The following is a 109,641-nucleotide window of genomic DNA, read 5'->3' on the forward strand; positions in this document are numbered from 1 at the left end:
CGCGCTGCTGGAGATCGTCGGTTGCTACCTGCCGTACCTGTGGCTGCGCGGCAGGGCCGAGGCCTGGGTGCTGCTGCCCGCGGCGGTGTCGCTGGCGGCTTTCGCGTGGTTGCTGTCGTTGCACCCGTTCGAGGCGGGCCGCACCTACGCGGCCTACGGCGCGGTGTACGTGGTCACCGCGCTGGGCTGGCTGTGGGCGGTGGACGGCGTGCGACCGGACCGCTGGGACGTGCTGGGCGCGGTGCTGGTGCTGGCCGGGATGGCGGTGATCGCATTCGCCCCCCGCGGCTGACCGGCGTGCGCGCCGGCCTCAGTCCGGCACGTGGATCCGGTCCTTGATGTGCTTGAGGTGGGCGACGATGGTGAAGGTCATCACCACCAGCAGCGACCACGAGCTCCACTTGCCCACGTGCACCGTCGACCACGCGCCGAGCTGGTCGGGGTAGGCCCACACGCCCATCAGCGTGCTGAAGTTCTCTGCCAGCCAGATGAAGAAGCCGATCAGAACGAACGCCAGCAGCATCGGCATGCGCCGCTCGCGGTCCAGCGGGCGGAAGCTGACGGTCGTGCGCGCGTACACGCCCAGCGCGGCGGCGGCGATGTACCAGCGGTAGTCGCCGATGAAGTGGTGGGTGAAGAAGTTTGCGTAGATCAGCACCGCCACCAGCGTGGCCAGCCAGTACGGCGGATGGTGGCGGATGCGCACGTCCAGCAGCCGCCAGGCCTGGATGATGTAGCTGCCCACCGCGGCGTACATGAAACCCGAGAACAGCGGCACGCCCAGCACCTTGGTCCAGGCCGGATCGGGGTAGGACCACGAGCCGATGGCCGGTGAGACCTTGAAGGCCTCAAGCGCGAAGCCGACCACGTGGAACAGGGTGATCGCCTTCAGCTCGTCGCGCGTCTCCAGGCCCGTGGCCAGCATCGCCCACTGCGCCAGCACCGCGACCACCAGCAGTGCGTCGTAGCGGGGCAGGCCCAGCACCCCCTCGCGCGGCACGATGACCATCGAAGCGAAGATCACCACCGCGAACAGGCACGCGCGCGCTTCCTTCGCACCGAAGAACAGCAGCTCGACCACGCCGCGGCGAAGGCCCGACAGGTCCGGGCGCGCGGTGGGATCGGACAGTGCCGCATCGAAGGCGTGCAGGGGCATGGGGCGCAACGGGGGCGGGGGGGTGGGCAGCGTAGCCCAGGCTCAGCCGGCACCGCCAAGCGGACCCGACAGCCGCGCCATCAGGTGCGCGTCGACGTAGCCGCCATCGCGCCAGGCATAGCCGCGCGCCGTGCCCTCGCGGACGAAGCCGCACGACGCGTACAGCGCGATTGCCGCGGCATTGTCGGTATAGACCTCCAGCTCGATCCGGTGCACCGCCAGCCAGCCCTCGCACAGCTCGACCGCCGCCTGCAGCAGGGCCCGGCCGACCCCGCGCCCGCGCGCCTGCTCCGAAACCGCCATGCCGATATTGGCGACGTGGCGGCGCCGGTGGCGGGCGTGGGTCGCGATGCCGATCTGGCCGAGCACCTCGTCGGCCTCGCACGCGACCAGGCTGTGGAAGTGCTCGTCGGTGCCGGCCAGGCGCGTCTCCCACAGGGCGCGGGACGGGTAGGGCAGCTGCAGGGTGGCGGCGTGGTTGCTGGACTGGGCGTAGATGGCACGGACCGCGTCGATGTCGCCGGGGCCGCTATGGCGGATGTGCATGGGGTGCTCCGGGGCCGGCGCGGGTGCCGGCCGGTCAAGCGTGCCGCGCCCTGCAGCATCCGGCAATGCCCATCGCAGCCGGTGCGATGCATACGCGGCACACTGGTGCGCTGCCGGGATTCCCCGGCCCCGATCCGGAGGAAACCCGCATGGAGCAGGCCCTGTACCTGGTGCTCGGCGCCGCCCTGACCTGGGCGTTCTACTTCGTCCAGCGGCGGGTTGAGCGCCGCCCAAGCGTGGAGGCGATCGACCGCCACGAGAAGCTGCTCGCGCTCAAGCAGGGCCTGGAACGCGCGGAGGTATCGCTGGGCGACCTGCGCCGCTTCGAGGCGCGGCTGATCGGCCAGGCCGAGACCGCGGCGCGCATCGCCGACCGCTATTTCAGCCAGGCCGAGGACGTGGCGCGCCAGGTCGCGGTGGACGAGATCAGCGACGCGCAGATGCAGCAGCGCGCGGGGGAAGCGTTCGAGGCCGCCGACGTGCGCCTGCGCACGCTGGTGTCGCACCTGCGCACCCAGCTCGACGGCGAGGCGCTGGCGACGTTCGAGATGGCGCACGCGACCTGGCTGGAACTGCGCGAACGCTATGCCGCCTTCATCGCGGCCAGCTATGCCGGCGGCGGCATCCGTCCGCTGATCCACGCGGTCACGCTGGAAGGCATCACCCTGGGCTGGTTCGCCGAACTGGAAACGCAGTTGGGCGACGGTGGCGACGAGGACGACGCCGACGACATCTGAACATCTGCGGCGTCCCGGCCGAAAGCGGGCCCGGGCTGCGCCAGCGGCCCGGGTCACCCGGTTCCGGAGCCGGACTTGTTACCGTAGTCGGCCCATTTGAAGCACCAAGGAGATTCCATGACCGTGACCGCCAAGGAAGTCGTCGATTTCTGGCGCGATGCCGGCCCCGAGCGCTGGTTCGCCAAGGACGAGACCTTCGACGACATGTGCGAGATGGCCTTCGGCGATGCGTCCGACGAGGCGGTGGCGGGCGGCCTGGAGGACTGGGAGTCCGATGCCGAAGGCGCGCTGGCGCTGGTGATCCTGCTCGACCAGATCCCGCGCAACATCCATCGCGACAGCGCGAAGGCCTACGCGGGCGACGAGCGCGCCCGGCGCGTGGCCGATGCGGCGATCCAGGCCGGTTTCGACGTACAGGTCGCGCCGGAACTGCAGCGCTTCTTCTACATCCCGTTCATGCATTCCGAATCACTCGACGACCAGCAGCGTTCGGTCGAGCTCAACACCGCCACCGGCGACGCGGGCGCGATCAAGTGGGCGCAGCACCACCACGGCATCGTCGAGCGCTTCGGTCGCTTCCCGCACCGCAACGAGGTGCTGGGCCGCGAGAGCACCGCCCAGGAGCAGGCGTTCCTCGCCGAGGGTGGATTCGGCAGCTAATCTGGATCCGCGGGTCCGGGGCCTGCTCCCGGGAGTCCTTTACCCGGTCCAGTACGCCGGCCGGGGATGGACGAACGGGGCGCGCCTGCGATGACCGCAGCGCGCCGGCTCCCGCCTAGTACTGCGCCACGGACGCGTCGGCCTGCTTGGCCCAGGCGTCGATGCCGCCGACGACATTGAACACCCGGGTGAAGCCCAGTCCGCGGAAATGCTCGGCGGCCTGCGCGCTGCGCTGGCCGTGGTGGCACAGGAACGCAAGCGGCGTGTCCTTGGGCAGGGCCTCGACCCGTGCCAGCGCGGCATCGCCGTCCAGGGTTTCGAACGGCACGTTGACCGATGCGCTGGCCCGCTCCTCGCCGGGGCGCACGTCCACCAGGGTGAGTTTGCCGGCCTGCACGCGGGCCGCGGCATCGGTCGCGCTGACCGGCTGGACCTTCGGCGGCGCATTGGGGTTGTCGATCACCAGGCCGCGGCCACGCGCGTCGTCGGCCCAGTCGATCGACATGCCGCGCGCACGGCGGGCGCTGGCCGCATCGAACTGCACGCGCACGCCGTCCACTTCGGTGGCGATGGCGTCGGCATCATGCGGCGCGAGCGCGAGCTTGGAGACGAAGGCGCGATCGATTTCCACCGACACCGCGAACTCACCCTGCGCCGAGGCGCCCGCCACCGACTCGCGCAGCATCTTCGCCGCGGCCGGGCTGATGCTGATCCGCGGCGGCGTCCGGTCCGGTGGCGGCAGGCCCAGCGCGGCGTTGAGTTCGCCGCTGGCGGCCATCTGGCCGATGATGTCGCTGCCGCCGACCAGTTCGCCGCCGATGTACAGCTGGGGGATGGTCGGCCACTGGCCGTAGGCCTTGATGCCTTCGCGGATCTCCGGATCCGACAGCACGTCCACGTGCGCGTACTCGACATCCAGCGCGTCCAGCGCGCCGACCGCCTTGGCCGAGAAGCCGCACTGCGGCGCCCGGGGCTGGCCCTTCATGAACAGCACCACGCGGTTGTCGCGAAGCAGGGTTTCGATGCGGGTTTGCAGGGCGGGGGCGATCGACATACGGACATCCGGGAACGACGTTGGGGAGGTGGATTGTACGCCCGCCGCGTCGTCGACCCGCCGTGGCCCGTGCCCTGGGATCTGGCCCGGCGTGGCGCGGTGGCATCATCGCCGCCATGACCGACGCCACCCCCGCCGACCCGCACCGCCCGCCGCGATGGCCGCACGCATGGGCGTGGGCATTCGCTGCCTCGCAGGTGGTGCTGGTGGCCGCCTGGTGGCAGTGGGGCTGGCGGGTGGGGGTGCCGTTGCTGCTGCTGACCCACGGTGCGCTGCTATGGGGAACGCTGTGGCCGGCCTCGCGCCTGTTCGGCCCGGTGCTGACCCGGTTGCCCACACTTGAACCGGTCGTTTGGCTGACCATTGACGACGGGCCGTCCGGCGACACCAAGGCGATGTTGCAGCTGCTGGATGCGCACCGTGCGCGCGCGACGTTCTTCCTGGTGGCCGACCGCGCCCGCGCTCGGCCCGAGCTGGTGCGTGCGATCGTCCAGCGTGGCCACGGCGTGGGCAACCACAGTGCCGGGCATCCATCGGCATGGTTCTGGGCGTTGCCGCCTTCGCGCATGCGCGACGAGATCGACCGCGGCCAGTCGGTGCTGGCCGAGCTCGCAGGCGTGCCGCCGCGGTGGTTCCGCGCCGTGGTGGGGATGGCCAACCCGTTCGTGCACGCACCGCTGCGCCGGCACGGCCTGGCGCGGGTGGGCTGGAGCGCGCGCGGCTTCGACGCGGTGGCCGCCGACCCGACCGCGGTGGTTGCGCGCATCGAACGCGGCCTGCGGCCGGGCGCGATCGTGCTGTTGCACGAGGGTGCCGCGCACGGCCGCAACCTGGAGATCCTCGCCCTGCTGCTGCACCGGCTGGACGCGCTGGGCTACCGCACGGTGCTGCCGGAACAGTTGGCGGGCGCACGCTCGCACGAACGCCTCGTCGACCCGGGCTGATCCGGAGCGGAATCTCCCGCCACGCATGACACGAAGAATGGCGGAGCAACAGACCGCGGTCGCCGACGTTGCGTTCCAACGGCGAGGGGCCGGGCGGGCCGGCGCGGGTTCCCGGTCAAACTCCGCTGGACCCGCCCCTCCACGCGGATGAGGGCCACGGTCGGACGTCTCCGGGCGCATGGGCAGGCGGCACGCGCCACCCGCGGATATGCGAAAGTCCGCCGACCCCGTTGCGCCCACCGCCCCCGGACCCCATCCCATGAAGCCCACGCTACTGCTTGCATCGCTGATGACCCTGACCACGAGCGCCACCGCCCAGACCCTGCCCACCCCGCCCGATGCCGAGCGCCGCCCGCACATGGTCGAGGCCCCGCATGGCGCGCAGCGCAATGACGAGTACTACTGGCTGCGCGACGACGCCCGCAAGGCGCCGGACATGCTGGCCTACCTCAACGCCGAGAACGCCTACGCCGACGCGGTGATGGCGCCGCTCAAGCCGGTGGAGGATGCGCTGTACGAAGAGATCGTCGGGCGCATCAAGCAGGACGACAGCTCGGTGCCCTACCGCGAGCGCGGCTGGTGGTACTACAGCCGCTTCCAGGCCGGGCAGGACTACCCGATCCATGCGCGCCGCCGCGACGGCGAGGGCACCGACGCGGTGTCCATCCAGGCCGCCAACGACGCCGGTGACTTCGACGGCGAGCAGGTGCTGCTCGACGTCAACACCATGGCCGCCGGCAAGGACTACTTCAGTGTCGGCGACTGGGAGGTCAGTCAGGACAACCGCCTGCTGGCCTGGGCCGAGGACGACGTCGGTCGCCGCCAGTACGTCATCCGGATCAAGAACCTGGAAACCGGCGAGGTCCATTCCGACCGCATCGAAGGCGTCTCGGCCAACCTGGTCTGGGCCGACGACAACCGCACCCTGTTCTACGTCGAGAACGACCCCGACACCCTGCTCACCGTGCGGGTCCGGAAGCACGTGCTGGGCACGCCGGGCAGCGACGACGCGCTGGTGTACGAAGAGGAAGATGACAGCTTCTACATGGGCATCGGCCGTACCCGCGACGACCGCTACATCTGCATCGGCGTGGAAAGCACCGTGTCCAGCGAGATGCGCTGCGCGCCTGCGGCCGATCCGGGCGAGTTCACCGTGCTGGCGCCGCGACAGCGCGACGTCGAGTACGACGCCGACCACCACGGTGGCCGCTGGGTGATCCGCACCAACGCACCGGGCGCCGACGGCAAGCCTGCGAAGAACTTCAAGATCGTGACCGCGCCCAGCGACGCCACCTCGCGCGAGCAGTGGCAGGACTGGGTGGCGCACGACGACGACGTGTTCATCGACGGCTTCGAGCTGTTCGACGGCTTCACCGCCGTGGCCGAACGCTCCGGCGGCCTGGAACGGCTGCGCCTGCTGCGCGGCGCGCCGGGCAGTGCCGATGCCTCGCAGGACTACGTCCAGGTGGACGAGCCGGCGTACTCGATCGGCCTGTCGACCAACGCCGAGCCCGACACCGACTGGCTGCGCTACAGCTACACCTCCATGACCACGCCGGCGACGACCTTCGAGGTCAACGTTGCCAACGGCGAGCGCCGGCAGCTCAAGCAGCAGCCGGTGATCGGCTACGACCCGTCCAAATACCAGACCGAGCGCCTGTGGGCGACCGCGCGCGACGGCACGAAGATCCCGGTGTCGCTGGTCTACCGCAAGGGCTACACGAAGGACGGCACCGCCGCGCTGCTGCAGTACGCCTACGGCAGCTACGGCAACTCGATCGACCCGACCTTCAACCTGCCGGCGGTCAGCCTGCTCGACCGCGGCGTGGTCTACGCCATCGCGCACATCCGCGGCGGGCAGGAGATGGGCCGGGCCTGGTATGACGCGGGCAAGCTGCTCAACAAGAAGAACACCTTCACCGACTTCATCGACGTGACCCGCTTCCTGGTGGAGCAGGGCGTGGCGGCACCCGACCGCGTGGCGGCGTACGGGGGCAGTGCCGGTGGCCTGCTGATGGGCGCGATCGCCAACATGGCGCCGGACGACTACCGGGTGATCCTGTCGCAGGTGCCGTTCGTCGACGTGGTCACCACCATGCTCGACGCCAGCATCCCGCTGACCACCAACGAGTACGACGAGTGGGGCAACCCGGAGGACAGCAAGTACTACGACTACATGCTGTCGTACTCGCCGTACGACAACCTCAAGGCGCAGGCGTACCCGGCGACATTCGTGGGCACCGGCCTGTGGGACTCGCAGGTGCAGTACTGGGAGCCGGCCAAGTACGTCGCCCGGTTGCGCGACCTCAACACCGGCACCGAGCCGGTCGTGTTCCGCACCAACATGGATGCCGGCCACGGCGGCAAGTCGGGTCGCTTCCGCCGCTACCGCGAGATGGCGGAGATGTATGCCTTCGCGCTCGACCGGCTGGGGGTGGCGTCCCCGGGCCAGGCCGTCCCGACGGGTGACTGACCCGGCCGCGCGTCGCCAGGCCGGCCGGCCGCGATGAGTCCCGACCTGCCGGGGCGCGAGGCCGCACCACCGTCGCGCTTGCGCTGGGCGTGGTGGCTGCTGGCCTACGTCGCGCTGGGGCTGGGCATCATCGGTGTCGTCGTGCCGGGGCTGCCGACGGTGCCCTTCGTGCTGCTGTCGGCATACGCCGCCGGCCGCGGCTCGCGGCGGCTGCACGGCTGGTTGCTCGGGCATCCGCGGTTCGGGCCGATGATCGGCGACTGGCAGGTGCACGGCGCGGTCGCCCGGCGCTCCAAGGTGCTGGCGCTGGGCACGATGGTGCTGTGCGCGGCGCTCATGTTCCTGACTGCACCGCAGCCGTGGATGGCCGTGGCCGGCACCGCCATCATGGCCGTCGTCGGCGCCTGGCTGTGGCGGCGGCCGGAACCGCCGCGCTGAGCTTCGCAGCCGCCGGCGCCGGGGCTACACTGCGGCGATGGACATCCGCCCCGCAACGACCCTGATCCTCCCCGCCCTGCTGGCCCTTTCGCTTGCCGCCTGCGGCAACAAGGGGCCGCTGGTGCAGGCCACCGACGTCCCGCTCGACCCGGAACGTGCCCCGGTTACCGCGACCGGCGGCCTGCTCCCGGAGCTCGCCCCGGCCCAGGCCGACACCGACACCAGCGACGAAGTGGTCGAGGACGGCCTGCTGGTGGACGAGGCCGAGGCGACCGGCGACACCGCCGAGCCACCGGTCGACGACACACCACCGGGTAGCGCCGACGACGACGGGAATGGCTGACCGGGCCACCGCGCCCGGCTCGACCCCGCTGCGTTTCAGCAAGATGCATGGCGCGGGCAACGACTTCGTCGTGCTCGACCTGCGCGGCGGCCGCGCGCCGCCCACCCGGGCGTTGTGCCGGGCGTTGGCCGATCGCCACGCCGGCGTGGGGTGCGACCAGATACTCACCATCGAGGACGCGCCGGACACGGGCGCCGTCGCTACGTACCGCATCTGGAACAGCGACGGCAGTGCCGCCACGCAGTGCGGCAACGGCGCGCGTTGCGTCGCGGCGTGGCTGGTACGCGATGGCGCTGCCGGCGAGGGCGGCTTCGCCCTGGCCAGCCCCTCCGGTCGCCATGACGCGCAGCCCCTGGGGGACGGCCGCTATCGCATCGCGATGGGCGTGCCGGCGTTCGAACCGGCGCGCATCCCGTTGGCGGGGTTCGAGCAAGCCGATACCTACACGCTGCAGGCCGACGGCGGCACCGTCGCGTTCGGCGCGGTGTCGATGGGCAACCCGCACGCGGTGATCGAAGTGGCGGACGTGGATACCGCGCCGGTGGCGGCGCTGGGCCGTTGGCTGCAGGCGCAGCCGGCGTTCCCGGATTCGGCCAACGTCGGCTTTGCGCAGGTGGTGGGCGGCGATCGCATCCGCCTGCGCGTGTTCGAGCGCGGCGTCGGCGAGACCCTGGCCTGCGGCAGCGGCGCCTGCGCGGCGGCGGCGGTGCTGGTGCGCCGGGGGCGCATCGGACGTCGCGCGACCGTGGCGCTGCCCGGTGGCGAGCTGGAGATCGACTGGCCCGACGATGCCGCGGGCATCACCATGGCCGGGCCGGCGGCATTCGTATTCGAAGGAGAGTGGTTGGCATGAGCGAAACACGCGAATCGCTGGGCGCGCACGAAGTGGCGGCCTGGCTGCGGCGGCACCCGAAATTCCTGCAGCAGTTCCCCGACCTGGCGTTCACCCTGGTGGTGCCGCGCGACGAAGGTCCGGCGGCGTCGCTGGCCAGCTACCAGCTTGAAGTGCTGCGCGACAAGAACCGCGAACTCACCCGCCGCCTGCACGAGCTGTTCGGCAACGCGCAGGAGAACGAGCGGCTCGCCGTGCGGACCCACCAGCTCACCCTGGTGCTGATGCGCCAGCCCACGGCGGCCGACGTGGTGCGGGCGATGGCCGCCACGCTGGCGGAGGACTTCAATGGCGACCTGGTGCGGATCGTGCTGTTCGAGCCCATCGACGGCCTGGAGGCGGCCGACTGGCTGCAGGTGGTCGACGCCGCCGACGCGCGGCTGGCGCCGTTTGCCGACTGCCTTGCAGAGGGCGCGCCGCTGTGCGGGCGCCTGCAGCCTGCCAAGCAGGACGTGCTGTATGGCGACCGCGCCGGTGACGTGCAGTCCACCGCGCTGCTGCCGCTGCCCGGCCTGGGCCTGGTGGCGGTCGGCAGTGGCGATGCCAACCGCTTCTTCCCCGGCATGGGCACGCTGTTCCTGCGGATGATGGGCGAGGCGTTCGCCGCGGCGCTGGCGCGCGGGGCGCGCTGAGGCCGGTGGCGCGGCGGCCAGCCCTCCAGTGAACGTGGTCGACCGGTTCCTCTCGCACCTGGCCGTCGAGCGACGGGTATCGCCGCACACGCTTGCCGCCTACCGGCGTGACCTGGACGCGTTGTCGCACTGGGCCGCCGGCAACGCGGGCGCGCTCGAGGGCTTGCAGGCCGAACAACTGCGGGCCTTCGTGGCCGCTGAACACCGACGCGGGCTGTCGCCCAAGAGCCTTCAACGGCGGTTGTCCGCGTGCCGGAGCTTCTATGCCTGGCTGCTCCGCAACGGCCGCATCGCGGCCAGCCCGGCGGCCGCGATCCGCGCGCCGAAGGCGCCGCGCAAGTTGCCGCAGGTGCTGGACCCGGACGAGGCCAAGGCGCTGGTCGAAGTGCCCACCGATGCGCCCCTGGGGGTGCGCGATCGCGCGTTGCTGGAGCTGTTCTATTCGTCCGGCCTGCGCCTGTCGGAGCTGTGCGGCCTGCACTGGCGCGACCTGCATCTGGGCGAGGGGCTGGTCCACGTGCTGGGCAAGGGCGGCAAGCAGCGCATCGTGCCGCTGGGGTCGCATGCCATCAAGGCGCTGGAGCACTGGAAGCGCGAATCCGGCGGCAGCGCGGACACGCCGGTGTTCCCCGGGCGAAACGGGACGATCACGCCGCGCGCGGTGCAACTGCGGTTGCGCGTGCTGGCCCAGCGCCAGGGGCTGTTCAAGCGGGTGCACCCCCACCTGCTGCGGCATTCCTTCGCCAGCCATATCCTCGAGTCCTCCGGCGACCTGCGCGGCGTGCAGGAGCTGCTCGGCCACGCCGACATCGCCACCACCCAGATCTACACGCACCTGGACTACCAGCACCTGTCGCGGGTGTACGACGCCGCGCACCCGCGTGCCAAGCGCAAGCCGTAGCTCCCGTCGGCGTTCCTGTAGAAGCGACGTGAGTCGCGACCGCGGGGTGCCGGACCGGATCGCGACTCACGTCGCTCCTACAACCGCTGGCACGTGAACCCTTGCGCGACCCGGCGACGGCCCCCATCCAAGGGGCTCGACCCACGGAGGCCGCATGGACCCCAGCCACAACCCCACCCGCTTCCACGCCACCACCATCGTCTCGGTGCGGCGCGACGGCCGCGTCGCGGTCGCCGGCGACGGCCAGGTCACCCTCGGCAACACGGTGATGAAGGGCAATGCCCGCAAGGTGCGCCGCCTGGGCCGCGACAACCAGGTGATCGCGGGCTTCGCCGGTGCCGCGGCCGATGCGTTCACCCTGTTCGAGCTGTTCGAAGCCAAGCTCGAGAAGCACGGCCAGCTGACCCGCGCCGCGGTGGAGATGGCCAAGGACTGGCGCACCGAGCGCCGCCTCGGGAAGCTCGAGGCGCTGCTCGCCGTCGCCGACCGCGAGACGTCGCTGGTGATCAGCGGCACCGGCGACGTGATCGAGCCCGAGGACGGCATCATCGCGATCGGTTCGGGCGGCATGTACGCGCTGTCGGCCGCGCGCGCGCTGATGGCCCACACCCCGCTCGACGCCCGCACGATCGCCACCGAGGCGATCAACATCGCCGGCGACGTGTGCATCTACACCAACCGCAACGTGGTCGTCGAAGAACTGTAAGGACGGCCCCGGCCGCGACCGGATGCCCGGTCGCCCGAACCCGCTCCCGATCGCGGCTGAAGCCGCTCCCACAAGACCTCCCAAGACATGCCCAATACCCCCGATACGTCAAACGCCACCATGACCCCGCGCGAGATCGTGCAGGCGCTCGACCGCCACATCATCGGCCAGTCCGACGCCAAGCGCGCGGTGGCCATCGCATTGCGAAACCGCTGGCGCCGAAGCCGGCTGGACGATGACCTGCGCAACGAGGTCATGCCCAAGAACATCCTGATGATCGGCCCCACAGGCGTGGGCAAGACCGAGATCGCGCGGCGGCTGGCGACCCTGGCCAATGCGCCGTTCGTGAAAGGGGAGGCGACGCGCTTCACCGAGGTCGGCTACGTCGGCAAGGACGTCGAGCAGATCATCCGCGACCTGGCCGACACCGCGGTCAAGCTCTACCGCGAGCAGGCCAAGGCGCGCGTGCGGACCCGCGCCGAGGAACGCGCCGAGGACCGCATCCTGGATGCACTGCTGCCCAGCCGCGAGAAGCAGCCGGGCGGTTTCGGCTTCGGCTCGCCCGGGCAGGCGACCACCACCGTGGACATCGGCGCCGAACCCTCCGCGCAGCAGTCCGAGACCCGGCGCAAGCTGCGCCAGCAGCTGCGCAACGGTGAGCTCGACAATCGCCAGATCGAGATCGATGCCGCCGTGTCCGTGGCCAACGTCGACATCATGGCCCCCCCCGGCATGGAGGAGATGGGCCAGCAGCTGCGCCAGATGTTCTCCCAGATCGGCGGCGGCAAGACCCAGAGGAAGTCGCTGGCGATCCGCGCCGCACGCACGCTGCTGATCGAGGAGGAGGCCGGCAAGCTGGTCAACGAGGACGAGGTGCGGGAGGCGGCGATCGAGGCCTGCGAGCAGCACGGCATCGTCTTCATCGACGAGATCGACAAGGTCGCCAAGCGCGGCGAGAACGTCGGCGGTGGCGATGTCTCGCGCGAAGGCGTGCAGCGCGACCTGCTGCCGCTGGTGGAAGGTTCCACCGTCAGCACCAAGTACGGGTCGATCAGGACCGACCACATCCTGTTCATCGCCTCGGGCGCGTTCCACCTGGCCAAGCCGTCGGACCTGATCCCGGAACTCCAGGGCCGCTTCCCGATCCGGGTCGAGCTGGGCGCGCTGAGCAAGGACGACTTCGTGCGCATCCTCACCGAGCCCAAGGCCGCGCTGACGCTGCAGTACGTGGAGCTGATGAAGACCGAAGGCGTGTCGCTGGCCTTCACCGACGATGCCGTGGATCGGCTGGCCGAGATCGCCGCCACCGTCAACGAACGCCAGGAGAACATCGGTGCCCGCCGGCTGCACACCGTGCTCGAGCGGCTGCTCGACACGCTCAGCTTCGAGGCGCCCGACCGCGACGGCCAGCAGGTCACCATCGACCGCGCCTACGTCGAGGAGCACCTGGGCGAGCTGGTCAAGGACCCGGACCTGAGCCGCTACATCCTCTGACCCATTGGCGGCCCTGTCCCCCGGCCCTGATCCCGCACTGCCGATCCGCCACCGCGCCTTCCTCCACCCGAAGCGCGACGTCCCGCCTCCGCCCTGCTAGCGTGTGCGGCGCATTCAGGGGGCAGGTGGGCGCGTGCAGCAGATCGGGACGGTCCTGGTAGTCGGCGCCGGCGGGTTCATCGGCGGGTTCATCGTTTCGGCGTTGCGGGCGGCCGGGTACCGGGTGCTCGAGGGCAAGCGTCCGGGCTCGCTGCCGCCCGGGCCCGACGGACGCGAGTGCGACGTTGCACGCATGTGCCAGCCCGCGCACTGGGCGCACGCGCTCCAGGGCGCGGACGCGGTGGTGAACGCGGCCGGCATCCTGCGCGAATCGCCTGGCAACACCTTCCAGCAGGTGCACCACGACGGCCCGCTCGCGCTGGCCCGGGCGTGCGTCGCCGCCGGGGTCGGGCGTTTCGTGCAGATCTCCGCGCTGGGCGACCCGCGCGACGGCGGGTTCATCGCCTCCAAGCACCGTTTCGACGAGGCGCTCTCCCGGCTGCCGCTGGAGGCGGTCGTCTTCCGCCCTTCGGTGGTGTACGCCGTGGCCGGCAGCTACGGCGGCACCTCGCTGCTGCGGGCGCTTGCCGCGGCACCCGGCGCGCAGTGGCTGCCGGGCAGGGGCGAATGGCAGCTGCAGCCGCTGGCCGCGGAAGACCTGGGCGTGCTGGTCGTGCGCGCCCTGCAGGCGGGGAGCGGTGTGTTCGACGTCGCCGGTCCGCAGGCCATGTCGCTTGCCGAGTACCAGCAGCACTGGCGATCGTGGCTGCGGGTTCCCGGTCGCGCCGTCATCCGCGTGCCCGAGGCCCTCGTCGGGGGGGCGGTGGCCGTGATGGACGCGGTGGGAGCCGGTCCGATGGGCCGCACCATGTGGCGGATGCTCCGGCGCGGCAACGTCGCCGCCCCCGACGCCCATGCCCGCTTGGCCTCGGTCTTCGGCACCGCGCCGCGCGCGCTGGCCGACGTACTGGCCGCGCGGCCGAGCCAGGTACAGGACCGCTGGCACGCGCAACTCCACCTGCTGGGCCCGCTGCTGCGCGCCGCGCTGGTCGTCCTGTGGCTGCTGTCGGCCTGGGCCGGCTTCGCCACGCCCGCGGCGCGGATCGAAGCGCTCGCTGGTGACGGCGTTCTGGCGGCGCTGGAACCGGTGCTGCTGGCACGCGCGGGGGGCGTGGTCGACCTGCTGCTGGCGCTGTGGCTGGCCAGTGGTTGGCGGCCCCGCGCGGCGCTGGCGGTGATGCTGCTGGCGGTGGTTGCCTACACGCTGGTGTTCGGCCTGCTGCTTCCGGCCAGCTGGCTCGATCCACTCGGCGGGCTGGCCAAGAACCTGGTGGTGATCCCGGCGGTGGCCGTTGCATGGGTCCTGGCGGACAGGCGATAGCGGCGATGACCTACCTCGTCGTGAAATGGGTCCACATCCTTGCCTCGACGCTCCTGTTCGGGACCGGACTGGGCATCGCCTTCTTCATGTGGACCGCCCATCGGCGCGGCGACGTCGCCCACATCGCGGCCACGGCGCGGACGGTGGTGCTGGCCGATGCGTGTTTCACCGCGCCCGCGGTCGCAGTGCAACTGGCGACGGGGCTGTGGATGGCCAGCCGGCTGGGCAATCCCTACCAGTGGTACTGGCTGCAGGTGGCGCTGGCGCTGTTCTTCCTGGTGGGCGCGTGCTGGCTGCCGGTGCTGTACCTGCAGGTGCGGGCGCGCAACCTGGCGGTTGAAGCGGCACGCGCGTCCCGCCCGCTGCCGGCGGCATACCACCGGGTGATGCGCTGGTGGTTCTGGCTGGGCTGGCCGGCGTTCCTGGCGGTGGTCTGGATCTTCTGGCTGATGGTGGCCAAGCCCACCTGACCGGCGCGATCAGTCCTCGCCGATGTCTTCGTTCCAGACCTCGGGATTGGCGGCGATCCAGTCGCCCAGCAGGTCGATGCAGCGCGTGTCGTTGAGGTCGATGACCTCCACCCCGCTGTCGCGCAGCCAGTCGATGCCACCCCGGAAGTTGAACGATTCGCCGACCACTACGGTACCGATGTTGAACTGGCGCACCAGCCCGCTGCAGTACCAGCACGGCGCCAGCGTGGTGACCATGATGGTGTCGCGGTACCGGCGCTGGCGGCCGGCCTTGCGGAACGCGTCGGTTTCGCCGTGCACCGAGGGGTCGTTTTCCTGCACGCGGCGGTTGTGTCCGCAGCCCAGCAGCCGTCCGTCGGCGTGGTATAGCGCCGCGCCGATCGGGATGCCGCCCTCGGCCAGGCCGGTGCGGGCTTCTTCGAGGGCGGTCTCCAGCAGGGCGCGGTAGTCGGGCGTTTCAATCATGTCGGGACTCGTTTGGAAGGGTGTGTCGAGCACATGCTCGCCTAGCATGCTGATGGTGCAACGCACAACTGCCGGGAGTCAGTGGATGTTAAGTTCCGGGGCGGCGCGACTCACGTGTCGAGCGCCGCGATCCAATTCCAATCTCGGGGAAAACTTCAAAAAATGAAGCACAAGGCAATCGTACTGGCGCTGGGCGCCGCTATCGTCATGGTCACTGGCGCCGCGATGGCTGCCCAGCCGGACGCGAACCGCGTGATCGTGAAGTTCAAGGCAGGCAAGGCCGCGAGCGTAGAAGCCGCGGTGCGCGGCGCCGGCGGCAACATCCACCGTCGCCTGGACAAGCAACGCGCGATCGCGGTGACCCTGCCGCCACAGGCACTGCAGGGCCTGCGCAACCGCGCCGACGTCGAGTACATCGAGCCCGACGCGCCGCGCTACCCGAGCGGGCAGGTCACGCCCTACGGTATCAACAGCGTGCAGGCCCCGGAAACCTGGGCGGTCGGTGCCGATGGCACCGGCATCAAGGTCTGCGTGATCGACTCGGGGATCAACGCGAACCACGAGGATTTCGCCGGCGTCTCCATGTCCGGCTACGCCAGCGCCGGCCAGAACTGGAACACCGACAGCTGCGGGCACGGCACCCACGTTGCCGGCTCCATCGCCGCGGTCAACAACAATTCCGGCGTGGTCGGCGTCAGCCCGGGCAAGGTCTCGCTGCACATCGTCAAGGTGTTCGACGGCGCGAGCTGCGGCTGGAGCTATGCCTCGACCCTGGTCGACGCGGCCAACCGCTGCGAGGCAGCGGGTGCCAAGGTGATCAACATGAGCCTGGGCGGCGGCGGTGCCAGCACCACCGAGCGCAATGCCTTCGACTCCCTCAACAGCCAGGGCGTGCTCAGCATCGCCGCGGCCGGCAACGACGGCAATTCCACGCTCAGCTACCCGGCCTCGTATGACTCGGTCGTTTCGGTGGCGGCAATCGACAGCAACAACGCCGTCGCCAGCTTCTCGCAGTACAACAACCAGGTCGAGATCGCCGCGCCCGGCGTTGGCGTGCTCAGCACCTACCCGTCGCGTGATGCGGCCATGTCGGTGGGTGGCGCGAGCTTCATCGTCTCCGCGCTGGAGGGCAGCGTGCAGTCGACCGCCAGTGGCGCGATGGCCAGCGGTGGGCGGTGCACCAGCGCGGGAAGCTGGGCGGGCAAGGTGGTGCTGTGCGAACGCGGCGACATCAGCTTCGCCGACAAGGTCGCCAACGTGACCGCCGGTGGCGGCGTCGCCGCAGTGGTCTACAACAACGTGCCGGGCGGCTTTTCCGGCACGCTGGGCGGCGCCTCGAGCATCCCGGGCATCAGCATGAGCCAGGAAGACGGCCAGGCCCTGGTGGCGGGCTCGCTCGGACAAAGCGCGAACGTAAGCACCATTGCCGAAACCAACACCAGCGGCTACGCCTACCTGGACGGCACGTCGATGGCGTCGCCGCACGTGGCTGGCGCCGCGGCGATCATCTGGAGCGCGGACCCGAGCGCGACCAACCAGCAGGTCCGGGACGCGATGAACGCCACCGCGCTTGACCTGGGTACGGCCGGCCGCGACAACTACTACGGCAACGGCCTGGTGCAGACCTTCGATGCCACCGAAGCGCTGCTGGGTGGCGGTGGCGGTACCGACCCGGGTCCGGGCCCCGATCCGGTTGGCGCCCCGGCCGGGCTCACCGCCTACAACTACGGCAAGTCCAAGGGCACCACCCAGGTCGGGCTGGCCTGGAGCGGCGGCGCGGTCACCGTGGACGTGCTCCGCGATGGCAGCAAGATCGCCTCGGCAATCAGCAACGCCGGCAGCTACACCGATGGCCTCAAGGGCAGGGGCACCGCGACCTACCGGGTGTGCAATGCCGGCACGTCCGAATGCTCGGCTACCGCATCGGTCAATTACTGAGCAACACCGCTAGCCATTGAACCAGCAGGGCCCGCGTTGCGGGCCCTGCTTTTTTTTTGGACGGCGCGACGGGTCGTGGCGCGCCATGAAGGGTGGAAGCGCTAGTTTCCTGGCTACGGCCCGGGTTCGACCATGGCCACCGCGCGCGCCGCGCGATCTCGAAACGCTCCTGCGCCGACGGCAGCCCGGCCGCGAAGCTCGCATGGGTTCATTGGCCTCCAGCTAATCCGCGCGCACCCGCCACGCCTCGGCCAGTGAAATCGCACCGGAGCGCGCGAGGCGCACCGCCGCCTGCGTCAACGGCACCATCCCCTCCTCGATGGCCGCCGCGTGGATCCGGTCGGCCTCGGCACCGGGCACCACCAATGCCTGCAGGCGTGGCGTCATGACCATCAGCTCGTACACCGCCTGGCGCTTGTAAACGCCCAGTCCGTCGCAGCGGCTGCAGCCGGGGCCGATATGGAAGACTTCCTCCGCGCCGACGCCGAGCACCTCGCGCGCGTGTGCGTCGACCGGCTCGACCTGGCGGCAATGCGTGCAGGTCAGCCGCACCAGCCGCTGCGACATCACCGCCAGCAGCGAGGCGCGCAGCAGGTAGGCCTCCACCCCCAGGTCGAGCAGCCGGGTCACCGTGGTCGCGGCGGTGTTGGTATGCAGCGTGCTCAGCATGAGGTGGCCGGTCAGCGCGCTTTCGACCGCGATGTCGGCCGTCTCCCGGTCGCGGATCTCGCCGACCATGATCACGTCGGGGTCGTGGCGCAGGAAATTGCGCATCGCCGTGGCGAAGGTGAAACCGGCAGCGCGGTTCACCTGCATCTGCTGGATATCCTCGATGTGGAACTCGACCGGGTCCTCGATCGTGAGCACGTTGATGCGCTGCTTGCGCAACTCCATCAGCATCGCGTACAGCGTGGTCGACTTGCCGCACCCGGTCGGGCCGGTGGTCAGGAACATGCCATGGCTGCGCTGCATGACGTCATCGACGCGCTGGCGGTCTTCGGGCGTCAGGCCCAGCTGGTCCAGGCTCCAGAGACTCTCGTTGGTGTCCAGCAGGCGCACCACCACGCTCTCGCCGAACACCGCCGGCAGGACCGAGATACGCAGGTCGACCTTGCGCCCGTCCTCCAGCACGAACGTCGTGCGGCCATCCTGCGGGCGCCGGTGCTCGGCCAGGTTCATCGCCCCGAGCACCTTGATGCGCGAGACCACCGGGGTGTGCAGCGCCTTGATCAGGTGGCGCACGGGCACCATCTCGTCGTCGATCCGGTAGAGCACGTCGGTGCCGTTCTCGCCGGGTCGCAGGTGGATGTCCGAGGCACGCCGCGCCACCGCCCCGGCGATCAATCCACTGACGATGCGCACCACCGGCTTCCGGCGGGCCAAACGCTGGGCGCTTTCCTCGCTGACGTCGTCACCAGCCGTGGCCAGGTCCATGCCCAGCTGGCGGACGACATCCAGGTCCTCGGCGCGGTCATAGTGGCGGGAAATGGCCTCGCGGATGTCGCGTGCGGTGGCGACCAGCGGGATGATCCGCTCCCGGCTCAGGAAGTCGAGCATCGCCTGGACGTTGGCAGCCCCGGGATGCTCCAGGGCGACCGCGACCATGCCCTGGCGCGTGCGCAGGGCCACCGCGCGCAGTGCCCGCGCCACCTCCGGCGCGATCAGCGCCAGGGCGGCGGGATCGGGGTTCAGGCCCCCCAGTCGCACCAGCGGCAACCCTAGCCGTTGCGCGGTGGCGTAGCTGTCTTCGTCGGCATCGTCGCCCAGCGCCTTCCACGCTGCCAGGTCCAGGCCCCTGGCCTCACCGCGGGACGCGAACATCTGCCGTGGATACGTGGCGAGGTACTCGTCGAGTTCCGAGTCGTCGCGGATCACCGACGGAGGCGAGAACGGAGTGCTGGCGGCCATGGTCTTCCCCGGGCGATGCCCGATTATTCGTCCGGAAAGGCGACTGGCGCTTGATTCGGGTCAATCCCTGCACTCGGCGGTGGACGTATCGGACTGACGCCGCGGCCGGCATCGACGCCGTCGATGCGATACTCCCCCCATGACCGACCAAGACCCGCGCGCCGGCGAGCCCGGCACCACCCACTTCGGTTTCCGCGACGTGCCCACCGGCGAGAAGCAGAAGCTGGTCGGCCAGGTGTTCACCTCGGTCGCGCGCAACTACGACCTGATGAACGACCTCATGTCGCTGGGCGTGCACCGGGCCTGGAAGCGCTACTTCACGGGTACCGCGCAGGTGCGCCGGGGCGACAGCGTGCTCGACCTGGCCGGCGGCACCGGCGACGTCGCGCGCCTGCTCGCCGATCGCGTCGGCGACGCCGGGCGGATCGTGCTGGGCGACATCAACGGCGACATGCTGCGGGTGGGACGCGACCGGATGGTCGACGGCGGTCGCGTGGCCGGGTTCGAGTACGTGCAGTGCAACGCCGAGGCATTGCCGTTCCCGGATGCCAGTTTCGACCTGGTCACCATCGCCTTCGGCCTGCGCAACGTCACCGACAAGGATGCCGCGCTGCGCGAGATGCTCCGCGTGCTCAAGGTGGGCGGGCAGGCGCGGGTGCTGGAGTTTTCCGAGGTGACCGCGGCGTGGTTCAAGCCCGTCTACGACTTCCATTCCTTCAGCGTGCTGCCCCGGCTGGGCAAGCTGTTCGCCAATGACGCCGACAGCTACCAGTACCTGGCCGAGAGCATCCGCAAGCACCCGCCGCAGGCCGAGCTGCGCGGGATGATGGAAGAAGCCGGCTTCGCGCGCTGCGACTACCGCAACCTGTCGGCGGGCATCGTCGCCATCCATACCGGCTACAAGGCCTGACCCGGGCCGGCGCGCGGGCCGGTCATTGCCGCCACCCCCATCCGCCCTCCACCGGGGGTCCGCTACACTCGGCCGCTCACTCGAAACCGTGGGCTCCACATGCGTTCATCGATCCTGACCCTGTGCCTGGCCGGCGCCACCGTGCTCGCCGGCTGCTCGCGCGACGCCGCGCCCGCGGCCGGCGGCGCCACCCCCACGGGAGGCGAACCGGCCGCGCAGTCCACCGCACACTTCGACCAGCACTCCTACGCCGAACCGGGCAAGGTCCGCATCGAGGACCTCGCGCTTGAACTGGCGGTGGATTTCGACAACCGCCAGCTGGGCGGCAGCGCGACCTACACGCTCGACTGGGTCGATCCGCAGGCCACGCAACTGGTGCTGGATACCCGCGACCTCACCATCGAGAAGGTGGTGGGCGAGCGCGAGGACGGCAAATGGGTCGACCTTGCGTTCGACATGGCCCAGGCGCAGCCGCCGCTGGGCAGCAAGCTGGTGATCGAAGCCCCCCAGCGCAGCGAGCGCATCCGGGTGACGTACCGCACCGCACCGGAGGCCTCCGGGCTGCAGTGGCTCACCCCGGCAATGACCGCCGGCGGCGAGCAGCCCTTCATGTTCAGCCAGTCGCAGCAGATCCACGCGCGTTCGTGGGTGCCGCTGCAGGACACCCCGCAGGTGCGCTTCACCTACACCGCGCACGTGACCAGCCCGAAGGACGTGATGGTGCTGATGAGCGCCGACAACGACCCGCAGGCCGAGCGCGACGGCGACTACACCTTCAAGATGCCGCAGCCGATTCCGTCCTACCTGCTGGCGATCGCCGCCGGTGACCTGGTGTTCGAGCCGATCGGCGAGCGCAGTGGGGTGTGGGCCGAGCCGTCCATGGTCGCCAAGGCCGCCGAGGAGTTCGCCGATACCGAGAAGATGATCGACGTGACCGAAGCGCTGTATGGACCGTACCGCTGGGAGCGCTACGACATGCTGGTGCTGCCGCCGTCATTCCCTTACGGCGGCATGGAAAACCCGCGCCTGAGCTTCATCACCCCGACCGTGATCGTGGGCGACAAGTCGCTGGTGTCGCTGATCGCGCACGAGCTCGCGCACAGCTGGTCGGGCAACCTGGTGACCTTCGCCACGGCCAACCACGGCTGGCTCAACGAGGGTGTCACCAGTTACGTCGAGGGTCGTATCGTCGAAGAGCTCTACGGCAAGGAGCGCGCCGACATGGAGACGGTCATCGCCCGCAACGCGCTTCGCGAGGGCATCGGCGAGATGTCGGACGAGGCCCAGTCGCTGGCGATCCGCCCGGGCGTGGAGCCGGCGGTCGACGCGCCGATGGGCGACGTGGCCTACGACAAGGGTGCGTGGTTCCTGTCGTTCCTGGAGGATCGCTTCGGCCGCGCCGAGTTCGACGCGTTCCTGCGCCAGTACTTCGACCACTTCGCCTTCCAGGGCATCGACAGCAACACCTTCATCGAATACGCCAGCGAGAACCTGCTGGCCAAGTACCCCGGCAAGGTGACCCGGGCGGAGCTGGAGCAGTGGATATACGAGCCCGGCATCCCCGAGTCCGCGCCTGAAGTCGCTTCGCCGCGGCTGGACGCGGTCGATGCCGCCCGCAAGGCCTGGCTCGACGGCGGCGAACTGCCCGCCAAGTCGGCCACCGAGGCGTGGACGACGCAGGAATGGGTGCACTTCGTCGAAGGGCTGCCTGACACGCTGTCGACCGCGCAGCTGGCCGCGCTTGATGCGGCTTACGCCTTCACCGGCACCGCCAATGGCGAAGTCGCCCAGCGCTGGTATCCGCTGGCGGTGCGCAGCGGCTACGGCGAGGCAGACGCGGCGATTGCCGTGTTCCTCAAGCGCGTGGGTCGCCGCAAGCTGATCATGCCGACGTACGAGGCGCTCGCGGCCACACCCGAAGGCCTGGCACTTGCCGAGGACGTGCTGGCCCAGGCGCGTCCTGGCTACCACCCGATCACCACCGGTTCGGTCGATGCGGTGATCGCCAAGGCCAAGGGTGACGACACCGTCGCCACGCCGGCGGACTGACCCATCAACCACCGGCAGCACTACACGCGGCCGCCTTCGGGCGGTCGCGTCGTTTCCGCGGTTGGAGCGCCCTGCAGGAGCGGCTCCAGTCGCGATCGCACCCGCGACGCGTGCTTCTACTTCATCTGTAGGAGCGACGTGAGTCGCGACCGTACCCCGCCAGACCGGCCCTGCCCAACGATCCGGTACCGACCCTGCAGGAGCGGCTTCAGCCGCGATCGCCGCCTCTGCCCGGTGCGTGCTTCGCATTCGCCTTGCTACGGCACCGCCAGACATGGCCCACGAATCTTCGGCCACCACGGATCGCGACCGACGTCGCTCCTACATGGGGGCTGCCGGCGGACGTGCCGTGCCTACACCCCGACATTCGCCCCGCCATGGACAATGGCGCACCCCTCCGCCGAGGAAACGCCATGAACAGATCCGCCATTCCCCTTCGCGCCGCATTGCTGGCCTCGGCAATCGCACTGGCCGCCTGCCAGCCGGCCACCGACCCCGCGCAGGCCGAAGCCGCCCGCATCCAGGCGGCAGAAGCCGACGCCGATGCGATGGCCGACCAGTTCGAGGCCGCCTTCGCTGAAAAGAACTGGGCAATGGCGCGCGCCCATGGCGACGTGCTGCTGGCCGAGCACCCCGGCAGCGCGGCCGCCGATCGCATCCGCGAGCGCCACCAGCAAGCGACCGCCGATGCCAAGCAGGAGCGCGAGGACCGGCGCCTGCAGTCACTGTGGATCTACCAGACCCAGCCGGTCGACGGCGGCGAGCAGCGCTCGGCGGCGATCTATGCCAGGGACCGGGTGGACGTGGACGGCAGCGGCGAGCGACCGGTGCGCCTGATCTTCCGCGACCACCCCGATTGGGGTCGAAGCAGTTACCTGGTGCTGGAAACCGGCGACTTCGACTGCTACGGCGGTTGCCGCGTGCAGGTCACTGTCGACGATGCGCAGCCGCGGGCGATGGCGGCCAGCCGCCCGAAGACCGACGAGGCCATCGCCATGTTCATCGACGACGAAGCGGCGCTGTGGCGCATCGCCAATGGTGCGGCGACCGTTGCCATCGAGTTCCCGGTGAAAGCCGGCGGCACGCGCACCGCCTTGTTCGAGGTGGGCGGGCTGGATTCGATGCGCATGCCGGGCTGGGAGTGAAGCGCAGGACAGGTTTAGGCCCGCTCTCCCGAAAACCCGGACATCCTTCCGCGCAGTCTCCATTGGCCGCGCTTCGTGTGGCCGCGCTTCGTGGCGTCGGCAAGTTTTTTCCTACGGCAAGGAGCGGCGGCCGCGTCGTCGATCATCGGCTACCATGCTGCCCTGGTCTGCAGGCGCATCAATGGAGGATGCCGATGAATCGAAGGAATGAAGCCACGGGTCACGCACAGCCAAGCACCAGGTACCGGCGGACGCCTTTCCACGTCGTTCGCTTCCCGGTGCTGCCCGTGGCGCTAGCGCTTTCAGCATGTTCGCAGGACCCGCTGTTGGCCGACACGGCTCCGGTCCCTGCAAACGCGCCATTGACCGACGTCCCTGCCCCAGACTCCGGGCGGCACCGTTCTCCGTCACACCCGACGGACAGTCGCCCATCCCACTGCGCCGTTGACGAGTCGGTACTGATCTCGTGCCGCATTGCCGGGACGGAGGACGTTGTCTCAATCTGCATATCCACTGAGCGCGACAAGAACGCCGGGCACTACACGTACGGTCCTGTCCCCGGACCAAAAACTGTCCTCAGTTGGTCCGATTCACAGCGTGGAACGCAGCCGATGTACAGCCAGCACCGCTGGTTTGCGGGCAATACGTCTGGCCATTCGTATTCGTTTCCGCGTGAGGGAGCAAAGCACGTCTTCTATTCGATCTATTACATGCGCCGGGAGCCGGGCGATCAAGGGATCATGTGGATTCCCGATGGCGAGCCGGAACCAAGTAGTGTTTCGCGATGCGACCCCGAAAGCTTCTTTGAAGTTGATCATGCGGCGCGAACACGGCTCACCCAAGGATGGGCTGAGGATCAGGCAATCGCGGGTGACAATTTGCCCGCGTGGGATGAGGGGCACGATTGACCCTGAAGCGCTTGGCCATGGAGGCGGCGATGTCACCACAACCAAACAATCGGAACTATCTTCTGCTGAGGGCCTATCAAGCTGGGCTTGACGATCCGAAAGAGCTGGCCGCCTTCATGGGGCAGATGGAGGTCGAATCCCGCGATTTTCGAAGCTTGGAAGAGAACCTCAACTACCGCGGTGAGCGGCTCCTTGAGATGTTCAAGGGGCGCAACGGCCTGAACACGCTTGAGCAGGCGAATGCAATCGCAGTGGCTGGGCCTGTCGCAGTCGCCAATGCCATTTACGGGGGTGAATGGGGGCGCACGGGCACCTCCGGCAATACCGAACCCGGCGATGGTTGGCGATTCCATGGCCGCGGGTACATACAGCTGACCGGTCGCTACAACTACACCAGGGACGGCCATGAGCTCGGCCTGGACCTGGTTGACAATCCCGACTTGGCTGCCGACCGCTCAATCGCGGCGGACATCGCCATCCATTACTGGCAGAGTCGTGTCGTACCGCGTGGCCACCAACTGGATGTCCGTGCCGCCACACGCGACATCAATGGTGGCTACAACCACTTGCCCGAGCGCATGGCGGCGGTGGCGCGATGGGAGCGACGACTCACGCCTGAGGTCATGGAGCGGTTGTCGCACGAGGCGCCGAGGGTGCGTCCTGGCCACATGCACGACCACGGGCGCGGCGATCAGCCCTCCGGACACGCACCGTCGGGCCCCGGCGATCCGATACGTCGGCAGGAGTACGAGGGTCGGGTCATGCCGTTCTCACCGGTCGCGCCCATTTCGGGCGCGCCGCAACGCTCTCCTGCATCGGGCTCGCCGACCGAGGCCGGGCATCCCCACCACAACCTGCTGCTGCAAATCCGCGCCGGCGTCGCGGCTATCGACGAACGCGCCGGCAAGCCCTACGACGAGTCCAGCGAACGCGTGAGCCGCAGCCTGCTGGTGGCATGCAGGACGTTTCCCCGCGAACCAAACGCGGGGGCGTCAGCGGATGGGTATGCGATCAGACGCGTCGACCATGTATTCCTGACTGCCGACGGATCACGTGCCTTCGCCATCGAGGGCGACCTGCGCGATCCCTCCCACAGGCGGGCCAACGTGGAGATGGCGCGTGCGGTGCGTACGCCGGTCGAGGACGCGGACCGGGCGCTGACGGCGTTGGAGCGGCATGCAACGGCGCGCGATGTGAACCTGTCCATGCCGCGGGACCGGTCGGAACGCGAGACGCTCGACCACCAGGCGCACGCGCCGGGCCGGCTGTCGATCGGGTGACCGTCCTGATGTGACCGGCGCCGGCAGCAGGGGATGGGATCTCGAACGACCCGGTAATGCCGCGCCATTCCCGCGAAGGAGGGAAACCGGTGGCGTTGCCTTTGACAGCTGGAACGTCCCTGTATCCCCGCCTTCGCTGGGGTGGCGGCTTGAAATCAGGTGCGATACGACGTGCGCGGTGTCCACGGCGATGCGCGCCACGGCAGCGGGTTGAACCTGTCCTACAGCGCGTACCCGAACTGCTGCTTGAACTGTTCGGCGAACTCGCCGTAGTCGAAGCGCTGGTTCTGGGTGCCGGGGTGCTCGACCTTCAGCGCGCCCATCAGGTTGCCCATGCGGCCGATGGTCATCCAATCGTGCCCCTTCTCGATGCCGAAGATCAGGCCGGCCCGGAACGCGTCGCCGCAACCCGTCGGGTCGGTGATGCGGCGCTCGTGGGCCGGCGGGACGTCGAAGGTCTTCTCGCGGGTATGGATCTGCGAGCCGTGCGGGCCGCGGGTGGTGATGTAGGCCTTCACCCTCTGCACGATCTCGTTCTCGCTCCAGCCGGTACGTTCCTGCAGCAGGTTGGACTCGTAGTCATTGACGGTGACGTAGTCGGCCTGCTCGATGAACGCGCGCAACTCGGCGCCGTTGAACAGCGGCATCGCCTGGCCCGGGTCGAAGATGAAGGGGATGCCGGCCTCGGCGAACTCCACCGCGTTCTGCAGCATGCCGTCGCGCCCGTCCGGGCTGACGATGCCGAACGTCACGCCGGCCACGTCGCGCACGTGGTTCTCGTAGGAGCGCATCATTGCGCCCGGGTGGAAAGCGGTGATCTGGTTGTTGTCGTGGTCGGTGGTGATGAAGGCCTGCGGGGTGAACAGCTCGTCGATCACCTTGACCTGGTCCATGCGGATGCCGTGCTCTTCGAACCATTCGCGATACGGGCCGAAGTCCTGGCCGACCGTCGCCATCGGGATCGGGTCGCCGCCGAGCAGTTTCAGGTTGTAGGCGATGTTGCCCGCGCACCCGCCGAACTCGCGGCGCATGCGCGGGACCAGGAACGACACGTTGAGGATGTGCACCTTGTCCGGGAGGATGTGGTTCTTGAACTGGTCGGGGAACACCATGATGGTGTCGTAGGCCAGCGACCCGCAGATCAGTGCAGACATCGACGATTCCTGTGTGAAAGCGCGGCGCGGGTCCACCGCGCGGGCGCGTAGGGTAGCGACTGGCGGCGGCGGCGGCCAGACGACAGCCGAGCCGCGAAGCCGTGACCGGGGTCACGCTCGGGTCCTGCACTGCCGTGCGACAGCCTGACCCTGAACGCCCAAACCCGCCGCAAACCGCTGTTTTTCCTTGCTGCGGCGGGGGGGCGTTGCTAGGCTACCGGACCGCCTGCACGACCCCTTCACACGGCCGCCAACCGGCGCCGACAGGACCCCAGACCCCCGATGTTCAAGAAGTTCCGCGGCATGTTCTCCAACGACCTGTCCATCGACCTGGGCACGGCCAACACCCTCATCTATGTCCGCGGCCAGGGGATCGTGCTGAACGAGCCGTCCGTGGTCGCGGTGCGCCAGGACCGCGTGGTCGGCGGCAACCGCTCGGTCGCGGCGGTGGGCGCGGAAGCCAAGCAGATGCTCGGCCGCACGCCCGGGCACATCACCACCATCCGGCCGATGAAGGACGGCGTGATCGCCGACTTCACCTACACCGAGGAAATGCTCAAGCACTTCATCCGCAAGGTGCACAAGAGCCGGTTCATGCGGCCCAGCCCGCGGGTGCTGGTGTGCGTGCCGTGCGGCAGCACCCAGGTCGAGCGCCGCGCGATCAAGGAGTCGGCCGAGGAAGCCGGCGCCCGCGAGGTCTACCTGATCGAAGAGCCCATGGCCGCCGCGATCGGCGCCGGCATGCCGGTCACCGAGGCGCGCGGGTCGATGGTCGTGGACATCGGTGGCGGCACCACCGAGGTCGCGGTGATCGCGCTCAACGGCATCGTGTACTCGGCCAGCGTGCGCATCGGCGGCGACCGCTTCGACGAATCGATCATCGCCTACGTGCGCCGCACCTACGGCACCCTGATCGGCGAGGCGACCGCCGAGCGCATCAAGCTCGACATCGGCTGTGCGTACCCGCAGGAAGAATCGCGCAGCATCGAGGTCTCCGGCCGCAACCTCGCCGAAGGCGTGCCGAAGATGATCAGCATCAACTCCAACGAGGTGCTGGACGCGCTGCGCGAGCCGCTCAGCGGCATCGTCACCGCGGTCAAGCTGGCGCTGGAGCAGACCCCGCCCGAACTGTGCGCCGACGTGGCCGAGCGCGGCATCGTGCTCACCGGCGGCGGCGCGCTGCTGCGCGACCTGGACCGGCTGATCAGCGAGGAAACCGGCCTGCACGTGCAGGTGGCCGACGACCCGCTGACCTGCGTGGCACGCGGTGGCGGACGCGCGCTGGAACTGGTGGACATGCACGGCAACGAGTTCTTCGCGCCGGATTGAACATCCGGCGGCAGCGCGCAGTCGACCCCCGGCCAGGTCCTTTGCGGCCGACCGGCGGTTGCCGCCCGCGTTCCAGCTCCCGCTTCCGCCCTGCTGCACGCGCCTTCGCCGCCCCGGTCGCTGACCGCATCCCCGCACCTTCCGGCCCCTGATGCCTCCCTACGCCGGCCCATCCACGTCCTCGCGCTCCGGTGAAGTCGCCGACACGCTGCGACTGCTCGCGTACCTGGGGCTGGCGATCGTGCTGATCGTGCTCGACCACCGCGGCGGCTGGCTGCGCATGGCCCGCGAGCAGGCGAGCCTGGTGGTGCAGCCGATCCGCGCCGTGGCCGGATGGCCCTCGCGGATGGCCGGCATGCTCTACGAAGATGCCGGCACGCTCGCCCAGCTCACCGAGGAGAACGCGCGCCTGCGCAACCAGCTGCTGGTCGACAGCGCCCGGCTGGCACGGCTGCAGGCGGTCGCGGCCGACAACGTGCGCCTGCGCGCGCTGCTGGGCGCGAAACAGCGCGGCAACCTGGACGTGCTGCTGGCGCCGATCCTTGATGTCGACCTGGACCCGACCCGCCAGCGACTCGTGCTGGACGCCGGGCGCGGCGACGGTGTGCGCGTCGGCCAGAGCGTGATCGATTCCGGCGGCCTGGTGGGGCAGGTGATCGAGGCCAGCCCGATCCAGGCCACCGTGCTGCTGTTGACCGATCCCTCGCACGTGGTGCCGGTGGCGGTGGCCCGCAACGGCGTGCGGCTGATGGCCTACGGCAACGGCCGCAGCGACATGCTGAGCCTGACCAACATCCCGTTGTCGAGCGAGATCAAGGTCGGCGACCTGCTGGTGACGTCCGGCCTGGGATCGCGCTTCCCGGCGGGCTTCCCGGTGGGGACCGTGGCGGAACTGCGTCCCGACGACAGCCGCGCGTTCCTCAGCGGTGACGTCACTCCCGCCGCGCAGCTGGACCGGGGGCGCGACGTGCTGCTGCTGCGCAGTGCGCCCGCGGCGCCGTTGCCTTCGGCACCGCCGTTGCCGTCCGGGGCAGACACGCCGGCGCCTTCGGGAGGGCAGCCCGGCGAGGGGGCCGGCCACGAAGTGACCGGGGCGACGCTCCGGGCCGGCGACGGGGTGGGCCGATGAAGCGCTCCCGTCGCCCCTGGACCATGCCCGCCAGCGTCCTGGTCGCGCTGCTGCTGGGCCTGCTGCCGCTGCCGGAAATGCTGCAGCCGCTGCGGCCCTACTGGCTGGCCCTGGTGATGGCGTACTGGGTGCTGGAGGATCCGGACCGTTACGGCCTGGGCTTCGCGTTCCTGGTCGGCCTGGTCGGCGACCTCACTTTCGGCAGCCTGCTGGGCGAGCAGGCGCTGCGGCTGGCGGTGATGGCCTTCATCCTGCAGCGCTTCCGCGCGCGGCTGCGGTTCTTCCCGATGTCGCAGCAGGCGCTGGCCATGGGCGGCCTGCTGCTGAACGACCGCATCGTGACCACCGTCCTGCACCTGACCCTGGGGGTCGCGCCACACCCGGACCTTGCATGGGCGTCGCCGGTGCTGGGGATGCTGCTGTGGCCGCCGGTGTTCATGCTGCTGGATGCGCTCAGGCACGGCGGCGGGCGGGGGCGCTGACCGGTGGGTCCGCGTCGGCGCGTCCTCAAGAACGCCACGGCCGAGGCCGACCAGTTCCGGCGGCGCGCCGCCTTGGCGATGCTCGGCGTGGTGCTGGCGATGGGCGGGTTGGCGCTGTGGTACTTCCGCCTGCAGGTCTGGCAGCACGACGACTACGCCAGTCGCGCCGAGGCCAACCGGGTCAAGCTGCAGCCGGTGGTGCCCGGGCGCGGACTGGTGCTGGACCGGGAAGGCCGGATCCTGGCCGACAACGTGCCGGCCTTCCGGCTGGAAGTCACGCCGGAAGAGGCCGGGCCGGTGGACGAGTGGCTGCCGCGGCTGCAGCAGGTGGTGGAGCTGACGCCCGAGGACATCGAGAGTTTCCACGACCACCGCCGCGCGACCCGCGGGTTCCAGCCGATCACGCTGAAGCTGCGCGTGGGCGAGGCCGAAGCGGCACGTTTCGCGGTCGATCGCTGGCGCTTCCCCGGCATCGAGCTGGTGCCCTACCTCAACCGCCGCTATCCCCATGCCGATCTTTTCGCGCACGTGGTCGGATACGTCGGGCGGGTCGACACCGAGGACCTCAAGACCTTGGGCGAGGCCAACACTGCGCTTAGCCACGTGGGCAAGACCGGGCTGGAGCGCGCCTACGAGGAGGCGCTGCGCGGCCGGATCGGCTATCGCAAGATCGAAACCAACGTGGATGGCCGGGCCATGGGCGAGGTGGGCCGGGACCCGGCTGTACCCGGCGCGGACCTGCGGCTGAGCGTCGACGCCCACCTGCAGCAGGCCATGGTGAACGCCTTCGGCCTGCTGGAAGGTTCGGCGGTCGCGGTGGATCCGCGAACCGGCGAGGTGCTGGCGATGGTCAGCCTGCCCAGCTACGACCCCAACCTGTTCGTCAACGGCATCTCGCACACCGATTACCGCGCCTTGATGGATAACCCCTCCCGCCCGCTGTTCAACCGGAACGTGCTCGGGGGCGGGCCGCCGGGCTCGACCATCAAGCCGATGGTCGCGCTGGCGGGCGTGGACAGCGGCCAGCTCACCCCCCAGTCGACGGTGTTCTCCACCGGCGAGTTCCGCATCCCCGGGCAGGCCCGCGGCTACCGTGACGCCGGTCGCGGCGCGGGCCTGACCGATCTGCGCTCGTCGATCTCGCGCTCGGTCAACTACTACTACTACAAGCTCGCCTACGACATGGGCATCGCGCGGTTCGCCGAGTACATGCAGCGCTACGGCTTCGGCGAGCCGACCGGCATCGACCTGATCGGCGAGAACAGTGGCGTGGTGCCTTCGCCCGACTACAAGCGCAGCCGCACCACCGAGCCCTGGTACCCCGGGGAGACGGTCATTGCCGGGATCGGCCAGGGCTACTGGATCGCGACCGCGCTGCAGTTGGTGCGGGCCACCGCGGCCATTGCCGATGACGGCCGACTGCGCGAGTTGCGACTGGTATCGGCGCGCCGGGACGGCTATGGCCAGCCCTGGACGCCATTGCCGCGACCGCAGCCGGAGATGATCACCTCCAACCCGGCGCACCTGCGTGCGGTGCAGGAAGGCATGGAGGCCACCATCCATGGCCGTGGTACCGCCACTGCGATGGCCATTGGCGCGCCGTACCGGATGGCTGGCAAGACCGGCACCGCGCAGAAGATCAGCCGCAAGGGCAACGTGAGCATGGACCCCAAGGCGCTGCCCTACCACCTGCGGCACCAGGCGCTGTTCGTGGGCTATGCACCGGCCGACAACCCGACCATCGCCGTGGCGGTGGTGGTCGAGCACGGCGGTTACGGCGGCACGACGGCCGCGCCGATCGCCCGCAAGATATTCGACGCATGGCTGCTGGGCACGATGCCCGAGCCGCCCGAGCCTCTGCCGCCTCCCGGACCGGCAGGGCCGGCGTCGCAGGCGGCTCCCGGAACGACCCCGGCCGCCGCGCCGGAGCCGCCGCGATGAGCATCATCCTGCGCTGGCTGTTCGAGCTTGCCGCGCGCCTGCTGCGTACCCTTGACTGGCCGTTGCTGGCCGCGCTGCTGGCGCTGATGGGGATCGGCCTGGCCGTGCTCTACAGCGCCGGGGGCGAGTCGCAGTCGCTGGTGGTGGCCCAGGGCGCACGCTTCGGCGTGGGCCTGGCGGCGATGTGGGCGCTGTCGCGGATGCCGCCCTCCCAGTTGCGAAACTGGACGCCACTGGTGTTCGCCGCGTCGATGCTGCCCCTGGTGGCGGTTTTGTTCCTGGGCAGCGGGCGCCATGGCGCGCACTGGCTCAACCTGGGCGTGTTCTATTTCCAGCCCGCCGAGCTGCTCAAGCTCAGCCTGCCGATGATGGTGGCGTGGTACCTGAACCGGGGCGCGTTGCCGCCGCGCGTGCCGGCGGTGCTGGTCGCGGCCACGATCATCGCCGCGCCCACCGGCCTGATCCTGCTCCAGCCCGACTTCGGCACCGCCATGCTGGTGGCCTCCAGCGGTGCGTTCGCGCTGTACCTGGCGGGCTTGTCCTGGTGGTGGTTCGCCGCCGCCATCGGCGGGGTCGCTGCGGTTGCGCCGGCGGCATGGTTCTGGATGCTGCGTCCGTACCAGAAGGACCGGATCATGACCTTCCTCAACCCCGAGTCCGACCCGCTGGGCGCGGGCTGGAACATCATCCAGTCCAAGATCGCCATCGGCGGGGGCGGCCTGTCCGGCAAGGGCTGGGGCGAGGGCAGCCAGTCGCACCTCAACTACATCCCCGAACACACCACCGACTTCATCTTCGCCGTGCTCAGCGAAGAGTTCGGCTGGATCGGGGTGGCCGCGACGCTCTCGCTGTACCTGTTCGTGGTGGGCCGCTGCCTGTGGATCGCCAGCGAAGCGCGCGAGGGCTATTCACGGCTGCTGGCCGGCGCGCTGGGCCTGGCTTTCAGCGTGTACGTGATCGTGAACGCGGGGATGATCGCCGGCCTGCTGCCGGTGGTGGGCGTGCCGATGCCGCTGCTCAGCTATGGCGGCACCTCGGCGGTGTCACTGCTGGCGGGCCTGGGCGTGGTGATGGCGGTGCGCGCGCACCGCCCGGTGCACGCGCGCTGATCGACGCGACGTCCAGTTCCCGCTCCATGCGAGCCCATCGACCTGCGCTTGCCGGCGCGATAGCCGGCGCTGGAACACGAACACAACCTGACTCGACACGGACGCTGCGACGCCCCTCGCGGCCATGCATCGGAAGGTGCGTGCTAACCTCGCCGCGATGACTTCAAAGCCCTTCCGCAACGTCCTCCCGTTCACGATTTCGCTGGTGCTGGGCGCATGCGCCACGCCCGCGCCGCCGGCTCCGGTGGCCGAGGCCACGCACGCCGAATCCGCACCCGCCGCCCAGCCCGCGCCACGGCCGATGGCGAAGCCGACCCGCACCCGGCCGCCGGTGCCCGGCACCAGTCCGCTGCCCGACCCCTTGCCGGCGATGCCGCTGGAGCAGGCCAAGGCCGCGTTCGTGCGCGATACCGCCGACAAATACGGTGTCGACCCCTCCCACATCCGTTCGGTGCTTGCCGGGGCGGAAATGCGCGAGAGCATCATCAAGGCGATGTCGCGCCCGGCCGAGGCCAAGCCCTGGCGCGATTACCGCCCGATCTTCATCAGCCAGGCCCGCATCGACGGCGGCCAGGCGTTCATGGCGCGCAATCGCGACGCACTGGCACGCGTGGAGTCGCGTACCGGGGTGCCGGCCGAGATCATCGTGGCCATCATCGGCGTTGAGACCAGCTACGGCGCCAATGCCGGCAGCTACCCGGTGGTCGATTCGCTGTACACGCTGGCCTTCGCCTATCCGCGGACCGGCGATCCCGCGCGGGCCGACCGCGAGAACCGGCGCGAGGCGTTCTTCCGCGGCGAGCTGGCGCAGCTGTTCGCGCTGGGCAAGGAGCAGCGGCTCGACATCACCACGCTCAAGGGCAGCTACGCCGGGGCCATGGGCTGGGGCCAGTTCATGCCCTCGAGCTACCGCGAGTTCGCGGCCGACGGCGACGGCGACGGCCGCATCGATCTGTTCAACAACACCGATGACGTGTTCGCATCGATCGCCAACTACTTCGTGGAGAAGGGCGGCTGGACCCGGGGCGGCCCGGTCGCGGTGCGCGCCACCCGCGCGTCGGATGCACGGGATTTCGAGCCCGAGGGGTTGTATCCCGACATGACCGTCGCGCAGCTGGCGCAGATGGGCTACCGGCCGACCGCCGCGTCCATCGCACCGGACGAGCCGGCGCTGTTGATCAACCTCGACGGCGTGTCCGGTCGCGAGCACTGGCTGGGCTTCGACAACTTCTACGCGATCACCCGTTACAACATCTCCAAGCACTACGCGATGGCGGTGTTCCAGTTGTCCGAGGCCATCGCCGGCCGCGAGAACCCGCTGGCCGGCAACGCCGCCCGCGCGGCCCACGACGGCGCATGAAGCCCGCGGTTGCCGCCGCCCTGGTGCTGGGCCTGGCGGCCTGCGCCGGCGCCCCCAAGCGCGCCTCCGAGCCCGCGCCGTTGGCCGGGACCGCTGCCGTCAGCCAGGAAGCGCTGCAGCCGGGGCAATGCGACGGCTCGCCGTACGCGCCTGCCCAGGAAGATCCGGCCACGCGGGGGGACTACGTCGCCGGTGGCCTGTACAAGCCCGGTGTCGCCGACACCACGCCGGCCCATGTGCCCGACGTCGCCTGCATACCGGAGCCACAAGTGGTCGACCTGCCGCGCTCCAAGGTGGGAAACCGTGCCAGCTATGCGGTGCTGGGCAGGACCTACCGTGTGATGGACGACCAGCGGGGTTATGTCGAGCAGGGTCGCGCGTCGTATTACGGCAACAAGTTCCACGGCCGCCGTACCTCCAACCTGGAGGTGTACGACATGTACGCCTTCACCGCCGCGCACAAAACGCTGCCGTTGCCCAGCTTCGCGCGCGTGACCAACCTCGACAACGGCAAGTCCGTAGTGGTGCGCGTCAATGACCGCGGCCCCTTCCACGAGGGCCGCGTGATCGACCTGAGCTATGCGGCGGCGGTCAAGCTCGACTTCGTCCGCCATGGCACCGCCCGGGTCGAAGTGCGCGCACTGACGCCGCAGGATGCCGGGACCGTGCTGGCGGCCACCCCCGCGCGGCCGCCCGCAGCCACCGGAGCGGCAGCGACCGGGATGGACCGCCTGGTGGCGACGATCCCGGTCGGCGCGGCCGGTGCCATCGAGTTGCCGCCGGGGGTGCGCGTTGCCACCGGCCGACCCGCGTCGATGGCGCAGCCATCTGCGGACACTGGCACTGCACCGGCCACTGCCGGCGTCCAGGTGCCGGCGCCCGCTGTCGCGCAGCCACTGCCTCCGGATTACCGCTTCGACATGCGCCAGGACGGTCGTGCCATGACCGCCGACGAGTTCGATGCGTGGATGCGCACGCGACAGGTTCGCGTGGCCACCGGCCAGCCCGGTACGCCGGTGTCGGCGGTCGCGGCATCGCAGCAGGGCGCCACGCCGGGTGCCGGGCATACCCTGCCGCCGACACGGCTGGCGGCGCCGGCCGCGATGCCTGCACCCGCGCCCGCACCCGCACCGGCGGCAGGCGGCGTCACCCTGCAGGTGGCCGCGTTCTCGGCCCGCGGCAATGCCGACCGGGCGCTGGCGATGTTGCGTGGTGCCGGCGTCGACGGCGCGCATGTCCTGGACGGGCTGTCCGCCGGTCGTCCGGTGTGGCGCCTGCGCATCGGCCCACTGGCGGCCTCGGCGGTGCCGGCGCTGTCGGCGCGCATCGCCGGGCTGGGCTTCGGCCCGCCGCAGCGGGTCGTCGATTGAGCGCATCCGTTGAGCGCGCCCGTTTCCCATCTGATCATTCCCGGCCGTGCGCCGGCCCGCGGAGTCGTTGAACCATGAAATCCCGTCTCGTCCTCGCCACCCTGGCCACCTTCGCGGTCGGCCTGGCACTTGCACAATCGCCGCAGCCCGCCACGCCCCAGCCTGCCACCTCGCAGCGGCCGGCCAGCGACGCACTGCCCGTGCCGCCGCCTCCTGAGGTCGTCGGCACCGCCTGGGTACTGATGGATGCGGTCAGCGGCAACGTGCTGGCGGGCGAGAACATCGACCAGCAACTCGAGCCGGCCAGCATCACCAAGGTGATGACCAGCTACGTCATTGCCGCCGAGATGGCCGCCGGCAAGGTGTCGCGGGACGACCAGGTCATGATGACCGAGAACGCCTGGCGCACCGGCGGCGCCGGCACCGACGGCAGCTACTCCGGCTTCGAGGTCAACCAGAGCGCGCCGCTGCTGGAGATGGAAAAGGGCATGGTGGTGCAGTCCGGCAACGACGCCGCCATCGCGCTGGCCGAGCACGTCGCCGGCAGCGAGCAGGCCTTCGCCGCGCTGATGAACCAGTACGCCGAGCGCATCGGCATGAAGGCCAGCCACTTCGTCAACGCCACCGGCCTTCCTGGCGAGGGCCACATCACCACCGCGCGCGACCTCGCGCTGCTTGGCCGGGCGCTGATCCACGACTACCCAGAGGCGTACTCCTACAACAAGATCAAGGAGTTCACCGTCGGCAACATCACCCAGCCCAACCGCAACGTGCTGTTGTGGCGCGACGCCAGCGTCGATGGCATCAAGACCGGCCACACCTCCGCCGCCGGCTACTGCCTGATGGCCTCGGCCAAGCGCGGCGACCAGCGCCTGATCTCGGTGGTCATGGGCTCGACCTCCGAGTCGCAGCGCGCCCGCGACAGCCAGGCACTGCTCAACTGGGGCTTCCGTTTCTACGAGACCCACGAGATGTACAAGGCCGGCGCGCAGGTCGCGCAGCAGAAGCTGTGGAAGGGACAGGCCGACGAAGTCCGGCTGGGGCTGGCCGAACCGCTGCTGGTGACGGTGCCGCGCGGCCGCTACGAGCAGCTCAAGCCGATGATGGACGTGCCCGCGATCCTGGTGGCGCCGATCGAGAAGGGCCAGGCGATCGGTACGGTGAAGGTGATGCTGGACGACAAGGTCATCGCACAGCGACCGCTGGTGGCGATCGACGGCATCGAGGAAGCGGGCTTCTTCAAGCGCCTGTGGCACGAACTGCTGATGTGGTGGCACTCGATGTAGGCCGGTCCACCGGTCTGCAGGATCGAAAAGGGCCGGCGAAAGCCGGCCCTTCGTCTTGCAGCACGCTGTGGCGAGACGCCGCGTGCGCCCTACGGCCGCTGGCGATTCAGCGTGCCAGCTCGAACAGGTTCGACGACACCCAGCCGCGGTTGCCCAGCTCGTCGTCGACTTCCCACATCGCACCCTGCCTGGTGCCGGTCGGGTACAGCATGTCGCCGGCATTGAGATCGCGCACCGCGGCCCCGCCGTCGGCGCTGGCCAGCAGGCGCCCGGGCTGGCGCATCGACACCGCCTGGCCGACGTTGGCTGCCGAGGCATTGCCGGGCAGGCCACCGAGCTGGGCGACCATGTCGGTGTAGGCCTGCAGGTAGGCCAGGGTGATGACCTGGCCGATTTCGGTGTTGGAGTAGCCGCTGGCGCCGCCCAGGCCCAGGCCGCCACCGAAGAATGCCCCGGAGCCGCTCCACCCCAGGTCGGTCTTGGTCGAGTGGCCCTCCGTCATGGCGACCTGCTCGGAGGAGCGCATGTCGGTCAGGGTCAGAACCACGTCGGCGGTCTTGCGCTTGAGGTTCAACCCGCCCGCCAGCGCACCGACCTTGCTGTTGCCCAGCAACCCGCCGATCAGCCCGCCGATGTTGCTGCCGCCCGCATTGCGGTTGTTGGAGATCATGTCCGGAACCATCACGTAGTCCGCCGCGCGCACCTGGCCCTTGCCCAGGTTGGAACCGCCGCGCAGGTCGCCGCCCGAGGCCAGCTCGCGCTCGGCCTGCATCGCCGCCATGCCTGCGCCCCGGTCCACCAGGGTGAAGCAGCGCGACTTGTTGACGAACACCTTGATCACCGCGGTGGGCGTGCCGAGATCGTAGCTGCGCCACCAGTTGTGGTCGGGTTCGAGCACGGCCAGCGTGCCCAGTGGCTTGCTGCAGGTCGGTATCTGCGCGGCCTGGCGCTGCGTCTGCGCACTTTGGGCCTGGACGGCCAGGGGCAGGGCCAGCAGCGCGGCGGCCGCGAGCGAGAGGGCGCCTGCGCGGCGGATGGGCGCAACAATGGCAGGTACGGGGTTTCGCATCATGGTGATCTTCCGTGTGTGGTGGGGCGCAGGTGCGCCAGGCTTCCGAGCTAAACGCGATGCACAACCCGCGCCGGACATCCCCCGGCTTGGGTTGGGGGCGGAGGATACCCATAATCGCGGGCATGGACATCACCTCCGACAACCCCGAGCACGGCTTCCAGTTCCCCGGCACCTTCGAGCTGTCGGCCATGGGCACCGCGGACAAGGACCTGGAAACCCTGCTGCCGACCCGGCTGCTGGACGCGGGCATCGAGGTGTTGACCGAACAGGTCCGCTGGAACCACTCCTCCAATGGCCGCTACGTGTCGGTGCGCATCGCCTTCCGCGCCGAATCGCGCGAGCAGTACGAGCTCGCCCACCGGGTGCTGCGCGACCACCCGGAAGTGAAGTGGACGCTGTAGCCGCGCCGCCCGGCACCGACCCCGTCGTGCCCGCGCCGCCCACCGCGCGGTTGCGTGACCTGGGTCGCCAGGCGTACGAGCCGGTCTGGCGGGCGATGCAGGCATTCACCGACGCGCGCGACGAAGCGACCGCCGACGAACTCTGGCTGGTCGAACACGAGCCGGTCTTCACCCTGGGCCAGGCCGGCAGGCCCGAGCACGTGCTGGCACCGGGCGACATCCCGGTGCTGCACGTCGACCGGGGCGGCCAGGTCACCTACCACGGCCCCGGCCAGCTGGTGCTGTACCCGTTGCTGGACCTGCGCCGGCTGAAGGTCGGCGTGCGCGAGTACGTATGCCGGATCGAGCAGGCGGTCATCGACACCCTCGGCGACTGGAACATCGAGGGGCGGCGGCGCGAGGGCGCGCCCGGCATCTACGTGAACGGGGCCAAGGTGATGGCGCTGGGCATCCGGGTCCGGCGCGGATGTACGTTCCATGGCCTGGCCTTCAATATCGCGATGGATCTTTCGCCCTTCCAGCGGATCAATCCCTGCGGGTTCGAAGGCCTGCAGGTGACCTCGCTGGTAGACTTGGGCGGCCCGTCGGGGCTGGACGCCGTGAAGCCGGCGCTGGTCGGGCACGTGGCGGCGCAGTTCGGGCTGGATCTCGAGGACGCCGCGCCGCCCGCGCCGTGATCGGCCAAGCCCAGCGCCCCTGCCGGGTGTGGCGCGAAGGCCGCTTCATCGTCACCGCCATCGCGACGCACCTCCCTTCCGCCCTTTGGGCACTTCTCCCTCCCGCCGGAGAAGCGACATCCAGGCCTCCTGCAGCCCATGACCGATACCGCCACCAAGTCCATCCCGCTCGCCGTCGTCGGCACCGAGGCACCGGCCGCGCTGCAGCCGGGCGTCAAGCAGGTGGCGGGCGAGAAGATCAACCGCTCGCCGGTGCAGTTCGCCGACGTGCCGGTGCTGCGCAAGCCGTCGTGGATCCGGGTGCGCATCCCGTCGGGCAACTCGGTGGCGCAGCTCAAGGCCAAGCTGCGCGAAAATCGGCTAGTGACGGTCTGCGAGGAGGCCAGCTGCCCCAACATCCACGAGTGCTTCAGCCACGGCACCGCGACCTTCATGATCCTGGGCGAGGTCTGCACGCGGCGCTGCAGCTTCTGCGATGTCGCCCACGGCCGGCCCAAGCCGCCCGACGCCAGCGAGCCGGCGACCCTGGCGCAGACCGTGGCCGACATGGGCCTGCGCTACGTGGTGGTCACCAGCGTCGACCGCGACGACCTGCGTGACGGCGGCGCCCAGCACTTCGTCGACTGCATCGCCGCGATCCGCGCCAGCAGCCCGGCCACCCGGGTGGAGATCCTCACCCCCGATTTCCGCGGCAAGGGACGCATGGACCGTGCGCTGGAGATCTTCGCCGCGCAGCCGCCGGACGTGTTCAACCACAACGTCGAGACCGTGCCCGAGCTCTACCGCAACGTGCGCCCGGGCGCCGACTACCAGTGGTCGCTGACCCTGCTAAAGCGCTTCAAGGCGCAGCACCCCGAGGTGGTCACCAAGTCCGGGATCATGCTGGGGCTGGGCGAGACGATGCAGCAGGTCGAACAGACCCTGCGCGACCTGCGCGCGCACGATGTCGAGATGATCACCATCGGCCAGTACCTGCAGCCCAGTGCCCACCACCACCCGGTGATGCGCTACTGGACGCCCGATGAGTTCAAGCAGCTGGAGGACTTCGGCAACGGCCTGGGGTTCACTCACGTCGCATCCGGTCCGCTGGTGCGCTCGTCCTACCACGCCGACCGTTCGGCGGCCGAAGCGGGAATGGCGATCGGCGCCTGATGCGCGCGGCGGTTCGTCCCGGTTAAAGCCAGGCCGCCTTGGCCGAGGAAGGCCGGCGTTCGCGTAACGCGCCGGTAACGGCATGCCGGCGATGCTGGCCCCAGCTGAACCGTTGCGATGCCGGTGTCCGCCAACGGCCCCATTCGACGTGACAGGCACTGCAACTTTCGGCACTGTGGGGCGGTCCCATCCCGTCGCATGCTGCCAACGGCCGATCCGCCGCCGGCTGCCTCGACCACCGCCCGGCAGGGCCCCCACCTGCGACCAGGCCTCCCACGGCCGGATATCTTGCCGATGACTCCGAAGACGACCCTCCTAGCCTTCCTGCTGGCCGCGCCGCTGGCGCTGCTCGCCAGCGACAATGGTGCGACGCAGTCCGTGCCCGGCGCCACGCCGGCCGCGGACGCGACCGCGAGCCGTGCGCCGGCCCGCGACCCGGGCGCGCTGCAACTGCCCGGCGGGCCGACCGAAGACCAGACCATCGCCGCCAAGTACGTCTACGGCGTGCTGTCCGACAGCCGTTACGCATACCGGCCGCTGCCGTTGGACGATGCGCTGTCGGCGGACATGTACCGGCGCTACCTGGAGACGCTCGACGGCGGCAGGCAGTTCTTCACCGCCGGGGACATCGCCGGCTTCGACCGTTACGAAACCCGCCTGGACGATGCGCTCAAGAGCGGCGAGCTGGATCCGGCGTACGCCATCTTCGCGACCTATCGCGAGCGCGTGGAAGACCGCGTGGCCTTCGCCCGCGGCCTGCTCAAGCGCGACCTGTTCACCTTCGAGGGCGACGACCGCTTCGAGTACGACCGCGAGGATGCCCCGTGGCCCAAGGACGCCGCCGAGCTTGACGCGCTGTGGACCCAGTCCGTGCGCAACGACTGGCTGCGCCTGAAGCTGGCCGGAAAGGACGGCGCGGACATCCGCAAGACGCTGGACAAGCGCTACGAGAACCTCGCCCAGAGCGTGGCCGAGCTCAAGGGCGAGGACGTGTTCCAGACCTTCCTCAACAGCTACGCCAACGCGATCGACCCGCACACCGACTACCTGACCCCGCGCTCGGCCGACAATTTCAACCTGTCGATGTCGTTGTCGCTGGAGGGCATCGGCGCGGTGCTGCAGAAGCAGGACGACGTGGTTGCGATCCGCGAGATCGTGCCGGGTGGCCCGGCCGGGAGTTCGGGCAAGGTCAAGCCCGGCGACCGCGTGGTCGCGGTCGGACAGGGCGACAGTGGCCCGATGGAAGACGTGATCGGCTGGCGCATCGACGATGTGGTGGCCAAGATCCGCGGCAAGAAGGGCACCCGCGTGCGGCTGGACGTGATTCCGGCCGAGATGGGCCTGGACAGCCCGCCCAGCCGCGTGGTGCTGGTGCGCGACAAGGTCCGGCTGGAAGACCAGGCCGCCAAGGCCAAGGTGCTGGAGATCCCGGGCAGTGACGGCACGGCCGGCCAGCGCATCGGCGTGATCGAGCTGCCGGGCTTCTACCAGGACTTCGAAGGCCGCCGCAAGAACAACGGCGAGTACGCTTCGGCCACCCGCGACGTCGCCCGCCTGCTCGAGGAGCTTGGCACCCAGGACGTGGACGGCGTGGTGCTGGACCTGCGCAACAACGGCGGCGGTTCGCTGACCGAGGCGATCGAGCTCACCGGCCTGTTCATCGACCGCGGACCGGTGGTGCAGGTGCGTGAATCCAGCGGCCGGGTCAGCGTCGAGGGCGACAGCGATGCCGGCATCGCCTGGGAAGGCCCGCTCGCGGTGCTGATCAACCGCGGCTCGGCCTCGGCCTCGGAGATCTTCGCCGGTGCCATCCAGGACTACGGTCGCGGGCTGGTGATCGGCGAGACCACCTTCGGCAAGGGCACGGTGCAGAACCTGCTCGACCTGGACCGCTGGCCGGCCAACGAGGAGGCCCGATTCGGCCAGCTCAAGCTGACCATCGCGCAGTTCTTCCGGGTCAGCGGCGGTTCCACCCAGAACAAGGGCGTGGTGCCCGACATCCAGTTCCCGGCCTCGGTCGACGCCACCGAATACGGCGAGAGCACCTACGACAACGCGCTGCCGTGGACCAAGATCGCCGCGGTGCCGCACACGCGCTACGGCGACTTCCAGCCGCTGCTCCCGCAACTGGAAACGCTGCACGAGACGCGCGTGGCGAAGGACCGCGAGTTCCAGTGGTGGACCGAGGACGTGGCGCAGTTCCGCGAGGAAAGCGCCAAGACCTGGATCAGCCTGAACGAGGCCGAGCGCCGCGCCGAGCGCGACCGCAACGAGGCCAAGCGGCAGCAGCGCCAGGCGATCCGCAAGGAGCTGGGCCTGGCGCTGGATCCGCTGGCCGAGGATGCGGCCGACGACGGGCTGGCCGCGTCCGAGCGCGACATCGTCCGCGATGCGCAGCGCGAGAAGCTGGCCGAGGACCGCCCGGATCCGCTGCTGCGCGAATCCGCCTCGATCCTGGCCGACGCCATCCAGCTGCTGGCCAGTGACGACCAGCTGTCGGCGCAGGTGCTGCAGCAGGTCGATACGCCGGGCCACTGGGCCGACTGACGGTCGGCGTTCCGATGTCCTCGCCGCGGGCACCTTCGGGTGCCCGCGGTCGTCTTGGCGCTGAAACGCTGCGTCCCGCGCCTTGCAGCCCCGAATGCCACCCTTCGCTGCGCACGACCGCGTGGCTCCCGTATCCTCCCGCCTCGCGGCGCCGTCCGGTGCCGACCGTTCCCCAGCGAGCCCGCCGGTGACCATGAACGCGTCATCCATGCCGCTGCCTGCCGCACGCGGCCTCGCCGTGGCCCTGGCGCTGGCTTCGGTGTACGTGCTCTGGGGGTCCACCTACCTGGCGATCCGTTACGCACTGGAAAGCTACCCCCCGTTCCTGCTCGGGGCGTTTCGCATGGCCACTGCCGGCGCGCTGATGTACGCGGTGCTGCGGCTGCGCGGCGCAACCCCGCCCACGTCCAGGCAGTGGCGCACGCTGGTGGTGTTGTCGATCTTCATGGTGCTGCTGTCCAACGGGCTGGTGAACCTGGCCGAGACCGAGGTCGGGTCGGGCATGGCGGCCATCGCGGTGGCGTCGATGCCGCTGTTCGCCGGCGTGTTCGCGATGCTGCGCGGTCGCCACCCGACGGGTTCGGAGTGGATCGGCCTGGTGGTGGGCTTCGCCGGCGTGGCGTGGCTCAACGCCGGCAGCAACCTGTCGGCATCCACCCTGGGCCTGGTGTGCCTGACGATCGCCCCCATCGCGTGGGCGTGGGGATCGATCTGGAGCCGTGACCAGGACCTGCCCGCGCCCTTCATGTCGGCGGCCGGGCAGATGATCGCGGGCAGCGGATGGATGCTGCTGGCCGCGCTGGTCGCCGGCGAACGGATCACCGCGATGCCGACGCTGCAGGCCACCGCCGCCCTGATGTGGCTGGTCGTTGCCGGGTCGATCTTCGGCTTCACCGCCTACATCTGGCTGCTGCACCACGTGCGGCCTGCGCTGGCCACCAGCTACGCCTACGTCAACCCGCCCATCGCGGTGCTGTTCGGCGCGGTGATCGCCGGGGAGGTGTTCACCGCGAGCGACCTGGGTGCGATGGCGGTGATCCTGGCCGGCGTGGCGATCATTACCGTGGCCAAGGCGCGCCGCGGGCGGCCGATCGTGCCGGCGACGCCGTCGGAGCCGCCGGCATGAACGCGGGAATGACCGACTACCGGCGCGGGCTGTGGATGGCGACGGGGGCGTTCGTCATCTGGGGACTGATGCCGCTTTACTGGCATTTGCTGAAAGCGGTGCCGTCGCTGCAGATCATCGCCCACCGGATCGTCTGGAGCGCGGTGCTGGTGCTGGGCTGGCTGTTCTTCAAGCACGGCGCGCGCTGGCTGCGGGCGGTACGCGAGCAGCCGCGACTGGCCGGGCTGCTGGCGTTGAGCGGGGTGTTCATCGCCTTCAACTGGGGCCTGTACATCTGGGCCGTCAACGCCGGGCATGTGGTCGAGACCAGCCTGGGGTACTTCATCAACCCCCTGCTCAACGTGGTCCTGGGCGTGGTGCTGCTGCGCGAGCGGCTGCGCAGCGCTCAGTGGGTGGCCGTGGCCATCGCCACAACCGGCGTGCTGTGGCTGACCTTCAACTACGGCAGCTTCCCCTGGATCGCACTGGTACTGGCCGGCTCGTTCGCGATGTACGGCTTCATCCGCAAGATGACCGCGATCGACTCGCTGCCCGGCCTGGGCATCGAAAGCGGCTACCTGCTGCTGCCCGCGCTGGCCTTGCTGCTGTGGGGCGAGTCGACCGGGCAGGGCCACGTTCTGGACGCCTGGTGGCCGTGGACGGATGCATTGCTGGTGCTGGGGGGCGCGCTGACCGCGCTCCCGCTGATCGGCTTCGCCTATGCAGTGCGTCGCGTGCCGCTGTCCACCGTGGGGGTGCTGCAGTACCTGGCCCCCACCTTGCAACTGGTGTGCGGGGTGGCGGTGCTGGGCGAGCCGTTCGGCCGCGACCGGGTAGTCGGCTTCGTGCTGATCTGGATTGCGCTGGCGGTGTACGCGGTCGACGGCCTATTGCGGTCACGCCGACCGGCGGTGACGGCCGGCTGACCGCCACCGCCGCGGTGGGACATTACGCCGCGCGCAATGCGTCGGTGACCGGCATGCGCGCCGCGCGCAGTGCCGGGAACAGCCCGCCGACCAGGCCGATGCCCAGCGCCCACTTCAGCCCGGTCCACAGCAGCTCGGGCGATACCTGGAACTGGAACACCACCTGGCTGAAGTTCTGGCCCAGGGTGCTGACGCTGTAGCCGTTGAAGATCACCCACGCCAGTGCCGCGCCCAGCACGCCGCCAAGCAGCGCGAGCAGCATCGTCTCCAGCATCACCGCCACCACCACCGGCACCCCGCGGAACCCCAGCGCCCGCATCGTCGCGATCTCGCGCGCGCGCCCGGCGACCGCCGCATACATGGTGTTGAGTGCGCCGAACACCGCGCCGATGGCCATGATCGCGCCGATCACCGTGCCCAGGATGGTGATCAGCTTGGTCAGGCCCTCGGACTGCTTGGCGTAGTAGTCGCGCGTGGTCTGCACGTCCAGCTTCAAGCGGGGGTCGCCCGCAAGCGCGGCCTTGAGCCGGTCGAAGCCCTCCTTGCCATCCAGGCCGACGGTGATCGACTGGAACGAGGTGCGGTTGTAGGTGGACGCGAGCGTCTCGCCGTCGGCCCACAGTTCCGAATCGTGCGAGTCGCCGGAAGCGAACACGCCCACCACGGTCCAGTCCTGGTTGACCAGTTCGATCGAACGCCCGACTTCCAGCCCCTCGAACTTGGTTTGGGCACCTTGGCCCACGACCAGTTCGCGCAGTCCCGGTTCGAACCTGCGGCCCTCCACGATCTCCACCTGCGGCCGCAACGCCCAGCCCTGCGGGCCGACCCCACGCAGCTGTGCATTGGCGTCCATGCCGTCGCCCTTGCTGACCAGGTTGATGACCTGCGAAAGCTCCGGCGAGACCTGTCCGCGCCCGTCATCGGCCTTGGCGATACCGGCCAGGCTGCCGACCAGCGGCACCTGGTCGCGGGTGATGACCGAATTGGTCTCGGCCTGCGAGCCCCCGCGCAGGATGATCGCGGTGCTTTCGCTGCCGGTCTGCTGCAACGTGGCCTGGAACCCTTCGCCCATTGCCAGCATCGCCACCAGCACCCCGACCACCCCGGCGATGCCGATCACGATCACGCTGGACGCGCCCCAGCGCTGGGGCAGGCTGGCCAGCCCGACCCCCGCCACCGCCAGCGCCTGCCGCCCGCGCCGGGTCAGCGCCAGCCACAACGCCAGCAGCACCACCGCGCCGAGCACGGCCTGCCACGGCGCCATCGTCCAGGCGACCAGCCCGGCGACCAGCGCGAGCAGGATGCCGAGGTTCACCAGCCACTTCTTCATGCCTTTCATTGCCTGTTCTCCGTGGTGGTGTCAGCGGCCGGCCAGCGCGTCGACGATGTTCAGCCGCATCGCGCGCAACGCCGGCAACAGGCCGACCAGCACGCCGATCGCCGCCATCAGTGCCAGGCCGACGGCCCAGGTCTGGCCGGGAACGCCCGGCAACTGGATCATCCCGCCGCTGGCCGCACCCACCGCGGGCATGATCGCCGCGGCAATGCCCAGTCCGATCGCACCGCCCAGCACCAGCAGCAGCACCGACTCGGCCAGCACCAGCATCAGCACGCTGCGGTTGGAGAAGCCGATCGTCTTCAGCACCGCCAGCTCGGGGATGCGTTCGCGCACCGCCTGCGCCATGGTGTTGCCGGTCAACAGCAGCAGGGTGAAGAACACCGCGCCCATGATCGCGGTGACGATCAAACCGATGTCGGCGAACTGCTTGGCAAAGGCCTGGTTGAACGCCTGCTCGGTCTGGGTCTTGGTTTCGTGGTCGGAGTTCTCGCTGAGCGCGTCGATTGCACGCGCCACCGCTGTCGCGTCGCCCGCGTCGGTCAGCTTGACCATGTACCAGCCGACCTTGCCCTTGACGTAGTCGTTGGCCTCGTCGAAGTACGCCCAGTGGAACAGCAGCTGGTTCTCCTCGCCGCGGCGCTTGCTGTCGGCAACGTCGAAGATGGCGCGCAACGTCAGCGGCCACGCGTTGTCGCCGCCGCGGGGGAAGATCGTCGCCTGCAGGGGAATGGTGTCGCCGACCTTCCAGCCGTGGCGATCGGCCAGCGCGCGGCCCACCACCGCGCCGGTGCGGTCCGCCTCGAACGCCGCCATCTGCTCGCCGGCGATCCGGTACTCCGGATACAGGTCGAAGTAGTCCGGACCGATCGAGAAGTTGGGGAAGAAGTTCTTCGGGTCCCGGTAGATGCCGCCGAACCAGGCCGCGTAGGACACCTCCTCGACGCCGTCGACGGCTTCGATCTGCGACAGCAGGCGGTAGGGCAGCATCTGGGTGATCGACAGGCGCGATGCGACGACCATGCGGTCGGCGCCGGCGACGCTGCCGCCCGCATTGAACGCCACGCGCACCGAGTCGAGCATCCCGAACAGCAGGAACGCGGCGACCACCGACAGCAGCGTCAGGAACGTGCGGGTCTTGCTGCGGAACAGTGCGGCCCAGATCAGGTGCAGGTATTTCATGATGGCTTCCTTGTGCGTTCGACCACCTCCCGTGCGCGGCACGGGAGGGCATCGGATCAGTGCGCCAGCGCCGCGCCTTCGACGGCCAGCGTGCCCTTGTCCAGATGGATCGTCCGGCGCGCGTGGTCGGCGGCCTTGGGGTCGTGGGTCACCATCACGATGGTCTTGCCGTGGTCGCGGTTGAGGCTCTGCAGCAGGGCGAGGATCTCCTCCGCCGACTGCCGGTCCAGGTCACCAGTGGGCTCGTCGCAGATCAGCAGCGTGGGGTCGGACACGATCGCGCGGGCAATCGCGACGCGCTGCTGCTGGCCGCCCGAGAGTTCGTTGGGGCGGTGCTTGCCGCGGTCCTTGAGGCCGACCAGCTCCAGCGCGATCTCGGCGTTGCGCTTGCGCTGCGCGGCGGACAGCCGGGTCAGCAGCAGCGGCAGCTCGACGTTCTTCTGCGCACTGAGCGTGGGCATCAGGTTGTAGAACTGGAACACGAAGCCGACGTGGTCGCTGCGCCATTGCGAGAGCTGCCCCGCGCCCATCCGGTCGATGCGCTGGCCTTCGATGTCGATCTCGCCGCCGCTGGGCGAGTCCAGCCCGCCGATCAGGTTCAGCAGGGTGGTCTTGCCCGACCCCGAGGGCCCCATCAGCGCGACGAAATCGCCCTGCGGGATGTCCAGGTCGATGCCGTGCAGCACTTCGACGGTTTCGGGCCCGCGCTGGTAGGCCTTGGTGAGGTTGCGGATGGTGACCAGTGACATGGCGGGTTCCCCGGGTTCGGATTCGGTGGGCGGTGCGAGGTGGCGGGCTGCGGCGGGGTCAGGATTCTTCATCGTCTTCTCCGATCCGGATCGCATCGCCATCGGCCAGGTCGGCCGGCGGATCCAGGACCAGGGTGTCGCCGCCGGCCAGGCCCTCGGTGACTTCGCGGTCATCGCCCAGGGTGCGACCCACGGCGACCTCGCGCCGCTGGACCGCGTCGCCGTCGACGACGAATGCGACCTGGCTGCCGTCGCGCGTCACGATCGAGGTGGCCGGCACCAGCACGCCGCGCGGGCGTTCCGGCTCGTCCTTCGACGCGGCCTTTTCCAGGAAGCTCACCCGCACGCCCATGTCCGGGACGATGCGGTCGTCGCGTTCCAGCAGCGCGATGCGCACCTTGACCGTCGCCTTGCTGCGGTCGGCGGTCGGGATGATCGCGATCACCTCGCCCGGGATGCGCCAGTCCGGGTAGGCATTGAGCGTGGCCTGCACCGGCATCTTCGGCTGGACCCGGCCGATGAAGGCTTCGCCGACGTCGACCTCGACCTCCAGCGAATCCATGTCGACGATCGTGCCGATGCCGGTGCGGGTGAAGCCGCCACCGGCCGACAGCGGCGAAACGATCTCGCCGGGTTGCGCGGCCTTGGCGATCACCACGCCGGCGAAGGGCGCGCGTACCACCGTGTTGTCCACGCCCTGGCTGGCGATGCGCAGCTGGTCACCGGCGACCCGGGCATTGCTTTGCACCGTCGCCAGCTGGGCGCGCAGGGCATCGCGTTGCGCCACCGCCTGCTCGTACTGCGACTGCGACACCAGTTGCCCGCCGACCAGCTCGCCCAGGCGTGCCGCGTTGGCCTCGGCCTCGCGCAGCTGTGCACGACTGCCGGCGATCTGGCTGCGCGCGGCCGCCAGCTGCGAGGCGGCGAGGGTGCGTTGGGCGCCGGCGTCCACCGGGTCCAGGGTCGCCATCACCTGGCCGGCTTCGACCCGCTGGCCTTCCTCGATCAGCACCTCGCGCACCTTGCCGGTGATCTTGGCCGACACCGTGGCCATGCGACGGGCCACCACGTAGCCGGTGGCATCGAGCACCGAGGCGCTGGCGCCACCACTGCCGCCGATGGCGACGGCCTGCGCGGTGCGCACCTCCGGCGCGGCGTTGCGGGCCAGGACGAACCACGCGACGAGCACGGCGAGCAGGACGGCCGCCGCGATGGCCAGGCCGATCCACATCGCACGCCGCGATTCCTTCGGCGGCGGGGCGCTGCGGTCGATGCGAAGCTGCTTGAGCAGGTCAGCCGAGTCGTTCATGCCGGTCCATGACGTGTGAAAGCGCGGAGTGTGACCCCTCCACCGGGCGGTTCCAACCTGCCGATTGTCACTTTCGACGCCGTGCGGCTCCCCCGCATCACGCCCGGGCGCTCGCGATCACCGCCTGCAGCGCCTTGAGATGGCGGTCGACCGCCTTGCGTCCCGGCGTGGTCAGCCGGTACCAGGTAACGGGTTTGCGCTCCACGAAGTCGCGGCGCAGCGCGATGTAACCGGCATCCTCCAGCCGCCTGAGCTGCGAGCCGAGGTTGCCGTCGGTCAGTTGCAGCTGCTGCTTGAACGCGGCGAAGCTGATCTCGCCATGCCGCGCCAGCAGCACCCCGATCGCCAGGCGGACGCGGTGTTCGAGCTGCGGGTCCAGGGCGTCGAGCGGGTTGGCGCTGTCGGAGGTGGCCATGTCCGCGCTCAGGCGGGGTCGGTGGCGGCGGCGCGTTGGGCCGACCATCCGGCCCACGCCAGCGACAGGCCGATGGCCACGCCGGTCATCGTCCAGGTGTAGGGCAGGGCGAACACCGTCAGCACCGCAAAGGCTGCCAGCATGACCAGGCCGCTCCACAGCAGCGGCCTCTCCAGGTGCACGCCGGCCAGGGCGTACACCAGGCCCGCGACCAGCAGGAAGTTCGGCACCGCCTCGCTGAAGGGAATGCGTCCGACGATGCCCGGCAACGTGCACAGCAGGAAGCCCAGGCCGCCCACCAGCCAATGCAGGCCGTGGCGCCATCCGTCGGTGGTGTCGTTGATGCCGGTGCGGCGCGCATCGCGGGCGCCCAGCCACCAGCTCAGCAGGCCACCGCCGAAGCCGGCGACCAGCCAGTACGGCCCTGCGATGCGGGGCGCGAAGTCGGGCAGGGCGAAGCCGACCGGGACCAGCACCGCCCACAGGAAGTAGATCGCCGGCACGCCCAGCGGCTGGTCGTGCCGGCGCACGGCGGTGGCGACGTAATCGAGGTCCTGCTGGATGCGCTGGGTGGTCATGGCGGTTCTCCCGGGTGGTGGACTTGGTTGGCTGCACTGGCCGCCTGGTGCAGCGCAGCGGCCGGGCAAGAGTACTCTGAAATACAGAGTATGCAAGTGACCCGCTACCAATCCGGACCGCCCGTCAGTCGTTGGTCGCAGTTGCCACACGCGAGCGGGCACGGCCGGGCGGGGCGCCCCGGCCCGCCGTGCCGAGGACGGGTTGCATCGGTCCCGGGCTGCGCCGCGGTCGCTGCGCGCGCAGGCGCAACCGGCGCGGATCAGGCGCCGAAGCGCTCGCCCAGCATCGCGAAGGCCGACCGCAGCCCCTGCGCCTCGCCCCCGAACGGGTGGCCCGGTCGCTCGGCGTCGTTCCAGGAAAATACGTCAAGGTGTGCCCACGGCATGCCGGCCGGCACGAACCGCTCCAGGTACAGCGCGGCGCTGATCGAGCCGGCCATCTTCGATGGACCGCCGTTGGCCAGGTCGGCGATGTTGCTGGTCAGGTAGCGCAGGTAAGGACGCCACAGCGGCATCCGCCAGACCGGGTCGCGCTGGCTTGCGCCGGCGTCCAGCCATTGCTGGGCAAGCGCGTCGTCGTTGCAGTACAGGGCCGGCAGTTCCGGTCCCAGCGCGATGCGCGCCGCCCCGGTAAGGGTGGCGAAGTCGACGATCATGGCCGGTTGCAGTTCGCCTGCGTAGGTGAGTGCATCGCACAGCACCACCCGGCCCTCCGCGTCGGTGTTGTCGATCTCGATGCTCAGGCCCTGCCGGGTGTCGATGACGTCGCCCGGACGGAACGCATCCGGGCCCACCGCATTCTCGACCGCCGGCACCAGCAACGTGATGCGCAGCGGCAGCCTGCGCGCCATGATCCATTCGGCCAGCGCGATCGCGTGTGCCGCGCCGCCCATGTCCTTCTTCATCCAGCGCATCCCGTCGGCGGGCTTGAGGTCGAGGCCGCCGGTGTCGAAGCACACGCCCTTGCCGACGATGGCGACGTGCGGATGCCCCTCATCCCCCCAGGCCAGCGAGATCAAGCGGGGTGCGCGGTGGCTCGCCCGGCCGACCGCGTGGATCGCGGGGAAGTTCTTTTCCAGCAGGTCGTCGCCGCCGACCACATTGATCCGGGCGCCATGGCGTTGCGCGATTTCGCAGGCCACCTGCTCAAGCTGGTCCGGGCCCATGTGTTCGGTGGGCGTGTTGACCAGGTCGCGCACGCGCACGCATGCGGCCAGTGCATCCAGCGCGGCGGTATCGCCGGCGTCGATGGCCAGGCGGGCCGGCAGGCGCGGGGGCTTCTTGTATCGGTCGAAGCGGTACGCCCCCAGTCCCCAGCCCAGCTGCAGCGCCTGGCGCTGGTCGTCCTGCAGGTCACCGCCCACGGACCATGTGCCCGGTGGCAGCGACATCGGCACGTGACCGTAGCTGGCCGGGTCGAGCGGGTCGCCGATGCCGACCACCGCGCCGGCGATGCCGCCCTGGCCATCGGCCAGGGTCATCACCGTGCCGGGCGATGCGTCGAAACCCTGCGCCTTGACCCAACCGGCGACCACGGCCGGTTGCGCGTCGCGCCAGGCGGCCAGCGACGCCCGGTCCACCAGGTGCAGCGGCTGGGCGTCGCGCGCATCGGCGGCATCGGTGAAGCAGGCGGGCAAGGGGACGTCGGTCATGGTCGGTTCGTTTCCAGGGCATGCGCCGTGTCCAGCCAGTCGGCCAGGGCGGCAAGGGTGGGAAATTGCAGGTCGGGCTCGAGCTGGCGGTGGGGCCACTCGCGCGCCTCGCGGTTGATCCAGCAGCTGCGCAGGCCGGCGCGGTGGGCGCCGACCACGTCCATCTCCACGTCATCGCCCACGTGCAGCACCGTGCCGGGACTGCAGGACAGGCGCTCGCACGCGGCATGGAAGATGCTGGCGTCGGGCTTGGCCACGCCGTGTTCGCGTGCGCCCAACTGGAACTGGAACAGGTGCATCAGGCCGATGGTACGAAGGCATGCGTTGCCGTTGCTGAGGGCGGCCAGCGGCACCCTGCCGGCCATCCGCTGCAGCGCATCGACGCTGTCGGGGTAGTGCTCGACGTCGCAACGGGCGGCGAAGAAGGCCTCGAACGCGGCGTCCACCAGGGACGCATCGTCGCCGGCTTCCTCGAACATGTGCTGCAACGCCAGCCGGCGCAGCTGGGTGAAGTCGTGCGACATGTCGGGCCGCTCGCTGCCCATGCGTTCGCGCAGTTCGCGGGAGGCCGTTACCGGCCAGCGCCCGGCCGTTCGCGGGGCGTGTTCGCGCAACCACGCGGCCAGCGCATCCTCGGCGCGCACGATCACCGGCGCGATCGGCCAGATCGTGTCGTCGAGGTCCAGGGTGATCGCGTGGACGGGGAAACTCACCGGTCGATTCTAACGCCGCGCACACCGCCGGGACCCCACCCGCCTCATTCCATCAGGGTGGCCCAGCCTTCCACGCCTTCGATGCGTGACAGGATGATCTTCACGCACACCAGCAGCGGCACCGCGAGCAACAGCCCGACGATTCCCCACATCCAGCCGAACAGCAGCAGGGCCAGGATCAGGATCAGCGGCGAGATGCGCATCCGCCGGCCGAGGATGATGGGGGTGAAGATCTGCCCTTCCAGCGTGTGCAGCAGCAGGTAGATGCCCGCCGGCAGCAGCGACATCCACAGCTCGTCGAAGGCCACGAAGCCCATCACCAGCATCATCAGGATGCCGATCAGCGGACCCACGTACGGGGCGTAGTTGAGCAGGGTCGCCATCGTGCCCCACAGCAACGCTTCGGGCAGCGGGACCTTCAGCATGTACAGGATGCCGGCGAAGAGCATGCCGACGGTCACGTTGATCAGGCTGATGGTGAACACATAGCGCGACACCTCCACCTCGATCGAATGCATGATCTCCACGGTGACGCGCTTCTGCTGCCGGCTGGGCATCAGCGCGATCGCCTTTCGTTGCAGTTGTTCGCCATACACCATGAAGAACAGCGTCAGCAGCACCACCGCCAGCACCGATGCCAGCATTTTCGGGGTGGTGAACAGCGAGGCATACGGGTCGTCCACCTTGGTTCGTACCACCTGCACCGGCTGGCCCTTGTCGTCCCCGCTGGCGACGCGCGCGATGTCCTCGGCTGCGTTGCTGGCGTCGTCCATCGGCTTGGTCAGCTCGCGCAGCTTTGGCGCGATCTCGCCCATGGCACGCGGCGCTTGCCTGACCCACTCGGACGCTGGTTCGATCAACTGGTAGCCCAGGGCGCCCGCCACGGTGAGGCCGCCCAGAAGCACCAGCAGCGCGGCCAGGAAAGTGGGGATGTACAGGCGGCGCAGGGCGCGGATGATCGGGTTGCCCAGCAGCGACAGGAACATGGCCAGCAGGATGGGCAAGAGGATGGCTTGCGCGGCCCACATCGTGTAGCCGACCGCCAGTACCGCCAGCACCACCAGCGCGACGGGGGCGCGGGGGCGGGGTTTCCGCGCGGGGGCGGGCTCCGCTTTCTGGTCGTGGTCGTGGTCGTGGTCGAAGGCCGGCTCCCGCCCGGACGTGCCAGCCGGCGTGGTCACGGCATGTCACCCATTGCACCGGCACCCGGCGCCTGGGTGGCCGCCATGTCGGTGGCCGCATCGGCCGCGTCCTCGGCGTCGGCGGATGCCTGCTTGGCGTTCTGGCTGGCCAGCATGGTCGAGACCAGCGAGATCACCCGCAGGATGCTGGTGCCGTCGCCGCCGGCGCGGCGCCTGCGTCGCCCGGCCATGAAACCGGTGGCCAGGCCGGCGACGACGATCCGTCCCGGGGTCCAGGCCAGGCGCCAGGAGCGCTTCACCTGGCGCATGTCGGCGCTGTATTGGCGCTCGCGTGCTTCCAGTGCCATCTCGGCCTGCTCCACCTTGTGCAGCAGCTTGTCGAAACTCATCGGGGCGGTGTCCAGGTAGGGGCGATGGGGGGTGGGGCGGGAGAGGGAATGTGACCCGGGACCGATCAGGGCGGCGTCACGTCCACGCCGAGCTTGTCGTCCTTGAGCGGCCTGTCGCCGTTCTCTTCCTGCGACTCCTCGGCGACGTCCTTGGCCGAACGTGCGTCGCCCGCCCGCGGGCTGAAATCGGCAAGCTCCCCGATGCCCAGGCGCGCCAGCTGCCGCCGGGTCGCCTGCATCCGGGTGTGGTCGAAGTAGCGCATGGCCTGCCAGGCCGCGAACCAGGTGATGGCGATGCTCAGTGCAGAGGTCAGCAGCATGGATACCGACCACGGCAGGCCGGCCTCGCGGCTGAGGAAGACGATGAGTGCAGCCATCAGTAACAACCACGCGGTGGCGCCGAAGGCGATCGCCATGCCGGTGAACGCAAGGGTCCGGCCCATGGCGCTGCGCGCCAACGAGAAGTCCGCCGACACCAGCGTGCGCAGCGCGCGCGCTGCATCGCCCGCGGCGCCCAGGCTGGACCGGCCCGCCTCGCCCAGTTGTCGCAGGGACTCGAGGACGTCGGGCTGCGGCTGGTCCGGGTCGGGAGTCGAGGCCTGGCGCTCGGCGGCGTCGGCGACGTCTTCGGCCCGGTTGCGGGACTGCCGCCGCCGCGCGTCCTCGCCGGCATCCCGGGCCCGGATGCGCGCCTCTTCCTCGGCGTTCTCGCGGGCGTGCCGGTCGATGGCCTCGCGCGCAGCCGCCGACAGGCGGTCGGCGGGCGCGCTGTACTCGTCACCCGACGGCCCCATGCGCGGATCCAGGCGTGGATCGCGTGGGGTCACCGGGCGCCCTCGTCATGGTGCAGGGGCGGGCGCATGTCGCGGGACGGCAACAGCACTCAGCGGTCGCCGTTGCGGGCCAGCTTGGCGAGGATGAAGCCCGCGGCGAAGGCCACGCCGAACGATGCCAGCGGACGCTCGCGGACCAACTCGGCGGCCGAGTCGACCAGGTCCATGCCCTTCTCCATCAGCATGTCCACCTGCTCGCGCGCGGCGCCGCCGGCGCTCTCGGCCGCGGCGATGCCGGCCAGTGCGCTGTCGGCCAGGTCGGCCTTGATGGTCGCCTTGCCCAGCATGAGCTCGTCACCGGCCGCGCCGGCCGCACCCTTGATCGCGTGGCCGGCGTCGACCGCCGCCTGCTTGAGGTTGCTGCCGGCGTCACCGAGGTTGCTCTTCATTGCATCGGTCGAAGTGGGGGACATGGATGGATCTCCTGAAATTTCTGGGGTGGGGGTGGCGGTCGGCCCGCGGGGTCTCCGTGGGCGGCTACTGCATCTGCAGCACCCCTTGGCGACCGCCGCGCATGATGCGCAGCACCAACTGTGCGGGAGGCTGTGTGAAGCCTGCGCGGAAGCCGGGCAGGTCGTCGAAGCCGCCGGCGCTGGAGGCCACGATCACATCGTTGGCCATCAGCCCGCTGCGTGCCGCGGGGGAGCCTGCCGCCACCGCTTCCACCCACACCCCGGCCACGCGGCCGGACTGGCGCAGCCGTTCGGGCAGCTCGGCGATGGTCGCGCCGGCCAGGCGCGGGTCGATGGACGCCCCATCCACGCTGCGCGGTTGCTCGCGCAGCATGGTTGCCAGCGACAGCGGCTTGCCGTCGCGGCGGACCTCCAGCGTGATCGGGCTGCCCACCCGCTGCAGGCCCTCGAAGTTGCGCAGGGCGGCCGCGTCGTCGATGCGCTGGCCATTGGCCGAGAGGATTACGTCGCCACGCTTGATGCCGGCCTGCGCCGCTGCCGACCCTTCGTAGACGCGCGTGACCACCGCGCCGCGCGCTTCGCCCAGCGCCAGTGCCTGCGCCAGGCGGGCGTCGACCGTCTGCGTGTCCAGCCCCAGGGTGCCGCGCCGCACCTCGCCGGTGGCGACCAGCTGGGCCATGACCTCGCGCGCCAGGCTGGTGGGGATGGCGAAGCTCAGGCCGATGTTGCCGGCCATCGAGCCGCGCGGATTGAAGCTGGCGGTGTTGATCCCGACCAGTTGGCCGTTGAGGTTGACCAGTGCGCCGCCGGAGTTGCCCGGGTTGATCGAGGCGTCGGTCTGGATGAAGTTCTGGTAGCCCAGCCCGCGGATGCCCGAGCGCCCCACCGCCGAGACGATGCCGCTGGTGACCGTCTGGCTCAGCCCGAACGGGTTGCCCACCGCCACCACGAAGTCGCCCACCCGCAGTGCTTCGGAGTCGGCCAGCGGCAGCGCCTGCAGGTTGTCGGCCTCGATGCGCATCACCGCGATGTCGGTGTCGGGGTCGGAGCCGACGAACTCGGCCGGCAACGTGCGTCCATCGCTGAGCGTCACCGACACCTCGTCGGCGTTCTCGATCACGTGGTGGTTGGTCAGCAGGTAACCGTTGGCCGCGTCCACGATCACCCCCGAGCCCAGCGACTCGTTGATGCGCTCCTGCGGCACGTTGGGGAACAGGCGCCGGAACATCGGGTCGTTGGCGAACGGGTTGCGGATGCGCACCACCTGCTTGGTGTGCACGCTGACCACCGCCGGGGTGACCCGGGCCAGCATCGGCGCAAGCGACGGCATCGGCTGCCCGCCCACCGCGCCGGGCAGCGCGCCGGCGGTGGGCGCGGCGATGGCGGCGGGCGACGCGGCAGCCGGGGCGTGGAGCGCATCGCGCACGGCGGTGGCGGCAAATCCACCGAACGCCGCCGCCAGGGTGAGGGCGAGCAGGGTGCGGGTTGCAGGGGGCAGCGGGGTCTGGGACATGGGGGGCTCGTGGTCGGTTCGCGCGAATGGATCGGGGCACGGACGGCGTGCGCAGCGGCCAGGCTAAGGCTGCACAGGATATCGGCGGGCCGTTCAGTTTCGACCCCCCGGGGTAAATCGGCCATGAAAGACCGTCAGCGAGACGGCCTCCAGGGCAGGCCCGGCAGAGGCCGCGACGCCCTGGTCGGGTCGTCCATAGGGGCCACCAGCGTGCCCCGTTGGTCGGTGCATGTCGCCGCCCGGAGGTCATGCCCGCGCCCCGTGCCGGGGGTCAAAAAACGTTTGACAGCCCCGGGGGGCGGGCGTAGTTTGACCCCTCGCCTCGGACACTACATGTTGTGTCCATGGAACGGAAACGGCCCAACCTGAAGGGTTTTACCCGGGTTGCAAGGTTTCCGGGCGATGGCAGCCACCGAGCGCGCTGCCACCGGGGACGGGGTGCGGAACGGGGGCGGACAGGCCACAGGCGCAACGACGACACGACCGGCACGACGCGACGCACCCGCGGCGCGGGCAGGCCCTTCGCGCCGGCGGTGGCAGGAGCGTTGCCAGCAACACACAACCCGCAACACATACAACAAGAACACACCACCAGGAATCGGACCCGGCAGCCCCACGTGACCGGATCCCCAAGGGAGACAACACAAGCATGAGCACGGTGCGCCTCGAGGCGGTCAAGAAGGCAATGGACAGGGACATCGCGTTGCAGCCCGCGTCGATGGACATCTGGGACAAGAAGTACCGCCTGAAGACCAAGACCGGCGAGGCGGTGGACGCCGACATCGACGCCACCTACCGCCGCGTCGCCAAGGCGTTGTCCGGGGCCGAGTCCACCGCCGAGCTGCAGCAGTACTGGATGGAGCGCTTCACCTGGGCCCTGCGCCGCGGTGCGATCCCCGCCGGCCGCATCACGTCCAACGCCGGCGCGCTGGAGCACAAGCCTGCGACCTCCACGATCAACTGCACGGTGTCGGGCACCATCGAGGATTCGATGGACGGCATCCTGGACAAGGTCCACGAGGCCGGCCTGACGCTCAAGGCCGGCTGCGGCATCGGTTACGAATTCAGCACCCTGCGGCCGCGCGGCGCGTTCGTCGCCGGCGCCGGCGCGTATACCTCCGGCCCGATGTCCTTCATGGATATCTACGACAAGATGTGTTTCACCGTGTCCTCGGCCGGTGGCCGCCGCGGCGCTCAGATGGGCACCTTCGACGTCTCCCACCCGGACGTGAAGGACTTCATCCGCGCCAAGCGCGAGGACGGCCGCCTGCGCCAGTTCAACCTGTCACTGCTGATCACCGACGGCTTCATGGAAGCGGTGGCCAACGACAGCGACTGGCCGCTGGTGTTCCCGCTCAACATCAAGGAAAAGGGCGACGTCGACCTGGACGATGCCGGGCAGGTGGTGTGGCGCGAATGGCCGACCCACCGCAACTACGTCAGCCGCGAGGACGGCCTGGTCGCCTGCAGGGTCTACGGCCAGATCCGCGCCCGGCACCTGTGGGACATGATCATGGTCTCGACGTACGACTACGCCGAGCCGGGCTTCATCCTGATCGACCGCGTCAACGAGATGAACAACAACTGGTGGTGCGAGGCGATCCGCGCCACCAACCCGTGCGGCGAGCAGCCGCTGCCGCCCTACGGCGCCTGCCTGCTGGGCTCGGTCAACCTGACCAAGTTCGTGCGCAACCCCTTCACCGAACAGGCCACGTTCGACTGGGACGAGTACAAGGAAGTGGTGCGCGTGTTCACCCGCATGCTCGACAACGTGGTCGAGGTCAACGGCCTGCCGCTGCAGCAGCAGCGCGACGAGATCATTCGCAAGCGCCGCCATGGCATGGGCTTCCTCGGGCTGGGCAGCACCCTGACGATGATGCGCATGAAGTACGGCGAGGCCGCCTCGTGCGAGTTCACCGAGCGCATCGCCCGCGAGATGGCGATCGCCGGCTGGGAAACCGGGCTGGAGCTGGCCCGCGAAAAGGGCCCCGCGCCGATCATGGAAGAGGAGTTCGAGGTCACCGCCGAGATGCTGCGCAAGCGCCCGGAGATGAAGGCCGACGGCTGGAAGCTGGGCCAGGCGATCAAGGGCCGCGTGCTGCACGCCAAATACTCGCGCTACATGCAGCGCGTGGCCGAGGCCGCGCCGGAGCTTGCCGCCGAGCTGGCCGAAGTCGGGGCGCGCTTCACCCACCACAGCTCCATCGCCCCCACCGGCACCATCTCGCTGTCGCTGGCCAACAACGCCTCCAACGGCATCGAGCCGTCCTTCGCGCACCACTACAGCCGCAACGTGATCCGCGAAGGCAAGAAGTCCAAGGAAAAGGTCGACGTCTTCTCCTTCGAGCTGCTGGCCTACCGCGAGCTGGTCAACCCCAGGGCGATGCCGTACTCCGACGACGATGCCGCGCGCCTGCCGGACTACTTCATCAGCGCCGACGACATCACCCCCAAGGCGCACGTGGACGTGCAGGCCGCCGCGCAGAAGTGGGTCGACAGCTCGATCTCCAAGACCGCCAACGTCCCGACCGACTACCCGTACGAGGACTTCAAGGACATCTACACCTACGCCCACGCGCAGGGCCTGAAGGGCTGCACCACGTTCCGCTTCAACCCGGCCGCCTTCCAGGGCGTGCTGGTCAAGGAGGCGGACCTGGAGAACACCACCTACCGCTTCGAGCTCGAGGACGGCGCGGTGGTCGAGGTCAAGGGCAACGAACAGATCGAGTACGACGGCGAGATGCACACCGCCGCCAACCTGTTCGACGCGCTCAAAGAGGGCTACTACGGCAAGTTCTGACCGGTGCCGCCGCACGCGCGGCGCATCGCGGCGGGGGCGGCCGTACCGCCCCGCGCCGACCCCGGGCCGGGTCGGCGGACATCGAAACGGCCCGTGCGCCAAGGCTTGCAGGCGGTCGACGACAACGTCGGTTCACTGTGTTTTGCGCGCGCAGCAGGTATAGCATCGCTCCGTGGAACAACCTCCACTATTGCAACGCCACTTTTTACGCCCGTTAGGAGGGCTCATGAGCAACGGCAATGGAGTGACGGCGTCCCTGTCTCAGGCCGCCGAGAACGTCAAAGAAACCGCCATCAACGTGGGCGGCGTGATCGCCAGCACCGCCGAGGGCGCGCTCAAGTCGGCCCAGAAGACTGCAAAGAACGCACGCAAGTCCGCCAAGAAGGCGGTCGGCACCGCCAAGAAGAAGCTCGCCGCCGCCAGCGCCAATGCCAAGAAGGAAGCCGGCACGCTCAAGCGCAAGACCGCCGCCAAGAAGGCAGCCACCGCCAAGAAGGCGACGGCCAAGAAGGGCGCGGCCACCCGCAAGGCCACCACGGTGAAGAAGGCGACCAAGTCCGCGACCAAGAAGGCCGCGACCTCGGTGCGCAAGACCACCGCCAAGGCCGCCAGGAAGACGGCCGCGGCCAAGAAGACCGCCGTGCGCAAGACCGCTGGCAAGAAGGCCGCCGCCACCCGGGCCAAGAAGGCAGCGGTGCGCTCCACCGCCGCCAAGAAGGCCGCGGCCACCCGCGCGCGCACGTCGCCGGCCAAGAAGTCCGCGACCAGCAAGACGGCGACCCGCAAGACCGCAGGCAAGAAGGTCGCCAGCAAGAAGACCGCCAGCAAGAAGGTTGCCAGCAAGAAGGCCGTGAGCAAGAAGGCGCCTGCACGCAAGGTCGCCAGCAAGAAGGCCGCCCCGCGCAAGACCGTTGCCAAGGCACCGGTCCGCAAGGCCGCCGCCAAGCGACCGGCCGCACGCAAGTCCGCACGCAAGACGTCGTCCGCGACGCGCTGATCCGGCACCGCACCACCCGCCCTCCCCGTGACCCGGGGCGGGCGGCCCGGGCCCGGCCCGGCCGACACCACCCGCAGCACACCACGCACCACCGCACCAGGAGCAGGGCCGATGGCCGTCAAGATCGACCAGAAAATCAAGGGCTACAGCGTCGTCACCCCGGAAGAGCGTGCCAAGCAGGCCGCCGAGGCCGTCAGCCGCCAGGCCGCCGAAGCCGCCCAGCCCAAGGCCAACGTCATCCAGATGCACGAGAAGATCGAGCGCCCCGAGGTGCTGATCGGCTCCACCTACAAGATCAAGTCGCCGCTGTTCGAGCACGCGCTGTACGTGACCATCAACGACATCGTGCTCAACGCCGGCACCGAACACGAACACCGCCGCCCGTTCGAGATCTTCATCAACTCCAAGAACATGGACCACTTCCAGTGGATCGTGGCGCTGACGCGCATCATGAGCGCGGTGTTCCGCAAGGGCGGCGACGTGACCTTCGTGGTCGACGAGATGAAGGCCGTGTTCGACCCCAAGGGCGGCTACTTCAAGGCCGGCGGCGTGTACATGCCGTCCCTGGTCGCCGAGCTGGGCAGCATCGTCGAGGACCACCTCAAGTCGATCGGCATGATGCACGACCCGGAAATGAGCGATGCCCAGCGCGCGCTGATCGCCGAGAAGCGCGCCGCGTTCGCCGCGCTGGACTCAAAAAAAAACTCTGAAGTAGGCGTCCCCGCCGGCGACGACGCCAGCGGGGAGCTGTTCCCGGAGCCGAAGGTGCGCGGTGACGCGCGCCAGGAAGACGTGGAAGTCACCGGGGATGGCGGCGTCGCCTTCCCGCCCAGCGCGACCATGTGCCACAAGTGCAGTACGAAGGCCGTTGTGGTGATGGATGGGTGTGCTACTTGCTTGAATTGTGGGTATTCGAAGTGCGGGTGAGTTAGAAGTCTCGCCTTCACAGGGCAAGGGTCGCACGTCCGATCCCTGCGCCGCCCATCAATAAGACCCTTGATCTATAAGGTAATTCGAGAAAGCCGGCCCAGTGCCGGCTTTCTTTTTGACAGCGAATCACGCACGAACCGCTAGCTGCAGTCTCACTCTCAGCAACTCATCCTGCAGACGATCCGCTACAGTCCAGCATTGGGGTGAAGGCCATCGTGAGTGCACTTCCACGCGCTCGCCTTTCGGCGCTTCGTAGAGGCCAAGTCACCGCCGCAAGGACTTGGCGCAACAGGGGTCTGTCTACGTCGATGCATATCACTGCACGCAAAGAGCAGTTCAACCGAGCGTATGTCGGTGCACTGGCTGCACAGGCTGGCATCAACTCCGCAACTCCAAGTGTGGATAACGACAGCGTCGACATCGCCTTCTTTGGAAGGGATTTCGGCGGTCTAATCCGTGATCCACAGATCAGCTTCCAGCTGAAGTGCACCCACCTACTACTCAGGGTGGGGGGCGTCATTCGCTTTCCACTGAAGCGCAAGAACTATGACGATCTTCGGGACGTTCGCGTTGGCTGTCCGCGGTACTTGGCCTTGTTAGAAGTTCCCGAGTCTTGCGATGATTGGTCGCAACATATTGATGACGGGATGCTGCTTCGGTCGGGGTGCTACTGGGCCTCGTTGAAAGGACTGCCAGCAGTAGAACAAGAGACCATCACAGTCAGCTTGCCCCTCAGCAACCGCTTGACCGGAACCTCATTGACCTACCTTCTGTCGCTTGCAAGCGACCTGAGGGATCCATGAGCAGGATCACGCTAAGGCAACTTCGTGATTACTTGATCGCGCAAGCCTGGTCGCTCATAGCGGCTCCTAACGGCTTTGTAGAAGTGTGGAGGTACGCTTCGCAAGAAGGTGGCGAGGTATTACTTCCGACAGAACAGGCTAGTGACAAGGAATTCCTGCTGCACGAGGCGCTACGCAAGCTCGCCGCCAGCAAAGGGGCAACGGCTAGTGAACTCACCCAAGACATCCGCGACACGACCGAGAACGCAGTGTCGATTCGCGTTTCCCATCCCGACGTAAAGGACGGAAGCATTCCGCTTGAGGATGGAATTGCACTCAACAAGAACGCAAGAGAACTTCTATCTGCGGCAGCGTCGGCGGCTCTCGAGAAGCGCCCCCTCTATCTAGGTCGTCCCGCCGCTGCCGTAGCCGCACTACTGCAGAGCGCGCGACTCGGCCAGACGACACATGGCAGTTATGTGATCCACGTTTACTGTAAAGAGTCGACACGAGAAGATCAGCCGCGGGGCTTTGCGCGAATAGCTACTCAGACCCTCGGGTCTGCGCTACTCGGGCTGAACGAGGCCATCCAGCATTACAGCGAAGCGGGCAACCCAATCGCTTTCGAGCTTGCGTTCGCACGTGGCGCGAGCGCGAACCTTTGCGAAGCAGTAGCGCAGTTCTCAGGCAAGGACAGGTCGCGAACCGTCGAAATTTCGCTTAGCACGGATTCCGTGGATCAGCTAACGAAATCGCCGCGCACCTCGGTCACCTTCACACCGGACCAGCAGCCGTATCTACAAGCAGCCGCTGACTATTTTCGTCAGACATACACGTTAACGGACGTAACTGTCGTTGGTGTGGTCGAGCGCTTAACGCGCCGCGCAGAGCAAGAGGCGGGGCTAATCCATCTGGCTACAACTCTTACCAATGGGGCACAACGCAGTGTTGGAATTCCACTAGGTACTGAGGACTATGCAACGGCAATTCATGCACACGAGAACAAACAGCTTGTTCAAGTGAGCGGAAGCGTAATTGTGACTCCCCGGACGGCGAGCATGGTTGAACCAAAAGACTTCCGGGTACTGGGCAACTATGAACTCTTCCGAACACAGTAGGCAGCCAGCGTAGCCCGGGTAAGTGCAGCGCACCCGGGGTTGTCATGCATCACATCGCGGCAATCAAGAACAGGGGTCAGAGTCGACTTTCCGGAGCGACGGGGTCAGGTTCACTTCCACCGCTTTGAGCACTGGACTCTCGCCTTAGCGGGAATGACGCCTGGGTGGTCTGCCCCAGACCCGTAGGGCGGCGGGCAGGACGCCCGCCGTTTCCCGACCGAGCCATGGGTGAGGAGGTGCGCTTGCGAGCCATCGGCTCGCGCACCGAACGAACGCCCGCGCCGCAAGCGCGGGCCGGACTTTGGCCGCGAAGCGGACAAAGGCGAGTCGGGAAATCCCCGCGCCTCCGCACGCGAGGTGTCTGACCTGTCGGGGAAGGCCTTTTCTTTGGTTCCGTATCTTTTGGGCCAGCAAAAGAAATGAACTCGGCCGCCAGGCCGAAAGCTCCAATGAGCGAACAGGCCGCGGCCACACCCGAGCGGGGTCGAAACCATCGCGGTCAGGTTCACTTCCACAGCCTCGAGGCGCTGACGTCCCACTTTGGCAGGCACGCCGGCTGGGTGATCCGGCGCTTTCTCGTATGCCTCGCCGGCTGGCAACTCCCAAGGTCGGCATCGTCGCGGTCTGCCGGCAGCGTGAGGCGTCCGCTACTCCCGCCGCACCACCGCGGGACGCGACACACTCACCACCAGCGTGACCACCGTGATCGGCACCACGAAGCCGAGCATCGCCCCACTGAAGGCCCCCAGCGCGTCGTGCTCCTGCGCGGCGAGGATGAGGTAGGCCACGTAGGCGACGTAGTAGAAGATGAACACCGCGCCCTCCCAGCGGGCGATGGTGCGCCCGGTGAGGAAGACCGGCAGGCACGCGAAGGCCACCGCGAGCATCACCCAAAGGTCGAAGTTGAGCACCGACGGCGCCAGCGGCAGCCCGCTGGAGGACACCACGCCCGCCAAGCCCAGGCAGCCCAGGATGTTGAAGATATTGCTGCCGACGACGTTGCCGATGGCGATGTCCCGCTCCTTGCGGATGGCCGCCATGACCGAGGTGGCGACCTCCGGCATCGAGGTGCCTGCCGCAACGATGGTCAGGCCGATCACCAGGTCGCTGACGCCGATGGCCCGGGCCAGCTCGGTGGATGCATCCACCAGCCAGCTCGAGCCCAACACCAGCAGCCCGAGCCCGGCGGCGATCAGCAGCAACTGCAGCGGTAGGTTGCGCTTGCCCGTGTCGGCGCTCGGTGCGGTGCCGGCCACGGCCGCCGCCAGCGCGGCGTTTTGCTGCTCGCGCCGCGACTGCACGATCAGGAACACCACGTACGCCACCAGCAGCGCGAGCAGCGCGCCGGCCTCCAGCCGGCCGATGCGGCCGTCGAGGCCGAAGGTCAGCAGCAGCAACGACGCACCGATCATGATCGGCACCTCCTGCCGCACGATCTGGGCATTCACCAGCAGCGGGATGATCAGCGCCGAAACGCCCAGGATCAGCAGGATGTTGAAGATGTTGCTGCCCACCACGTTGCCCACCGCGATGTCCGTCTGCCCGTCGATGGCCGCGCCGACCGACACCGCGACCTCCGGCGAGCTGGTGCCGATCGCGACGATCGTCAGGCCCACGACCAGGGGCGATATGCCCAGCGACAACGCCAGCCGCGAGGCACCGCGCACGAGAAGCTCCGCCCCGAGCACCAGGGCAATGAGGCCGATGACGAACAGGACAAGCGTGGGCACGTGTGGATTCCTCTCCTGGGTGACTGGGGTGGGCCCCGGTTGGCGGGTTGCTGGTCTGGCCGGAAACAGGGTGGGCGAGCGATCAATGCACGTCAAAAACCGGTGATTCTCGCGTGTGCCTGCCGGCCAACGACTTGGCGACCGGCCCGATGACCGATGTCCTGGTCGCCTGTTCGGGGATCGGGGGTCCGGGATCGGGGTCAGGTTCTTACGGTGCGCACCGTACCCTGTCGCGCCCGGAGGAGCAGACGAGGCGAGGTGGCGCGCAGGTGGCGAGGGCCGCTGCACCGCCCCGGCACCGACGGACGCAGTAGTCCTGGACATGGCCGTGGGGACGCTCTATCCCGCGGATAGCAGGTCCAGGCGATAGGTCACAAAGACGGGCAACGCCGGGCCGGTTCGCCCCGAGCCGCTGCATCCGGACCGCCAGCGGCGTCGTATCGGATGCATTGCCCGCCGGGCGGCTTGCCCATGCGTGCGCGAGTCGTCCGGATCGTCCCCACCTGGAGGTTCACCGTGTCCAATCTGGTCCAGATCGTCTACATCAGCCGTTCGACCTTCAAGCCGTTTCCGGCCGAACGGGGGATCGAGCCAACGGTTGCGCGAATCCTCGCGCAGTCCCGGATCAACAACGCGCGGCGCGGGCTTGTCGGTGCCCTGTATTTTGGCGACGGCTGCTTCTTCCAGTGCCTGGAAGGAGAGAGCGACGAGGTCGACCGGCTTTACGCGGCGCTGCTGGAGGATCCGCGGCACAGCGACCTCAAGGTGCTCTCGCGCCGGCCGATCGACCACAGCGGCTTCGAGAGCTGGTCGATGAAGTACGTGCCACTCGACGCGCCGATGAAGGAATTGCTCGGGCAGCGCGGGATGGCGACCTTTGACCCCTACCACTTCGACGAGGAGACGGTCCGCCGCGTGCTCGAACTGCTCCGCACGAGGGTGGAGGCGGCGCCCGCTGTGCACCCGGCGGACGTGCAAGGAGAAGCCGACGGCGCCGGCAAGGCGTTGCGCTACGCACGTTGGGCCCTGGGGACGGCAGCGGCGGCGCTTCTGGTCGCAGCGGGCACGGCCGTCGCGTCGCTCGCTTGAATCCATGGGCGCCACCCGAACAGGACACGGCGAGCCCCGGACACACCGTCCCGCCAACCCGCTTGCGACCCCCTACCCCCCGGTCCACCATCGCCTATCCCACCCCGACCCCGGAGCTGCCATGCGCCTGCGCCTCGCCATCACCCTCGCCCTGCTGGGCGCCTCGACCCTGGCCGGCGCGCAGCAGCGCGACTGGTCCAAGGTCGAGATCGAATCCACCCCGCTGCGGATGGGTACGCACCTGCTGGAAGGCGTCGGCGGCAACATGGTCGCCAGCGTGGGCGACGACGGCACCTTCCTGGTCGACGACCAGTACGCGCCGCTCAACGACAAGATCCGCGCCGCGCTCAAGGCCATCGACGACCGGCCGGTGCGCTTCGTCATCAACACCCACTGGCACGGCGACCACACTGGCGGCAACGAGGCGTTCGGCGCCACCGGCGCGGTCATCGTGGCGCACGACAACGTGCGCAAGCGCATGAGCACCCAGCAGTTCACCGCCGACATGAAGCCGCGCGGCGAGCCTTCGCCCGAGGGCGCGTTGCCGGTGGTGACCTTCACCGAGGGCGTCACCCTGCACCTCAACGGCGACACCGTGCGCGTGGTGCACGTCGCCGACGCCCACACCGACGGCGACGCGCTGGTGAAGTTCGAGCGCGCCAACGTGCTGCACATGGGCGACACCTTCTTCCACGGCAGCTATCCCTTCATCGACAGCGCCTCGGGCGGCGACGTCGACGGCGTGCTGGTGGCCGTGCACCGGGGGCTGGAGCTGGCCGACGCGGACACCATCGTGGTCCCCGGCCACGGCGAGCGCACCGACCGCGCCGGCCTGGCCGCGTACGGCGCGCTGCTGCGCGGCTACCGCGACCGCATCGCGGCCATGAAGGCCGAGGGCCAGTCGCTGGAGGAGGTCATCGCCGCCAAGCCCACGGCGGCCACCGACGAGGCGATGGGCCAGGGCTTCATCAAGCCCGAGCAGCTGGTGCGCTCGATCTACGAGACGCTCTGACCGCCGCCGGGGGGCCGGCCAACGTGCAGGCGGCCCGGCCCCGGGTGCCGCCTCCGCGTATCCTGCGCACCCCCCCCGACGCGCCCCCTGGACCCCATGATCAACAACGACGTACTGCGCAGCGTGCGCTACATGCTGGACCTGGGCGACGGCCACGTCGCCGACATCGTGCAGCTGGCCGATGCCGACGCCGTGCTGGACAAGCACGACGTGCAGGCGTTCCTGCGCAGGGAGGACGAGCCCGGCTTCGCGCCGTTCGACGACCGCCTGCTCGGGCTGTTCCTCGATGGCCTGGTGATCCATTGCCGCGGCCGCACCGACGCACCGCCGCGCCCGCCGGAGAAGCGGGTGAACAACAACGTGGTGCTCAAGAAGCTGCGCGTCGCGTTCGAGCTGAAGGACGTGGACATGGTGGAGGTGTTCGAGTCCGCGGGGCGCCCGGTCACCAAGCCCGAACTGTCGGCGCTGTTCCGCCAGCCGGGCCACAAGAACTTCCGCCTGTGCGGCGACCAGCTGCTGCGCTACTTCCTGCGTGGCCTCACGCTGCGGGTGCGTGGCGACGAGGCGAACCGCTAGAACCGACCGGACTGGGCCAACGGGATTGGCCGACAGGATCGGAGCGGCCGTGTCCAAGCCGAACCTCGGCAGGCATCGGCCGACAGGGTCGAAAAACCCATGCGAAGGCCGGTGCGGTCCGCTGATTGACACCCCCGCGGACCCTGAATAAGCTCGCGCAGGACGCCTGCGCGTCACCAATCACCAGGGGGAACACATGAGAATCACCAGTCTATTGCTGGCGGCCGTCGTATTGGCGCCGATGTCCGCGGCGGCAGAGAACTGCACGCCCATCTCCAGCCTTCCGGCCACGATCGGCACACCGGGCAAGTACTGCCTGGTCGCCAACCATACGGTCAACCTCAATGCCGGCAACGCGATCACCATCGCAAGCAACGATGTAACTCTGGATTGCGATGGCCACGCCATCAAGAACACATCCACCGCCAACAACGGCAGTTCGGCCGGGATCCACGCCAACTCGCGCAATGGCATCACGGTCAAGAACTGCCGGGTCATGGGGGGCTTCACCAACGGCATCGACCTGTTCCAGATCAATTCCGGGGCGAATACCAGCTACTACAGCACGATCCAGGACAATTACATCGCCGGCCCCTTCCTCCACGGCATCCGCGCCTATGGCAGCGCCCTGGAGATCACCGGCAACCGCGTATATGACATCGGCGGACAGGCCGGCACCTATGCGATCGGCATCCGGGTTGGCGGGTCCGCAAACGGGTTCCGCCTGCACGTGGTGCGCGGCAACTACGTCGCCGGGACCAATTCGCCCTTCAGCGCGGCCTACGGCATCTTCAGCGACAACTCGCTGGTAAGCGCCTTCCTCGACAACGGCATCGTCGGCACGTCCCCGGCCGCCGGCAAGCCGGCATACGGCATGTACATCAAGGGCCAGCACAATCGCCTGGCTGACAACCATATCGTCGGCGTGGGCGCGCCGAACGAAGTGGGCATCCATGCCGACGACGCCACTTCGAGCTGTTTCGACAACTACCTGCGGGTGACGCTGAATACCCGCAACTGCGATGCGGGGCTGGGGAATTACTGAGCAGGCGACCATCGGCGATTCGCCGATGTGGAAGAGAAGCCTGCTGGTCTTGCTGGTCGTCGCTGCGCTTGCAGCGACGACCTTTTTATTGGTCTCTTCCCGGCAGGCGTTGCCTTCGCGGGAGACCAGCGGCGTGGACGAACCGCGGCCTGCGCAGCTTGAAGCGCCTGCCAGCCTCGACGCCGGTGGCGGATCGCAGGGCCGGAGGATGGGAACGAGGCGGGTCGTCGCCACGCGACTGGGCAATCCGCCGGGTCTGGAACTGCTGGGGCTCAGGTCCGGTCGCTATGAGGGCAAGGTCGGGGTCTCCTGCGGGTTTGCCGTCTGGCGCGGACGCAGCGATCCCCTGCCGTTCATCCTGGCTGGCAGGACGCTGACCACGGGGAGCGATGCCGTTGCGCTTGCCGGGCGCGTCGATGGATGCGGGCAATTGGCCGACGACACTCCGGGCGCGACGCCGTAGCGGTGCGGGCGGGCGCCCGGAGTCGCTTGCCCATGGTCCTGCGTGGATCGCTCTGCTGATTCAAGCGTGCCTTCCAGGGCGAGAGTGGTGCAGCGAGGCCGGACGTATGCACGCACGATCGGCCGCGCTGCAGGGATGGGCGACCGACTACCCCACGGGCGGGTCCCGAGCCCATCCCACGTCGCCCTAGTGGCATCGCCATCGCACCGGTCACGATCGACCCGCGACACCCGTCTAGCGGGTGCGGCACCCGCCGCCCGGGTTACTCCTTTCACACCTCTATAAGGAATCGCAACAGATGAAGCAGGCATTGATTGGACTGATGTTGTTTGCCGCAGGCGCCGCGCTGGCGACCTGGTGGGCGGGCAACCGCGCCGACACCCGCACTGATACCGAGACCGGCGCCCCGTCCGCAACCGCACCCGCACCCGCACCCGCCAACGCAAACGCAAACGCAAACGCAAACGCCCATGCACCCGCTGCCGGCACCGCGGCGAGGCGCTACGCGCTGCAGGCCTGGGAAGGCTGCCGCCCGCTGCAGGCGGGGGATGCGTTCACCGGCCCGGTCACTCGCACGCTTTCGCTTTCCGACGGCAGCAGCGTCGAGGTGTCGCTGGTGCCTGCCACCCGTGAGAACGGGTCGCTGGTATTCGATACCCTGGTGAAGGCAACGGGCAGCAGTTCGCGCTCCCAGACCAGCTTCCAGTCGCCGCTGCTCGTGGACGGGGTGCTGATGCGTCCGGTGGACCTGGATCAGGTCTCGCGCGACGTCAGCGGTGCCGCCGCGTACCTGGACGGCCCGCATCCAATGGCGGACTAGCGGCGCAGTCCGGCGCGGACCGGCCATCGGCGCGTGGTGGTTGGATGTCCGTCCTGGGCCAAACGGCGGCACGCGCGGCACTGGCTGCCGCCACTCCTGCTCTGCGGTCGCGCCCAGGCGCCCGCGCAGGGAGGTGGTCCGCTATCACTTGCGCCCGACCTTCTGCCTGTCGGACTCCTGCGCCGCCAGGCCCGCCTGCACGCGCTCGATTTCCGCCGGCAGCGCCCGCTCCAGCCGCGCCAGGAGGTCGGTGGCGGCGGCACCATGGACCCTGCTGCCGGCCGTTGTCACCACGGTGACTTCGGTGGTCACGGTCTGGACCGATGTGGTGACCGGTACCGCGCGGGCGATGACCATCAATTCTTCACCCCGGTAGCGGATCGCATTCAAGCCCATCATCTGCGAGCGCCCCTCCCAGGTGACCCCGGGCATGGCCACCAGCAACTGGCCGACGGCGTTCCAGGTGTCGTTCATGCCGGCATGGACCGTGAGCTGCACGGGCGTGTCGACGACCACGGGCACTGGCGCCGGCGCAGGCTCCCGTGTGGGCTGGACACAGCCCGCCAGCGCGAGCGCGCAGCCGGTGGCAAGGACGGCGAGGAGTCTTGGGTGCATGGCGGCATTCGAGGCAATCGGCCGTGAAGGACGCGCATGGGGGCGCGCGCCGAGGGCGACGACGTGGACGAACGACTGCGTTGTCGCTGCGGCAGGTCGCCCCGGCCTTGCGCGTGGCTGACTTGGGGAACGATCGGTGCCGCCGCGCTAGCATGCGTGGCACTTCCGATGGAGCCACCGATGGCCGACCTTGACCGCTGGAGCATCAACGAATCGCTGCTCCAGTCCTATCGATCCCTGTTCATTTCCTCCCAGTCCTTCCTGCTGGCGGTGGGCGCCATCATGGTCGGCAAGGAGCGGCTGATCCTGCTGTCCGTGGCCTTCTTCGGCCTGGTGATGATCTGGATGATGTGGTTCCCCGCGGTCCGCGCGCGCCATCGCATCGTCGACTACTACAAATTCGCCGCTTCGCTGCCGCCGTCGCAGCGGGACGGACTGTGCAGCGAAGGGACATACGTGAAAAACCGTGCGGCCCGTACGGCGACCAACGAGGTCTTCGGCATCCGGACCAACTGGCGTGAAACCCGCTTGAAGCTCGACCTGCTCACGCCGCTGATGTTCACCGCCGTCTGGTTCGTGCTCATCCTGGAGGGCTGACCGACCAGGGCCGGGGGCCGAGGCCATGCGGCCCGGCGCGCGACAGGCTTCCTTTCCGCAGCGCCAGCGGCCAAGCTCGCCTGCCCCGTGGAAGGGGCCGGCCACCCAGGGAGAGTTGCGTGCCGCACGCCATCACCACTACCGAGCTGTTCCTGGTCGCGATGGCGATCATCTTCGCGGTGCCCTACCTGGTCTGGCGACTCGGGCGCATGGACTACGTCGCGCCACTGGTGGTGGTGCAGATCATCGCCGGCATCCTGTTGGGCCCGGGCGTGCTGGGCAAGGTCTACCCCGACTACTACGCCTTCGTGTTCACCCCCGACGTGGTGCAGGCGCTCAATGGCATCGCGTGGTGGGCGGTGATGCTGTTCGTGATGATCGCCGGCGTGGAACTGGACCTGCGCCAGGCCTGGAAGTACCGGCGCGAGAGCGGCATTACCGCAGGGCTGGCGTTGACGCTGCCGCTGCTGTGCGGCGCGGTGGTGGCTGTTGCGCTGCTGGCGTGGCCCGGCTGGCTGGGGTCGCAGGGCCAGCCCTGGCAGTTCGTGGTCGGCGTGGGCATGGCGTGCGCGGTGACGGCGCTGCCGATTCTGATCCTGCTGATGGAAAAGCTCGACATGCTGCGGGCCCCGCTGGGCCAGCGGATCCTGCGCTACGCCAGCCTCGATGACATCGCCATCTGGGGCGTGCTGGCGCTGGTCCTGATGGACTGGGAGCGCATAGGCCGCCAGGCCGCGTTCCTGGTCGTCTTCGCCATCGTGTGCGCGGGCTTCCGCCGGCTGATGCCCCGGCTGCCCGGGTCCGACCGCTGGTACGTCTCGCTGGTATGGCTTGCGGTCTGCGCACTGGGCGCGGACTGGGCGGGCCTGCACTACATGGTGGGCGCGTTCCTGGCCGGGGTGGTGATGGACGCCGAATGGTTCGACCAGGAATCCATGGACCGCCTGCGCCACCACGTGTTGCTGGTGATCATGCCGGTGTTCTTCCTCAGCACGGGACTGAAGACCGCGTGGTCGGTCGGTGGCGGCGCGGTGTTCCTGGCCGCGGGCGCGCTGCTGGTGGCGGCGGTGGCCGGCAAGCTGGCCGGCGTGCACATCGCCGGACGCCTGCTGGGCTGGCGCCCGGGCGAGGCAGCGGTGATCGGCTGGCTGCTGCAGACCAAGGCGCTGATCATGATCATCTTCGCCAACATCCTGCTGGACCGGTTGATCATCACCAATGCGATGTTCACCGCGCTGCTGCTGATGGCCGTGGCCAGCACCATGCTGAGCGTGCCGATGGTGGCGCCAAAGCTGCGCAGGCTGGCCGGTGGCGAACAGCCCGCTGCAGGCCCTGCCGACGCGGTGGAACACGCGCCCACGACCGCTCCCCCGGCGCGCTGACCAGCCGCGGGGACGGCGGCGCCGTCCCGGGTGCCGCCGTCCGGCGTAGTGAAACGGCGATTCAGGTGCGACGCGGCGGATTCACGCCATGCCGGCGCCGGTTTTCAGACCATGCGGGTTCACCTTTACCCGGTATGCCCCCCATGACCCGACCGACAACGAACCTGCTGGCACGCGCCGTCATGTGCGCGCTGCTGCCCGCCGCGCTGGTCGCGTGCGACGCCGACCCGGCCACCAACGCCGCCACCTCCGCCGTGGTGGATCCGGTAGCGGATGCCCGTGTCGCCGGTGACGGCCAGCCCATCGCCGGCGATGCGTCCGGCGCCGTGGCCGCGGGCCAGGCACCGGGCATGCCGGGCACGCCGGGCGGTTCGTCGTCCACCCTGCCGGTCGCACCGGGCGATACCGCCGGCAATGCGCAGGACGCGCCCGAGGGCGACGCCGATGCCGATGGAGAAGAGGACGCCGAACCCGTGCCGCCTGCGAAGGCCGCCGCGGCCGACGCCGACCTGGCCGACGACAGCACCTTGCGCCTGCAGGTCCTGCTTGAGCGAGCGCACTTCTCGCCGGGCGAGATCGATGGCAAGGGCGGCACCAACACCCGGCGGGCGCTGGCCGCGTACCAGCGGGCGCACGACCTGACCGTGGGCGACTCGCCCGACGAGGCCACCTGGGCCAAGCTCAACGAGGACACCGCGCCGATCCTGGTCGAGCACACGCTCAGCCAGGACGATGTCGCCGGCCCGTTCCGCGACACCCCGGCCAAGGTCGAGGAAATGGCCAAGCAAGAGGGCTTGCCGTACGAATCGGTCGAAGAGAAGGTCGGTGAACTCTTCCACGCCAACCCGGCAGTGATCGCCGAGTTCAACCCCGGCGTCGAACTCAAGGCCGGCCAGACCATCACCGTGCCGCACGTGGCAAGCGCCAAGACCTTGCCCAAGGGCACGCGCATCGTGGTCGACGAGTCCGACTCCGTGCTGCAGCTGCAGGACGACGCCGGCAAGGTGCTGGCGCAGTTCCCGGTGACCACCGGCAGCGCGCAGTTCCCGTTGCCGATCGGCGACTGGAAGGTCAACGGCGTCGCACGCAACCCGGTCTGGCATTTCGACCCCGAGCTGATCGCAGGCACGTCCGCCGATGCGCAGAAGGCCGAGATTCCGCCAGGTCCCAACAATCCGGTCGGCACCATCTGGATCGACCTGACCAAGGAGCACTACGGCATCCACGGAACGCCAGAGCCGGCCAAGATCGGCAAGACCGCGTCCAACGGGTGCATCCGCATGACCAACTGGTCGGCCGTCGCGCTGGGTAAGGTGGCCAAGCCGCAGATGGCCGTGGTGATGCAGAAGTAGGTGCCGGCGCCGGCGGGCCGCGGGAACGCGGCCCCGCCTGGCGATTCTGAAGCCCTGCAGGACAAGCAACGCAAGAAAAAACGGCGACCCTGGGGTCGCCGTTTTTCATGCGGGATGGTGCAAAGGATCAGCCCTTGCCGTTGCCGTTGCCCTTTCCGTTGCCCTTGTCGTTGCCCTTGTCGTTGCCCTTGTCGTTGCCTTTGCCCTTGTTGCCATCGTTGCCCCTTGCCGGCGGGCCGCCCTTGTCGTTGCCGCGCCCCGGGCCGCCGGCCTGGTCGGGCTTGCCCTTGCCGGGGCCGCCGGCGTGGGCCGGGGGACCGCCGCGGCCGGGGCCGTCGTTGCGCGAATTGCCCTTGCCGTTGCGCAGGTCGCGGTCAGGGCGCTTCGGCCAGTCCACCCGCACGTCGCGATCAACCGAGATCTCCCGGCCCCAGCGGCCGTAGGTGTCCACGGTGCCGCGCTTGAGCGCGTGGAACTCGGCCGAGCCCGGCTTGATGCCCATCTGCTGGGCCAGCACGCCCCAGCCCTGGCGCGGGTTGCGATCGTGGCGGTTGACCACGTCGATGCATGGCAGGCCCGTCGCATTTGCGATCGCGCAGGCGTAATAGACGTCTGCCGGCGCCCAGTTGCGGCGCTGCAGCAGGTCCAGCACCAGCGAACGCGGCGCACCGTAGCTGCTCGCCAGTTCGTTGATGAAGGGTTCGCGGTACTCCATGCCGTAGCGGTTGATCTCGTCCAGCCGGTTGTCCACCCACACATCACCGGTGCGGACGTTGTAGCCGATGGTCTGCGCGGCGGCCGGCGCAGCCACTGCCGCGAGGCCAAGGCCGGCGCACAGCGCCACTGCCAACAGGCGGGGGGATGTCTTGATGTTCTGCATGGGGGTTCTCCTCGTGGGTGTACCGGGTGATTCTGGCCCCACGCCCTGAAATCCGGGTGAGGCCGGCGGTGCCAGCGTGAACGGGGGATGCACCGGCAGCGCGATTCGCCTATCGTCGCCGTCTGCGGCCACGGCAGGCGGCGACAGGGCGAACAGAGATGAAGACAGGACGTGGCTTGCGGGCCAGCGCGGGCGTGATCGTGGCCGTCGGGCTGCTTTTCGGGGTGGTGGCCCCCGCATGCTGGGCAGCCGAGTCGGCCGGTCCTGCCCCCGCCGGGCGCAAGGCGTTCGACAAGACCGCCGGCGACGCCCTGGCATGGCCCTCGCCCTGGTCGGTAGGCACCACGCTCGTCTATGACCAGCACTACGAATCCAGCCGGGTCGAGGGCGGTGCAACGGTCCGCATCGTGGGCTCGGACGTGACCGAAATCGTCGTCGTGCAAGGCAGCGACGGCGGCGTGGTGCAACGCTGGACGGGTCGTGACCCCAGGTTCACCGGCGAGGGCCTGCCCGAAGCCATGGAATCGGTGATGGAGGCGGCGGTGGAATCGTTCCGCGACCTGGCACTCGACGTAGCCCTGGACGAGGACGGCGCCTACCGGGCGATCACCAACCTGGAGGCGGTGGCACCGCTGTACCGCGAAGTGCTGGAGCGGTCCATCGAGGCCGGCATCGCCGCTGGCGCGGGCGACAGTGCAGTCGACGAGGAGAAGGTTGCCGAGTACCGCAAGGCGATGGCCACCATGGTCGAGGCGCTTTCCTCGCCCAAGGTGCTCGAACCCGAACTGGCCAGCACGCCGGCGGCGCTGAACTTCATCAGCCACGGAGGCCTTGTGCCCGGTCGGCGCTACATCTTCGAAGACAGCTACGCCAACCCGCTGGGCACGGGCGATATCACCGCCCGCCACACCCTGCTGCTGGAGCCAATGGACGATGCGCCGGGCCGGGTCGGCGTGGAGTGGACGTCGCAGCCCGACCCGGCCGGCGTCACGAAGGCACTCGAGGCCTTCGTTTCCACCACCTTCGGTGCGGCACTGTCCGCCGAGGAGTTGCGCGGCGCAGTGGAGGGTCTCAGCGGCGGCGCGCACTTCTCCACGGAGGTGCGCTATGTCGTGGACGTGGCCACCGGCCGGGTCGAGCGCATGGAGATGGTCGAGACCCAGCACCTGAAGGACAGGCAGTCGACCGAGTTGACCCGGCTGACGCTGCGGCAGTAGCCCGGCGAGGTCGCGCCGCACTTCGCAGGCCGCGGCGATGTCGCCCCTCCACCTGGCGTTGAGCCGGTCGAGGTAGCCTGCACTCGACCCCGGGAGCCCGACATGGCCTTCGAAACCCAGTACCGGATGGACGAGCCCGCGCGCGCCGATGTCGACGGCTGGCCGGGCCTCACCGTGCTGGAATTCGGCGCGCCGTGGTGCGGGCACTGCATCGCGATTCAGCCGGCCTTGCGCGCGGTGCTGGACGATCTGGCCGACCTGCGCCACGTCAAGGTGGAGGACGGGCGCGCCCGCCCGTTGGGGCGGACGTTCCGGGTCAAGCTGTGGCCGACGCTGGTGCTGCTGCGCGACGGCGAGGAAGTATTGAGGCTGGTGCGCCCGTCGCAGGCGGACCTCGCCGGGCTGGCCGAGGCGCTGGACGCCGGCTGACCGCCGCCCGGGCCGGTGCCCGGGAGCCGAACGCACTGCACCGGTCGGCGGCACCCTTGCCCCTGCCACACGCGATACCGTTGCAGGTTTTCCACCCGCGCGATGTACCCAGGAGGACACCGATGAACACGACCACCGCTGCGACGTTGCCCGCAAGCCACTGGCTGATCGCCGTCATTGCCCTGCTGTGGAACCTGCTGGGGCTGGCGATGTTCGTGCTGCAGGTCACCCTGTCGCCGGAGGCGCTGGCCGCGCTGCCCGACGCGCAGCGCCGGGTGCATGAAGCCACGCCCGCCTGGATGAACATGGCCTTTGGCATTGCGGTGGTTGCCGGGGTGCTGGGCGCGGTCGCGCTGCTGCTTCGCAGGCGCTGGGCGGCGATGCTGTTCGCGGTGTCGCTGGCGGCGTTGGTGGTGCAGATACTGGGCGCGTTCCTGGCCACGCCGGCATGGGCCGCCCATGGCGTGGCCGGCCTGGCCATGCCGGTGCTGCTGCTGGTGATCGCGGGCGTACTCTGGGCCTATGCGCGCAAGGCCACGACGCGGGGCTGGCTGCGCTGACCGGGGCGGTGGCCGGTGGCGTCCCGGCGGGCCTCAGCAGGCGGCCAGGGCGACCTCCAGCGGCAGGTCCGGGTCCCAACGCCCGCGCCCGCCCAGGCCGGGCACTTCCAGCAACAGCGATGCGCCGATGACGTGCGCGCCCTGCCGCCGCGCCAGCTGCAGGCCGGCGGCGAGGGTGCCGCCGGTGGCGAGCACGTCGTCGACCAGCAGCACCCGGGCCGCCGGCGTGAGCGCGTCGGCGTGGATCTCCAGCCGATCCTGCCCGTATTCCAGCGCGTAGTTCTCCGCCAGCGTGGCCCGGGGCAGCTTGCCGGGCTTGCGCAACGGCACGAAGCCGGTACCCAGCGCCCGCGCCAAAGCGGCTCCCAGGATGAAGCCGCGTGACTCGATCCCCAGCACGGCATCCAGGGCCACGCCGCGCCACGGGTCGGCCAGGGCGTCGATGCAGGCGGCGAAGCCTTCGCCATCGGCCAGCAGCGGGGTGATGTCGCGAAAGTCGACACCTGGTGTGGGGAAGTCGGGAACATCCAGGATCAGTTCGGACCAGTGGGGCATGTCTGAGGCTCGGTGTGGTCGGCGGGGGGGGCGCGTCGCGTCGCCTGCGCGGCGCGCGCCCGATACTGCACGTTGCAAGACAAGGCAGGCGAGGCCTGGCGATGAGCGAGCGGCTGTTCCGAGACGATGTGCTTTTCACGCAACGGCTGCTGGCGGCCGACGGCCTGTACCGCGGCGCTATCGACGGGCTGTGGGGTCCAATCACCGAGGCAGCCTGGCAGGGGTTCCAGTCGCGCAGCCGCGCACTGCGCACCCGCATGGGGGAGTTCGACCTGCGCAGCGAAGCCGCGATCGGCACGCTGGCGCTGCCCGCGCAGGCGGCGGCCCGTGCCAGCCTGCGCCGGATCCTGGACGGTGGCTTCCAGGCCCGCATCATTTCCGGCACGCGCACGTGGGCGCAACAGAATGCCTTGTTCCGGCAGGGACGCTACGGCAACCCCGGTCCGGTGGTGACGCGTGCCCGCGGCGGGCAGAGCACGCACAACTTCGGCATCGCCTGGGACATCGGGCTGTTCACCGGCGCCGGCGGGTACGTGACCGATGCCGCCGCCTACGCAAGCGCGGCGCAGCACGGCAAGGGCGCCGGGGTCGAGTGGGGCGGTGACTGGACGGGCTTCCCGGACCCATCGCACTACCAGCTGGCGACGGGGGACGGAATCGCCACACTGCGCATGCGCTTCCAGGCCGGCCTGGGGCTCGCCTGACCCGCTGCCCGGCACGCCTGTGTCGCTGCAATCCGCTCGCGGCGGCCGTCCGGCGTCAGCTACCCGGGCCGGCCCAGGCCCAAGCCACCGCGGCCAGCAGCGCCAGCGCCAGCAGGCCGCGCGCGATGCGCTCGATCCGGTCGGCGGCCGACGATCCGGCAGCCGGCGATGCGCGCCGGTCGCTTCCCCCGTATTCCATGGTGACTCCCCCTGTCGCGCCATCAGACGCCTGCGCGCCGCGCGCGTCTGCGAACCGGGTCACAACGCGCGCGGGGCAGGGGCAGGCGCCGTCAATCAACCACGTCGTCGCCAAGGGTCGGCGTCCGCTCCGGGACCGTCCAGGCATAGACGACCGAATCGCCGACGATGCGCTGCGCCTCGGGCTGCCATTCGCCCATGTGGTAGTTGTGGGTGACGATCCGGGTGCCCGGATCGAGTGCCAGCAGGGCCGGCCGCAGGCGCAGGTTGAGCCGGGGCAGCAGGTACAGGGTGACCACGGTGGCATCGGACAGGTCGGCGTCGAACATGTCGCCCTGGATGAAGTCGACCTTGTCGGCCACGCCGGCCTTGCGCGCGCCGGCGTCGGCCTCGCGGATGCGGTCGGGGTCGATGTCGATGCCGACCCCGCGCGTGCCCCAGCGCCGGGCCGCGGTGATCGGAATGCGGCCGTCTCCCGAACCCAGGTCGACGAGTACGTCGGCGGGGCCGACGTCGGCCATATCGAGCATCACGTCGACCACCGCCTGCGGGGTCGGGACGTAAACCACGTCAGGGACCTGCCGCGCCGGCTCTCCGCCCGCGGGCGCAATCGAGGTCCGGTCGAAGGGATCGGAGCCGGGCTGCAGGGCATCGGTTGCGTCGACGCCACTCCCCGTCTGCGCGGTATCGGCGGCCGGGGCAGCGACGTCCTCAGTGGGATCTGCGGCGGCAGGGCCGGAGCGATTGCAGCCGGCAACCCCCAGCGCAAGCAGCAGGCAGGCGGCGAACAGGCGCGGCGACGAACGACGGGTGGTCATGCACGGTCTCCCGGGAGTCTGCGATCGGGCCAACGGGTTCCAGAGCGTCGCACCGTCCGCGCGCGCAAGCCACCGACCTCCTGCATCGACATGCCGCAGGACGTCCCGATAAGGCCGCCCCGGTGTGGGGGGCGCGAGCCGACCACGCCCCGGCACCCCGGCCTCCGGGGTGTCGCTTTTCCTGCATGGCGCGTCGCGTACGCTGCCAGGATGACGTTCCAACCCGATCGCTCTCCCGGACCCGTCGAGCTTTCGACTGCGCGCCGGTGGCTGCTGGCCGCGTGCCTGCTGGCACTGGCGGGCTGCGCGACCCAGTCGCCGCGCAACCCCCTCGCGCAGTGGCGCGGCTCGCCCAACTACGACGCGCGCGGGCCGCAGGCCATCGTCCTGCACCATACCCACATGGACAGCGCGCAGGCTGCCTTGCGAACCCTGCAGACGCGCAATCCGCATGGACGGGTCAGCGCCCACTACCTGGTGGGACGGGACGGTGCGCTGTACCAGCTGGTGTCGGAGGACGACCGCGCGTGGCATGCGGGTGCCTCGCGCTGGGGTGGCTGGCGTGACCTGAATTCGGCCTCGATCGGCATCGAGCTGGACAACAACGGCCGCGAGCCCTTCCCGGCGCCGCTGGTCGACACGTTGATTGCGTTGCTGGGCGACATCACGCGGCGCCATGGCATCCCCGGGCACCAGGTGCTGGCGCATGGCGACATCGCGCCCGCCCGCAAGCAGGACCCGGGTGCGCGCTTCCCCTGGCGGCGGCTGGCGGGGGCGGGGTTCGGCCTGTGGCCACGCGCCGGCCATGGGCCCGCGCCGGACGGATTCGACCCGTGGCTGGCGCTGCGGGCGATCGGGTACGACCTGCGCGATCGCGACGCGGTGGTCCGCGCCTTCAAGCGTCGCTACCGGGGCGTGGAGCCGGCTGCCGGCGCCCCGCTGGGGTTCGATCCCGCCGACCTGGGCATCCTCCACGACCTGCAGCGCCAGTTGCTGGATCTGCCGGTCCAGTGATTCGCGGACATGGGCGCCACGTGGCGGGGTGGAGGCGCTTACGGTCCCTACACGCCAGCGGGCCGACGCTGGTCGTGGCCGTCGCGGCGCCGGGTCCGGGCAGGGCCGCGGCCCCCAAACCGGACCGTGCGTCTTCGGCACACCATCGCCCGGTCGCGCATCCGCGTGGCGGCCGTACCCAGTCCAACCGGGAGCACGCCATGGAACGTTCAACATCCCGCCCACGCCTCCTGGCCGGTGCCATTGCGCTGGCCCTGCTGTCTTCGGTGCTGGCCGCCGCGCCGCTGCCTGCCGGGCAGGCCGACCGCACCACCCAGGCCTTCGACGCCGCCGACGACCTTCCGCCGCCACCGGTGGTGGACGCCACCGTACCGGTCGATCCGGAGGTCGACGCCATGAACGCCTCGCCACCGCCCAGTGTTCCCGTGCCTCGAGGTGAGTTGCAGACCGAAGGCGACGCCTGGGTCGCGCTGGACACCGATGGCGACGGGCGCGTCAGCCGTGCCGAAGCGCGTGAGAATGCGCGATTCAGCGCGCGATTCGGGTCAATGGATACCGATGGCGATGGACACGTCGGCCAGTCCGAGTTCGCCGCCTGGCTGGAGACGGGCGCGGGCAACCAGCCCGAGCCGGAAGAAGAGGATTAACCGAAGCTTCTGATCGACCCGTACCGGCAAGATGCCCGCCACCAGTCACCGGTGGCGGGCATTGCCGCATCGCGGGCCTGCCGTGCCTACGGCGTGGCGGGCGCGTCCGATGCCGCAGCCGGGGGCGACAGCCGCAACAGCCGTCCACCGCTTCCGTTGCGTTCGTCCTCCAGGATCCAGACGTCACCGTCGGGGCCCTGCTCCACTTCGCGGATGCGCTGGCCCATGTCGTAGCGTTCGACTTCGCGCGCGGACGTGCCGTCGAACTCGACCCGCACCAGTCCCTTCGCTGACAGGCCCCCGATCAGGCCGTCGCCCTGCCAGTCGGTAAAGCGGCCGCCCGAGTAGATGACGAAGCCGGCCGGTGAAATCACCGGCGTCCAGGTGATCTCCGGCGCGTTGAATTCCGGGCGGGTGTCGTGGTCGGGGATGTCGCGGCCGTCGTAGTGGTCGCCGTTGGAGACGACCGGATAGCCGTAGTTCTCCCCGCGCTCGATCAGGTTGAGCTCGTCGCCGCCGGCCGGGCCCATCTCGGGGCTCCAGAGTCGGCCCTGGGCGTCGAACGCCAGCCCCAGCATGTTGCGGTGCCCCAATGACCAGACCTGCGCGGCGACATCGCCCTGGTCGGCGAACGGGTTGTCGGCCGGCACGCTGCCGTCGTCGTTGAGGCGGATGATCTTGCCCAGGTTGGACGCCATGTCCTGCGCGGGGTCGAACTTCTGCCGCTCACCCGAGCTGATCCACAGCTTGCCGTCGGGGCCGAACGCGATGCGGTGGCCGTAGTGGCCGCGGCCGGTGACCTTGGGCACCTGGCGCCATATCACCTCGACGTCCGAGAGCGTGCCGCCGTCATCGGTCAGCGCCAGCGTGCCGCGGGCGACCACGCCGCCGCGGGTGTCGCCCTCGCCGGCTTCCGCATAGCTGATGTAGACCCGGCGGTTCCGGGCGAACCCGGGGTGCAGCACCACGTCGCCCAGGCCGCCCTGGCCGCCGTAGTCCACCTCCGGCACGCCGGCGACTTCAACCACGGTGGTCGACCCCGGGCCGTCGCCCAGCCAGACCAGCTTGAGCTTGCCCGGTTTCTCGGTGACCAGCAGCCGGCCATCGGGCAGGAACGTCATCGCCCAGGGCTCTTTGAACTGGGCGATTTCGGTGGTGGTGAACGGCCGGCCGTCGGTGGCGGCGGTGGAGTCGGTATCGGTGCCGGTCTGCGCGGGCGCTGCATCGTTCGTAGTGGTGCAGGCCGCGAGCAGCACGGCGAGGCAGGCGGCGGCCAGCGGGTGGCGCGCGCCCGGGCGTAGCGGTGCTTGGGTCATGGAATCCCTCCAGGGTTACAGATCAAAAGGCGATACGACGCAATGGGGTCTTGTGGAGGCAGCGGGCGGCGCCGGGCGGCAGGCGACGGGGCCTGAGGCCCCTGCACGGCGTCAGGCCATCACCGATGGTGCCTCGAACGGGAGCAGTTGGCCGCCGGCCCGGGTCATCGTCGGGGTTGCGGCGTCCAGCAGGGCCTTGTCGCCGTCGACCACCACCAGGATGTTGCCGGCCTGGATCTCGTCGTCGAACTTCGCACGTATCGGGTCGGGCAGCGACGAGCCGACCAGCGCGGAGGCCCAGCAGCCGACCATCGCCCCAGCCACCGTCACCGCCGCCGCGCCGGCGATGGTCAGGCCGATCGGGGCGACCACCACCGCAACCAGCCCCGCCAGCAGGCCGGCCGCGCCACCGTAGCCGGCGCCACGCAGCGCGGCGGGCATGAAGTCGGTGTCGGCCTCCTTGCGGTCGTCGGGGATGGATTCCAGCTCGATGTCCGAGCGCGCAACCAGCAGCAGGTCGTCGTCATTGATGCCGACGCTGCGCGCGGCGTCCATCACGGCGGTGGCGGTGGCCAGATCGGGGGTGCTCAGGACGTGTCGGGTTTTCATCGGCGAAGTGTCCGCGGGCGGCCGGGGCGCGGGGCCGTCGCCCGGCTTGACGTGGCGGAGCGCCCTTGGATCGTGCATGCCGGACTGGCCGCTGGCGCATCCGCTGGTCCATGAGCTTTGCGCTCCCGCGGTTACCGGTGCGTGATGGCTGGGCTCGTCCCGCTGCGGCGGTGTTCACGGCGATGCCGATAGCCTCGACCGGTCCGTTCCCGGAGAACCGCCATGCGCAGGATCATCCTGTCCATCGTCGTCCTCGGCGTCGCGAGCGTGCTCGCCGCGTGCCGGGGCGAGCCCCCGGCGCCGGTGATGGATACCGCGGCACCGGCGACCGCCGACACCGCGGCCGAGCCCGCGCGCTCGACCGAGACCGGCACCGTACCCGTGCCGCGCTCCGCCGCCATCAGTGCCGCCGTGCCGGACTTCGTGGGCCGCACGTGGCGGGTGGCGTATTCGTCGGCAGTCGCCGAAGGCACCCGCTACCGCTTCCACGCGGACGGGCGGCTGGAGATCGTCGGCCCCGGCTCCGAACCGATCACCGGCAGTTGGCGGATGCTGGAGGACGCTCGCATTGAAATGACCGAAGACGGCCTCGCGTATCCGGTGGACATCGTTGAACAGACCCGCCGCCTGTTGCGCCTGCGCAGCCACAACCCCGGTGAGCCGGTGGACATCGCGATGGTGCCGGCGTCGTGAGCGGGCTGCACGAACTGGACATCCGCTGCCCCTACTGCGGTGAACCGCTGCAGGTACAGGTCGATGCCTCCGGCGGGGAGGCCCAATGGGTGGAGGACTGCCAGGTGTGCTGCCGGCCGATGGAGCTGGCGCTGTACATCGCGGATGACGGCGCGATCTCGCTCCTCGCCCGCACCGATGACGACGCGTAGCACCCAAGTGGCTGGGGGCCGTTCGTAAAGGTTGTGTTGTGTTCAGCCGCCAGCGGCAATGCCGCACGCTCGAACCCGCGGCGAAGCGCTTACCCGCTCACGTTTTTCCCGATGCCTAGCCCGGTCGCGCCCCCGGCGCGTTAAGCCGAGGTAATGCGTACTTCCGGGTGGGGCAGTCGGTTCATGCGTTCGTCGGCAGGGTGACGGCCGTGCGGCGGCAGTCAACAAGACCGCACGGCGGGCTTCGCCCGGTTCGACATTTTCAGTCCCCCACTTGCCGGGTCCTCCTCGGGACCCGGTCTTTTCCAGGAGAATTCCATGACCCGTTCCCCCCAGGCGGCGCTGCTCGCCACCGTGATCGCAATGGTACTGGCCGCGCCCGCCGCTTTCGCGCAGGACCCGGGGGCCCCACCGTCCGAGCCCACCGCTGCCGCGGCTACCACCGCGCCGGAGGATCGCAAGCTCGGCTGGGCCGATGTCGATAGCAACCAGGATGGCAACGTCGGCAAGGACGAGTCCGCCGCCGTGCCGGCGCTCGGCCAGGTGTTCGACCAGGCCGACGTCGACGCCGATGGCCAGCTGACGCCGCAGGAGTACCAGGCCTTCGTCGCCAAGGTGCAGGCCGACGGCGGCGCGCCCACGCCGACAGGTGCCGGCAACGCCTCCGACAGCGGGCAGTAGCCCACGCGATCCCGCTGCTGCGGGTCCCTCCGTCGAAGTCCGGGGCGTGTGCGGTCCGGGCGGGCGGTTCCCCTGCGTGGTGGGCGGCTCCGGCCGCCCGTCTTGCTTGCGCTGCAAGCCGTTCGTGCTCGCGTTGCGGGACGTGCCGCCACGTTCGACTCGCCAGGGGCCTTGGCATACTGGTCGCATGACGCTTCCGTGCGACGCCCGTTCCGACACCTCGCCTGCCGCCACCCCAATCCGACTGGTGGGGTTCGACGCCGACGACACCCTGTGGCGCAGCCAGGACTACTTCGACGCCGCGCAGCTGGAGTTCGAGCGCATCGTCGGCGGCTACGTGGACCTCCAGGACGCGCGCGTCCACGAACGCCTGTACGAGGTCGAGAAAGGCAACCTGGCCCTGTTCGGCTACGGCGTGAAAGGCATGGTGCTGTCTATGGTCGAAGCGGCGGTGGCGATCACCGACGCACGCATCCAGGCCGTCGACCTGCACCGCATCGTCGGCCTGGGTAAGGAGCTGCTGCGCCATCCGGTCGAACTGCTCCCGGGCGTGCCCGAGGCGGTGGAGGCGATCGCAGGACACTACGAGGTCGTATTGATCACCAAGGGCGATCTGTTCCACCAGGAAGCCAAGGTGCGCCAGTGCGGCCTGGCCGACCGCTTCCGGCGGATCGAGGTCGTCAGCGAGAAGGACCCGGCAACCTACGCGCGGGTGCTGGCCGAATTCGGGCTGCCGGCCGCGGCGTTCGTGATGATCGGGAACTCGTTGCGTTCCGACATCGCACCCGTGCTCGAGCTGGGCGGCTGGGGCATCCACACCCCGTACCACACGACCTGGGCGTACGAGACCGTGGCCGAGGTGGCGGCCGATGCGCCGCGCATGCTGCACGCCACCTCGGCGGGCGAATGGGTGGAGGCGGTCGACCGGGTATCGCGCAGGGCCCGAGGGGCCTGATGGCTGCATCGGTACTGGCGCCACCGCCACCACGGCGTGCCAGCAGATGACGCGCCGCAGCGCAGGCTGAACGGCCACCGCTACCGCGCACGCAGGGGCTTCGCCTGCATGCGCATGGTTAAAAGCATGTTCATTGGCGCTCGTCCAAGGTCGGGGTTCGCGGAGATGTCCAGTCCGCACCGACCCAGAGCGTAAGGAGAGTGAAAATGGCCACCATGACCCGCTGGTTCGCCCCGGTTGTGCTCGCTGCGGGACTTGGCGTCGCGGGCTTGGCACCCGCCCCCGCCCAGGCCCAGAGCAGCCAGGACGTCGCACGCATGATCGTCGATGTCGCCGACGTGATCTTCCGTGGCGGACAGCCCTACTACCGCCACGGCGACTACGGTCGCGACGACCGCCTGGTCATCGTGCGGGACCGCTGGGGCCGCCCCACCTACTACCGCGATGCGCCGCGCCGCTCGGCCTACCGCAACGGCCCGCCGTATGGCAATGCCTACGGCTATTACGCCAACGGCCCGGGCAGCCGCGACGTGCGTTGCAAGAAGAACGGCCGATGCGAGGTCCGTTATTACGACCCGCGCTACGACCGCAAGCGCTGGGACCGCGATGACGATCGCCGCGACCGGCGCCACCACCGTCGCGACCGCGACGATGACTGACACGGCCGGCTGAACGCCGCGAACCACCGGAACGGCACCCCAACGGGTGCCGTTCCGCATTTTCTGGCTTATCGTCGCGGCTCCGGTGGCCCGTGTTGGCCGCTGTCGGAGTCCGCCCATGCGCACACCCCCCCCACGCACCGATCGCCGTCCTGCACAGCGCGCCTCGCGCCATGCACGGGCGCTGTCCGCCTTCGCCCTGTTGGCCGCGCTGGCGAGCGCGCCCACCGCAGCGCAGGGCACGCTGGACTGCCAGCTGGAGTTCAACCTGGCCGGGTGGTCGGTGTTCTACAAGACCGCATCGGGCAGCGGCACGGTCAGTTGCAACGACGGCCAGCGCCTGGCGGTGAAGATCGAAAGCCGGGGCGGCGGGCTAAGCTTCGGCAAGTCGCGCATCGACAACGGCGTGGGCGAGTTTTCCGGCGTCGGGCGCATAGAAGATGTATTGGGAACCTATGCGGCCGCGGAGGCACACGCGGGTGCGGGCAGGTCGAGCAAGGCGCAGGTGGTCACCAACGGCGACATTTCACTGGCGCTCGCCGGCACCGGGCAGGGCTGGGACGTCGGCGTGGCGTTCGGCAAGTTCACGATCTCGCGATGACCATCGAGCGTCCATCGCTGCGTCGCAACGCTCTGCTTGCCTGCGTCGTGCTGGCAGCGGCGGGCCTGGCGGGTGCGCCCGTCGTGCCCGCCTCGCCCCAGGCCCAGCCAAGGGTCCCGGCCGGACAGTCCAGCACCCCCGGCGCGGAAATGCCGGCCACGGCGGCGGGAACGGGCGATCCGTGGCTCGATGCCTACCGGGATGACATCGATACGTACGGCCGCCAGTACCGCGCCGCCTTCGTCGACGAACTCGTGCGCTACTACGCGGCGCCGCGGGCGATGGCAGTGGAACTGCTGGACAACGGCGGTTGGCGACCGGGTGACCTCTACCTCGCCTGTGCCATCTCCCAGCGACGGGGCCGGCCGTGTCGCCACGCCGTCGAGCGCTTCGACCCGTCGGTGGGCTGGGCGCCACTGCTGGAGTCGCAGGACATGGCGGCCGGTTCCCCCGACCTGCATCGGATCAAGCGTGCGCTGGTGGCGACGTACCGGCGATGGGCCAGGCCGATCCTGCTCGACGCCGGCCTGCAGGCCGACTTCCCGGACCTGGCCCGCGATCCGGGCAACCGCTTCGTGGCACCGGACGCCACCGCGGAGGCGGCGGTCGATGGCACCCACTAGCGGCGGGTCATCGATAGGCGCGGGCGTGCAGCAGGGCGGCTGCCACTGCGGTCGCGTCCGTTTCGAAGTCGAGGTGCCCGCCCGGCCCACGTTGCTCGATTGCACCTGCTCGATCTGCCGGAAGACGGGCTACCTGCACCTCATCGTCGGGGCTCCACGCTTCCGCCTGCTGCAGGGCCAGGACGCGCTGGCCGAGTACCGGTTCAATACCGGGGTGGCGCGGCACCTGTTCTGTCGACACTGCGGAATCAAGTCGTACTACGTGCCGCGCAGCCACCCGGACGCGATCAGCGTGAACGCCCGGTGCCTGGATGCGGGTGTTCCGGCGGATGCCGCCCTGGTCGTGTTCGACGACGCCAACCGCGGGGCCGCCACCGCCGCCCTCGCGCTCCAGACCTGACCGCTGATGCCGATGGACACCTCGCCGACGCCCGCATCCCCCGGCCCTTCAAAATGCGCGGACGGGATCCGCGTGGTCGACTATGACGACCGTTGGCGCGCCGACTTCGCGCGGCTCAACATCGAGTGGCTGGAGCGGTGGTTCGTGGTCGAGCCGATCGACCGCGAGGTGCTTTCCGACCCGGCGACTCACATTCTTGCCGGCGGTGGGCGGGTGCTGTTCGCCGTCGATCCGGATGGACGCGCGCTGGGCACGGTGGCGCTCCTGCACACGGGCGGCGGCGTGTTCGAGCTCACCAAGATGGCGGTCGATCCGGCCTCGCGCGGCCGCGGGATCGGTCGCCGGCTGGTGCAGGGGGCGCTGCGCACCTTCGCCGGGATGGAGGGACGCGAACTGTTCCTGGAGTCCAGCAGCAAGCTCGGCCCGGCGCTGGCGCTGTACGAAAGCGTGGGCTTCGTCCACCACCCCGCGCCGCGCCCGGGGTCTCACTACGCCCGCGCCGACGTCTACATGGTCTGGGAGCCGGGCACCGGCTGAAGGCCCGGGGTCGCGGTCCGTACAATGGCCGGCCATGCCGACCCGTCCCGACATTTCGCCCGAGTACCTGCGCCTGTCGGTTGCCCCGATGATGGACTGGACGGATACCCATTGCCGCGTGTTCCACCGGCTTCTGGCCCCCCACGCGCGGCTCTACAGCGAAATGGTGCACGCCAACGCGGTCATCCACGGCGACCGCACGCGGTTGCTGGCCATGGACCCGGTGGAGCACCCGGTGGCACTGCAATTGGGGGGCAGCGAACCGGCACTGCTCGCGCAGGCCGCGCGCATCGGCGCCGAGCACGGCTTCGACGAAATCAACCTCAACTGCGGCTGCCCGTCGGACCGCGTGCAGGCGGGTCGCTTCGGCGCGTGCCTGATGCGCGAACCCGCGCTGGTGGCCGAATCCGTGGCTGCGATGATCGACGCGGTTCCGCCGCACGTCCCGGTGACGGTGAAGTGCCGCCTCGGGGTGGACGATGACCACGATTACGGACGCTTCGCCGGCTTTGTCGATGCCATAGCGCAGGCCGGCTGCGGGATGTTCGTGGTGCATGCCCGGAACGCCTGGCTGCAGGGCCTGAGCCCGAAGGAAAACCGGGAGGTTCCGCCGCTGCGCTACGAATGGGCCTACCGGCTCAAGCGCGAGCGGCCCGGGCTGGTGGTGCTGGTCAACGGCGGCATCGCGAGCGCAGAGGAGGCTACCGCGCACCTGGAGCGCGTCGATGGCGCGATGCTGGGCCGCGCCGCGTACCACGATCCCTACCTGCTGCACGTGCTGGAACACCGTTGGTTCGGCGCGCCGCTGCGTACCCGCGGCGAACTGCTGCGCGCGCTGCGCCCATATGTCGAATCCCGGCTCGCCGCCGGCGTCTACCTCAAGCACATCGTGCGACACCTGCTGGGCCTGTTCGCGGGCCAGCCCGGGGGACGCGCCTTCCGGCAGGTGTTGAGCGAAGGCGGGCATCGGCCAGGGGCGGACTGGTCGCTGGTCGAGCAGGCGCTCTCGCTGACCGAGCGCGAATACCCCGCGCCGGTTCGGGTGGCGGGAGCGACGGCATGATCACGCGTGACGCCGCGCGGTTCGCCGCCCATGCCGCCACGCTGGCGCCCGACTTCGGGCCCGCCACTGCACGCGGCGCGTTCCTGGTCGCGCCGGACGGATTCGCGCTGGCGCAGGAGTCCGCCTCCGACAACCGCTACATGGCCGCGGGTACGGCCTTCGACGCGGCGCGGGCACTGGCGCAGCACCGTGCGCTGCACCGCGCGCTGTCGGCGACCTTGCCCACGGTGTGCTTTCCGGGTGATCCGGCCACGCCCGACGCCCTGTTCCCCAACAACGTATTCGCCACCGCGCGACCGGATGCAGCCGCGCCCACCGGTGCGGCCCCACGCTTCATCGTGGGCCGCATGCGCCACCCGGTCCGTCAGCGCGAGGCGGCACGGGCCGACATCCGTGGCTTCTTCGGCGACGTGCTCGGTTACCGGCCGATGGACCTGTCAACGCAGGACCAGCCGTGCGAGCTGACCGGTGCGCTGGTGATCGACCGCGCCCGCGGCATCGCCGTGGCCGGGCTGTCGGAACGCTGCAGTGAGGCGGGTGCCCGGCTGATGCACGAAGCCTTCGGCCTGCGTGCCACGCTGCTGGCCGACCTCGCGCCGGGCGAATACCACACCAACGTCGTGCTGGCGCTGCTGGCCGGGCGTGCGGCACTGGTGGCCCCGGCGGGCTTCGCCGGGCCGGCGGTGATCGAGGCCTTGGAGGCGGTGTATCCCGGCCGCGTGGTCCAGCTGTCGCCGGCCGAGCATGCCGCCTTCGCCGGCAACGCCATCGCGTTGGGCGCGGACACGGTGTGGATGAGCGCGGGGGCGGGCGCCGCACTGACCGCCAACTCGCGCGCCGCGCTCGCGGACGCAGGGTTGCGGCTGCATACGGTCGAGTTGGATGCGCTGGAGGCCGCCGGCGGCTCCCTGCGCTGCTGCGTCGGCGAAATCTACTGACGCCGCGCGTTCGGCATGCGCGCCCGGGCCTGAACGCGACCGCGGATGTGAAGAAAAAGTTCATTGCCGATTCACTGCCCACTGACAAGAATGCCCACCTGACCCGCAGATCCTGGCTGCCGTTCGACCCGATACCGGGCCGAGCCGGGCGGCCTTCCGGAGCACCATGATCCGTTTGCTCACTGCCACCGTCCTCCTCGTCCTGCTGGCCATGATCGGTCCGCTTGGCGAAGCCCGGGCGCAATCCGCCCCGCAGCGCGAATCGCCCGCCCGGCATGACCGGGGCGAACGTGGTGAAGACCGCCGCGCCCTGTCAGACGCCGTGCGCCGCGTGGAGCGCCGCACCGGTGGCCAGGTGCTCAGTGCCGAGCGCGTGCCGTTCGACGGTCGCAACGTCAACCGGGTGAAGGTGCTCGATGCAAGCGGACGCATCCGTGTCTACATGGACGATCCGCGTGCGCCGCGCGCGGCGGATCAGGTGCAGCGCCGTACACGCGGCGACGACGACTGACGCCCCAATCTGACGCGGTCGGCCACCGCCCCATCGCGTTACCCCGCAGTGTCTTGGCAGGTGGCCACGTTCGATTCGTACCCATCCAGAACAAGAACCAGACACGGGAGTCACCATGCGCATTCTGCTGGTCGAAGACGAGGCGCCGCTGCGCGAAACCCTGGCCGCGCGCCTGAAGCGCGAGGGCTTCGCGGTCGATGCCGCACAGGACGGCGAAGAAGGCCTGTACATGGGCCGCGAGGTGCCCTTCGACCTGGGCATCATCGACCTGGGCCTGCCGAAGATGTCGGGCATGGAGCTGATCAAGGCCCTGCGCGATGAAGGCAAGAAGTTCCCGGTGCTGATCCTCACTGCGCGTTCGAGCTGGCAGGACAAGGTCGAGGGCCTCAAGCAGGGCGCCGACGACTACCTGGTGAAGCCCTTCCATGTCGAGGAGCTGCTGGCGCGGCTCAACGCGCTCGTGCGTCGCGCGGCGGGCTGGAGCAAGCCCAGCCTGGAATGCGGGCCGGTGACGCTCGACCTGGCCGCGCAGACCGTCAGCGTGCACGGCAGCAACGTGGACCTGACCAGCTACGAGTACAAGGTGCTCGAGTACCTGATGATGCACGCCGGGGAGCTGGTGTCGAAGGCCGACCTGACCGAGCACATCTACCAGCAGGATTTCGACCGCGACTCCAACGTGCTGGAGGTCTTCATCGGCCGCCTGCGCAAGAAGCTGGACCCCGACGGCAGCCTCAAGCCGATCGAGACCGTTCGCGGCCGCGGCTACCGCTTCGCGATCCCGCGCAGCGGCGAGTAGTCCCCACCACCGACACCGGCGCGGGTGAACCGCACCGGCGTCCGTGCGACCATCGCGGACCGCACCCGCAACCATCCGCGCGATCCGCACATGAGCTGGGGCCAACCCCGATCCCTCCAGGCACGACAGTTGCTGGCGGCCAGTCTCGGACTGCTCGCCTTCCTTGCGTTGGCCGGCTATGCCCTGGACCGGGCATTCCTGGAAACCGCGGAGAGCAACCTGCGCCAGCGCCTCAAGAGCTATGCCCTGGCCTACGCGGCCGAGGGCGAGTTCGCCCGCAGCGGCGAGTTCATTCCACCGTACGAATCCATCGACCCGCGGCTGGAAATGCCGGGCAGCGGGCTGTACGCGGAAGTGGTGTTCCCCAACGGCCATTGGGACTCGCCTTCGGCGGTGGGCCCCGACCTGCCGGCCGGCACCATGCTGCCGCCACGGACCGAGCGCTTCGAAGGCCCCCTGCCGATCACCGAGCTGGACGGGGCGCCCGGCGAGGCGTACCGCTTCGGCTACGGGGTGATCCAGGACCCGGGCGACGCGCGCGGTGAATTCCCGTACACGATCTACATCCTGGAAAACACCACGCAGCTCTCGCGCCAGGTGGAAGTGTTCCGCGAGGCATTGTGGCAGTACCTGGGTGGCGCGGGCCTGATCCTGCTGCTGCTGCAGGGGCTGATCCTGCGCTGGAGCCTGTTGCCGCTGCGGCGCGTGATCGACGAGCTCAAGCGCGTCCAGCGCGGCCTGGCCTCGCGCATGAGCGAACGCCACCCGCGCGAACTCGAGCCGCTCACGGAAAGCATCAACGCCTTCATTGAAAGCGAGCGCGAAAACCTGGACCGCCAGCGCAATACGCTGGCCGACCTCGCGCACAGCCTCAAGACGCCGCTTGCGGTGCTGCGCGCGCGACTGGAAGACCAGGCGCCGGAGGCCGAGCTGCGCGAGGAGGTGGACCACCAGTTGCGGCGCATGGGCGACCTGGTGTCCTACCAGCTGGCGAGGGCGGCCTCGGGGGGCCACGCACTGTTCGCCGCGCCGATCCCGATCGAGCCCCATGCCGAGCAGATCGTGCGCGGCCTGGAGAAGGTGTATGCGTCCAAGGGCGTGCTGTGCGAATTCGACCTGGCCGAGGGGGTGCAGTTCCATGGCGAGCCCGGCGACCTGCAGGAACTGCTGGGCAACCTGCTGGAGAACGCGTTCAAGTGGGCAGGCGCGCGCGTGCTGCTGACCGTGCGTCCCGGCGAAGTCGCCGGCAACCGGCGGCCGGGCCTGCTGCTGGCCGTGGACGACGACGGCCCCGGGATCCCCGAGGAAAAAGTCGCGCTGATCCTCCAGCGCGGCGTGCGCGGCGACGAGCGCGTGCATGGACACGGCATCGGCCTGGCGATCGTGCAGGACATCGTGCGCAGCTACCGGGGCACGCTGGACGTGTCGCCGTCAGCGGAGCTGGGCGGGACGCGCTTCGAAGTGCAACTGCCGCCCGGGTTGTGATGGCCCCGGTGGCCGCTCAGGCGCTTGCGAAAGGCGATTCCCCGTAGAAGCGCCGCAGGTGCGCGGCTACGTCGGGCATCACTTCGCGCAGCAGGGCCGGGTCGCTGAAGTGGTACTCGGTGGCGACTGCGAAGAACTCCTCGGGCGCCTCGGCGGCGTAGCCGTCGATGGGGGTCTGGACGCCCGCTTCCACCTGCGCGCCCAGCGCGTCGTAGGCCTGCTGGAAGTCGCGGGCCCACGCTTTCTGCCAGGGCCGGGGCAATGGCGGGGTGCCGTCGAGCAGGCCATCGAGCGCGTCGATCTTGTGCGCCATCTCGTGGGTGGCCACGCAGAAGCCGGCGGTGGGGTCCTGGCAGTCGGCGAGGACATCGGCCCATGACAGCACCAGCGGCCCGGACTGCCACGCCTCGCCGATCAACTCGTCCTCCCATTCGTGCATGACGCCGGCGGCGTCGACGTGGGTGCGGTTCACCCGGAACGCCTCGGGGTAGACGATCAGCTGCGACCAGCCCTGCAGGCCGGCTTCGCCAAACTCAAGCAGCGGCAGGCAGCACAGCGCGGCCAACATGCAGCGCTGGCTCGGGTCCAGCTGCAACTCACCGATCGGGGTGATGGTCTTCTCGTGCAGGAATCGCGCTGCGAGGTTGCGCAGCCGGGCCTCGCGCGCGTGGTCCAGCGGCTGCAACCACGGCAGCGCATCGCGGGCATCGCGCCACACGGCGGGATTTATGGAATCGGGTGCGCCGCGCAGGCGCTTGAACAGACCGAACAAGGCGGTCCCGGCGTCGGGCTAGCGGAACATCCCCGGGAGGTAACTGTGCCAGCGCGGCGATTGCAGCCGTCCGTTGGTTGGCGCATCACCATGCACGCTGGGCAGGGCCTTGCTCTCACGCGCCGGGCGCACGTCGGCCGGGGTGGCGGTGGACGCCTTCCCGGCGGGGGTCTCGGTGGTGGCCTGGTCGCACGCGCCGCTGCCGGGGGTGCTGTACTTGACTTCACGGGCCGCGATCGAGGCACTCGCCAACACCAAGGCGCACGCGAGCGGCAAGCACAGGTGGCGCAATCGGGTCATCTCGGTGTCCTCGGCGGTGGGCGGAGTCCGGCCAGTTCGGGACTATAGCGCGATTGCGCGGACGGCCGCAGTGGGCCCGTGCCCACCCCGGCCCACCCCGGACGGGAGCCTATCCCGTCGGCAGGCAGTGCCGGACTTCGACGATGCGGTCCAGCCAGATGTCGTGCACCTGCGCCGATTCGGGCATCTCCAGCGCCCGGTCCTCGATCCGGACCAGGCCGTTCATGCCCTCGCGCCCGGCCGGGTCCACGAACGCCTGCAGTGTGGGCCGCGCCGACACCGTGCCGCGCACGTGGCACTCGTCGTCCAGGTGCAGCTCCACGTGCGCGTCGTTGGGCAGCTGGGCGACCAGCGCCTGCAGCCGGTCGATGTCAGCGGGGTCGGTGTATACGCGCTCGACGGTGGCGGTCATTCGGCATCCGATTGGGTTCGGCGGGGACGGAAAGCCTACGCCGGGCCCGTCCCGGCCGCGGTGAAACCCGCTGGGCAGGGGAGGATTGCGCGCCGCGCGTGTCTTGGCCACAGTGGCCGGCCACCGTGCCGGGTCTCCCATGGAACCGCGCGCCACGCTCCACCTGCTGCTGCATGTCGCCGTGCCCGCGCTGCTGGCGTGGGGGCTGTACCGCGAGCGTTTCTGGAGGGCCTTCGCACTGATGCAGCTGGCGTGGCTGATCGACCTGGACCACCTGCTGGCGGATCCGGTCTATGCCCCGGGGCGGTGCAGCATCGGCTTCCACCCGCTGCACACTGCACCCGCGATCGGCGTCTACGCGCTTTTGGCCCTGCCGCGGCGCACACGCATCGTCGGCATCGGCCTGCTGGTCCATGTCGCCCTGGACGCGCTGGACTGCCTGTTGATGCGCACCTGATACGCCACGGATGCCCCCGGCCGGGGACAACTGCACGAATCCTTCGCGCGGCAACCGCGCTGCCGTAACGCGCCAACGCCTACCGTCGGACTCCCGATCATCCAAGGAGTTTCCATGTCGACCACGCCGATGCCGCGCATTCCCGCCAACACCCTGGTCATGGTGGCCGATGGCACGGGCGCACGCCTGTTCCGCAATGCCGGTACCGACTCGCGCCTGTCCCTCCACCAGGACGGCATGCTGGAGCCGAAGGACCTGGACGAAGAGGGTCCGTCGGGGGTGATGCCGCCCGAATCGGACACCCGCATCGACGAGGCCACCTTTGCCAAGCAACTGGCCCAGCGCCTCAACGAGGGCGCGTTGCGCCAGGAATACGAGCACGTGGTGCTGGTGGCCGACCCGCGCACGCTGGGCCTGATGCGCCCGCTGCTGCACAAGGAAGTGGACCAGCGCATGGTCGCCGAGCTTGCCAAGACCCTCACCGGCTCGCCGCTGGCCGACATCGAGCGCGCGCTGTCGGCGCCCTGATGCAGGGCCCCGACCCCCGCATGCGGGACCACCATGGAGCCGGTTGACTGGCTGGGCTGGGCGGCGTCCGCGGTGCTGCTGGCAACGCTCGGCCGCCAGGTCTACAAGGAGTGGAAGGAGCGCCGCACCGACGGGCTGTCGCAATGGCTGTTCGTCGGCCAACTGACCGCCAGCATCGGCTTCACCGTCTACAGCTGGCTGGTAGGCAACTGGGTGTTCGTGGTCACCAACCTGGCGTTGCTGGTGACCGCGGTCATCGGCCAGTTGATCTACCGGCGCAATCGCCGGCTGGCCGCCAGCGAAGGGGAATGCAGGACCGCCTGACCCCGCCGTCGCTGGCGACACCGGCATCACGATGCGCCCAGCATGCTCGACGGCCCGCCCCGCGATGCTTCCGGAGTCCCCATGGCCCGCCCCGTCTGGTCCGGCACGCTTTCCTTCGGCCTGCTCAACATTCCCGTCTCGCTGATGTCGGGCGAGCGCAGGACCGACATCTCGTTCCGCATGCTCGACTCGCGCGACAACACGCCGATCCGCTACGAGCGGGTCAACGCCGAAACCGGCGAGGAAGTGGCCTGGAAGGACATCGTCAAGGCGTTCGAGTACGACAAGGGCAGCTACGTCGTCCTGGAGCCCGGTGACATCAAGTCGGCCGCGCCCGAAAGCCACGGCGCGATCGAGGTCGAAGCGTTCGTGGAGCGCGAGTCGGTCGGCCCGCAGTACTTCGAGAAACCCTACGTGCTGGTCCCTGCGAAGAAGGCCGAGAAGGGCTACGTGCTGCTGCGCGAATCCCTGGCCCGCACCGGCAAGGTTGGCGTCGCGCGCGTGGTCATCCGCACCCGCGAGAACCTGTGCGCGATCATCCCGTGCGGTCATGCGCTGATGCTGCTGATGATGCGCTTCCCGCAGGAGCTGGTGGACGTGGACGAGTACCGCATCCCCGAGGGCGCGAAGGGCGACTACCGCATCAGCGACAAGGAGCTGGCGTTCTCCGAACAGCTGATCGAAACCATGTCCGGGGAGTGGGAACCGGACAGCTACCGCGACGAGTTCCGCGAGCGGTTGCAGGAAGTCATCCAGAAGCGGATGAAGGCCAAGGGCGTGGTCGAGCGCGACGAGGACGAACCGGACGTGCCGGAAGACGCGGCCACCAACGTGGTCGACTTCATGGCGCTGCTGCAGCAGTCGATCGACCGCAATGCGCGCACGCCCGCCAAGAAGAACGCCGCCAAGGCCACGAAGGCCACCAAGGCATCGAAGGCGACCAAAGCCACCAAGGCGAGCAAGGCGGCGAAGACGAAACCGAAGGCGTCGAAAGGGACGGCGAAGGCGGCGGCGAAGCCCGCCGCCAAGAAGACCGCCAAGGCCGCCAGCAAGAAGACCTCTGCCCGGTCAAAGCCACGAAAGGCCGCCTGACCCGGACGGCCGACTGAATGAGCCTGCGCGAGTACGCACGCAAACGGCGTTTCGACGCCACCCCCGAGCCCAGCGGCGAGGGGGTGATGCCACGCAGCGGGCGCAGGCCGATCTTCGTCGTGCAACTGCACCATGCGCGTGCGCGCCATTACGACTTCAGGCTGGAGATGGACGGCGCGCTCAAGAGCTGGGCGGTGCCCAAGGGCCCCTCGCTGCGGCCGGGCGAGAAGCGGCTTGCGGTCGAGGTGGAAGACCACCCGCTGGACTACGCGTCGTTTGAAGGCGACATCCCCGAAGGCCAGTACGGTGCGGGCCATGTCGACGTGTTCGACCACGGCGTGTGGAGCAGCCAGCGCGATCCCCTGGAGTCTCTGGCGGCGGGCAAGCTCGACTTCGCCCTGGATGGCGCGGTGCTGCGCGGCGGCTGGAAGCTGGTGCGCACCGGCATGCGCGGCTCCAAGCCGCAGTGGCTGCTGATCAAGCGCGACGACGCCGGGGCCGCCGACGCCGATGCCGACGACTTCGTCCCGGCCGACAAGGGCGGGACGGGCCGGGCCGGGCCCGCTGCCCGGTCGCGCAAGCGCTCGAACGCGGCGGCAACGTCCACCCCGGCGGCGACCAGGCCGACCGGGCGTGCGAAGGCGGCGGGGCGCCCGGCCTGGGCCACGCGTGCCCGGGCACTGGAGGGCGCGCGCGACTGGGCCGGTCCGATGCCGCAGCCGCAGCTGGCCACCCCGCGGCCCTCCGCTCCGGCGGGCGACGCCTGGCTGCACGAGTTGAAGTGGGACGGTTACCGGATGCTCGCCGACATCGAGGAGGGCTGCGTCCGGCTGCGTTCCCGCAACGGGCTCGACTGGACCGGCGAGCACCCGCGCATCGTCGCCGCGCTGGAGGCGCTGGGCCTGCAGCACGGCTGCCTGGATGGCGAACTGATCGCGCTGGACCGCGAGGGCCGCAGCGATTTCGCCGCGCTCCAGCGCACCCTGTCGGGCAGCGCCACGGCGACGCTGCGCTACGTGGTGTTCGACCTGCCGGTGCTCGAACACGTCGACCTGGCGCGCACGGCGCTGGTCGATCGCAAGGCGCTGCTGGACGAACTGCTGGCCACGGGCGACGCCGGGGCAGTTGCCTACAGCCAGCACATCGTCGGCCACGGCGCACGGGTGTTCGAGGCCAGCGGTGGGCAGGGGATGGAGGGGATCGTCAGCAAGGCGGTGGACGCGGCCTATACCCCGGGTCGCTCGACCACGTGGCTGAAGATCAAGCACTCGCAGGCCGACGAGTTCGTCATCGTCGGCTACACCGCGCCGAAAGGGTCCCGCCGCGGCTTCGGTTCGCTGTTGCTGGCGACGTATGAGGCCGGGACGATGCGCTACGTCGGTCGCGTCGGCACCGGCTTCAACGACGCACTGCTGCGGCGCCTGGGCGACCGGCTGCGTGCGGCGCAGGTCCCCGGGGCGGTGCTGGAATTGCCCGCGCACGTGCCCTTCAAGACGGGCGACGTGCACTGGGTGGAACCGGCGGTGGTGGTGGAAGTGGCCTACCGCGGCTGGGGCAAGGAAGGACTGCTGCGGCATGCCAGCTTCATGCGCATCCGCGATGACAAGGGAGCAGGCGACGTGGGTGACCCGGCACCGGCCGTACAGGCCACCATCAGCAGTCCCGACCGGGTGGTGTACCCCGGGCTGGGCCTGACCAAGCAGGACGTGGCCGACTACTACCGGTCGATCGCGCCCCATCTGCTGCCGGAGGTGGTCAACCGGCCGCTCTCGCTGCTGCGCTGCCCCGACGGCGCCTCCGGCACGTGCTTCTTCCAGAAGCACCGCGCCGACGCGCTGGGGGCGGGTGTCCACTCCACCCCGATCACGGGCAAGGACGGGAGCGAATCGGCCTACCTGTTCATCGACGACCTCGCCGGGCTGATGGACCTGGTGCAGATGAACACCCTCGAACTGCACCCGTGGGGCGCGCGCGTAGGGGATGTCGAGCACCCCGACCGGCTGGTGTTCGACCTGGACCCGGGCGAGGGCGTGGACTGGAAGGCGGTCATCGCCGGCGCGCGCGACATCCGCGACAAGCTCCAGCAGGCCGGGCTCACGGGCTTCGTCCGCCTGTCCGGCGGCAAGGGCCTGCACGTCGTCGTGCCGATCCAGCGGGGGCCGACGTGGGCCCAGGTTCGCGACTTCTGCGAAGCCTTCGCCGATGCGATGGCCACGCACCAGCCCACGCGCTACGTGGCCACCGCCAGCAAGGCCAAGCGCAACGGGGTGATCTTCATCGACTGGCTGCGCAACGGTCGTGGCGCGACCAGCGTGGCCAGCTGGTCATTGCGCGCGCGCGAACAGGCCGGCGTCGCCGTGCCACTGCGCTGGTCGGAACTGGGTCGGACGCGGTCGGGCGCGGACTACCCGATGGCGCGCGCGTTGCAGCGCGCGGCACGGCTCAAGGGCGATGCGTGGGACGGCTGGGACGCGGCGACGCGACAGACGCTGCCGACGTTCAAGCAGGTGCAGTAGTGGCGGGACACCCCGGTGCCCCAGGGTGCTTCCAGTGTCCGGCGCGGGGCTTCAGGCGGATTCGCGGGCGCTGATCCAGCCGTTGCGCACCAGGGGTGCGATCGCTTCCCACTCGGTCCCATGCCGGGCGCAAAGTCGCGGCCAGCCGGCCGCCAGTCGCATCCGGACGTCGTCCCACCCCATGTCGCCGTACAGGCGCCGTGCTTCGACGCCGTAGGTCAGGGCCAGCGATTCGATTTCCCGTGGCAACGGATCCGAATGTACCGCCGACACGTCCCCAACACGATGCGTAACCATCATGCCTTGCTCCAGTGTCCTTACCCCCGGGTCAAGAACTCTACCCCCGTCGTGTTAAAGAGGGGTTACCGCGTCACTGGCTTGCGACGGACGGCGGGGTGAGCGACCGCCGCTCCATGCCGCGCGGGCGGCAGGTACACCGGTTGCGGCGCTGCAGGCCGGGCCTTTGCGTGTACTCGCCCACTCTGCGTACCGCCGGTCGGGCAGCAACCCGCAGGCGCCGATTGCGGATGGGCGGTAGAAGAAGCCGGTCGAGGCACGTTCGGGCCTCAACCCCGGCCTTCACGCGGCGGCGCCCACCGCTTGAGCAGCATCGACCGACCACGTCCACGAGGCATCGCATGCGTCCAATCGCAGATGGAATCCACAACCCGGCCCGCGGCAGCCGCCATCGACGCGACGGGGGTCGGGCATGACCCCGCGCAAGCCGGATGCACCACGTGGGCCGCGCCTGCTTCGCGCGACACTGCTGTTCGCCGTAGGCCTGCTGGCCGGCGCCAACCTGCTGTACTTCGTGATGACCCGCGACACGCCGCCCACGTCCTACCCCAGCGTGGGCAGCCCCGCCGCCAAGCCTGAAGCCGCCCGCGACGCTACCGCACGGTCCCCGGGCACGGCGCCGGCGCCCACCTCGTCGCCCCGCGCGCCCGCGCGGCGCGCCCCGGGCGCCGACTCGACGCCGCGCAGGGAAGGGCCCCCACGGTCGGTGATGCGCACTGTCGGTCCTGCGGGCTTGGTGATCCCGGTGCAGGGCATCGCGCCGGAAAGCCTCCAGGACACCTTCAACGATGCCCGTGGGCAGAGCCGCGTGCATGACGCCATCGACATCATGGCGCCGCGCGGCACGCCGGTCCTGGCGGTGGCGGACGGCACCGTGGAAAAACTGTTCACCAGCGCTGCGGGCGGCATCACGCTCTACCAGTTCGAGCCCGATAGTCGCTACGTCTACTACTACGCCCACCTTGACCGCTACGCGGCGGGGCTGGAAGAGGGTGACACCCTGCGGCGCGGACAGGTGATCGGCTATGTCGGCAGCACCGGCAACGCCAGCCCCGACGCCCCCCACCTGCACTTCGCGATCTTCCTGCTGGGCCCGGAGAAGCGGTGGTGGGACGGCACGGCGATCAACCCCTATCCGCTGCTGGGCGGGCGGCGGGGCTGGAGCGGCGGGTAAGTCGCGCCAGCGCGCGGGCAAGCGGCAGGCAACGCGGGTCGCAAGAAGGCGGAGGCGGTCGCTTCAACCGGGCGTGGCCGGAGCAGCGTTGAAGTCAGTCCAGCAGCGGCGCCAGCGCGGGCCACACGTGCTCAAGCAGGCGCGGCTGTGCCGATGCCACCGGGTGCAGGTTGTCGCCCTGGAAGGCGGCCTCGTCCAGCGCGATGGGTTCGAGCAGGAACGGCAGCAGCGCGGTGTCGTAGCGTTCGGCCAGAGCGCTGTAGTTGCCCTCGAACGCGCGCGTGTACTCCGCCCCCAGGTTGGGGGGCATGCGCATGCCGACCAGCAACACCTCGGCACCGACGCCGTGCGCCGCGCCGATCATGCGGGCGAGGTTGATGCGGGTCTGCAGCGTCGGCAGGCCGCGCAGGCCGTCGTTGGCGCCCAGTTCGATCACCACCACGTCGGGCCGGTGCCGGCGCACCTCACCGACGATCCGCGACGCACCGCCGGCGCTGGTCTCGCCGCTGACGCTGGCATTGACCACTTTCCAGCCCGGGCGCTCACGCGCCAGTCGCCTGGCCAGCAGCGCGACCCAGCCCTCCGACGCGCGCAAGCCGTAGGCGGCCGAGAGGGAATCGCCCATCACCAGCACGGTGCCTGGGGCGGTCGGGGCAGTGCGCGCGGCCGCGGGCTGTGCCAACGCCGGCAGGGTGGCCGCCCATGCCAGCACCAGCAAACCGATGGCACATTGAACCCGGCCGCACCATGCCGCATATCTGGACGTCATCTGTTCGTATCTCCATTCATTGCGCGGTATTCCCGGCGCCGGGACTCCCGGAGCGACCGGGATCCGCAGCTTGCCCGCAGCACGGGCCTGCGTGTCAACCGCGACTGCAACATCCCTTTCCAGCAGAGTCCCCATGGCCGACCGACCCGACCCCATCCCCCGCACGCGGCACCCGGCGCTCCACGTCGACGGCCTGGGCAAGCGCGTGTCGCTGCCCTCGGGCGAACTGACCATTCTCGAGGGTCTGTCGTTCGACATCGCCCACGGCGATACGGTGGCGATCGTCGGCGCCTCCGGGTCGGGCAAGAGCACGCTGCTGTCGCTGATGGCGGGGTTGGACACGCCCAGCGACGGGCGGGTGGTGCTGGACGGCACCGTGCTGTCATCGCTGGACGAGGACGGGCGCGCGAAGGTGCGCGGCGAGCGGGTGGGCTTCGTGTTCCAGAATTTCCAGCTGCTGCCGTCGCTGACCGCGCTGGAGAACGTGATGCTGCCGCTGGAGCTGCGCGGCGACAACGACGTTGAGGCGCCGGCGCGGGCGATCCTCGAGCAGGTCGGCCTGGGCGAGCGCCTGGGCCACTATCCGCGCCAGCTCTCGGGCGGCGAGCAGCAGCGCGTGGCGCTGGCGCGGGCGTTCGTGACCCGGCCCGCGCTGCTGTTCGCCGACGAACCCACGGGCAACCTCGACACGACCACCGGGCAGGCGATCATCGAGTTGCTGTTCGAGCTCAACCGCGCGGCCGGCACCACCCTGGTGCTGGTCACGCATGACGACCACCTGGCCGTGCGCTGCCGCCACCGGTTGCGGCTGGACGGCGGGCGGCTGGTCGAAGACGAGCGCCAGGCGGCATGACCGCGCCGGTGAAGCCCGGGCCTGTCGCACCCGTGCCGGTGTCGATCGGCCCGGCGCGCATCGCCACGCTCGCCTGGCGCCAGCTGCGCCGCGACCTGGCCGCCGGCGACGTGCGCATCCTGCTGGCGGCGCTGGTGCTGGCGGTGGTGGCGGTGACCGCGGTGGGTTTCGTCACCGACCGCGCCGAGCGTGCGCTGGCCATCGAAGCCAATCGCCTGCTGGGCGGCGACGCGGTCGTGCGCGGCAACGCCCCGACGACGGGTGCCATCGATGCCGCCGCGAACGCGCCGGGCCTGCGGCGCACCCGCACGGTGGAACTCGACAGCATGGTCCGGGTCGGCCAGGGCGAGGGCGCCCAATTGCGGCTGGGCGACCTGCGCGCGCTGGGCGAGGGGTTCCCGCTGCGCGGACAATTCATGGTGATCGATGCACCGGCGGGCACGCCGCGGGCCGCGACCGGCATTCCCGCCCCCGGCACGCTGTGGATGAGCCAGGCCGGCGCGGAGACGCTGGGGGCAGGCCTGGGCGACGAGATCGGGATCGGCCGGTCGCAGTTGAGCCTGGCCGCGCTGGTCACCCAGGAGCCCGACGCCGCGCTGGACTACTTCAACGTCGCGCCCAAGGTGTTCCTCAATCTCGCCGATCTGGAGGCGACCGGGCTCGTGCAGGAGGGCAGCCGACTGCGCCACCGGCTGGTGGTGGCCGGTGACAGCAACGCGGTGGAGCGGTTCGTCGCACTCGCGCGCGACAACCTTGGGCGCGGGCAACGCCTTGAGACCATCCAGGACGCGCGGCCGGAGATCCGCTCGGCACTCGACCGCGCCGGGCGCTTCCTCGGCCTCGCGGCGCTGGTATCGGTGGTGCTGGCGGCCGTGGCCGTGGCCATGGCCGCGCGCCGCCACAGCGAGCGCCACCTGTCCGGCACCGCGGTGATGCGCTGCCTGGGCGCCAGCCAGCGCACCCTGGTCGGCGTGCACGTGGGCGAACTGCTGTTGCTGGGACTGCTGGCCAGCGCGGTGGGCGTGGCGATCGCCTTCGCGCTGCAGTGGGGGATCGGTGCGTGGCTGGAAAGCGCACTGGCGATGTCGATTCCCGCCGCCGGGCCGATGCCGGCGCTGCAGGGCTTCGCGGTCGGACTGGTGGTGCTGATGGCATTCGGTGCGCCCCCGGTGCTGGCACTGCGGCGGGTGCCGGCATTGCGGGTGCTGCGTCGCGACCTCGACCCGACCGAACCCAGCGCCTGGGCGGTGGGCGCGGTGGGCCTGGGTGGGCTGGCGGCGTTGCTGTGGTGGAAGGCGGGTTCGCCGGAACTGGCGACCGCGATGCTGCTGGGCATCGTCGCCACGCTGGCGGTGCTGGCACTGCTGGCGTGGGGGCTGATCGTGCTGGTGCGCCGGTTGCGGAGCCGGCTGCGGGGCAGCCTGCGCTACGGTCTGGCCAACGTCAGCCGCCGCGCCGGCACCAGCGTGGCGCAGATCGCGGCGCTCGGGCTCGGGCTGATGGCGCTGCTGCTGCTCACCTTCGTGCGCACCGACCTGCTGGACCGATGGCAGCTGGCGCTGTCGGCCGAGGCGCCCAACCGTTTCATCATCAACGTGCAGGACGACCAGGTGGACGACGTGCGCGGCTTCATCGCTGCGCGCGGCGTGTCCGATCCGGTCCTGTTCCCGATGATCCGCGCGCGCCTGTCCAGCCACAACGGCGAGGCGGTGAGCGGGGAGGACTACGAGGAAGAGGGTGGTCGAGCGCGGCGCCGCGCCGACCGCGAGTTCAACCTGTCGGTGGTCGACGCCCTGCGCGAGGACAACCAGGTCGTCGCCGGCGAGTTCTGGGACAGCGCGGCGCCGGCCTCGCCGGAACTGTCGATCGAGGAGGACTTCGCCGAGTCGCTCGGCTGGAAGCTCGGCGATACGGTCGGCTTCGACATCGCCGGCCAGCCGTTCGAGGGCACCGTCACCAGCCTGCGCAGCGTCGACTGGGAAAGCTTCCAGCCGAACTTCTTCGTGGTGGCCTCGCCGGGGGCGCTGGACGGGTTCGCCGCCAGCCACATCACCGCGGTGCACGTGCCGGCCACGGACACCGGCTTCACCGGTGCGCTGGTCGAGCGGTTCCCCAACCTGTCGGTGATCGATGTCGACGCGGTGCTCAACCAGGTGCGCAGCACCGCCGACCAGGTTTCGACCGTGGTCGAGGTGGTGTTCTATTTCTCGCTCGCCGCCGGCCTGCTGGTGCTGATGGCGGCGGTCAGCGCCAGCCAGGACGAGCGCTTGCTGGAGGGCGGGGTGATGCGCGTGCTCGGCGGCAGCCGGCGGCAACTGCGGCTGGCGCAGGCGTCGGAGTTCGCCGCGATCGGCCTGCTGTCGGGCCTGGTGGCCGCGATCGCGGCCTCGCTGCTGGCGGGTGTGGTGGCCACGCAGGTGTTCGACCTGCCGTGGCAGCCGAACTGGGCGATGGCCGCGGTCGGCGGCGCGCTGGGCACGGCCGCCGCGCTGGTGGCCGGGCTGTTCGCCACCCGCCGTGTACTGGACGCACCGCCATCGGTGACCCTGCGCGAATTGCAGGGTTGAGCGACCGCGCGCCGCGCCGGGGTCAGGTGGCGCCGGTCAAGGCCGCCTGCAACGCATCCACGCCGTAGGGCTTCTGCAGGCAGGCATCGGCCAGGCAGCCGTCGGCAAGTGTCGAGATGTCGTCACCGGTCGCCAGCACCACCCGCAGCGCGGGCTGGCGCTCGCGCGCCTGGCGGGCGAGTTCCACCCCGTGCATGTCGGGCAGGTGGACATCGGTCAGCAGCACGTCGCCACCGGCCTCCAGTGCACGCAGCGCTGCCTGCGCGGTGCCGACCGCCTGCACCCGGTGTCCCAGCCGCGAAAGCAGGTGCGCGGTGACCTGCCGGTTGTCGGCATCGTCCTCCGCGAACACCACCCGCAGGCCGTGGACCGGTGCGGGCGTGGGCGCCGGCTGGGGGGGCAGGCCCGCATCGTTGGAGGCGGCGGGTATCGCGGTGCCGCCGCGAGGTGCCGCCGACGCATCGCCACGGTCCAGCGCGTGGCGCAGGCGACGGGCGAGGTCCTCGCGACGGTAGGGCTTGTGCAGCAACTCCACGCCCGGATCCAGCCGGCCGCCGTGGAACACCACGTCGTCGGTGTAGCCGGAGGTGAACAGCACCGCCACCCCGGGTAGCAACAGCCGCGCGCGGCGCGCCAGCTCCGGACTCTGCAACGGCCCGGGCATCACCACGTCGGTGAAGACCAGGTCCGCCCGCGTGCCGGTCTCCAACAGGTCCAGCGCCGACCGTGCATCGTCGGCATGCACCACCCGGTAGCCCAGCGAGCGGATCGTCTCGACCACGCTGCCGCGGACCGCGGCGTCGTCTTCCACCACCAGCACCGTTTCGCTGCCGCCGCGTATCGGACCGGTGTCGGGGTCGGCCAGCGGGGTGGCCGGCTGGTCGCTGCGAGGCAGGTGGATGGTGACCGTGGTGCCCTTGCCGGGCGCGCTGTCCAGGGTGATCTGGCCGCCGCTCTGGCGCACGAAACCGTACGCCATGCTCAGCCCCAGCCCGGTGCCGCGTCCCTCCGGTTTGGTCGTGTAGAAGGGCTCGAACGCGCGCCGCACGACCTCGTCGGGCATGCCGTGGCCGGTGTCGATGATGGCCAGCTCGACGTAGTCGCCGGGCTGCAGCTCCGGGTGCACGCGGTCATTCGCCGACACATGCGTGTTGCGCGCGCGGATCCGCAGCCCGCCGCCGTGCTCCATGGCGTCGCGCGCGTTGATCGCCAGGTTGAGCACGGCGTTCTCCAGCTGGTGCGGGTCGGCCTCCACCGTGGACAACGCCGGGTCGATCTCGACCTGCAGCTCGATGCGCTCGCCCAGCGTGCGCCGCAGCAGGTCGTCCAGCCGCTGCAGGCGCTCGCCCAGGTCCAGCACCACCGGGGCCAGCGGCTGCTGGCGTGCGAAGGCCAGCAGTTGAGAGGCCAGCTTGGCGCCGCGTTCGACTGCGTCCAGCGCCGCGTCCACGTGGCGGCCGGCGTGGACGCCCAGACCGATCTCGCCGGCAAGCAGCTGCAGGTTGGCGCCGATGACCTGCAGCACGTTGTTGAAATCGTGCGCGACCCCGCCGGTCAGCTTGCCCACCGCCTCCATCTTCTGTGCCTGCAGCAGGGCGGCTTCGCTCTCTTCCAGCGCATGGGTGCGCGCCTGGACCAGGTCCTCCAGGTGGGTGCGGTACTGCTCCAGTTCGGCCTGCGCCAGTGCCTGCGGGGTGATGTCATGGCCCTGCACGAAGATGCCGATCACCGTGCCCCGGGCGTCGCGTACCGGCTGGTAGACGAAGTCGACGAATGCATCCTGGATCGTGCCCGGCTCGGCGCCACCGACCTGCACGCGCATGCCGCGGCCGACAAAGGGTTGACCCGAGGCGTAGACCTTGTCCAGTAGCTCGACGTAGCCCTGCCCCACCACCTCCGGGAGCGCCTCGTGCACCGGCTTGCCCACCACGTCGGCCTTGTTGACCAGCTTGAGGTACGCGGCATTTGCCAGCTCGAAGCGGTGCTCCGGCCCCGAAAGGTAGGCCATGAAACCGGGTGCGACCTCGAACAGCTTGAGCAGGTGGCGGCTCTGGGATTCCAGTTCGCGGTTCTTGGCCTGCACGCTCTGCGCGCGGTGCAGCACGCCCACCTGCACGTGGCCCGGCTGCGGTGTGTCGGTCGCCCGGCGCTGCGCCAGCTCGGTCTCCATGCGGTGCAGGCCGGTCACGTCGACGGTGTGCTGCAGCACGTGCGTCACGCGGCCGTCGGCGTCGGGCACGGGGGTGTGGGTGGCGCTCCAGAAGCGCTCCTCGAACACGGTGCCACCATCGGCGGCGGTGAGCGGGATGCAGTAGCGGATGAAACCCAGGCTGTGCGGCTCGCCGGTGTCGACGGCATGCCGCAGCGAATCGCGCAGCTCGCGCACGGCTTCGTGGCCGGGGTCGTGCAGATCGTCCGGGTCGCCCGGGAAGGCGTCGAACAGCGACATGCCGAGCAGCTCCTCGCGGGTGCGCCCGGTCACCGCCAGGTAGCTTGAATTCATCCAGACGTAGCGCAGGTCCCGGTCCAACACCATGTAGGGGTTGGGCGAGCGGTCCATCAGCGCGGCGTAATCGATCACGTTGGGCGTTCCCTGGGTCCCCGGTGGGCGAGGACCCGGCGCGTCGCGCGCGCCGTGGCCGCCATGGGCGGCCGAGAAGTCCACCCCCGATTGTGCGCGTTTGGGGTGTTCGCACGGGGTCAAGGCCACGGGCGTGCCGGGCACGGCGTGGTCAGGCCGCCCGGATCAGGCCGCTCGAATCACGTCGCCCGGATCACGTCGCCCGGAACGGGGCGCTGCAAAAGGAAGGGACGGCCCGCGTACGGACCGTCCCCGGTTGGTGCCGCATCACCGACGAGTGTGCTGCGGCACCGGAACGCGTGGTGACGCCGGGTCCTGGATCAGGAGCCGGGCATCAGCACCGTGTCGACGACGTGGATCACGCCGTTGCTGCTGCGAAGATCGACGGTGGTGACAGTGGCGACGTTGCCCTGCGCATCGGTGATGGTCACGCCACCGGCCGGGTTGGCCTTGGCGACCAGCTCGCCGCCGGACACCGTGGCGAGGCGGGCCTCGCCGTTGCCGGCTTCGATCTGCGCCATGAGTGCGGCTGCATCCACGCTGCCCTCGACCACGTGGTAGGTGAGCACGCTGCCCAGCTCGTCCTTGCGGGCGGGTTCGAGCAGGCCGTCGACCGTTCCGGCCGGCAGTGCGTCGAACGCGGCGTTGGTCGGAGCGAACACGGTGTACGGGCCCGGGCCCTGCAGCGTCTCGACCAGTCCGGCGGCCTGGACCGCCGAGACCAGCGTGGAGTGGTCGGGCGAGTTGGATGCGTTGGCGACGATGTCCATGTCGGCACCCGGAGCAGCAGGGTCGGCCATCGGGTCGGTGACCGGATCAAGGGTGGGGTCGGCGAGCGCCGGATCCGGGGTGGTGGCGACGATGTCGGTGTCGGCGTCGGTGTTGTCGGCACACGCGGACAGGGCGAGGCCGGACATCAGCGCGAGGGTAAGCAGTTTGGTCTTCATGGGAACTCCCGTGGGGGTTGGGTGGGCGTCGGCCGGCATCCATTGGCGTCGGCCGGGCGGTGGTGGACAGGTGGTGCGGAACGCCTGGAGCGTGCAAGGCACCGCGCAAGCCGGCTGCGTCAGCCCGGGGCGCACGATGCGGACCACGCTACGCAGGTCGGTGTAGGCAGGACGTCCCGACCGTGTGGTGAAGTCGTTAAGTCCCGTCCAGCCCTGCGGCGATCCTGCGCCGGTGGCCTTGGCCCCCAGAGCGCCTGTCAGCTACGAGGCAGGCGGGCCGGGGGATGCAGCCGACCCTGCGCCGCGTGGGGTGGCAAGTTGGCCAGCGCCGCCGTGCGCGATCGCTGGCAGGGATCAGGCGTCGACCGGTCCCGGGCTGGCCTGGAAGCGGCGCGCGTAGTCGCGCTCGGAGGACACCCGTTCCACCTCGTCATCCCCCAGTTCCGGTGGCGCGTACACGGCGTAGGCGACGTGTTCGTCCCGCCGGCCGACATGGTGCAGCCGGTAGCGGGGCTGGCCGCTACCGGTGTTTTCCGGGTAATGGCGCGGCGGATGGGCGCCGGCCAGGTCCAGTTCGCTGTTGTCGACCGTGCCGCCAATGAACAGGGCTCGCATGGAAACTCCTCGTACTCGCGGGGAAGCACGCAGGGTGGGCGGGCACCTGTTGGGTGCGCATGAAACCCGCGTTCGCCGTTTGCAAACGCAGGTACGCGGTTCAGGCCAAGGTGTCGACTGCTGGATACAAGCGTCCCCCCGCTACAGGCCCGGTGTCGCCCCCACGCGGCGGTGTGCCCTGTGCTGCCAGAGCAACCAGGCCGTATGGCCGGCCAATGCGATGGCGATCGCCATCGCCACCCACGCCGCGGTATCGGCACCGGGCAGGTCGCTGCGCGACTGGCGCAGGTAGACCGCCGCCAGGCCCCACAAC

The 109,641-nt window shown here is 69.7% G+C and carries 113 protein-coding genes (2 of these 113 running past the window's edge); 76 read left to right on the forward strand and 37 right to left on the reverse strand.

The genetic code is table 11. The features are described 5' to 3' along the window. Positions 1-292, forward strand: partial view of a YnfA family protein gene (locus ACJQWL_RS09110; protein WP_441005013.1) — the 3' portion only. The gene continues 29 nt to the left of window position 1, outside the view; 292 of the gene's 321 nt are visible here — the last part of the coding sequence; the start codon falls outside the window, past its left edge; it ends in the stop codon at positions 290-292. An 18-nt stretch (positions 293-310) separates the two neighbouring features. On the opposite strand, the gene ACJQWL_RS09115 is transcribed toward ACJQWL_RS09110, so the two are convergent. Both ACJQWL_RS09115 and ACJQWL_RS09120 read right to left on the reverse strand, forming a co-directional pair. After that, positions 311-1,156, reverse strand: coding sequence for a DUF817 domain-containing protein (locus ACJQWL_RS09115; protein ID WP_330969199.1), 846 nt, complete (start codon positions 1,154-1,156; stop codon positions 311-313). Between the two features lie 42 nt (positions 1,157-1,198). Next, positions 1,199-1,702: a GNAT family N-acetyltransferase gene (locus ACJQWL_RS09120; protein ID WP_330969200.1), complete on the reverse strand. Its 504-nt coding sequence runs from the start codon at positions 1,700-1,702 to the stop codon at positions 1,199-1,201. Positions 1,703-1,767: 65 nt separating this feature from the next. Between ACJQWL_RS09120 and ACJQWL_RS09125 the strand changes: the two genes are divergently transcribed. Both ACJQWL_RS09125 and ACJQWL_RS09130 read left to right on the forward strand, forming a co-directional pair. Next, positions 1,768-2,439 (forward strand): lysozyme inhibitor LprI family protein, encoded by a 672-nt coding sequence (locus ACJQWL_RS09125; RefSeq protein ID WP_411300855.1) that lies wholly within the window; start codon positions 1,768-1,770, stop codon positions 2,437-2,439. Positions 2,440-2,556: 117 nt separating this feature from the next. After that, positions 2,557-3,099, forward strand: a complete 543-nt coding sequence (locus ACJQWL_RS09130; protein ID WP_330969202.1) for a DUF924 family protein — start codon at positions 2,557-2,559, stop codon at positions 3,097-3,099. Between the two features lie 115 nt (positions 3,100-3,214). On the opposite strand, the gene grxD is transcribed toward ACJQWL_RS09130, so the two are convergent. After that, positions 3,215-4,153: a Grx4 family monothiol glutaredoxin gene (gene grxD / locus ACJQWL_RS09135; RefSeq protein WP_330969203.1), complete on the reverse strand. Its 939-nt coding sequence runs from the start codon at positions 4,151-4,153 to the stop codon at positions 3,215-3,217. A gap of 116 nt (positions 4,154-4,269) precedes the next feature. Here grxD and ACJQWL_RS09140 point away from each other — a divergent pair, with 116 nt between their 5' ends. The 11 genes from ACJQWL_RS09140 to ACJQWL_RS09190 all read left to right on the forward strand — a co-directional run bounded on the left by ACJQWL_RS09140 (position 4,270) and on the right by ACJQWL_RS09190 (position 14,866). Continuing rightward, positions 4,270-5,097, forward strand: a complete 828-nt coding sequence (locus tag ACJQWL_RS09140; protein WP_330969219.1) for a polysaccharide deacetylase family protein — start codon at positions 4,270-4,272, stop codon at positions 5,095-5,097. 259 nt (positions 5,098-5,356) lie between these two features. After that, positions 5,357-7,570, forward strand: coding sequence for a S9 family peptidase (locus ACJQWL_RS09145; RefSeq protein ID WP_330969204.1), 2,214 nt, complete (start codon positions 5,357-5,359; stop codon positions 7,568-7,570). 33 nt (positions 7,571-7,603) lie between these two features. Then, entirely contained in the window at positions 7,604-8,008 is a 405-nt protein-coding gene (locus ACJQWL_RS09150; protein ID WP_330969205.1) for a YbaN family protein, read from the forward strand. A 37-nt stretch (positions 8,009-8,045) separates the two neighbouring features. Then, a complete protein-coding gene (lptM, locus tag ACJQWL_RS09155; RefSeq protein WP_330969206.1) occupies positions 8,046-8,351 on the forward strand; it encodes an LPS translocon maturation chaperone LptM in 306 nt (101 codons plus the stop codon). Further along, positions 8,344-9,204, forward strand: coding sequence for a diaminopimelate epimerase (dapF, locus tag ACJQWL_RS09160; protein ID WP_330969207.1), 861 nt, complete (start codon positions 8,344-8,346; stop codon positions 9,202-9,204). Before lptM ends, dapF begins: the two co-directional genes overlap by 8 nt. Further along, on the forward strand, positions 9,201-9,875 hold the full coding sequence (locus ACJQWL_RS09165) for a DUF484 family protein (protein WP_330969208.1): 675 nt from the start codon (positions 9,201-9,203) through the stop codon (positions 9,873-9,875). The genes dapF and ACJQWL_RS09165 overlap by 4 nt, the downstream gene beginning before the upstream one ends. 28 nt (positions 9,876-9,903) lie before the next feature. Further along, complete coding sequence (gene xerC / locus ACJQWL_RS09170; RefSeq protein WP_330969209.1) at positions 9,904-10,776, forward strand: tyrosine recombinase XerC; 873 nt, start codon at positions 9,904-9,906, stop codon at positions 10,774-10,776. 154 nt (positions 10,777-10,930) lie between these two features. Continuing rightward, complete coding sequence (hslV, locus tag ACJQWL_RS09175) at positions 10,931-11,482, forward strand: ATP-dependent protease subunit HslV (protein WP_330969210.1); 552 nt, start codon at positions 10,931-10,933, stop codon at positions 11,480-11,482. An 87-nt stretch (positions 11,483-11,569) separates the two neighbouring features. Then, positions 11,570-12,976, forward strand: coding sequence for an ATP-dependent protease ATPase subunit HslU (gene hslU, locus ACJQWL_RS09180; protein ID WP_330969211.1), 1,407 nt, complete (start codon positions 11,570-11,572; stop codon positions 12,974-12,976). Positions 12,977-13,109: 133 nt separating this feature from the next. Further along, complete coding sequence (locus tag ACJQWL_RS09185) at positions 13,110-14,396, forward strand: SDR family oxidoreductase (RefSeq protein ID WP_330969212.1); 1,287 nt, start codon at positions 13,110-13,112, stop codon at positions 14,394-14,396. 5 nt (positions 14,397-14,401) lie between these two features. Next, positions 14,402-14,866: a DUF2269 family protein gene (locus tag ACJQWL_RS09190; RefSeq protein ID WP_330969213.1), complete on the forward strand. Its 465-nt coding sequence runs from the start codon at positions 14,402-14,404 to the stop codon at positions 14,864-14,866. A gap of 9 nt (positions 14,867-14,875) precedes the next feature. Here the strand turns inward: ACJQWL_RS09190 and ACJQWL_RS09195 are convergent, their stop codons facing one another. Continuing rightward, positions 14,876-15,331: a nucleoside deaminase gene (locus tag ACJQWL_RS09195; protein WP_330969214.1), complete on the reverse strand. Its 456-nt coding sequence runs from the start codon at positions 15,329-15,331 to the stop codon at positions 14,876-14,878. A gap of 162 nt (positions 15,332-15,493) precedes the next feature. Here ACJQWL_RS09195 and ACJQWL_RS09200 point away from each other — a divergent pair, with 162 nt between their 5' ends. Beyond that, positions 15,494-17,269 carry a S8 family serine peptidase gene (locus tag ACJQWL_RS09200; protein WP_330969215.1) on the forward strand — a complete coding sequence of 592 codons (1,776 nt, stop codon included), beginning with the start codon at positions 15,494-15,496 and terminating at the stop codon, positions 17,267-17,269. A 222-nt stretch (positions 17,270-17,491) separates the two neighbouring features. Here ACJQWL_RS09200 and ACJQWL_RS09205 read toward each other — a convergent pair whose 3' ends face one another. After that, positions 17,492-19,177: a GspE/PulE family protein gene (locus tag ACJQWL_RS09205; RefSeq protein ID WP_330969216.1), complete on the reverse strand. Its 1,686-nt coding sequence runs from the start codon at positions 19,175-19,177 to the stop codon at positions 17,492-17,494. A 139-nt stretch (positions 19,178-19,316) separates the two neighbouring features. Between ACJQWL_RS09205 and ubiE the strand changes: the two genes are divergently transcribed. The 5 genes from ubiE to ACJQWL_RS09230 all read left to right on the forward strand — a co-directional run bounded on the left by ubiE (position 19,317) and on the right by ACJQWL_RS09230 (position 25,469). Beyond that, entirely contained in the window at positions 19,317-20,087 is a 771-nt protein-coding gene (ubiE, locus tag ACJQWL_RS09210; RefSeq protein ID WP_330969217.1) for a bifunctional demethylmenaquinone methyltransferase/2-methoxy-6-polyprenyl-1,4-benzoquinol methylase UbiE, read from the forward strand. A 99-nt stretch (positions 20,088-20,186) separates the two neighbouring features. Beyond that, positions 20,187-22,136: a M1 family metallopeptidase gene (locus ACJQWL_RS09215; RefSeq protein WP_411300856.1), complete on the forward strand. Its 1,950-nt coding sequence runs from the start codon at positions 20,187-20,189 to the stop codon at positions 22,134-22,136. A gap of 413 nt (positions 22,137-22,549) precedes the next feature. After that, positions 22,550-23,281, forward strand: coding sequence for a hypothetical protein (locus tag ACJQWL_RS09220; protein WP_330969788.1), 732 nt, complete (start codon positions 22,550-22,552; stop codon positions 23,279-23,281). A 611-nt stretch (positions 23,282-23,892) separates the two neighbouring features. Beyond that, positions 23,893-24,189 (forward strand): hypothetical protein, encoded by a 297-nt coding sequence (locus tag ACJQWL_RS09225; RefSeq protein ID WP_330969787.1) that lies wholly within the window; start codon positions 23,893-23,895, stop codon positions 24,187-24,189. After that, on the forward strand, positions 24,186-25,469 hold the full coding sequence (locus ACJQWL_RS09230) for an XVIPCD domain-containing protein (protein ID WP_330969786.1): 1,284 nt from the start codon (positions 24,186-24,188) through the stop codon (positions 25,467-25,469). The genes ACJQWL_RS09225 and ACJQWL_RS09230 overlap by 4 nt, the downstream gene beginning before the upstream one ends. Before the next feature lie 221 nt (positions 25,470-25,690). Here the strand turns inward: ACJQWL_RS09230 and ACJQWL_RS09235 are convergent, their stop codons facing one another. After that, the gene (locus ACJQWL_RS09235; protein WP_330969785.1) at positions 25,691-26,623 is read right to left on the reverse strand and encodes a carbohydrate kinase family protein; all 933 of its coding nucleotides are present in this window, start codon (positions 26,621-26,623) and stop codon (positions 25,691-25,693) included. Between the two features lie 282 nt (positions 26,624-26,905). On the opposite strand from ACJQWL_RS09235, the gene ACJQWL_RS09240 reads away from it, so the two are divergent. From ACJQWL_RS09240 to ACJQWL_RS09275, 8 genes are all read left to right on the forward strand, one after another. Beyond that, positions 26,906-27,952 carry a rod shape-determining protein gene (locus tag ACJQWL_RS09240; protein ID WP_330969784.1) on the forward strand — a complete coding sequence of 349 codons (1,047 nt, stop codon included), beginning with the start codon at positions 26,906-26,908 and terminating at the stop codon, positions 27,950-27,952. Between the two features lie 151 nt (positions 27,953-28,103). Further along, positions 28,104-29,081, forward strand: coding sequence for a rod shape-determining protein MreC (mreC, locus tag ACJQWL_RS09245; protein WP_411300857.1), 978 nt, complete (start codon positions 28,104-28,106; stop codon positions 29,079-29,081). Then, a complete protein-coding gene (mreD, locus tag ACJQWL_RS09250) occupies positions 29,078-29,563 on the forward strand; it encodes a rod shape-determining protein MreD (RefSeq protein WP_330969783.1) in 486 nt (161 codons plus the stop codon). The genes mreC and mreD overlap by 4 nt, the downstream gene beginning before the upstream one ends. A 3-nt stretch (positions 29,564-29,566) precedes the next feature. Beyond that, positions 29,567-31,504: a penicillin-binding protein 2 gene (gene mrdA, locus ACJQWL_RS09255; RefSeq protein ID WP_330969782.1), complete on the forward strand. Its 1,938-nt coding sequence runs from the start codon at positions 29,567-29,569 to the stop codon at positions 31,502-31,504. Continuing rightward, positions 31,501-32,613, forward strand: a complete 1,113-nt coding sequence (rodA, locus tag ACJQWL_RS09260) for a rod shape-determining protein RodA (RefSeq protein WP_330969781.1) — start codon at positions 31,501-31,503, stop codon at positions 32,611-32,613. Before mrdA ends, rodA begins: the two co-directional genes overlap by 4 nt. A gap of 157 nt (positions 32,614-32,770) precedes the next feature. Beyond that, complete coding sequence (mltB, locus tag ACJQWL_RS09265) at positions 32,771-33,973, forward strand: lytic murein transglycosylase B (RefSeq protein ID WP_411300858.1); 1,203 nt, start codon at positions 32,771-32,773, stop codon at positions 33,971-33,973. Next, positions 33,970-35,343 (forward strand): septal ring lytic transglycosylase RlpA family protein, encoded by a 1,374-nt coding sequence (locus ACJQWL_RS09270; protein ID WP_330969496.1) that lies wholly within the window; start codon positions 33,970-33,972, stop codon positions 35,341-35,343. Before mltB ends, ACJQWL_RS09270 begins: the two co-directional genes overlap by 4 nt. A gap of 74 nt (positions 35,344-35,417) precedes the next feature. After that, positions 35,418-36,629, forward strand: coding sequence for a D-alanyl-D-alanine carboxypeptidase family protein (locus tag ACJQWL_RS09275; protein ID WP_330969480.1), 1,212 nt, complete (start codon positions 35,418-35,420; stop codon positions 36,627-36,629). Between the two features lie 106 nt (positions 36,630-36,735). Here the strand turns inward: ACJQWL_RS09275 and ACJQWL_RS09280 are convergent, their stop codons facing one another. Next, positions 36,736-37,701: a CsgG/HfaB family protein gene (locus tag ACJQWL_RS09280; RefSeq protein ID WP_330969481.1), complete on the reverse strand. Its 966-nt coding sequence runs from the start codon at positions 37,699-37,701 to the stop codon at positions 36,736-36,738. A gap of 122 nt (positions 37,702-37,823) precedes the next feature. Here ACJQWL_RS09280 and ACJQWL_RS09285 point away from each other — a divergent pair, with 122 nt between their 5' ends. The 6 genes from ACJQWL_RS09285 to rarD all read left to right on the forward strand — a co-directional run bounded on the left by ACJQWL_RS09285 (position 37,824) and on the right by rarD (position 44,509). After that, positions 37,824-38,102, forward strand: a complete 279-nt coding sequence (locus ACJQWL_RS09285) for a DUF493 family protein (RefSeq protein ID WP_330969482.1) — start codon at positions 37,824-37,826, stop codon at positions 38,100-38,102. After that, entirely contained in the window at positions 38,090-38,779 is a 690-nt protein-coding gene (gene lipB, locus ACJQWL_RS09290) for a lipoyl(octanoyl) transferase LipB (protein WP_411300859.1), read from the forward strand. Before ACJQWL_RS09285 ends, lipB begins: the two co-directional genes overlap by 13 nt. A 138-nt stretch (positions 38,780-38,917) precedes the next feature. Beyond that, positions 38,918-39,931, forward strand: a complete 1,014-nt coding sequence (gene lipA, locus ACJQWL_RS09295) for a lipoyl synthase (protein WP_330969483.1) — start codon at positions 38,918-38,920, stop codon at positions 39,929-39,931. A 294-nt stretch (positions 39,932-40,225) separates the two neighbouring features. Further along, positions 40,226-42,478 carry a carboxy terminal-processing peptidase gene (locus tag ACJQWL_RS09300; RefSeq protein WP_411300860.1) on the forward strand — a complete coding sequence of 751 codons (2,253 nt, stop codon included), beginning with the start codon at positions 40,226-40,228 and terminating at the stop codon, positions 42,476-42,478. A gap of 193 nt (positions 42,479-42,671) precedes the next feature. Further along, positions 42,672-43,604: a drug/metabolite exporter YedA gene (yedA, locus tag ACJQWL_RS09305; RefSeq protein WP_330969484.1), complete on the forward strand. Its 933-nt coding sequence runs from the start codon at positions 42,672-42,674 to the stop codon at positions 43,602-43,604. Beyond that, a complete protein-coding gene (gene rarD / locus ACJQWL_RS09310) occupies positions 43,601-44,509 on the forward strand; it encodes an EamA family transporter RarD (protein WP_330969485.1) in 909 nt (302 codons plus the stop codon). Before yedA ends, rarD begins: the two co-directional genes overlap by 4 nt. Before the next feature lie 22 nt (positions 44,510-44,531). Here rarD and ACJQWL_RS09315 read toward each other — a convergent pair whose 3' ends face one another. From ACJQWL_RS09315 to ACJQWL_RS09375, 13 genes are all read right to left on the reverse strand, one after another. Further along, positions 44,532-45,848 carry an ABC transporter permease gene (locus tag ACJQWL_RS09315; RefSeq protein WP_411300861.1) on the reverse strand — a complete coding sequence of 439 codons (1,317 nt, stop codon included), beginning with the start codon at positions 45,846-45,848 and terminating at the stop codon, positions 44,532-44,534. Positions 45,849-45,869: 21 nt separating this feature from the next. Then, entirely contained in the window at positions 45,870-47,027 is a 1,158-nt protein-coding gene (locus tag ACJQWL_RS09320) for an ABC transporter permease (protein WP_330969486.1), read from the reverse strand. 56 nt (positions 47,028-47,083) lie between these two features. Further along, complete coding sequence (locus tag ACJQWL_RS09325) at positions 47,084-47,776, reverse strand: ABC transporter ATP-binding protein (protein ID WP_330969499.1); 693 nt, start codon at positions 47,774-47,776, stop codon at positions 47,084-47,086. A 58-nt stretch (positions 47,777-47,834) separates the two neighbouring features. Beyond that, positions 47,835-49,085, reverse strand: a complete 1,251-nt coding sequence (locus ACJQWL_RS09330) for an efflux RND transporter periplasmic adaptor subunit (protein WP_330969487.1) — start codon at positions 49,083-49,085, stop codon at positions 47,835-47,837. 97 nt (positions 49,086-49,182) lie between these two features. After that, the gene (locus ACJQWL_RS09335) at positions 49,183-49,500 is read right to left on the reverse strand and encodes a winged helix-turn-helix domain-containing protein (protein WP_330969488.1); all 318 of its coding nucleotides are present in this window, start codon (positions 49,498-49,500) and stop codon (positions 49,183-49,185) included. Positions 49,501-49,508: 8 nt separating this feature from the next. After that, positions 49,509-50,078, reverse strand: a complete 570-nt coding sequence (locus ACJQWL_RS09340) for a hypothetical protein (RefSeq protein ID WP_330969489.1) — start codon at positions 50,076-50,078, stop codon at positions 49,509-49,511. A gap of 260 nt (positions 50,079-50,338) precedes the next feature. After that, entirely contained in the window at positions 50,339-51,730 is a 1,392-nt protein-coding gene (locus tag ACJQWL_RS09345; RefSeq protein ID WP_411300862.1) for a leucyl aminopeptidase family protein, read from the reverse strand. Then, positions 51,727-52,443, reverse strand: coding sequence for an HAD family hydrolase (locus ACJQWL_RS09350; protein WP_330969492.1), 717 nt, complete (start codon positions 52,441-52,443; stop codon positions 51,727-51,729). The genes ACJQWL_RS09345 and ACJQWL_RS09350 overlap by 4 nt, the downstream gene beginning before the upstream one ends. Positions 52,444-52,487: 44 nt before the next feature. Beyond that, on the reverse strand, positions 52,488-53,507 hold the full coding sequence (locus tag ACJQWL_RS09355; RefSeq protein ID WP_330969500.1) for an AI-2E family transporter: 1,020 nt from the start codon (positions 53,505-53,507) through the stop codon (positions 52,488-52,490). Positions 53,508-53,620: 113 nt separating this feature from the next. After that, on the reverse strand, positions 53,621-53,974 hold the full coding sequence (locus tag ACJQWL_RS09360; RefSeq protein ID WP_330969493.1) for a hypothetical protein: 354 nt from the start codon (positions 53,972-53,974) through the stop codon (positions 53,621-53,623). A 65-nt stretch (positions 53,975-54,039) separates the two neighbouring features. After that, complete coding sequence (locus ACJQWL_RS09365; protein WP_411300863.1) at positions 54,040-54,801, reverse strand: phage holin family protein; 762 nt, start codon at positions 54,799-54,801, stop codon at positions 54,040-54,042. Between the two features lie 56 nt (positions 54,802-54,857). Continuing rightward, on the reverse strand, positions 54,858-55,220 hold the full coding sequence (locus ACJQWL_RS09370) for a hypothetical protein (protein ID WP_330969494.1): 363 nt from the start codon (positions 55,218-55,220) through the stop codon (positions 54,858-54,860). A 64-nt stretch (positions 55,221-55,284) separates the two neighbouring features. Beyond that, entirely contained in the window at positions 55,285-56,733 is a 1,449-nt protein-coding gene (locus tag ACJQWL_RS09375) for a Do family serine endopeptidase (protein ID WP_411300864.1), read from the reverse strand. A 649-nt stretch (positions 56,734-57,382) separates the two neighbouring features. Here ACJQWL_RS09375 and ACJQWL_RS09380 point away from each other — a divergent pair. From ACJQWL_RS09380 to ACJQWL_RS09400, 5 genes are all read left to right on the forward strand, one after another. Next, positions 57,383-59,533 (forward strand): adenosylcobalamin-dependent ribonucleoside-diphosphate reductase, encoded by a 2,151-nt coding sequence (locus ACJQWL_RS09380; protein ID WP_330969501.1) that lies wholly within the window; start codon positions 57,383-57,385, stop codon positions 59,531-59,533. A 226-nt stretch (positions 59,534-59,759) separates the two neighbouring features. Continuing rightward, positions 59,760-60,530, forward strand: a complete 771-nt coding sequence (locus tag ACJQWL_RS09385; protein WP_330969502.1) for a histone — start codon at positions 59,760-59,762, stop codon at positions 60,528-60,530. Between the two features lie 111 nt (positions 60,531-60,641). Next, positions 60,642-61,457: a TSCPD domain-containing protein gene (locus tag ACJQWL_RS09390; protein WP_330969503.1), complete on the forward strand. Its 816-nt coding sequence runs from the start codon at positions 60,642-60,644 to the stop codon at positions 61,455-61,457. 311 nt (positions 61,458-61,768) lie between these two features. Continuing rightward, on the forward strand, positions 61,769-62,263 hold the full coding sequence (locus tag ACJQWL_RS09395) for a DUF4365 domain-containing protein (protein WP_330969504.1): 495 nt from the start codon (positions 61,769-61,771) through the stop codon (positions 62,261-62,263). Beyond that, entirely contained in the window at positions 62,260-63,360 is a 1,101-nt protein-coding gene (locus ACJQWL_RS09400) for a hypothetical protein (protein ID WP_330969505.1), read from the forward strand. Before ACJQWL_RS09395 ends, ACJQWL_RS09400 begins: the two co-directional genes overlap by 4 nt. Positions 63,361-64,007: 647 nt before the next feature. On the opposite strand, the gene ACJQWL_RS09405 is transcribed toward ACJQWL_RS09400, so the two are convergent. Further along, positions 64,008-65,090: a calcium/sodium antiporter gene (locus tag ACJQWL_RS09405; protein WP_330969506.1), complete on the reverse strand. Its 1,083-nt coding sequence runs from the start codon at positions 65,088-65,090 to the stop codon at positions 64,008-64,010. 516 nt (positions 65,091-65,606) lie between these two features. On the opposite strand from ACJQWL_RS09405, the gene ACJQWL_RS09410 reads away from it, so the two are divergent. The 6 genes from ACJQWL_RS09410 to ACJQWL_RS09435 all read left to right on the forward strand — a co-directional run bounded on the left by ACJQWL_RS09410 (position 65,607) and on the right by ACJQWL_RS09435 (position 70,095). Next, positions 65,607-66,179, forward strand: a complete 573-nt coding sequence (locus tag ACJQWL_RS09410; protein WP_330969507.1) for a BLUF domain-containing protein — start codon at positions 65,607-65,609, stop codon at positions 66,177-66,179. 121 nt (positions 66,180-66,300) lie between these two features. Continuing rightward, the gene (locus ACJQWL_RS09415; RefSeq protein WP_330969508.1) at positions 66,301-67,191 is read left to right on the forward strand and encodes an MBL fold metallo-hydrolase; all 891 of its coding nucleotides are present in this window, start codon (positions 66,301-66,303) and stop codon (positions 67,189-67,191) included. A gap of 96 nt (positions 67,192-67,287) precedes the next feature. Beyond that, on the forward strand, positions 67,288-67,767 hold the full coding sequence (locus tag ACJQWL_RS09420; RefSeq protein WP_330969509.1) for a YehS family protein: 480 nt from the start codon (positions 67,288-67,290) through the stop codon (positions 67,765-67,767). Positions 67,768-67,963: 196 nt separating this feature from the next. Then, positions 67,964-68,812 (forward strand): right-handed parallel beta-helix repeat-containing protein, encoded by an 849-nt coding sequence (locus ACJQWL_RS09425; RefSeq protein ID WP_330969510.1) that lies wholly within the window; start codon positions 67,964-67,966, stop codon positions 68,810-68,812. After that, entirely contained in the window at positions 68,790-69,275 is a 486-nt protein-coding gene (locus tag ACJQWL_RS09430; protein ID WP_330969511.1) for a hypothetical protein, read from the forward strand. The genes ACJQWL_RS09425 and ACJQWL_RS09430 overlap by 23 nt, the downstream gene beginning before the upstream one ends. Positions 69,276-69,573: 298 nt before the next feature. Beyond that, positions 69,574-70,095: a hypothetical protein gene (locus ACJQWL_RS09435; protein WP_330969512.1), complete on the forward strand. Its 522-nt coding sequence runs from the start codon at positions 69,574-69,576 to the stop codon at positions 70,093-70,095. 144 nt (positions 70,096-70,239) lie between these two features. Here ACJQWL_RS09435 and ACJQWL_RS09440 read toward each other — a convergent pair whose 3' ends face one another. Beyond that, entirely contained in the window at positions 70,240-70,710 is a 471-nt protein-coding gene (locus ACJQWL_RS09440) for a hypothetical protein (RefSeq protein ID WP_330969513.1), read from the reverse strand. 180 nt (positions 70,711-70,890) lie between these two features. Here ACJQWL_RS09440 and ACJQWL_RS09445 point away from each other — a divergent pair, with 180 nt between their 5' ends. The 3 genes from ACJQWL_RS09445 to ACJQWL_RS09455 all read left to right on the forward strand — a co-directional run bounded on the left by ACJQWL_RS09445 (position 70,891) and on the right by ACJQWL_RS09455 (position 74,041). After that, entirely contained in the window at positions 70,891-71,307 is a 417-nt protein-coding gene (locus ACJQWL_RS09445; protein ID WP_330969514.1) for a hypothetical protein, read from the forward strand. Positions 71,308-71,426: 119 nt separating this feature from the next. Further along, on the forward strand, positions 71,427-72,689 hold the full coding sequence (locus tag ACJQWL_RS09450; RefSeq protein WP_330969515.1) for a cation:proton antiporter: 1,263 nt from the start codon (positions 71,427-71,429) through the stop codon (positions 72,687-72,689). 143 nt (positions 72,690-72,832) lie between these two features. Next, complete coding sequence (locus ACJQWL_RS09455; RefSeq protein ID WP_330969516.1) at positions 72,833-74,041, forward strand: L,D-transpeptidase family protein; 1,209 nt, start codon at positions 72,833-72,835, stop codon at positions 74,039-74,041. A gap of 127 nt (positions 74,042-74,168) precedes the next feature. Here the strand turns inward: ACJQWL_RS09455 and ACJQWL_RS09460 are convergent, their stop codons facing one another. After that, the gene (locus ACJQWL_RS09460) at positions 74,169-74,921 is read right to left on the reverse strand and encodes a hypothetical protein (RefSeq protein WP_330969517.1); all 753 of its coding nucleotides are present in this window, start codon (positions 74,919-74,921) and stop codon (positions 74,169-74,171) included. Positions 74,922-75,079: 158 nt separating this feature from the next. On the opposite strand from ACJQWL_RS09460, the gene ACJQWL_RS09465 reads away from it, so the two are divergent. The 3 genes from ACJQWL_RS09465 to ACJQWL_RS09475 all read left to right on the forward strand — a co-directional run bounded on the left by ACJQWL_RS09465 (position 75,080) and on the right by ACJQWL_RS09475 (position 77,127). After that, positions 75,080-76,138: a hypothetical protein gene (locus tag ACJQWL_RS09465; protein WP_330969518.1), complete on the forward strand. Its 1,059-nt coding sequence runs from the start codon at positions 75,080-75,082 to the stop codon at positions 76,136-76,138. A gap of 102 nt (positions 76,139-76,240) precedes the next feature. Continuing rightward, the gene (locus ACJQWL_RS09470; RefSeq protein ID WP_330969519.1) at positions 76,241-76,567 is read left to right on the forward strand and encodes a thioredoxin family protein; all 327 of its coding nucleotides are present in this window, start codon (positions 76,241-76,243) and stop codon (positions 76,565-76,567) included. A 122-nt stretch (positions 76,568-76,689) separates the two neighbouring features. Further along, complete coding sequence (locus tag ACJQWL_RS09475; RefSeq protein ID WP_330969520.1) at positions 76,690-77,127, forward strand: hypothetical protein; 438 nt, start codon at positions 76,690-76,692, stop codon at positions 77,125-77,127. A 33-nt stretch (positions 77,128-77,160) separates the two neighbouring features. Here the strand turns inward: ACJQWL_RS09475 and ACJQWL_RS09480 are convergent, their stop codons facing one another. After that, on the reverse strand, positions 77,161-77,682 hold the full coding sequence (locus ACJQWL_RS09480; RefSeq protein ID WP_411300865.1) for an adenine phosphoribosyltransferase: 522 nt from the start codon (positions 77,680-77,682) through the stop codon (positions 77,161-77,163). Positions 77,683-77,783: 101 nt separating this feature from the next. Here ACJQWL_RS09480 and ACJQWL_RS09485 point away from each other — a divergent pair, with 101 nt between their 5' ends. Next, a complete protein-coding gene (locus ACJQWL_RS09485; RefSeq protein WP_330969521.1) occupies positions 77,784-78,386 on the forward strand; it encodes a M15 family metallopeptidase in 603 nt (200 codons plus the stop codon). 55 nt (positions 78,387-78,441) lie between these two features. Here the strand turns inward: ACJQWL_RS09485 and ACJQWL_RS09490 are convergent, their stop codons facing one another. Continuing rightward, positions 78,442-78,585: a hypothetical protein gene (locus tag ACJQWL_RS09490; protein ID WP_411300866.1), complete on the reverse strand. Its 144-nt coding sequence runs from the start codon at positions 78,583-78,585 to the stop codon at positions 78,442-78,444. A 91-nt stretch (positions 78,586-78,676) separates the two neighbouring features. After that, entirely contained in the window at positions 78,677-79,402 is a 726-nt protein-coding gene (locus ACJQWL_RS09495) for an SAM-dependent methyltransferase (RefSeq protein ID WP_330969602.1), read from the reverse strand. 210 nt (positions 79,403-79,612) lie between these two features. On the opposite strand from ACJQWL_RS09495, the gene ACJQWL_RS09500 reads away from it, so the two are divergent. Both ACJQWL_RS09500 and ACJQWL_RS09505 read left to right on the forward strand, forming a co-directional pair. After that, positions 79,613-80,416, forward strand: coding sequence for an N-acetylmuramoyl-L-alanine amidase (locus ACJQWL_RS09500; RefSeq protein WP_330969601.1), 804 nt, complete (start codon positions 79,613-79,615; stop codon positions 80,414-80,416). Between the two features lie 200 nt (positions 80,417-80,616). Next, positions 80,617-81,063, forward strand: coding sequence for an EF-hand domain-containing protein (locus ACJQWL_RS09505; protein WP_330969600.1), 447 nt, complete (start codon positions 80,617-80,619; stop codon positions 81,061-81,063). A gap of 86 nt (positions 81,064-81,149) precedes the next feature. Here ACJQWL_RS09505 and ACJQWL_RS09510 read toward each other — a convergent pair whose 3' ends face one another. Continuing rightward, positions 81,150-82,379: a PQQ-dependent sugar dehydrogenase gene (locus ACJQWL_RS09510; protein WP_330969599.1), complete on the reverse strand. Its 1,230-nt coding sequence runs from the start codon at positions 82,377-82,379 to the stop codon at positions 81,150-81,152. Positions 82,380-82,490: 111 nt separating this feature from the next. Beyond that, a complete protein-coding gene (locus ACJQWL_RS09515; RefSeq protein ID WP_330969598.1) occupies positions 82,491-82,988 on the reverse strand; it encodes a hypothetical protein in 498 nt (165 codons plus the stop codon). A gap of 222 nt (positions 82,989-83,210) precedes the next feature. Between ACJQWL_RS09515 and ACJQWL_RS09520 the strand changes: the two genes are divergently transcribed. The 14 genes from ACJQWL_RS09520 (at position 83,211) to ACJQWL_RS09585 (ending at position 93,124) form a co-directional block, all read left to right on the forward strand. Next, positions 83,211-83,681, forward strand: a complete 471-nt coding sequence (locus ACJQWL_RS09520; RefSeq protein WP_330969597.1) for a hypothetical protein — start codon at positions 83,211-83,213, stop codon at positions 83,679-83,681. Further along, positions 83,678-83,872 (forward strand): CPXCG motif-containing cysteine-rich protein, encoded by a 195-nt coding sequence (locus tag ACJQWL_RS09525; RefSeq protein WP_330969596.1) that lies wholly within the window; start codon positions 83,678-83,680, stop codon positions 83,870-83,872. The genes ACJQWL_RS09520 and ACJQWL_RS09525 overlap by 4 nt, the downstream gene beginning before the upstream one ends. Before the next feature lie 318 nt (positions 83,873-84,190). Further along, on the forward strand, positions 84,191-84,553 hold the full coding sequence (locus ACJQWL_RS09530) for an EF-hand domain-containing protein (RefSeq protein ID WP_330969595.1): 363 nt from the start codon (positions 84,191-84,193) through the stop codon (positions 84,551-84,553). A gap of 187 nt (positions 84,554-84,740) precedes the next feature. Next, complete coding sequence (locus ACJQWL_RS09535; protein ID WP_330969594.1) at positions 84,741-85,508, forward strand: HAD family hydrolase; 768 nt, start codon at positions 84,741-84,743, stop codon at positions 85,506-85,508. 206 nt (positions 85,509-85,714) lie between these two features. After that, entirely contained in the window at positions 85,715-86,167 is a 453-nt protein-coding gene (locus ACJQWL_RS09540; protein ID WP_330969593.1) for a hypothetical protein, read from the forward strand. Positions 86,168-86,285: 118 nt separating this feature from the next. Then, entirely contained in the window at positions 86,286-86,768 is a 483-nt protein-coding gene (locus ACJQWL_RS09545) for a hypothetical protein (RefSeq protein WP_330969592.1), read from the forward strand. Continuing rightward, a complete protein-coding gene (locus ACJQWL_RS09550; RefSeq protein WP_330969591.1) occupies positions 86,765-87,391 on the forward strand; it encodes a hypothetical protein in 627 nt (208 codons plus the stop codon). Before ACJQWL_RS09545 ends, ACJQWL_RS09550 begins: the two co-directional genes overlap by 4 nt. Next, positions 87,378-87,791, forward strand: coding sequence for a GFA family protein (locus ACJQWL_RS09555; protein ID WP_330969590.1), 414 nt, complete (start codon positions 87,378-87,380; stop codon positions 87,789-87,791). Before ACJQWL_RS09550 ends, ACJQWL_RS09555 begins: the two co-directional genes overlap by 14 nt. A gap of 72 nt (positions 87,792-87,863) precedes the next feature. After that, positions 87,864-88,328, forward strand: a complete 465-nt coding sequence (locus ACJQWL_RS09560) for a GNAT family N-acetyltransferase (RefSeq protein WP_330969589.1) — start codon at positions 87,864-87,866, stop codon at positions 88,326-88,328. Positions 88,329-88,362: 34 nt separating this feature from the next. Continuing rightward, the gene (dusA, locus tag ACJQWL_RS09565) at positions 88,363-89,391 is read left to right on the forward strand and encodes a tRNA dihydrouridine(20/20a) synthase DusA (protein WP_330969588.1); all 1,029 of its coding nucleotides are present in this window, start codon (positions 88,363-88,365) and stop codon (positions 89,389-89,391) included. Beyond that, a complete protein-coding gene (locus tag ACJQWL_RS09570; protein ID WP_330969587.1) occupies positions 89,388-90,329 on the forward strand; it encodes an arginine deiminase-related protein in 942 nt (313 codons plus the stop codon). Before dusA ends, ACJQWL_RS09570 begins: the two co-directional genes overlap by 4 nt. Before the next feature lie 166 nt (positions 90,330-90,495). Beyond that, on the forward strand, positions 90,496-90,840 hold the full coding sequence (locus ACJQWL_RS09575; protein WP_330969586.1) for a PepSY domain-containing protein: 345 nt from the start codon (positions 90,496-90,498) through the stop codon (positions 90,838-90,840). 115 nt (positions 90,841-90,955) lie between these two features. Then, positions 90,956-91,639 (forward strand): response regulator transcription factor, encoded by a 684-nt coding sequence (locus ACJQWL_RS09580; protein ID WP_330969585.1) that lies wholly within the window; start codon positions 90,956-90,958, stop codon positions 91,637-91,639. Between the two features lie 90 nt (positions 91,640-91,729). Next, the gene (locus ACJQWL_RS09585) at positions 91,730-93,124 is read left to right on the forward strand and encodes an ATP-binding protein (RefSeq protein WP_330969604.1); all 1,395 of its coding nucleotides are present in this window, start codon (positions 91,730-91,732) and stop codon (positions 93,122-93,124) included. A gap of 16 nt (positions 93,125-93,140) precedes the next feature. On the opposite strand, the gene ACJQWL_RS09590 is transcribed toward ACJQWL_RS09585, so the two are convergent. The 3 genes from ACJQWL_RS09590 to ACJQWL_RS09600 all read right to left on the reverse strand — a co-directional run bounded on the left by ACJQWL_RS09590 (position 93,141) and on the right by ACJQWL_RS09600 (position 94,608). Beyond that, positions 93,141-93,896, reverse strand: coding sequence for a M90 family metallopeptidase (locus ACJQWL_RS09590; RefSeq protein ID WP_411300867.1), 756 nt, complete (start codon positions 93,894-93,896; stop codon positions 93,141-93,143). 18 nt (positions 93,897-93,914) lie between these two features. Further along, positions 93,915-94,196, reverse strand: a complete 282-nt coding sequence (locus ACJQWL_RS09595) for a hypothetical protein (RefSeq protein WP_330969584.1) — start codon at positions 94,194-94,196, stop codon at positions 93,915-93,917. Between the two features lie 109 nt (positions 94,197-94,305). Further along, positions 94,306-94,608 carry a DUF3247 family protein gene (locus ACJQWL_RS09600; RefSeq protein WP_330969583.1) on the reverse strand — a complete coding sequence of 101 codons (303 nt, stop codon included), beginning with the start codon at positions 94,606-94,608 and terminating at the stop codon, positions 94,306-94,308. Positions 94,609-94,747: 139 nt separating this feature from the next. Between ACJQWL_RS09600 and ACJQWL_RS09605 the strand changes: the two genes are divergently transcribed. From ACJQWL_RS09605 to ligD, 5 genes are all read left to right on the forward strand, one after another. Further along, entirely contained in the window at positions 94,748-95,065 is a 318-nt protein-coding gene (locus ACJQWL_RS09605) for a DUF6122 family protein (protein WP_330969582.1), read from the forward strand. A gap of 114 nt (positions 95,066-95,179) precedes the next feature. After that, a complete protein-coding gene (locus ACJQWL_RS09610; RefSeq protein ID WP_330969581.1) occupies positions 95,180-95,593 on the forward strand; it encodes a host attachment family protein in 414 nt (137 codons plus the stop codon). A 33-nt stretch (positions 95,594-95,626) separates the two neighbouring features. Beyond that, positions 95,627-95,917 carry a PQ-loop domain-containing transporter gene (locus ACJQWL_RS09615; RefSeq protein WP_330969580.1) on the forward strand — a complete coding sequence of 97 codons (291 nt, stop codon included), beginning with the start codon at positions 95,627-95,629 and terminating at the stop codon, positions 95,915-95,917. A gap of 81 nt (positions 95,918-95,998) precedes the next feature. After that, positions 95,999-97,009: a non-homologous end joining protein Ku gene (gene ku, locus ACJQWL_RS09620; protein WP_330969579.1), complete on the forward strand. Its 1,011-nt coding sequence runs from the start codon at positions 95,999-96,001 to the stop codon at positions 97,007-97,009. A 17-nt stretch (positions 97,010-97,026) separates the two neighbouring features. Continuing rightward, the gene (ligD, locus tag ACJQWL_RS09625; protein WP_411300868.1) at positions 97,027-99,525 is read left to right on the forward strand and encodes a DNA ligase D; all 2,499 of its coding nucleotides are present in this window, start codon (positions 97,027-97,029) and stop codon (positions 99,523-99,525) included. Positions 99,526-99,576: 51 nt separating this feature from the next. On the opposite strand, the gene ACJQWL_RS09630 is transcribed toward ligD, so the two are convergent. Next, entirely contained in the window at positions 99,577-99,825 is a 249-nt protein-coding gene (locus ACJQWL_RS09630; RefSeq protein WP_411300869.1) for a hypothetical protein, read from the reverse strand. Between the two features lie 409 nt (positions 99,826-100,234). Between ACJQWL_RS09630 and ACJQWL_RS09635 the strand changes: the two genes are divergently transcribed. Next, on the forward strand, positions 100,235-100,996 hold the full coding sequence (locus tag ACJQWL_RS09635; protein ID WP_411300870.1) for a M23 family metallopeptidase: 762 nt from the start codon (positions 100,235-100,237) through the stop codon (positions 100,994-100,996). A 94-nt stretch (positions 100,997-101,090) separates the two neighbouring features. On the opposite strand, the gene ACJQWL_RS09640 is transcribed toward ACJQWL_RS09635, so the two are convergent. Continuing rightward, positions 101,091-101,765, reverse strand: coding sequence for an arylesterase (locus ACJQWL_RS09640; protein ID WP_330969791.1), 675 nt, complete (start codon positions 101,763-101,765; stop codon positions 101,091-101,093). 133 nt (positions 101,766-101,898) lie between these two features. Between ACJQWL_RS09640 and ACJQWL_RS09645 the strand changes: the two genes are divergently transcribed. Further along, positions 101,899-102,618: an ABC transporter ATP-binding protein gene (locus ACJQWL_RS09645; protein WP_330969792.1), complete on the forward strand. Its 720-nt coding sequence runs from the start codon at positions 101,899-101,901 to the stop codon at positions 102,616-102,618. Beyond that, positions 102,615-105,185: an ABC transporter permease gene (locus ACJQWL_RS09650; RefSeq protein ID WP_330969793.1), complete on the forward strand. Its 2,571-nt coding sequence runs from the start codon at positions 102,615-102,617 to the stop codon at positions 105,183-105,185. The genes ACJQWL_RS09645 and ACJQWL_RS09650 overlap by 4 nt, the downstream gene beginning before the upstream one ends. Positions 105,186-105,207: 22 nt before the next feature. Here the strand turns inward: ACJQWL_RS09650 and ACJQWL_RS09655 are convergent, their stop codons facing one another. The 4 genes from ACJQWL_RS09655 to ACJQWL_RS09670 all read right to left on the reverse strand — a co-directional run. Continuing rightward, a complete protein-coding gene (locus ACJQWL_RS09655) occupies positions 105,208-107,766 on the reverse strand; it encodes a response regulator (RefSeq protein WP_411300871.1) in 2,559 nt (852 codons plus the stop codon). A 320-nt stretch (positions 107,767-108,086) separates the two neighbouring features. Further along, a complete protein-coding gene (locus ACJQWL_RS09660) occupies positions 108,087-108,713 on the reverse strand; it encodes a fasciclin domain-containing protein (RefSeq protein WP_330969795.1) in 627 nt (208 codons plus the stop codon). A 354-nt stretch (positions 108,714-109,067) separates the two neighbouring features. Then, positions 109,068-109,328, reverse strand: a complete 261-nt coding sequence (locus tag ACJQWL_RS09665; protein ID WP_330969796.1) for a hypothetical protein — start codon at positions 109,326-109,328, stop codon at positions 109,068-109,070. Positions 109,329-109,469: 141 nt separating this feature from the next. Further along, positions 109,470-109,641, reverse strand: partial view of a TspO-related membrane protein gene (locus tag ACJQWL_RS09670; protein ID WP_330969797.1) — the 3' end only. 599 nt of this gene lie beyond the right edge of the window; only the last 172 of its 771 coding nucleotides appear in the window; its start codon lies off the right edge, out of view; the stop codon is at positions 109,470-109,472.

This window comes from Novilysobacter viscosus, assembly GCF_046600715.1.
Classification (GTDB): domain Bacteria; phylum Pseudomonadota; class Gammaproteobacteria; order Xanthomonadales; family Xanthomonadaceae; genus Lysobacter_C; species Lysobacter_C viscosus.

What these genes read in the sequence shown, in the direction of transcription:
- ACJQWL_RS09115 (WP_330969199.1), bottom strand. Translation starts at nt 1,156, where the DNA reads ATGCCCCTGCACGCCTTCGATGCGGCACTGTCCGATCCCACCGCGCGC.
- ACJQWL_RS09120 (WP_330969200.1), bottom strand. Translation starts at nt 1,702, where the DNA reads ATGCACATCCGCCATAGCGGCCCCGGCGACATCGACGCGGTCCGTGCC.
- ACJQWL_RS09125 (WP_411300855.1), top strand. Translation starts at nt 1,768, where the DNA reads ATGCCCATCGCAGCCGGTGCGATGCATACGCGGCACACTGGTGCGCTG.
- ACJQWL_RS09130 (WP_330969202.1), top strand. Translation starts at nt 2,557, where the DNA reads ATGACCGTGACCGCCAAGGAAGTCGTCGATTTCTGGCGCGATGCCGGC.
- grxD (WP_330969203.1), bottom strand. Translation starts at nt 4,153, where the DNA reads ATGTCGATCGCCCCCGCCCTGCAAACCCGCATCGAAACCCTGCTTCGC.
- ACJQWL_RS09140 (WP_330969219.1), top strand. Translation starts at nt 4,270, where the DNA reads ATGACCGACGCCACCCCCGCCGACCCGCACCGCCCGCCGCGATGGCCG.
- ACJQWL_RS09145 (WP_330969204.1), top strand. Translation starts at nt 5,357, where the DNA reads ATGAAGCCCACGCTACTGCTTGCATCGCTGATGACCCTGACCACGAGC.
- ACJQWL_RS09150 (WP_330969205.1), top strand. Translation starts at nt 7,604, where the DNA reads ATGAGTCCCGACCTGCCGGGGCGCGAGGCCGCACCACCGTCGCGCTTG.
- lptM (WP_330969206.1), top strand. Translation starts at nt 8,046, where the DNA reads ATGGACATCCGCCCCGCAACGACCCTGATCCTCCCCGCCCTGCTGGCC.
- dapF (WP_330969207.1), top strand. Translation starts at nt 8,344, where the DNA reads ATGGCTGACCGGGCCACCGCGCCCGGCTCGACCCCGCTGCGTTTCAGC.
- ACJQWL_RS09165 (WP_330969208.1), top strand. Translation starts at nt 9,201, where the DNA reads ATGAGCGAAACACGCGAATCGCTGGGCGCGCACGAAGTGGCGGCCTGG.
- hslV (WP_330969210.1), top strand. Translation starts at nt 10,931, where the DNA reads ATGGACCCCAGCCACAACCCCACCCGCTTCCACGCCACCACCATCGTC.
- hslU (WP_330969211.1), top strand. Translation starts at nt 11,570, where the DNA reads ATGCCCAATACCCCCGATACGTCAAACGCCACCATGACCCCGCGCGAG.
- ACJQWL_RS09190 (WP_330969213.1), top strand. Translation starts at nt 14,402, where the DNA reads ATGACCTACCTCGTCGTGAAATGGGTCCACATCCTTGCCTCGACGCTC.
- ACJQWL_RS09195 (WP_330969214.1), bottom strand. Translation starts at nt 15,331, where the DNA reads ATGATTGAAACGCCCGACTACCGCGCCCTGCTGGAGACCGCCCTCGAA.
- ACJQWL_RS09200 (WP_330969215.1), top strand. Translation starts at nt 15,494, where the DNA reads ATGAAGCACAAGGCAATCGTACTGGCGCTGGGCGCCGCTATCGTCATG.
- ACJQWL_RS09205 (WP_330969216.1), bottom strand. Translation starts at nt 19,177, where the DNA reads ATGGCCGCCAGCACTCCGTTCTCGCCTCCGTCGGTGATCCGCGACGAC.
- ubiE (WP_330969217.1), top strand. Translation starts at nt 19,317, where the DNA reads ATGACCGACCAAGACCCGCGCGCCGGCGAGCCCGGCACCACCCACTTC.
- ACJQWL_RS09215 (WP_411300856.1), top strand. Translation starts at nt 20,187, where the DNA reads ATGCGTTCATCGATCCTGACCCTGTGCCTGGCCGGCGCCACCGTGCTC.
- ACJQWL_RS09220 (WP_330969788.1), top strand. Translation starts at nt 22,550, where the DNA reads ATGAACAGATCCGCCATTCCCCTTCGCGCCGCATTGCTGGCCTCGGCA.
- ACJQWL_RS09225 (WP_330969787.1), top strand. Translation starts at nt 23,893, where the DNA reads ATGTACAGCCAGCACCGCTGGTTTGCGGGCAATACGTCTGGCCATTCG.
- ACJQWL_RS09235 (WP_330969785.1), bottom strand. Translation starts at nt 26,623, where the DNA reads ATGTCTGCACTGATCTGCGGGTCGCTGGCCTACGACACCATCATGGTG.
- ACJQWL_RS09240 (WP_330969784.1), top strand. Translation starts at nt 26,906, where the DNA reads ATGTTCAAGAAGTTCCGCGGCATGTTCTCCAACGACCTGTCCATCGAC.
- mreC (WP_411300857.1), top strand. Translation starts at nt 28,104, where the DNA reads ATGCCTCCCTACGCCGGCCCATCCACGTCCTCGCGCTCCGGTGAAGTC.
- mreD (WP_330969783.1), top strand. Translation starts at nt 29,078, where the DNA reads ATGAAGCGCTCCCGTCGCCCCTGGACCATGCCCGCCAGCGTCCTGGTC.
- rodA (WP_330969781.1), top strand. Translation starts at nt 31,501, where the DNA reads ATGAGCATCATCCTGCGCTGGCTGTTCGAGCTTGCCGCGCGCCTGCTG.
- mltB (WP_411300858.1), top strand. Translation starts at nt 32,771, where the DNA reads ATGACTTCAAAGCCCTTCCGCAACGTCCTCCCGTTCACGATTTCGCTG.
- ACJQWL_RS09270 (WP_330969496.1), top strand. Translation starts at nt 33,970, where the DNA reads ATGAAGCCCGCGGTTGCCGCCGCCCTGGTGCTGGGCCTGGCGGCCTGC.
- ACJQWL_RS09275 (WP_330969480.1), top strand. Translation starts at nt 35,418, where the DNA reads ATGAAATCCCGTCTCGTCCTCGCCACCCTGGCCACCTTCGCGGTCGGC.
- ACJQWL_RS09280 (WP_330969481.1), bottom strand. Translation starts at nt 37,701, where the DNA reads ATGATGCGAAACCCCGTACCTGCCATTGTTGCGCCCATCCGCCGCGCA.
- ACJQWL_RS09285 (WP_330969482.1), top strand. Translation starts at nt 37,824, where the DNA reads ATGGACATCACCTCCGACAACCCCGAGCACGGCTTCCAGTTCCCCGGC.
- lipA (WP_330969483.1), top strand. Translation starts at nt 38,918, where the DNA reads ATGACCGATACCGCCACCAAGTCCATCCCGCTCGCCGTCGTCGGCACC.
- ACJQWL_RS09300 (WP_411300860.1), top strand. Translation starts at nt 40,226, where the DNA reads ATGACTCCGAAGACGACCCTCCTAGCCTTCCTGCTGGCCGCGCCGCTG.
- yedA (WP_330969484.1), top strand. Translation starts at nt 42,672, where the DNA reads ATGAACGCGTCATCCATGCCGCTGCCTGCCGCACGCGGCCTCGCCGTG.
- rarD (WP_330969485.1), top strand. Translation starts at nt 43,601, where the DNA reads ATGAACGCGGGAATGACCGACTACCGGCGCGGGCTGTGGATGGCGACG.
- ACJQWL_RS09315 (WP_411300861.1), bottom strand. Translation starts at nt 45,848, where the DNA reads ATGAAAGGCATGAAGAAGTGGCTGGTGAACCTCGGCATCCTGCTCGCG.
- ACJQWL_RS09320 (WP_330969486.1), bottom strand. Translation starts at nt 47,027, where the DNA reads ATGAAATACCTGCACCTGATCTGGGCCGCACTGTTCCGCAGCAAGACC.
- ACJQWL_RS09325 (WP_330969499.1), bottom strand. Translation starts at nt 47,776, where the DNA reads ATGTCACTGGTCACCATCCGCAACCTCACCAAGGCCTACCAGCGCGGG.
- ACJQWL_RS09330 (WP_330969487.1), bottom strand. Translation starts at nt 49,085, where the DNA reads ATGAACGACTCGGCTGACCTGCTCAAGCAGCTTCGCATCGACCGCAGC.
- ACJQWL_RS09335 (WP_330969488.1), bottom strand. Translation starts at nt 49,500, where the DNA reads ATGGCCACCTCCGACAGCGCCAACCCGCTCGACGCCCTGGACCCGCAG.
- ACJQWL_RS09340 (WP_330969489.1), bottom strand. Translation starts at nt 50,078, where the DNA reads ATGACCACCCAGCGCATCCAGCAGGACCTCGATTACGTCGCCACCGCC.
- ACJQWL_RS09345 (WP_411300862.1), bottom strand. Translation starts at nt 51,730, where the DNA reads ATGACCGACGTCCCCTTGCCCGCCTGCTTCACCGATGCCGCCGATGCG.
- ACJQWL_RS09360 (WP_330969493.1), bottom strand. Translation starts at nt 53,974, where the DNA reads ATGAGTTTCGACAAGCTGCTGCACAAGGTGGAGCAGGCCGAGATGGCA.
- ACJQWL_RS09370 (WP_330969494.1), bottom strand. Translation starts at nt 55,220, where the DNA reads ATGTCCCCCACTTCGACCGATGCAATGAAGAGCAACCTCGGTGACGCC.
- ACJQWL_RS09375 (WP_411300864.1), bottom strand. Translation starts at nt 56,733, where the DNA reads ATGTCCCAGACCCCGCTGCCCCCTGCAACCCGCACCCTGCTCGCCCTC.
- ACJQWL_RS09380 (WP_330969501.1), top strand. Translation starts at nt 57,383, where the DNA reads ATGAGCACGGTGCGCCTCGAGGCGGTCAAGAAGGCAATGGACAGGGAC.
- ACJQWL_RS09385 (WP_330969502.1), top strand. Translation starts at nt 59,760, where the DNA reads ATGAGCAACGGCAATGGAGTGACGGCGTCCCTGTCTCAGGCCGCCGAG.
- ACJQWL_RS09390 (WP_330969503.1), top strand. Translation starts at nt 60,642, where the DNA reads ATGGCCGTCAAGATCGACCAGAAAATCAAGGGCTACAGCGTCGTCACC.
- ACJQWL_RS09395 (WP_330969504.1), top strand. Translation starts at nt 61,769, where the DNA reads ATGCATATCACTGCACGCAAAGAGCAGTTCAACCGAGCGTATGTCGGT.
- ACJQWL_RS09400 (WP_330969505.1), top strand. Translation starts at nt 62,260, where the DNA reads ATGAGCAGGATCACGCTAAGGCAACTTCGTGATTACTTGATCGCGCAA.
- ACJQWL_RS09415 (WP_330969508.1), top strand. Translation starts at nt 66,301, where the DNA reads ATGCGCCTGCGCCTCGCCATCACCCTCGCCCTGCTGGGCGCCTCGACC.
- ACJQWL_RS09420 (WP_330969509.1), top strand. Translation starts at nt 67,288, where the DNA reads ATGATCAACAACGACGTACTGCGCAGCGTGCGCTACATGCTGGACCTG.
- ACJQWL_RS09425 (WP_330969510.1), top strand. Translation starts at nt 67,964, where the DNA reads ATGAGAATCACCAGTCTATTGCTGGCGGCCGTCGTATTGGCGCCGATG.
- ACJQWL_RS09430 (WP_330969511.1), top strand. Translation starts at nt 68,790, where the DNA reads ATGCGGGGCTGGGGAATTACTGAGCAGGCGACCATCGGCGATTCGCCG.
- ACJQWL_RS09435 (WP_330969512.1), top strand. Translation starts at nt 69,574, where the DNA reads ATGAAGCAGGCATTGATTGGACTGATGTTGTTTGCCGCAGGCGCCGCG.
- ACJQWL_RS09440 (WP_330969513.1), bottom strand. Translation starts at nt 70,710, where the DNA reads ATGCACCCAAGACTCCTCGCCGTCCTTGCCACCGGCTGCGCGCTCGCG.
- ACJQWL_RS09445 (WP_330969514.1), top strand. Translation starts at nt 70,891, where the DNA reads ATGGCCGACCTTGACCGCTGGAGCATCAACGAATCGCTGCTCCAGTCC.
- ACJQWL_RS09455 (WP_330969516.1), top strand. Translation starts at nt 72,833, where the DNA reads ATGACCCGACCGACAACGAACCTGCTGGCACGCGCCGTCATGTGCGCG.
- ACJQWL_RS09460 (WP_330969517.1), bottom strand. Translation starts at nt 74,921, where the DNA reads ATGCAGAACATCAAGACATCCCCCCGCCTGTTGGCAGTGGCGCTGTGC.
- ACJQWL_RS09465 (WP_330969518.1), top strand. Translation starts at nt 75,080, where the DNA reads ATGAAGACAGGACGTGGCTTGCGGGCCAGCGCGGGCGTGATCGTGGCC.
- ACJQWL_RS09470 (WP_330969519.1), top strand. Translation starts at nt 76,241, where the DNA reads ATGGCCTTCGAAACCCAGTACCGGATGGACGAGCCCGCGCGCGCCGAT.
- ACJQWL_RS09475 (WP_330969520.1), top strand. Translation starts at nt 76,690, where the DNA reads ATGAACACGACCACCGCTGCGACGTTGCCCGCAAGCCACTGGCTGATC.
- ACJQWL_RS09480 (WP_411300865.1), bottom strand. Translation starts at nt 77,682, where the DNA reads ATGCCCCACTGGTCCGAACTGATCCTGGATGTTCCCGACTTCCCCACA.
- ACJQWL_RS09485 (WP_330969521.1), top strand. Translation starts at nt 77,784, where the DNA reads ATGAGCGAGCGGCTGTTCCGAGACGATGTGCTTTTCACGCAACGGCTG.
- ACJQWL_RS09490 (WP_411300866.1), bottom strand. Translation starts at nt 78,585, where the DNA reads ATGGAATACGGGGGAAGCGACCGGCGCGCATCGCCGGCTGCCGGATCG.
- ACJQWL_RS09495 (WP_330969602.1), bottom strand. Translation starts at nt 79,402, where the DNA reads ATGACCACCCGTCGTTCGTCGCCGCGCCTGTTCGCCGCCTGCCTGCTG.
- ACJQWL_RS09500 (WP_330969601.1), top strand. Translation starts at nt 79,613, where the DNA reads ATGACGTTCCAACCCGATCGCTCTCCCGGACCCGTCGAGCTTTCGACT.
- ACJQWL_RS09505 (WP_330969600.1), top strand. Translation starts at nt 80,617, where the DNA reads ATGGAACGTTCAACATCCCGCCCACGCCTCCTGGCCGGTGCCATTGCG.
- ACJQWL_RS09510 (WP_330969599.1), bottom strand. Translation starts at nt 82,379, where the DNA reads ATGACCCAAGCACCGCTACGCCCGGGCGCGCGCCACCCGCTGGCCGCC.
- ACJQWL_RS09515 (WP_330969598.1), bottom strand. Translation starts at nt 82,988, where the DNA reads ATGAAAACCCGACACGTCCTGAGCACCCCCGATCTGGCCACCGCCACC.
- ACJQWL_RS09520 (WP_330969597.1), top strand. Translation starts at nt 83,211, where the DNA reads ATGCGCAGGATCATCCTGTCCATCGTCGTCCTCGGCGTCGCGAGCGTG.
- ACJQWL_RS09530 (WP_330969595.1), top strand. Translation starts at nt 84,191, where the DNA reads ATGACCCGTTCCCCCCAGGCGGCGCTGCTCGCCACCGTGATCGCAATG.
- ACJQWL_RS09535 (WP_330969594.1), top strand. Translation starts at nt 84,741, where the DNA reads ATGACGCTTCCGTGCGACGCCCGTTCCGACACCTCGCCTGCCGCCACC.
- ACJQWL_RS09540 (WP_330969593.1), top strand. Translation starts at nt 85,715, where the DNA reads ATGGCCACCATGACCCGCTGGTTCGCCCCGGTTGTGCTCGCTGCGGGA.
- ACJQWL_RS09545 (WP_330969592.1), top strand. Translation starts at nt 86,286, where the DNA reads ATGCGCACACCCCCCCCACGCACCGATCGCCGTCCTGCACAGCGCGCC.
- ACJQWL_RS09550 (WP_330969591.1), top strand. Translation starts at nt 86,765, where the DNA reads ATGACCATCGAGCGTCCATCGCTGCGTCGCAACGCTCTGCTTGCCTGC.
- ACJQWL_RS09555 (WP_330969590.1), top strand. Translation starts at nt 87,378, where the DNA reads ATGGCACCCACTAGCGGCGGGTCATCGATAGGCGCGGGCGTGCAGCAG.
- dusA (WP_330969588.1), top strand. Translation starts at nt 88,363, where the DNA reads ATGCCGACCCGTCCCGACATTTCGCCCGAGTACCTGCGCCTGTCGGTT.
- ACJQWL_RS09570 (WP_330969587.1), top strand. Translation starts at nt 89,388, where the DNA reads ATGATCACGCGTGACGCCGCGCGGTTCGCCGCCCATGCCGCCACGCTG.
- ACJQWL_RS09575 (WP_330969586.1), top strand. Translation starts at nt 90,496, where the DNA reads ATGATCCGTTTGCTCACTGCCACCGTCCTCCTCGTCCTGCTGGCCATG.
- ACJQWL_RS09580 (WP_330969585.1), top strand. Translation starts at nt 90,956, where the DNA reads ATGCGCATTCTGCTGGTCGAAGACGAGGCGCCGCTGCGCGAAACCCTG.
- ACJQWL_RS09585 (WP_330969604.1), top strand. Translation starts at nt 91,730, where the DNA reads ATGAGCTGGGGCCAACCCCGATCCCTCCAGGCACGACAGTTGCTGGCG.
- ACJQWL_RS09595 (WP_330969584.1), bottom strand. Translation starts at nt 94,196, where the DNA reads ATGACCCGATTGCGCCACCTGTGCTTGCCGCTCGCGTGCGCCTTGGTG.
- ACJQWL_RS09600 (WP_330969583.1), bottom strand. Translation starts at nt 94,608, where the DNA reads ATGACCGCCACCGTCGAGCGCGTATACACCGACCCCGCTGACATCGAC.
- ACJQWL_RS09605 (WP_330969582.1), top strand. Translation starts at nt 94,748, where the DNA reads ATGGAACCGCGCGCCACGCTCCACCTGCTGCTGCATGTCGCCGTGCCC.
- ACJQWL_RS09610 (WP_330969581.1), top strand. Translation starts at nt 95,180, where the DNA reads ATGTCGACCACGCCGATGCCGCGCATTCCCGCCAACACCCTGGTCATG.
- ACJQWL_RS09615 (WP_330969580.1), top strand. Translation starts at nt 95,627, where the DNA reads ATGGAGCCGGTTGACTGGCTGGGCTGGGCGGCGTCCGCGGTGCTGCTG.
- ku (WP_330969579.1), top strand. Translation starts at nt 95,999, where the DNA reads ATGGCCCGCCCCGTCTGGTCCGGCACGCTTTCCTTCGGCCTGCTCAAC.
- ligD (WP_411300868.1), top strand. Translation starts at nt 97,027, where the DNA reads ATGAGCCTGCGCGAGTACGCACGCAAACGGCGTTTCGACGCCACCCCC.
- ACJQWL_RS09630 (WP_411300869.1), bottom strand. Translation starts at nt 99,825, where the DNA reads ATGATGGTTACGCATCGTGTTGGGGACGTGTCGGCGGTACATTCGGAT.
- ACJQWL_RS09635 (WP_411300870.1), top strand. Translation starts at nt 100,235, where the DNA reads ATGACCCCGCGCAAGCCGGATGCACCACGTGGGCCGCGCCTGCTTCGC.
- ACJQWL_RS09640 (WP_330969791.1), bottom strand. Translation starts at nt 101,765, where the DNA reads ATGACGTCCAGATATGCGGCATGGTGCGGCCGGGTTCAATGTGCCATC.
- ACJQWL_RS09645 (WP_330969792.1), top strand. Translation starts at nt 101,899, where the DNA reads ATGGCCGACCGACCCGACCCCATCCCCCGCACGCGGCACCCGGCGCTC.
- ACJQWL_RS09650 (WP_330969793.1), top strand. Translation starts at nt 102,615, where the DNA reads ATGACCGCGCCGGTGAAGCCCGGGCCTGTCGCACCCGTGCCGGTGTCG.
- ACJQWL_RS09660 (WP_330969795.1), bottom strand. Translation starts at nt 108,713, where the DNA reads ATGAAGACCAAACTGCTTACCCTCGCGCTGATGTCCGGCCTCGCCCTG.
- ACJQWL_RS09665 (WP_330969796.1), bottom strand. Translation starts at nt 109,328, where the DNA reads ATGCGAGCCCTGTTCATTGGCGGCACGGTCGACAACAGCGAACTGGAC.